We start from the raw sequence: 115,343 nt of genomic DNA on the forward strand, positions 1-115,343 counted from the left end.
TCAGAACTGGGGACAAATGCTGTTGCAGCTGTCGGTCTTTTTTCCTGATCGGGTCGGTCAACATTTACGGTAGACAGGCCAACTCCCCCTCCCCGGGGGAGTTCCCTATAAATGAGCTTACACAAAATTCTTGACAGACCCGTGGCCCCATTTCGAACATGCTTGGAATTTGGGTAATTGTTGGACTACCCTTTGGGTTTGTACGTATGCGTAGTATTATTTATTTGAAGAACGGAGATCTTGGGACAACTTCAGCTGTATTTTTGTTGAATTTTATTATAGCCGGGATTATAGGAGGCTTCATAGCAAGCTATAAGCTGGTTATTGCAATATATCATATTTTAAAAGGTATTATAAACGGAGTAGTTACACTTTCGGGTAAAGCAGTGGTTAGGGAATCTTGAAATTAGTTATAAGGATTGATAGAAGATTCACTTTAAATACAGCTTGTATTACACCTAGTCCTCCATACAAATCATGCTCCATAATATAGGTACGATAAATATAAAGGATAAATCGCCACCCTCTGTAAAAATGAGGGTGGCGATTTCTTATGAAGCAATGGTTTTTCCTTGCACTGAACGGTTGCTTTGATTATTTCTTTTTGCAAGATCCATAAATGGCTTTTCGATTGAATAATATGTAATTGTTGCGATTATTACCGTGGATACGATTATCATAATAGCTTGCACTAGATATCCAAAAGTATCTGGAATAAGAACGATGGGGATATCCTGCATGATATAAAGTGAGAAACTGATACGTCCAAGATACAACATAAAGTTGGGCATTCGTTTATTGCTTAACAACATAACCGTTAGAAACAAGGCGTAAGCTAGAAGATAAGCTGCTGTTTCTGAGAAGAAATGACCATGGTCTCCTTTAATGTAAAATCCATTGTACATCACAATTATTACACTCAACATGGATAAGATAAGCGTCCCAAATGCCGTTGAAAACTTGATACTTTTGCTAAAGTATCGAAATAGAACCGTTCCAGTGAACATGCACATGAAATTCAAGAATGTTCCGTATGCTATGTTTACAGTGAAGCTATTAAGGATGGACACGGCTATTATACATGCTACAAAGAATGTTGATAATTTATTTACTTTAAGAATAAATAAGATGGAAACACCAATGTAGAATACCATTTCAAAGTTTAATGTCCAGTGAAGATGGAGTATCAGTTCCTGACCTAAAAACTTGGGTAACATGGTTAAATTCACCAAAATATTTTGCCACGATGGCATTGATTCGCCCGCATAATGATGATTGACAGAGATAAGTAGAAGTGTTGAAATAATGCTGAAGATATAAAGTGGGTAAAGACGGAATATTCGACCTTTCCAGAAACGTTTTAGAGATCCGTGCTTTTCAAGGGAAGTTGGTATGATAAAGCCACTACAAAGGAAAAACAGGGAAACTCCAAAAACTCCAAACTTAAAGTAACTTCGTCCAATAATATTGAACCATTCAAAGTGCTTCTCAAATGAATGTTGAATTAAAACAGCAATTGCTGCTACGGCACGTAACACATCAAGAAAATCGTATCTTTCTTTGTTCAAGATATTCGATCTCTCCTTTATTTTCTAATGAAAAAAATTATCAATTTACTAACTATGATACATAATGTATCATTATCTGAAGCATACTGTAAATATGTATTTGAGGGCATTGAATAGCTGCGGCCAGATTACTAATAAATAACGTGGCCTTCATTGATGATTCTTTCTTCTTATGTAACGAGATCCTTTAACAGACGTTTCGCTATTCTCTTAGTCGTTGGGCTCAGAAAATGCAGAATGTTCATATATCTTTGGGTATCGTTATTCCGGTTAATCAAATGAGAAAAAGGAGGATGTTTAAATGGTAACCAATCTTATACAAATAGCTATTTTTATGATCCCAGCATTTTCATCAATTACGTTGTTTTTTTTGGTTCTTTTTTCCTTCACTGTAATTCAAATCTTTCGGCATTATAAACTGACCTATAAACCTTTCGCAGTATCCTATCCTTTTGTTCTTCTTGTCTTTATCGGAATTACATCTACATTATTGACCCAATACGAAAAGATGGACATTGTAAAAGACATCGTTTATTACACAACTCCTATCTTAATAATTATAGTCGGCCATATATTTGTGCAAATGACTAACTTTAACCGAGTGCTAAATTCAATTGTTATCGCCGGAATTGCAACATCATCATGGCATTTATTTAAGTTTGCTCTTAAGCCTTCCGTTTTGTCTGAAAGCTTGGCGAGTATTCGTAATTATGCAGGGCTGGGCAGTAGCTTAACAGTTGTTTCGTTATGCTTACTCCTCTTTCGTAAGAAATACAATCTTGAATTCCTTCAAGGTAATAGACTATGGAGTACAATGGGTATTTTTTTGTGCCTTATATCATTAGCTACTTCGCTTTCCCGTACATTAATTATCATCACTGTCCTTATGCTTGGTATTATGACAATCATACCCATGAAACAAAAAATCATTACTACTAAGACTAAGAGCTTAAAAATACCTCTAACCATGTTCTTTTTGTGCTTTGCGGTCCTCACATTTTCTCAAGTTGATTTCACCAATAACGAATTGGTAAAGCAACTTGCTGAAAAAATGAGCCGTTCATTGCAAGAGATTGGTGGTAGCGATAATGATTACGGCAACATCAGCGACATAAATATGGATTGGCGTGGCTATGAGGCGTATCGTGCCATGATAATGTTCGATGCATCTTCAAACATTCGCAAACTTTTTGGGAACGGATTTGGTGCTCAAGTTGATTTAGGACTTTACATGTCCCTAAATGGGGAACTGTTTAATAGAGTTCCGATTCTTCATAATGGTTATATGTATTTACTTGTTAAGGTGGGGTTGGTAGGAATTCTCATACACGTTCTATTTATGTCGACGCTAATCATTTCAGGTATTAAAGCTATACGGCTTAATAATCAATTAAGAGGAGCCATACTGATCACAGTTGGTTTGTCAACAGTGTTTACAACTCTAGTTGTTAACGGAGTGTTTAACCCAGAATACTCCATATGGATGTTCCTAACGGGTGTATGTTCAACCAGCGGCTCCTATTCAGGAGCCGTTTTTCATTTTATTGATTTCAGAACTCTTCGACAAAACAGGTGCTGAACATTGGGCGAGCATAGGAAAATAAAAGGCCCTCTATTTTGAGGGCCATTGTTTATGCTTGAGTAGTATTAGCCAATGCCTTCCTCTTGAATGTAGCCCAATTGATCTTACCTTTAAGTGCAATGGCCCTTTTCTCGATAAAATGCCAAGATAAAATTGCGAGAATCAATGTTGGTATAAAAGAGAAAAGGAATAGGGTATACGGATTGATGTTTGGAAACATTACGTTGCTTATAATTTGCTGTAAGGGAAAGGCATAAATGTAGAGACCATAAGAATAATCCCCAAACTTTTTGGTAACGTTCGGCATTTTTATCTGTGGAGAAAGAGAAAAATAAAAAACAAGATAGCTGCCGAATGGAATAAGCGCTTCTTTCAATACTCCATATACGGAAGCAAATATCAATGCTGTGACTGAGGTGATCGCCAGGTAAAAGGTTAACGGCACTTTATTGCGGAATAAATAAATGATCATTCCTGCTGCAAAATAATTAGTAAAGTACACGGCATTGGATATGGTGTAATTTGATATATTCAAGTGCGAAATCACAATGCTTGAAAGCAGTAATATGACAACGAGATCTTTTCTTAGCATTCTCATTGCGCCCATTACACCTACGATAATGTAGCAAATGAATTCAAATTGTAACGTCCAAAGTGAGCCATTGACGGCACTTTTTAGCACGTTATCAGAAAACACATGAGGTAATTGCCCGTTATTGCCTATTGGATGCAGTAGTATGGTGGTCAAGTAAGTGTAAGTTTGCTTGTTTGTTAAATAATCAAGAATGGAGCTGGTGCTTACTGCAGGACCTAATATGAAGGTGGTTAGTAAAACAACGACAACGAGAGCAGGGAATATTCTTAGTACTCTGGCAATGAAAAACTCCCCAACATTTTTTGTCCTATCAAAACTCTTCGTGATGAGAAAACCGCTTATTACGAAAAAAACAATGACTGAAAGTTCTCCAGCGGTGAACTGCCCATTTGTTAACTTATATATGGGTTCAGATTTGTTTCCACCGAGTGAAATCGGGAACGAGTGGGAAAAAATTACCAATACAGCCGCGATGAGACGCAAGAAATCAAAATTATTTCTCCTTGTGTTCATTGCAGATTCTATAGACACTAGTCTCACTTTTCACACGCTCCTATAATTAGTATTTTATTATTGATACAAATTGTAACATCAAACATCATTTGAAGTAAGAGCTTATTTTGCTGTATGTTCGAGTGATGAAATGATATGGATCCTAATTGGGTTTGTGAGTTGGTTCAAGCAGCTCGATGTGATGTTAGGGAACTACGTTCATAAAAGAGGCCCAATCGGCTATTTTTCAGCCAGTTGGGCCTCAGTTCATGTTTATTTTTGTGATTCAGGTGGCGGATTACCGGAATCAGGTGCCGGATTACTTGAACTAGGTGTCGGAGTGCTGATATCAGGTGCTGGAGTACTAGAACCAGGTGCCGAAATTTTGGAGCCAGTTGCCGGTGGGGCGGTGACGAGTGTAGTGGTTCCGGTACTTGGCACTGGTGTCGTATTGCCTGATACCGTAAAGGCTGCAGCCATCACTTCCATGGGGTTGGAAACGCCTGTAAGAATCCCTTGTTCGTCATAGGCACGGATGATGTAACGATACAGCATGCCGCCCACAACGTTTTGATCCATATAAGTGCTTTGAGTGACGGTGATCTTTATCGGTGAACTACCGCCATAGACGCTGCTTGTTACCGTCTCCCTTTCGATGACGTAGTGAGATGCTCCGGATACCTCAGTCCAGGTTAGTCCAATACCATTTTGTTCTACATAGGCGGTTCCTTCGATGGTTTGAGGTATCGACTTATGAAGAGGGAGAGAGACATTACCCACTGCGAAGAAATCAAAGTTGATTTTGGTTTCTAGGGCGTTTGCATTTTTCATCCCTGTTCGCAAGAAGGATATGCTGTGATTGCCCGCGGATAAATCATTTTTTTCGAACAAGAGAGACTTCGGAAGGCGTTCCGAACTATACAAATCAATGTTCCCCATACTAACTCCGTCCACTTTTATTTCTCCGATACCATTGTTCGGCGATTTCAAGCCGTAAAGCTTGATTGAGGACCCGGTGAAATATAAGGTTACCGATCCATCGGGAAGATCAACACTTCGGATTGTGGTTCCGGAATATGAAGAATCCGAGTGGGCCCTCCAGGATTGATTGAAGGTAAAGACATTGGCGGAATCTTCATAGATGCCGGAGCCGTTATAGTTCGTGCTCGACGGGACTGCAAACGTTTCGTTCGACGGTGCCGATTCGACTCCACTCTTGTTAATGGCTTTTACGATGTAGTAGTAGGTCTTTTCATTGATGACATTCTTATCTTCAAAGCCAGTATTGCCGGTTACGGTACCAATTCGTTCGTACCCGGTTCCGCTGTTCATACTGCGGTAAATCGTGTAGCCTACGGCTTGGTCAGAGCCGCTCCAGGTTAATTTCACCCATCCGTTGCCCGAAGCAGGGGTTAAGACGGTGGGGGGTTGCAGGGGAGCCGGACCTGTTACAAGAATGTAATCCACATTGATCTTGGATTCCAGAGCTTTGGGATTCCGAGTACCGGTATTGACGAGCTTGATCGTATGGTTGGCGTCCGTCAAGCCAGTTGCTTCGAAGATCAGCTGCTGAAATTGGGCGTTGCTGCTGTAGTAATCTACGGTACCACGGCTGACGCCGTCCAGGAACACCTCGGCGATGCCGTTGGACGGAGACTTCAGACCGTAAACCTGAACGGAACCGCCTTTGAAGTTCAACGTGACGGAGGCGCCGGTACCGGTGAAGCCTTTTATGGTGCCGCCGGAAAACGACGTATGGCCGTAGACGATCCAACTGGGTTGATAGAGCAGGGCAGCATCGGAGTCCTCGTACTGTCCCGGACCATAATAGATCAGGGAGAGAGGCTTCGCCGACACTTCCGCGGAAGGAAGGGACTCCAGACCGGATGCTCCGACGGTTTTCACCACGTAGTAGTACATGGTGTTCTCCGTTACGGCGGAATCGATGAACGAGGCTGCCGTAAGAGGGGGGCTATTGAGCTTGACATAACCGGATCCTGACTTCGTGCTCCGGTACACGTTATATCCCGTGGATCCGGAGACAGCATCCCAAATCAGATTGATCTTGGAAAGCTGAGCTGTAACCTTCAGTCCGGCAGGAGCAGCCGGGAGGGCTTCGCCGACTTTCATGTAATCCACATTGATCTTGGATTCCAGCGCTTTGGGATTCCGGGTACCGGTATTGACGAGCTTGATCGTATGGTTGGCGTCCGACAAGCCGGTAGCTTCGAAGATCAGCTGCTGAAATTGAGCGTCGCTGCTGTAGTAATCTATGGTACCTCGGCTGACGCCGTCCAGGAACACTTCGGCGATGCCGTTGTACGGTGACTTCAGACCGTAGACCTGAACGGACCCGCCTTTGAAATTCAACGTGACGGAAGCAGCGGTACCGGTGAAGCCTTTTATGGTGCCGCCGGAAAACGCCGTATGGCCATAGACGATCCAACTGGGTTGGTAGAGCAGGGAGGCATCGGAGTCCTCGTACTGTCCCGGACCGTAATAGATCAGGGAGAGAGGCTTCGCCGACACTTCCGCGGAAGGAAGGGACTCCAGACCGGATGCTCCGACGGTTTTCACCACGTAGTAGTACATGGTGTTCTCAGCTATGGCAGTGTCGGTGTAGGTGGCGGTGGTCACCGAAGCTCCGTTCAGCTTCACATACCCGGAACCGGCTTGCGTGCTACGGTATATGTTATAGCCGACGGCGCCGTTCACCGCATCCCAAGTAAGGCTGATCTTGGAAAGCTGCGGAGTGGCCTTCAGACCAAGCGGCGCCTGGGGAAGAGTCTCCTTTACTTTGATGTAGTCCACATTGATCTTGGATTCTAGTGCTTTAGGATTCTTATTACCGGTGTTGACCAATTTGATCGTATGGTTGACGCCGGATAGACCGTTGGCTTCGAAGATAAGCTGCTGAAATTGTGCCGTGTTGCTGTAGTAATCTACGGTACCTTTGCTGACACCATCCAGGAATACCTCTGCGATGCCGTTGTACGGAGACTTTAGACCGTAGATCTGAATGGACTCTCCTTTAAAGTTCAATGTGAAGGAAGAACCAGCTTCGCTGAAACCCTTGATGGAACCGCCGGAGTATTCCGCACTACCGTAGGTGATCCAGACCGGTTGATACTGCAGAGCGGCATTCGTATCCTCATACTGCCCCGGTCCGTAGTAGGCCGTCAATTGCTTCACCGTCAACGTGAAGCTCTTCGTCGCGGTTTCCGTGCCCTTCTTGAGAGTAGCCGTCAGCGTGACGGATTTGTCGCCGGTTCCTGCCGCCGGGCGGGTGACTTTGCCGTCTGGGGCGATGATCGTCGGTGCGCTGCTGGCCCAAGTGATGGCGGAGCCTTTGGCGCCCGTGACCGGCAGGGTTACGTTGGAGGTGACGGAGCTGATGCTGTCTCCACTGGCGAAACCGATCTGCAGGGCGTCGCGGTCCGCAGTCACATCCTCCAGATCCATGGACAGCAGCTCGAACAGGGTAATGTTAGTCATACCGGGCTGCTGCAGGTAAGCCTGCAGATCGCCCTTGATCCGCAGCTTCTTCCCGTCGTTCAGCGGGTTATCCATCAGATTCAGCGCGGCTCTTGCCACACCGGAGGAGAGATGGACGACCAGGATTTTGCCAGCGGCTGTTTCCCCGGGCTGATCCGCCAAAAGGAGAGTGGTGGCCGTCGGGAAGGGAGCGGCGAAGTCAAAGGGCAGGGCCGCCGTTCCGCTGGCGGTGGTGCCGACGATATACCCGGCTACGGTTTGCTTCAAGCCGGTATTGCTGCTGATGGCCTGTGCGACGGTCTTGACCTGCTGCACCGCCGGAGTAACGGGGACGGATTGGGATTTCTCGGACTCGATTCCCGCTTGGTTCACGGCGGTGACCGCCAGAACGTATTCCGTGCCGTTGGTTAAGCCCTTCAGCAGATACGAGGTGCCGGTAACGGAAGTCGTGGTATACCGGCTCCAAGCCCCATTCACCAGCCCATAGACATGATAGCCGGTGACGTTGGTTTCAGGATTGGCGCTCCAGGTGAGATACGCTTGCTGATCTCCGGGCTCTGCGGACAATCCGGTCGGTTTGACCGGCTGATCGACGACAACGATACGGACGGTCGCCGTGTTGGAATTGCCCTTCGGGTCATAGACCTTCAAGGTGACGTTGAAGGTTCCCTCCGTCATGTAGGAGTGAGTCGGTTCCCCGATGATGCTGGTGCCGTTATCGCCGAAGTTCCATTCGTACCGGTCAATGCGTACGTTGTCCGTCGATTTCAGGCCATTGAACTGAATGGTGTCTCCCAGATAGGTGCTGCCGGTGTATTCGATCCTGGCGACAGGAAGAATGGCGTCTTCATTGGTGGGCACCAGACTGATGACGTTGCTCCGGGAGGTGTTGCCGTAAGTGTCCGCGGCTTCCACCAGATAGTAGTAGCGGACGCCGGGATTCACCGACTTGTCGGTATAAGCGAGAGCGGTGGTAGTATGAATCTTCTCGAAGGAGCCATCCACCACCAGGCTGCGGTAAATGCGGTATTCCTTGAAGTCCGATTCCGTATTGCCGGTCCAGGTTAAGGAAGCGGTCCAGCCTCCGGGAGTGCCCGACAAGACCGGTGCCTTCGGGGCGTACATATTCAAGGTATAGGTGAACGTCATCCAGCTGCTGGTCAGGCCGCTTGCGTCCTTAGCTTGAACCCGAACCTCATAGGGGACTTCCTCCAGCTGGGACGTGTTCCAGGTATAATCCACATCGGCGGTTCTGCCCGTGACTGGTGCAGCGTACAGCGGAGTCCACGCGGATGCTCCCTTCTTGCGGTACTCCAGAGTCACTTGGGCAAGCCGGTAATTGTCGCTGGCCTTGACCTTGATGACCGGGTTGGAGCCCAGCATGGAACCGTCCGCCGGTGTGAGAGACGTAATCGCCGGTGCAGCCGTATCGGCAGGCAGCTGTGCAGAGACGGCGGCGGTTTGCCCGCCCTCCAGACCGGCACGGTCCACCGAGCTGATCTTATAATAATAGATCTTGCCGGTTGTGACGGCTTCGTCCGTATAGGTGGTGCCAGCTTGCTTGCCCTTCAGCAGGGTATAAGGTCCGGCAAGCGCTTCGGCTTTGTAAATATTCATGCCGGCATGATCGGCTTCCGCCGGTGCCGTCCAAGTGAGAACGATGCTGTAGGCATTGGCAGCCGCCTTGAAGCCGGTCGGAATGGCCGGAGGGGTATGATCGATGGCAAACTGGACGAACTTGGCTGTTCCGGTCTGGTCGCTGATATTGCCCGCTCCATCCCAGGCTACGGCGCGCACATAGTAGGTTCCCTCGGCCAGAGCGGAGGTGTTCCACGGATAGGAAGCGGTGCCGCTGCCTTCTTCCAAGGTGACGATGTCGGTCCAGGCTTGGCGGTCCAGGGAGTATTGGAGCTTGAGTCCTACGGTACCGATATTGTCTGTGGCCTTGACGGTGAGCGGTACGGATTGGTCATAGCTGCCGCCGTTGGGGCCTAGCTCGCTGATGACCGGCGGCTGTCCGTCCGATACGGTCGTGACCGTGACGGGGTCCGAAGGGGTTCCCCGGTTCCCGCGGGTATCGTAGCCCACGACGCGGAATTGGTAGGTCTTGAGCCGTTCGAGACCGGTGATGGTTCTGGCGATCGTTCCGTCAGAAGTGCCGACAGCGACGAAATCCGGATCGGTGGGGCCTTTTTTCTCCACGGTGTAGTAGTCGATGTCCGCGTCCGTAACGGCGTTCCACTTCAGGTACACCGTAGTCTCGCCGGGAACGGTGCGCAGCCCGGTTACTTTCCCAGGTCCTTGACCATCCAGCGTGTAGCTGCGGACCGGTCCGCCGGTGCTGGCATTCCCGAAGGAGTCGTAAGCGACGGCGCGAATCTGAATGGGACCGTTGAAGGTGACGGTCGCCAGGTCGAAGGTGGCGCTGTTGCCGCTGGCGGCCTTCGTCCCGACCTCCGTCCAGGTGGCTCCGCCGTCCGTTGAGATCTGCAGCAGGATGCTGGACACGGACAGGTTATCGGTTCCGGTGACGGTTATGGAGGTCGTCGGGGACAGAACGGTTCCGCTGGCAGGTGTAATGTTCTGGACCGACGGCGGGATGGAATCCTGCAGGGCGTATGCGGCGGCTACATTGGATACGGCGCCCTCCTGGTCGAATTGATCCACGGCTGTCAGCTTGTAGTAATAGGTCAAGCCGTATTGAATGGTGGAATCGGTATAGCTGACGGCGGTTTTGGCCACATCGTCCTTGATGACGGTGAAGGGGCCTTGCTCGCTGGTGGCGCGGTACAGCTTATACTTCTTGAGATCCACATCCGCCGGCTTCTCCCAGGTCAGGTTCACGATGCCGGAGCCGTAGCGTCCGATCAGATTCTTCGGCGCGGCGGGAGGCGTGTGGTCCATCTCGTAGACGGCCGTGGCGGAAGCGGTATTGCCGGAGGCGTCCTTCACGGTCAGCCGGACGGAATAGGTGCCCGAAGGCAAGTCCTTGATTTTCCAGTACTGGGCAAAATAGAACAGCGTCCCGTTAGCGTTGGGCCCGCCGACAGTGCCCTGCAGCGGCGTCCATATTGTGCCGTCAGTGGTGTATTCGAAGACGGCGCTGGTTCCCACATAGCCGGCATTCTCACGGAATTCCAGCTTCACGTACGGCTCTCCGGTTCCGCCGATGGTCGAGCCCGTAGCCGGTGTAATGCTGACCACGACAGGCGGGGTGGTATCCGCCAGATAGGAAGCGGACTTCTCCTGGCTGTAGGCCACGTTGCCGTATTTGTCTACGGTCTTGATGACGAAGTAGTAGGTCGTCTTCGGGTTCAGATCGGTGATGCGGTATTGGGTTTCTGTCTTGCCCAGGGAGATCTCTGAGCCGTAAGGGCCGCCCGGTGTCGTACTGCGCAGAATTCGGTACGGATGATAGTCCGGAAGATCCGGATCCGTGATGGGAGTCCACTTCAAGAGAATGGAGTTCTCTTCCGGAATCACTTGATAGCTGGTTACGGGACTGACCGTTTTGTCGAGTGTGTAGGTGACGTCGGCGGTGGCGATGTTGTTCGCCGCATCCCAGGCGGAGATGCGCACGATATAGGTCCCTTCAGGCAGTCCCTTCAGGTTCCAGCCGTAATAGTAGGTACCTGATTGGGAGAAGCCGTCTGCTGCGAGCGTCCAGGTCTTGCCTCCGTCGCGGGAATATTCGGCCTTCGTACCCGTCACGGATCGGTTATCCGACAGCTTCGTGCTGATGGTGAGGGAATCTCCGCCTATGGTGGCTCCCGTTGCCGGAGCAATGAAGTGGATGACCGGCTTCTGGGCGTCATCCACGACCTGTATCGGGAAGATGGCCGTCTCGCCCTGGTTTCCGGTCTTGTCTTGGAAGACCAGCTTGTAATAATACACGCTGCCGGGAGTGACGGAATTGTCGGTGTACGAGGTGACGGCGGCGTTCGTTTCGGTCTTGTAGTTGTAATAGATGCCGTCTCTCTTGTCGGCTCGATAAATGAAGATCCGGTCATAATCCTCGGCTGTAATGGGATTCCACTGCATAAGGACCATCCCGTCCACGGACGTCATGGAGCTGAGAACCGGGACCTCCGCCGTCAGATCCACCGTGAGCGTCAGCGTCTTGACCGTTACGTTGCCGTCCGCATCGGTAATGGTGATCTTGAAGAGCAGGCTGCCTTCGGGAACAAGAGCGGAATCCAGATAGAGCCTGTAATAATCATAGCTCCATCCGCTGTGCGGCCCGGTTTTGTAGGACAAGGCGTTGCTCCAGGTTTGACCGGCGTTCCTGGAATATTGAAGCTGAATGGATGCGATGGGCTTCCGGGAGTTTTCGTTGAAGTACACATCCATATACGGCGCGGCTCCGCCGATCCGGGCTCCTTCCGCAGGTGTGGTGGAGTTGATGGGCGATGCGATGGTATCGATCAGGGCTTCTGCCTCCAAGGGAGCGGAGAGCGGGCTTTCGACCCCCTCGTTAGTCAGCGCTTGGATCTTGTAATAATACTTGGTTCCGTTAAAAACGGTCTTATCCGAATAATAATCGTACGTGGTCGTGGTCAGTTCGGTGAAGGCGCCCGTGGGGCTGGTGGAGCGGAGAATGCGGTATTTCTTGGTGTAGGTGTCTACGTTCTTGATCCAGGTGAGCTTGATCTCCTCGATCTTGTTCTCCGCCTTGAAGCCGGAGGGCACCCCGATGTTAGCCCGGTATGAGGTGTTGTCGACCAGCCATATCCGGACCGGAATCCCGTCCGATACGTTGCCCGCGCGGTCGTACACCAAGACGCGGAACTTGTATGGACCGTCGGTCAGCTCGCCCACGCCATCGATGGGAGTGAAGGTGTTCCAATAGAGATGGACATTGCCGTTGGAATAGGTCGTGTAATTGCTTTCGCTAAGCTCGGCTTTGGTCTTCACGCCGAAGGTTTTCCAGGACAGTCCGTCGGTCAGTGATACCTGGAATTCGATCTTGTCAAAGCCGGAGGCTCCGGGGTCCGTAGCCGTGACATACAGGTCCTTGTTGTATCCGTTGACCACGGAATCGTCAGCCGGAGTTAAGCCGGTAACGGAGGGTTTATCCTGATCCAAGACGACCTTCTGTTTGAGCGTTGTCGTCCCGGACGTTTGGGTTGCGTTGACCGTCAGGGTCTGGACACCGGGCTGGAGTGTAATGGAGGCGCTGAAGGCTCCGTTCGAGCCGACGGCAGCAGCCACACCATTGACGGTTACCGTCGCTCCCGGCGTAGTGGTGCCCCGCACGGTATAGGCCGGCTGATTGGTATATACTTCATTGCCGGCGGTTAAGGTCAGGCTGGGACCGTTGGTGCGCAGCGTGGTCACCTTCGATTCCGGTCCGATGTTACCGGCTGCATCCTTGGCGGACACGGTATAAGTGGCCGGCTTGCCGAGCACACCTCCGTCCACGTAGCTGACGCCTGGCGCATTGATGGTCCAGATGGCGGCGCCGATGCCGTTCACGTCATCCGCCAGACGGGTCATCGTATAGGATTTGGCGCCCGGAACGGGACTCCAGCTGATCAGAGAGCCGTTGGATTGGGTGGTGGCGGTCAGGTTGGCGGGTGCGGCCGGAGCGACGCGGTCCACGGTAAAGGTTCGATCCGCAGTAACCGTCCGGTTTAACGTATCCTTGGCCGTGGCTCGGAGAACCAGGGTGGCTTCGCCGTAGCTCTCCAGGTTGTAGGTTCCGCTTACGGAATAGTAGTTGTTCTTGGCTGTGGGAGCTTGGGTCGAGGCGTTGACAGGCTGCCAAGGTCCTCCGTTGGCGGAAGCCTCCACCAGGATGGAGGTGACAGGGACATTGTCCCGGATCTTCACACTGTAAGAGACGTTCTTCTCGTTGGTGATCGAGTTGGCGTCGGGCTTCATCTCATCCACCACCGGAGCGGTCATGGGAGACTGGACGGTCAGCGGAACCGTTTGGACGGATTTGTTCCCAACAGCATCGTAGGTGGAGATGGCATATTCGTAAGTCAATCCGGATATGGCGGACACGCTGTATTCATTTCCTTGGTGCGTCGCGGTCACGTCGCTCCAGGAGTTGTTCACATCCGGAATGCGGCGTTGGATGACCACATGGTGGAAATCAGAGGAGGGATTCACCCAAGCGAGCTTATGGGTATCGGGGGTGCTGACGTCCGCCGAGGCATTCGTGACTCCGTTGGGCCGGGTGGCGTCCTTCAGGAAGGTCCGTTCCTCGGTCAGGATATCTCCGCTCACATCCTTGGCGGTGGCGCGGATCTTGTGGGTACCATCCGGAAGGTTGTAGAGGTCGGTCTTGACGGCTCTGTACCACTCGCCCGTCGGCTTCTTGGTTACGGCGGCTGATGCCAGCTCCACGAAGGGCAGCCAGGTCGTGCCGTTCAGCGAATACTCGTATGCGATGGACGAGATATTTTCCTCCGCGAGGAACTCGGCCCGTAGCTCGTAGTAGGTGTGGTTGGCAAAAGTAGCCGTGCCGCTGTTCTCCAGCGCCCACGAGGAGAAGGTGATGGGGCCGGCGCGCAGCCGGGCGGATGCGTAGAGGGGCTCGCCCATCAGCTGATTCGATTTGTTATAGGCCTCCAGCTTGTAATAATACGTGGTGTACAGCTTGATGCCGGAGATCACGTCGGTATAGGAGGAGAGGCTTCCTTCCTTAATAAAGGACCAGCTTCCCGTATCCGTACCGGTCTGCCTGTAAATCTTGATCTTGGAGAAGCTGGTATCGTCGGGGTTGACCCAAGATAGCTCCATGGCGTTGTTGGCGGTGTTCGGGCCAGCCGTAAATTGGCTCAGGGACAAGGCCTGTGCCCGGGCGGTCAGCACGAACGAAAAAAGCCCTCCAACCAGCAAGGCTGCGAGGAAGAGAGGGATCAAACGGTACAGCCGCCTGCCCTCCAGAGAATGAACCATTGCGGGACTCCACCTTTCATCATCTATTTCGTTAGATACGAAATGTATCATATAGCATTTTTGTCGCTCCTGTCTGTATTGTAGATTACAAAATAAAAGGATCCAGATAGGAATCGTTGTTGAACAGCAGACGGAGAAAAAGCCGGTCCCCGCAAGGGAGAGACTTGGTTATCTTAGAGAGGGGATGTAAGCGGCTTTAATTATGACAGTTTCAGAACAATCGTGCCTCGCAGGAGCGATTTCTCTTCAAGTAAGGTAAGATGGAGGAGTAACAGATCCATACCTTATGAAGGAGGCGCATCCGGATGAAGAGCCATAATTGCTGCGGGGACAAGGAAGCCTGCGACATTCCTGTTGAGCTGCCGGAGGATTACATGGACACCTTGTATGGCATCTATGTCAAGGAATGCAAGGAACAGGGCAAGGAGCCGCTGACGAAGAACGAGTGGATTGCGACCATTACGGGCTGAAGCCTGCGGGCTTCGGCCCGTTCCTATTATTTACCGCTGACGAGGGATGCGGTGCCTGCTAGAATAGAAGAACCGACAGCGGATATATACATCGAGCGGGCGGTCAAACGGTAAGGGAGCGGGAAGAATGGTTGTCGATCAGAGTCAGATGGCTGTAGGAACGGCGTGGATCACGCCGGACGGGATCTTGTTTCAGGGCAGGTACTACTCCTGCAGAAGGGCCCTTCGGGAAGGGTGGTTCAGCCGCGCTGCCGACGCGGAGGCGGAAGCGGTCGAGGTTTTGTATGATGAGGCGGCAGGCTTCATAGAGGCCATCTACATAGATTCGGAGGAATTCCAACAGGACGGGCTGTGCCATCTGCTGCCGGGCAAGGTTCTGAGCGGGCAGACGGCGGCTTACCAAGAGCGGATCCGCAAGCTTCAGGAGGAGCGCAAGCTCTTGTTGGGCGGCGGCCAATAGGATGTGCCTCACCGGGTGCCAGCGGGCAGCCTTACGGAAAGGTTTTTTCATTAAATGGCCGGCGGAAGCCGCCTCCTCGGGGAGGCGGTTTTTTTGCATGGGAAGGGGTTTAGAGGCGGAATTGGCAGGGAATAGTGAAGGGTGGGGATTCTTAGCCTGTAAGAAAGAAGGAGCTGCGGATGAAAACATTGGCCATTATACCGGCTTATAATGAAGCGGAGAGCATTGCCCAGGTCCTCTTCTCCATCAAGCGGCATCAGCCGGAGATGGATATCGTCGTGGTGAACGACGGATCGTCGGACGCCACCGGGGCGGTGGCCCGTCGGACCGGCCAGGCCCGGGTCATCGATCTACCCGTCAATCTGGGCATCGGGGGAGCCGTGCAGACCGGTTACCTCTACGCGGAGCGGCACGGATACGATATCGCCGTCCAGATTGACGGCGACGGACAGCACGATCCAGCAGAGCTGTACCGGATTCTGGATCCCGTCCGGGAGGGCCGGACCGAGTGCTGCATCGGTTCGCGGTTCATGGAATACCAAGGATATCGGTCCACCGCAGCCCGAAGAGCGGGCATCCACTTCTTCACGTGGATGATCCGGCTTATGGCCGGACGCCGGCTGTCCGACCCCACCTCCGGCTTCCGTGCCGTCGGGCGCAGCGGCATCCGCCTCTTCGCTGGCTACTATCCGGACGATTATCCGGAAGTGGAGGCCATCGTTCTCCTGCTTCGCAAGGGTTATCGAGTGGAGGAGACTCCCGTGCGGATGCGGCAGCGGGAGGCGGGGCATTCCTCAATCACGCCGCTGAAGTCCATGTATTATATGATCAAGGTATCGCTGGCCGTGGTGATGACCCGGCTGCGGGAAGGAGGCAAGGCCCGGTCATGAACGTATACGAAGCCGCCGCCGTCTTCTGCCTGTCCTTCTTGATCGCTACCGTAGAGCTGATCCGGCGGAGGAAGATCGAGGAGCGTTACGCCCTTCTATGGCTGGTGCTCGGTCTGTCCATGACCGTCTTCTGCTTTTTCCCCGGGTTGCTGGAGCGGTTATCCCGGATCATGCACGTCCATTACGCGCCGTCGCTTCTGTTCCTGATCGGCCTCCTGTTCTCCCTGGCCTTCACCCTGCATCTGACTATGGTGATCTCCAAGCTGCACCGCCGAACCACCCGGCTGGCCCAAGAGCTGGCCATTCTGAAGGCCGAAACGCCGCAGGCAGCTGCACGCAGGGAGGGAGCCTAGAGCATGACGACACATGACCGCCGCTATACCTACGCCATGCTGGGCGTGCTGGGCCTGGCGCTGTTCCTCCGGCTTCATTACCTGTGGTACGGCCGGATCGATCCGCTGGAGTGGGACCAGCTGAACTATACCAAGCTGGCTCTGCAGCTGCTGGATAAAGGGATCTATGCCTACCGGGACACGATGCCCAACACGCTGGTCACGCCGGGGCTGCCCATGTTCCTGACCTTCATGTTCGGCGTCTTCGGGCATGACCCATTGGAGCCGACCTTGATGCTGATCCGCTACGTGCAGTGCTTCATCGGATTAGGGGCTGTCTGGTTCATCTACCTGATCGGCCGAAGGCTGTTTCATCCGGCCGCGGGGCTAATCGCTGCCCTAATGGCCGCCGTGTATCCGTCCTATGTCTGGTCGGCGTCGCTGATTCTGACCGAGGTGCTGTTCCTGACGTGCTTCACGGCGCTTCTGTACGTACAGGTCCGGATTATCCAGGAGAACCGGAGCCGGGACCATCTATGGGCCGGTTTCTTGCTCGGCATGACGGTGCTGATCCGTCCCAACGTTCTGCCCTTGGCCGCCGTTCCGTACCTGTTCCTGTGGGTTCGCCACAGGAGGCTGTTCGTGCCGCTGATCCTGCGGGGAGTTGGCGCGTTCGCTCTTGTCATGCTCCCTTGGTGGATCCGTAATGCCGTTACGTTCCACGCTTTCATACCGGTAGCGAGGGGAGAGGCAGGGAACCCGTTCCTGGGGGGGACGGATCCTTACTTCATGGGAACCATCGATTGGTCCCGGGTGCCCGAGGAAGGACAGTTCGCTCTGGGACTGGAGCGGGTCCGGGCCGGCTTGAGGGAGGATCCCTGGCTATGGATCCGGTGGTTCACCGTTGGGAAATTCAAGGTCTTCTTCCGCACCCTATGGGTCGGCATGTACCCGCCGTCGGTGTACGCGTGGTATTACGCCTTTCTGAACAAGCTTCACTTCGTGATTGTCTACGCGGGTCTGGCCGTTCTCCCTATGATGACGCTCCGCGGAAGCCGGCCTTACGCATACCTGACGGTATGCCTGACTCTATTCTGGGGGATCCATCAGATCTTCATTCCGGTGGACCGTTATCTGTACGGCATGCTCCCTTTTCTGATGCTGGGGGTGTCAGGGGCCTTGGTCGGTGTGGTCCGTTTCGTCTCGGTGAAGAGCCAGCTGGCTCTGCAGCGCAACCGCGGGTTCGGGTGACCGGCGAAGCGCTCTATAGGATGCATAAGACCCGGTGCCAAGCTCTTAGAGCCGGCAGCCGGGTCTTTTCATGGACGAAGCATAGAGATAATTGCGGATCAACGGTCGCTGGCGGCTCTGTCCAGCATATGGCGGGCCGTGTACTCAATAATGTCGCTGCGGCGTACGATGCCGATGAACTTGTCGCTGTCATCCACCACGGGAACGAAGTTCTGGACCTTGGCCAGCCGGATCAGATCCTCCATGTTGGAGTCGATGCGGACCGTGGCATTCTGCATTCTCAGAGGAATCTCGTCGAGACGGTGCAAGTGAGCGGTTTCAAAGGTTAAGTCCGTCTGATTCTTGAAGAACCACAGCAGATCTCCTTCCGTGACGGTTCCGGCATACGTTCCGTCATCCCGGAGAATCGGCACGGCCGTGTACCGGTGATATTCCATCCGCTCCAGTGTCTGGCGCAGGGTGGCATGAATGGACAGACAGACCACTTCCTGCTTGGGCAATAGAAAAAAGGCGATATTCATCGTCTTGAATCTCCTTCATCCGTTCTTATACCCATCCTATTGTACCAGAAGTTGCGGCGTGACGGTACTTGATGAAGTTCCCTCCCCGGAGCAGGCATAGAAAAAAGAGTTCCTTTCCATTCTATAGCGTAAGGGGTGAGAATATGAACAGAGCTTTGACGACTGCGCTGGCCGGCGTTGCCGCAGGCCAGCTTCTGAAGGTGCCGGTTCATTATTGGAAGACCCGCACATGGGAGTGGTCCATGGCGGTGGAGCCTGGGGGCATGCCCAGCTCCCACTCGGCGGGTGTCTCTTCTCTGGCGACCTATACAGCGATGAAAAAAGGCTTCGGCTCCATCGAATTCGCCATCAGCGCCTTGTACGGCCTTGTCGTGATGTATGATGCCATGGGAATCCGCCGTCGGGCGGGAGAAATCGCCATGGAGGTCAATGAGCTGGACCAGCGGGTGGAAGAGCTGGAGCAGGACCGCCCTGGACCTTATCATGAGAAGCAGCAGGCGCTCCTGGAGGAGAAGCTGGGACATATGCCCATGGAGGTTCTAGGAGGTATGCTGCTGGGAGCCGCCATCGGAGCTGCCAGCTTCTTTTCGGAGCTGACAACAGGAGTTCGAAAGGAACGGTTTTCGTTCCGCCGGTAAGGAGGAGTCGTTGACGGATGGGGGCAGACGGGGCTATCATGGAACAAGCAGGTTGTAACCATGATAGGAGAGAAGCCAGTGAACACCATCCGAGTGACCACCCAAGAGGAGCTGGAAGCCTGTTTCGGCATCCGGATCAAGGTATTCGTCGAAGAGCAGCAGGTGCCAGAGGATTTGGAGATGGACGAATATGACGTGTCTCCCGAAGCCTGTCACCATATTCTGCTGCTGGACGGCGACAAGCCGGCGGCGACGGGCCGCTGGAAGGAGTATCGCCCCGGTGTGGCCAAGCTGCAGCGGATCGCGGTGCTGAAGGAGTACCGGAGCAAGGGCATCGGCCGCATCCTGGTCCAAGCGCTGGAGGACGACGCCCGTGCATGCGGAATGGCCTCCACCCTGCTGGACGGGCAGTGCACCGCAGAGGGCTTCTACCATCGCCTGGGATACCGGACGGAGCCGGGAGAGCCTTTCCAGGATGCAGGGATTCTGCATGTCCGGATGACCAAAGAGCTGTAAGAGAAAACAAGAACCCCCCGGAATCCGCTGACGGACCGGGGGGTTCTTGCGCCTTCAGAAGAGTGGCAGATTATCCAGATTGTTGGTCGGATCTCCGTCGGCATTGGAACGTAGATGCTCGTCCCCGTCCCGGCCGCGGAACACATTGACATTCAGGATCTGGCCGTTCTTGGCCATCTGCTGGGCCTGCTTGTAATCCACCACTTGGCCGGAGGTGAGCTTCAGTTCCACGATGTCTCCGTCGCCGTTTTTGCGTACGGCCACCACTTGCTCCTGCTGGTTCTGTTGGTTCATATTCGATGGCATATCAATCGCCTCCCGGGGTTTAGCATGCTCCGGAAGGATGGGAATTATGCAGAGGCCCCGGGAATAGCTCACACCGTGAACGTATACGGAACCCTCTGCTCTATGAAGGTCATCCGTCCGGTTTTCCCCTCGAACTGTTCCTTGGCATCCCCGTAATGCATGAGCCGGGTGATGGCCTGCAGCTCGTCCGGCAGGGTCAGCAGCTCGTCCAGCGTCGCGTGGATATAACCCTTGCCCTGCAGCTGGCAATCGTGCAGTACATGCTTCAAGCCGCGTTCCCGTCTTAAGGCCGTAAGACGCTCCGCATCGAACATGGAGTCGCAGGAGAAATAGAGGGCATCGTTCATATAAATCCCGAAGCTGGGCTTGCCGGGAATATGCAGCGTCGGCATAATCTCGAGTGTAAGACCGGGATGGATCTCCTGGGGAATGCCGGCTTCAAGCTCCTTCACTTCAAAATAATGCTCCAGCGTATCGATGCACTCCGCCGGATTCTCCATGCCGCCTCTCAAGGTGTGCTCCCAGATGGGAGTGCGGAGGACGGAGGGAACCCACAGGACGGGGCGTTTCTTATAGACATAATACATTTGGAAGGCATATTCCTCCAGCCCCCCTACGTGATCGGCGTGCAAATGGCTGATGAAAATGCCGTTTATTTCGTCGAACGGAATGCCCATCTGATGCAGTGCCCGCGGAGCCGTTACGCCGCAATCCACAAGCAAGCGGTATCCGTTGCATGTAAAAAGCGCGTTGTTATTGTCATATTGGGTCGCGAAGGCGCTACCGGTGCCCAGCATCTGGATCTGGATGTCCATCTAGCTCTCCCCCTCTTTATACTAATGTTAATTTATCATCACTAGGACCAAAACAAAAGGTACTTTTTACTAATTATTAATAAAATTTGACGAAAATCATCGTAAATTGCCGTCGATAAATTTTGGATTGTATTTTTTGGTGCGCTGTTTTATAATACTTCTTGCCGTTATTTTACACGCCGAGTTAGTTAAATGGTATAACAGTGCACTCGTAATGCACAATTAGCAGTTCGATTCTGCTACTCGGCATGCGTACCGAACCTTGAACCTTCAGCCCTTGCGGCCGAAGGTTTTTTTGCATTTTGCCCGCCCGGACCGGGACATCATGGACGTCTGCCGCATATTCTGTGGTACGCGCTGCTCGCGAAAACCGGAAGAAGGGTTCGTGTTACACATGGCCAAAGGGAACGCCAAAAAGAAAAACGATCCACCCTCGGGGCTGGACCGGAATCGCTTCAACATGAAGGTCGTCACCTCCGACGTGTGCCAGGCCTGCAAGACGAAATGCCAGCGGGGGATCCGGTACATGGAGAAAATGTCGGAGCCTGGAGCGCTCGGCAAAGGGGTCCCCTGCGTACTGACCCGGGGGAGAGGCTACAAATAAGAGAAAGGCACGGCCGTCAGGGGCCGTGCCTTTTTGCTGCGGTCATCACCGGGCAAGGATCTCCTGATCGGTGCTGTGTCCGTCGGGATATACGGTGTACAGCCGAACCTTGTGAAGACCTGCTGCTGCGGTGTCGTCCACATAGTATAGCTCACTGTAGCCGGATACCTGCTTGTCCGATTCCCACCCAATAAAGAGCTGCATGTGGACCATACCCTTCCGCAGTCCGTCGATGTCCGCTTGGGCGACATTAGTCCCGACGGTTGCGCCGGTGGCTTGGAATTGATAGCCGGTATCGGCGAAGTCGTATCTCCACATGGCGGTGCCGCCCTCGGGATGGACGACGATCTTGTAGCCGGTTCCGAAGGTGTCCACCGCCTGGGCCTGAGACAGGCCGGGCTTCAGATGATGCTTCAAGTAATGGATATCCAATTTGCCGTTGGTCCGGGGACCGTCCTCGAGTGCGCTGCTCTCCGGGCTCTGGGCTTCGGATGCGGATTGTCCTGGAGAAGGTCGAAGCCCTTCGCCGTGACGGTCGGGATCCCGGATATCCCTTGTGCAGCCTGAGAAGAGAAGTGTCAGCGCCAATAAGCAGGCTAGCCGGAGCAATATGGACATGGTACGCCCTCCTGATTCTTACTTGTCCCGGATAGGATTTCCTGACCGGAACCGGATCATACGCCAGGGGCGAGCCGAATGAAGCGGATTCCGGCCGCTCTGATGTGGATGGCTTGATTCGTTGTCAAACGGCGTGTCTCCCGAATACAATATCGTGAGGAGCGGAATCTCTCCGAGCGACAGGAAAGGAGGTGCGTCCGAATGGAGATACAATGGAAGGGCAACGCCAACACGAATTCCAGCAGCAGGGACGGCCATATTCCATTCGTCATCGTCGAGCACGTTTCGGTCGGAACACTCAGCAGCATGGACAACTGGTTCACGGATCCGAACAATGACGTGTCCTCCGCACACTTCGGCGTAGGGAAGGACGGAAGCATCCACCAATACGTGTCCATCGACCGGATGGCCTGGGCCAACGGCATTCCGGCGGAGCAGTTCAGCCTGGCGACGGCACCCGTCGTCAAGGCGATGAACGTGAATCCGAACCTGTACACCGTCTCCATCGAGCATGAAGGCTACGACGGGGAACTGACGGAGGCTCAATTCGCCTCCACCGTGTGGCTGCACCGCTACATCAGACAGTACATTAGAGATAAATGGGGAAAAGACTTCCCGTTCGACCCTTATCATGTGATCGGGCACTATCAAATCAATCCGGTGAATAAGCCGAACTGTCCGGGACCCCGTTATCCGTGGGAACGGTTGTACGCGGCGTTGGCGGAGCCGGAGATGGGAGATGAGGAAATGGAAGAGCTGCTGAAACGGTTAAGCGCATTGGAGGAACAGAATAAGCAGCTGGCCGCGCGGGTGGCGCAGCTGGAGGGGCTGGAGGTTCAAGCAGCGGTGCCCGATTGGGCCCGTGAGGCCGTGAACAAGGCTGTTGCCCAAGGGCTGGTCGATACCCCGGAGGGCGGCTCCTTTGATTTCTACCGGTTCGTCACCATTCTGAACCGTAAGGGATTGTTGGGCTGACGGTCGGCGACAGCCGTATGGAGGGAGATCCGCCCGCCGCTGCCGGAAGGCGGCGGGGCGGATTTTTTCGTTGTCATTTATTTTTTCGTTTACAACCGGCGCAACTCTTTCCACCCCCCGGAGTATAACCTTATACAACACTATCATACTGGCAATGGGGGTACATAAGGGATGAACATCAAGCGATGGGGCGTCCTGACGCTTGTTCTATGCTTGGTTGCCGGGGGAGCGGCGGTGGCTGATTCCCGTTGGGGCAATTTTGAAGGCTATTCCAAGGTTCGGGTGAATGTGAACGGCAGCACGATGTCTACGGACGGGGTACCGGCTTTTATGGTGAAGGGCAGCACCGTTCTGCCGCTCAGACAGGTTGCGGATGCCTTTCACGCGATCGTCAAGTGGGACGAGGGCAGCCAGACCGCCAATATCTTTAAGCCGAACGTGAATATGTTCGTGGCCCAGGAGGCTAGCTCTTCGAACATCAAGAAGCCCTTCGGCAAGGTGGACAAGGGCAGCTCGCGAAGCTTCGACGTATTCGTGCAGGTGGACAATCTGTTGACGGGGGCTTCCGGCTTCAAGCTCTCCGTGCTGGACCCGTACGGCAGCGAAGTGGCCAGCAGTGATAACACCATGGACGGTGCGCAGGACAACTTCTGGTTTATCGCTCCGTTTAAGGTGAAGTTCAGCGAAGGCGGCAACTACACCGTGCGGTTCGCCTTCGATGTGGACGGCAGCTACGTGACCGTTGCGGAGAAGCTGATTGTCTCCGAGTAAACTTTTAAAAAAATGAAGATTGTGTTACAGTGAAAGGAGCCACCCGGTTTAGCAGGGGGCTCTTTTCTTGTGAATCGGTTCTAATAATACATAGGAATAAGAAGGTGAAGATCAGGTGAATTCTAAGCATGAGTTAGTCGAACAGCTCGCCGCGGCGGAGCCGGGATCTTATGCGGCTCTCCGGGAGGAGTACAAGCAGGGCGGATATTCGATGTTCAACGAGCTTCTGGAGGGTCTGCGGGATGAACTGATGGCTGCCGATGAGAGCGGCATCGGGCGGGTGAAGGAGCTTGTCGGCAAAGGGCGAGAGATCGTTCCGGACCCCGGCGCTATAAGCCCCGCCTGGGAACGGGTGTGGGAGGATTACGACCGGTATATCTTCCACAAGTCCGAGGCCTTGACCGCCGTCACTCCGGAGAACCGGGACGGAGAATGGCAGATCGTGATGGACAACCCGTTCACGAATGAAGGGATTGCGTGTTACCCCGCTCTGTCCTTCGTGGAAGCGGCTTATTTGTTCGCCTATTTCCGGAAGGATCTGAAGAAGAACGAGTACATCCGCCTGCAGAAAATCGCCAATTTGTTGATGGTACAGGGGGACTGAACGGGTGTTCCCGTTCATTGACCTGCCGCAGCGAACATGATACGATACAGGGAGCAAGTACATCACATGAAATGAGGTTTCCACATGGCCGAGCATAACCACGAGTGCGGTTGCGGGCACGATCATGATCATGAACATGAAGAAGAAATCTTCATGATCGCAGACGAAGAAGGCGTAGAGCGCGAGATGGTCATGGTTTACTCCTTCGAGAGTGACGAGAAAGTCTACGCGGTTCTTCTGGATCGCAACAACCCGGAATCCGACGGCGTGATCTTCCGGATCGAGCAGGAAGGCGAAGATGCCTACCTGGTGAATATCGAGACCGACGAAGAATGGCAGAAAGTCGTTGCCGCCTACGAAGAGATCGTTCAGAACGAACAATAATAGCCGGATACGTAATAAACCCTTCGGGCAGCCGAAGGGTTTTTTGCATGGATCCGGGGCTTCTTATTTGCGCGGATTATAATACATAACCCGCTTGTTGAACAGGTGCAGCTCGGCCTTGAGCTGCTTGGCGAGGTGTTTGCAGAACTCGTTGGCCTTGGACTTGTCTCCGGAGGTGGCGCCGTCCGGCAGCGTGATCTGAACGAAAGACTGCTCGCCTGATTCGCCTGCGGATTCTGAGCCGACTCCTGCCAGAATATACTTGTAATACCCGTTGGTGGCCTTCAGCATAAACCATTTGCCTTCGCCCTCGGGTTTGATCTCGATGGTATAAGGGAAGCCCTTGTCGCCGTATTCCCAATCCAGCTGCTGACCCGTCAGGGTTAGCTGGTCCTTATATTTCAACAGCAGATCCTTCAATTCGTCCAAGGACAAAGACGAAACCGCGGAACCTTCCACGAATTTGATGTAAGCGCTTTGGCTCATGTGATCCTCCTGTTCCCGTCGTTGCGGTGTCATAAGTTCATTCCACATCATAGCATTTCAAACTCTTCATGACAATTCTTCTAAAATGATAAAAATAATTGATCGCGAAAAAATCGTTAAAAAGTGTGGTTTATTTAAAGTCCTTTTGATATAATAATAAATGCAATATTCAGAAAACTCATGGACAGGAGGTAGATCACATGTTTGATCGTTTGTACGACGTATCAGAGCGCTCCCAGGTCAACTTTATCGGTTACGTTTCGGAAACCGCCCGGTACGACTTCGCCATCGTGTATACCGACAGCTTCTTCGGCAAACCGTTGGTGATCTGCATGCAAACGGGCAAGTCGGCGCTTCTGTGCGAGCATGACTTGGAGAACAAGGAGTATCTCCAGCATGTGTTCAACATCTCCGGCCCGACAGAAACCGAAGAGCTGTCGTTATTCCTCCGACAGCGGCTACCGGCCGTAACCAGCCACGAGCAGTATTGACGCCCGCATCCTTGATGCACCACTCCATATATCCGGACTGCCGAAGGGGATTCCCGAAGGCAGCCTCCGGACCGGAAAAGAAAGGAACCGCTGCCTTCCGGCTGCGGTTCCTTTTTTGGGGTGAGTACATTCTTAGAATATCGCGTTGGTCTCGACGATCACCTTGACGAACTCGATGCTGCGGTCCTCGGGACCTTTCACCGGGAGACCGACTTCCACATGGTCGATGATATAGTCGATGTTCTCCTGGGAGATGACCTCGCCCGGCAGAAGAATCGGGATGCCCGGTGGATAGACGTAGATGAACTCGGCGATGATCCGGTCTGCGGACTCCCGGAACGGAATGATCTCCGTGTCGCCGTAGAAGGCGTCCCGCGGCGACAAGGTCAGTTGCGGAATCGGCGGCGTCTCCACGACGATGAGCTCCTTGGCCTCGCGGATATTATAGTTCTCGTCCGAAAGCTGCCGAAGCGCCGCCAGCAGGATGCCTACGGTCTCCTCCGTATCTCCGGGGGTGATGAAGCAGAGGATGTTGTACATATCCGAAAGCTCCACTTCCAGGTTGAACCGGTCGCGAAGCCAGTTCTCCGCGTCGTAGCCCGTAATGCCCAGCTCCCGTACGTGGATGCAGAGCTTCGTCGGATCCATGTCGAAGGTGGCCTCTTCTCCCAGAATTTCTCTGCCGTAGCAGGAGAGACCCGGAATCTCGTTGATAGTAGCCCGCGCTCTCTCACTGAGCCGGATGGCATGCTCTGCCAGCTCATGGCCATGAAGAGCCAGATTCCGGCGGGCCGTGTCCAAGGATGCCAGCAGGATGTAGGAGGTGGATGTGGTGGTCAGCATGCTGATGATGGTTTGGACCCGCCGCGGGTTTACCCGGTCGCCCTTGATGTTCAGCACGGAGCTCTGGGTCATGGAGCCGCCCAGCTTGTGGACGCTGGTGGCGGCCATGTCTGCGCCGGCCGCCATGGCGGACAGCGGAAGCTTCTCGTGGAAGTGAATCAAGGCACCATGAGCTTCGTCCACGAGCACGGGAATATTGTAGCCGTGGACGATGTCCACGATTTCCTTCAGGTTGGCGCATACGCCAAAGTAGGTCGGGTTGATGACGAGCACCGCCTTGGCGTCCGGATGCTTCTCCAGGGCGCGGCGGACGGAGCGGACGGTGATGCCGTGGTCGATGCCGTAATTCGGGTCGCGCACCGGCTTCAAGAAGATGGGCTTGGCGCCGGCGAAGATGATAGCCGACATGACCGACTTATGGATGTTCCGGGGAACGATTATTTTATCGCCTGCGCTGCAGACGGACATGATCATGGTCATGATGGCGTTGCTGGTCCCTTGGACGGAGAAGAAGGTGTAATCGGCGCCGAAGGCGTCGGCGGCCAGACGCTGGGCCTCCAGGATGACGCCGGTAGGCTGATGCAGATCGTCCAGGGGCGCAATGTTGATCAAATCGATGGACAGGGCGTTGTCTCCGATGAAGTTCCGGAATTCCGGGTCCATGCCTACCCCTTTCTTATGGCCGGGAATATGGAATTGGACGGGATTCCGCTCCGCATGCTTGGTAAGAGCGGAGAAGAGGGGGGCGCGTTGGTGATCCATCAGGACATCATTCCTTTCATCGAACGTTTCTATAAATAAAACAAACAAAATGAGTATATCAAAACGGACCTAGGATGCAAGAAGATTTTTCGTCAACGTTTTGTAAATCCCCATGAAATGGGCCATAATCGGGAAAATTTTGCTTCCAAGGCGAGTTATGGTACCATTCGGGGTAAAGAAGCCGGCTTGGCCGGCGATCTCAAATCTCAATCGGAACGGAGGTCCCATGAAAAACAAATTAAGCGTTATCGTACTCCTGCTGCTTACCGTATTCGTAGGCTTCGGGATCATCATTCCGGTGCTCCCCGTCATGGTGGAGCATACCGGCAGCGCCAATACCCACATGGGACTGCTGCTGACTCTATACTCCGCCGCCTCCTTTATCATGTCCCCCTTGTGGGGTTCCTGGTCGGACCGGATCGGCAGGCGTCCCGTCATTCTGATCGGACTGTCGGGCTTCGCCTTAAGCTTCTTCCTGTTCGGTCTGGCGGACGAGCGCCTATGGCTGATGTACGTGTCGAGATTCATCGGCGGCTTGTTCTCTGGTGCCGTTACTTCCTGCGCAGTCGCTTACGTAGCGGATATTACCACGGAAGAGAACCGGACGAAGGGGATGGGGATGGTCGGGATGGCCATCGGACTGGGCTTCGTCATCGGCCCCGGAGTGGGAGGCTTGCTCAGCATCTTCGGCAACAGCGTCCCCTTCTTCGCCTCGGCCGGCTTGTCTCTGCTGGCACTCTTGGTCGCCTACCGGGTGCTGGACGAGTCGTTGACGCCGGACAAGCGTGCCCTTCAGGCTGCCGGCAAGAAGCAGTCCAGGTGGACGGCCTTCTCAGGCGTATCCAAGTATCTGTACGTGCTGTCCTTCCTCGTTTCCTTCACCTTAGCGGGTCTGGAGACGGTCTTCCAGCTCTACGAGATGGAGCGGATGAACCTGTCGGTGCTGGGGGCGTCGGGTATGTTCTTTGCCAACGGCATCGTCGGTGCCGCCATACAAGGAGGCGTGGTCCGCAAGCGGATCAAGAAAGGCGGGGAGGGGAAGGCCATTCTTCTTGGGCTCCTGCTGTCGTCCGCAGGCTTCTTCCTCCTGCTGCTGCCGGGGAACTGGCTCATGACCACCTTGTATCTATGCGTGTTCGGCGCGGGCAACGCCCTGATCCGCCCCTGCGTCACCTCGCTCATCACCCAGAAGACGACGGTGTCCCAGGGGCTGGCGACAGGCCTCATGTCCTCCATGGACAGCCTGGGACGAATCCTGGGGCCTCTCCTGATGGGCAGCGTCCTGTACAGCTACAGCATCTTCGGCCCCTTCGCCTTCGGCGGTGCGGTCTGCCTGGCGGCCATCCTGCTGTTGGCCCGGTTCACCATCACCACCCGCACCAGCGAAAAAGCTGCAAACCTCGCATGAGGCTTGCAGCTTTTTTTGTGAAAGCAGGCTTCAAGGTCTAGGAGAGATCCCATACATGAGAAGGTCCACCAGATGGTTGATCTCCTCGTCATCGTCAACCGGATAGTCGGGCATGAGCATGACGTGGGTGATGGCGTACCCCAGAATCAGACTTACGGCCGTCCGGATGATCCGGAACGGTGGTGCCTCGATGACCTGCCCCTGCTCCTGGAAGTGACGGATCACCTTCTCCACACGGGTATACACGTGCTCGGTAAAGACCGTCTTCACCTGCCCCGAGAGCTCGGGCTGGAAGGGAACCTCGTGGATCAGGATCCGAAGCAGCTTGGCATTGCTCCGCGCGAACTGGATCCGGTTCTTGGCGACCGCCCGGTAGAAATCCTCCATCCGGCTGTAGGGCAGATCCAGCAGCTTGGCGAAGTCCCGGATGAAGAAGGGGGCGACCAGCTTGGTCAGAATCGGTCCGACGATGGATAAGAGGAGATCCTTCTTGGTCTTGTAGTGGCGGAAAATCGTACCCTCGGCCACGCCGGCCTTCTGGGCGATCTCGCTGGTGGAGGTAGCCGAGTAGCCTTTTTCGGCAAAGATCTCGATGGCCGCTTCCAATATTTTGGCCTGCTTGTCGGTCATCTTGGCGCTGTCGTCTTCATCGGTCAAGCGCACCAGATCCGACAGCCATTGTTCCATATCCTGCGGCATGGAGGTGTTCCTCCTTCTGCGTATCGTTCCCAGATAGAGTACTATATTTTGCGATGCTTGCGCAATGCCAGAACGTTGGCCCCCATGAAGAAGAGGGAGAGGCCGAGCAGTAGGTAGACGTCGATGGCGATGGAGCTCCAGCCCTCTCCGCGAATCATGACATTGCGGAGCGCGTCGGCTCCGTACTTCAGCGGCATAATGTTGGAGAGCCAGCGGAGCCAGGACGACATGCTGTCCAGATCGAACAGTCCGGAGAAGAACACCTGGGGCACGATGACCAGCGGAATGAACTGGATCATCTGGAACTCGGTGTTGGCGTAGGCCGACAGGAAGGTGCCGAAGGACAGGGCGGTCATGGACAATAAGAGCGTGATCAGGATGACATAGCCGAAGGAGCCCACCATCATCATGCCGAGCACCTCGATGGAGTACCATGCGATCAGGACGGCCTGCAGCATGGTGAAGATCCCGAAGCCGGCAATATAGCCGACCACGATCTCCCAGCGGCGGAGAGGAGTAGCCAGGAGTCGTTCCAGCGTGCCGCTGGTCCGCTCCTTCAGGAACGAGATGCCGGCGATCAGGAAGACGAAGAAGAAGGCAAAGACTCCGATCAGGACCGGGCCGAAGTTATCGAACGATGCCATGTCCGCCGAGCCGTGCAGGTATTCGAAGACGGGGGCGGGGAGCTTGGCGCCTTGGGCTTGCGCCGCGGCCTGAGCCTGTATCGACTGCTGGATCAGCATCATGACGGCGCGGTTCTTGGAGGGATCGCTGCCCTCCAGCTTGATGCGGGGCGTCCCCCCGTCCAGCCGGAAGACCGCGTCCACCGAACGGTCGGACAGCGCCTGCTCCGCCTGATCCGCCGTGGAGTATTCGGTCACGTCGGCATCAGCGGCCGTTAGGATGGCGGTGTAAGAGGCAGGCACCTGGAAGGTGCCGAGCTTCGGACGATACGTGTCGCCGTTGAAGATCAGGTACATCAGGGACAGGATCAGGATCGGCGCAGCGATCATAAGGGCCATGGTGCGTTTGTCGTGAATGAACTGGCGGAGAATTCGGATGATTAAGGCGCGGATTCTCATCAGCGTACACCTCCGTAGAAGAGGAAGGCTTCCTCAATATTGGCGCTGCCGGTTTCTTGCTTCAGAGCTTCGGGGGTGCCGACGGCGATGAGAGCCCCGTCGCGGACCATGCCCAGGCGGTGGCACTTGTCGGCCTCGTCCATGACGTGGGTCGTCACGAGGATGGTGACGCCCCGCTTGCTTAAGGTCTCCAGCTCGGTCCAGATCGACTTGCGGAGCACAGGGTCGATGCCGACGGTCGGTTCGTCCAGGATGAGCACCTCGGGCTCATGCATCAGCGCGATGGCCAACGACAGCCGCCGCTTCATTCCGCCCGAATAGGAGCCGACGGAGCGCTTCAGATGATCGGTCAGATTGACCAGCTCCATGACCTCCTGCATCCGCTGCTTCAGCTTGCCACCCTTCAATCCGAACAAGGAGCCGAAGAACTCCAGGTTCTCCTTGGCGCTGAGCTCCGTATAGAGAGCGTCGGATTGGGCCATATAGCCGATCCGGGACAGCATCGCCAGCTTGGGCATCGGCTGTCCGAGCACCTCGATGTGCCCGGAAGTGGCCTCGTCGATGCCGGCGATCATCTTCACCAGCGTGGTCTTGCCGGAGCCGGAAGGGCCTAACAGACCGAAGATTTCATTGCGCCGCACCTCCAGCGTAATGCCGTGCAGGACTTCCTTATCCCCGAACCGGCGGCTGACGTCATGCGTCAGAATACAAACAGGGGATTCCATGGACATGGCGGATTCTCCTTTGTTGTAGAGTGAGTAATCACTCATTTTTGAGATGAGTTCAGTATAACTCCGCGCATGAAGAATGTAAAGTGAGTAATCACTCATTTTTAGTGGTCGTTGGAATTTTTTATTTCTTGGGTCTTTCAAATGATGGCGCCCGAACAGCCTACCGGATCATCCCGATAGGCTGGATCGTATCACTTGCTTTTCTTTGTCTCCAGGAGCTCCGGCAGCGTGACCAGGTCATAGCCCTTGCTCCTCAGGCCCTCGATGATTCCGGGCAGGGCATCAACGGTGCCTTGAAGGCTGCCTCCCTTGCCGGTGGCGGAATGCATCAGGATGATGGCTCCGGGACCCGCTGTATCCAGAGTGCGCTTCAGCACCACATCCTTGGAATGTCCGCGCCAATCCTCCGGATCCACGTTCCAGTTGACGGTCAGATAGCCGTTCTCCTTCAGCCACGCCAGCTCCTCGTCAGAGACGGCCCCGTAGGGCGGCCGGATGAGACGCGGGGTGTATCCTGCCAGAGGGGAGAGGACCTGCTCGGACTTCTGGATTTCCTGAACGAACTTGGAGGAGGGCAGCTTCTTGAGCAAGGAGTGTCCGTAGGAATGGTTGCCGATCACGTGGCCTTCCCGGACAATCCGCCGGACCACCTCGGGATGCTCCACCGCACGGTAGCCCACCACGAAGAAGGTGGCTTTTACCTTATGCTGCTTCAGAATGTCCAGCACCTTCGGTGTAAATGTCACATCGGGGGCATCATCGAAGGTAAGCGCCACTTGCTTCCGGTCCGCCTTCCCTTGGAAAATAAAGCTGTCCCCGTACTTGCGCCGGAGCTCCGACAACGAGGAGGCGCTCCGGGCTTTAGAGGATGTACCGTTATTCTGCTCCGCGCTTTTACGCTGTCCTTGAATGGCGCTGGCCGCGTGGGGTTTGACGGTAGAGGCGCTCTTCGGAGCTTTGGCCGCCGGCGGTACCGAGGACGGTGCCGGAGTCGGCGGGGGAGAAGGGGAGGGAGTGACAGGATCCGGCACAGGTCCCGGTGTCACTGTCACTACCGGCCCCCAGGAAGTCGGGGAAGGGGACAGGAACAAGCTGCCGATTCCAGCGTCCTGATCCTGGTTGGAATCCGGAAGGGGAACGGCCGGGAAGTCCGCGCTGCTCCATCCGGAGGTACCCGCACCGGAAGCCGGGGGTGAAGAAGGCGCAGCATCGTTTCCCGAACGGCAGCCGCCCGCAAGCAACAAGAAGACCAGAACCCCAGTCCGCAACCATCTCTTCATCCCGCTCACCCTTTCCATCGCGATGCAATCACCGTCTATTGTAGCCCGAGGCTATCGGGACCATGCTGGGGAAGAGCAGCCTATTTCAGGGAATCGGCGGGAATGAGCTTCAGTCGGATTATAGGCAAAAAGGCTGGAAACCGTTTGCCCGGTTCCAGCCTTTTTATCGACCTCACTTATCCTTCTTCGGCTCGTGCTTACGTTCAACCGCCTTCTCCAAGACGGGAGTCAGCTCCTCCTTCAGCTTGGCGACCAGCTGGTCCTTGGACATCCCCTTGGACTGGGCGATATCCGCCAGCGATTTGCCGGCCTTCAGCTCCTTCACCAAGTCCTCCTTGCTCATGCCCAGGATGGAAGCCATCTTCTCCGGACCGACCTGGGAGAGGACGCCGGCAGGGTGCTTCTTGGGGTGGCCTGGGCCATGGAAGCCGGTTTCCGGGCTCCAGCCCTTCTGGTTCAGCTTGCTGCCGATATGCTCCTGCAGCCGGTTCTTGATGGTGTCGGCCCGCTCTCGGGTCAGCTTGCCGGCCTTGACGGCCTCCTCCAGCTTGGCGGAGCGCTCAGCCAGCAGCTTCTCCTTCAAGGTGGCTTCGCTCATACCCTTGGAGGCGGCGATCTCCACCAGGCTCTTGCCCTCGGTCAGCTGCTTCTTCACGAGCTCTTGGTCCATACCGAGGATGCCTGCAGCCTCTTCGACGAGAGCCGTGCCGCCCTTGTGATCCTCCGTTTGCTTCCGCCAACGGTTCTTCATGTCCTGAAGCTGGGCGAATTGCCCGACGGTCAGCCCTTGGCGGGAAAGCCCGGAGGAACCCGCCGCAGCCGCGCGGTCGTTCCCGATCAAGAGTCCTCCCGAGATTGCAAGCGACAGCACCATGGCTCCGGCCAGCATCTTTTTGGCTTGTAACGTGTTCACTTCCATCACCTTCCTTTTCGCATTCAGGCTATATCCTGTGTTGTTATCTTCCATTCTATCCGATGAACCTTAAAATTACTTTAAGCCCAGATGAAATTCATATTACATTTTTACGTAGATCCGGACGTTTATTGATTCTTAAGATAAAAGATGGCGATCTGGGTCCGGTCCCGCAGATTCAGCTTGCTCAGGATCTCGGTGATGTAATTTTTGACCGTTCCTTCGCTTAAGAAGAGCTCCTGGGCGATCTCCTTATTGGACATGCCCTCGGAGATCTTGAGCACCACCTGCTGCTCCGCCTGTGTCAAGCCGTAGGTGTCCAGGCTTTTGCCGCCTGACGGCTTGACGGCTGCAGGGGCCTCGGAATCCCGGTGGAGAAGGCCGGCCAGCTTCTTGGCGATATGGGGATGGATCAGCATATTCCCGCCATGGACCGTCTTGATGCCCTCGATGATTCGGTCCGGAGGGATATTCTTCAGCATATAGCCTCCTGCGCCGTTCTGCAGGGCTTCGATGATGTACTCATCATCGTCGAAGGTGGTCAGGATGAGAACGGACACTTGGGGGAATTCGCTCTTGATGCGGCGGGTGCCCTCGACGCCGTCGCATTCCGGCATCCGAATGTCCATCAGCACCAGATCCACCGGATGGCTGCGGACGAATTCCACCGCCTCCGCTCCGTTCTGGCAGGTCCCGGCAACCGTTATCCCCGGATCCAAGTCGAGGATCAGCTTCAGACTCTCCCGGATGAAGGGGTCGTCGTCTACAATGGCCAAACGTATCATCCTATGTCACTCCTTAGGTTCTTAAGTTCGGACCGTCGGAATGCGGGTCGTCACCGCAAACCTGCCGGTCATATCGAATGCCAGCTCTCCGCCGACCAGACGGGTCCGCTCCTCCATGCCGCTGACGCCAAGTCCCTTGCGCCCCATGTCCTTGGGGACCGTGCCGTTGTTGCTGACCGTAAGCTCCACGCTGCTGTCCCCATACCGGAGCTCGACTTCGATCTCGTCGGCGCCTCCGTGGCGGATGGCGTTGGTGATCGCTTCCTGTGTGTTGCGGTATAGCACGATCTCGCAGCTGGGGTACAAGGGAACCGGTGCGCCCCGGACCTGATATCGGATGCGGAAGCCGGGCTCGCGGGACAGCTCCTCGATGAGCTTCTCCAGCGACCAGCTGTGAACGTCCGCCTCTTCCGGCTTCAGCTTCCGGACCGTCTTGCGCATGGACTCCATGCTGTCGGTGAGCTGGTCCCGGACCTGTCGGATCATCTCCATCCCCTTGTCCGGATGCTCGGGCATGATATGCAGCACCGCTTCCAGCATCATCTTCAAGCGGATGAGCTTGTGCCCGAGATCGTCGTGGATCTCCCGGGCGATGCGGTTGCGCTCCTCCGCCTGGGCGCTGTCCTCCACGATGCGGGCATATTCCAGGATCCGCGCCCGGGCTTCCTCCAGCTCATAATGCTTCCGTCGGAGCTCGTCATACAGCTGCTGCAGCTCTTCGCGGCCCACCTCCGTCTTGACGGAGCGGAACAGCACGAGGGACAAGGCAAGGAAGCCGGAATTGGCCTCGAAGGGACGGGCATCCGGCGCTCCGGACAGGGACAGATTCATCAGGATCAGGAGTACGCCTGCCAGCTGGAAGCGCAGGGCTGGAGCATGGCGGTCGAAGAGGGATACGGCCAGGGACCAGAACAGGATGAAGAGCATGCTTCCGTATGTATGCACGAGCCAGGCCGTCCAGACAGCCTCCGCCGCGAAGAGCAGCGTCGCGTAAGGCGCGGTAAGCGGCCGCTCCCGGATGCGTACCAGACAGAGCAGGAGCAGGATCTGGGAGATATAGACCGGGAAGGAAGAGATCTCGGTATAGTAAGGCATGGCCACGGCGGCAGCCAGTAATAACAGATAACGGAGGATGGCCAAAGGCGGATTCACGGCGGTCCCCTTCCCATAAAAAGGATGCGGCTTGCTGTCGTCATTATAGCACAAGGAAACCGGGGATGACTTTAGTCATTTCGCAAAGATGACGTTTTCTACCTGCCAAGGGAGGGCAGGGGACGTTATAATACTAACATGCAGAAGAGACGGCAAAAGGGGGTTACGGCCCGTGAGCATGGTCGCCATTCGAAACGTAGTGAAACGGTACGGCGGTACCTTATCCGTCGATCACCTGAATTTGAATATCGAGCCGGGGGAAATCTTCGGCCTGCTGGGCCCTAATGGGGCGGGCAAAAGCACGACGATTAAGATGCTGAGCGGCTTGATTCCAGCGGACCAAGGGGAATTGCTGGTTGACGGCTATTCGGTCGGCCGGGATCCGATGGAGGTGAAGCGCCGCATCGGTCTGGTCCCGCAGGAGCTGGCCATCTTCGAGGATCTGAGCGCCCGGGACAATATTGTCTTCTTCGCGAGGCTTCAGGGTCTTTCCGGGAGGCTGCTGGCCGAACGGGTGGAGGAAGCCCTAGAATTTACGGGCTTGAAGGAGCGTCAGAAGGACAGGCCCTCCAGGTTCTCCGGCGGCATGAAGCGACGGCTGAACATAGCCTGTGCCATTACACACCGCCCCAAGCTGATCATCATGGATGAGCCTACGGTGGGCATCGATCCCCAGTCCCGGAAGCACATCCTGGATTCGGTGAAGGAGCTGAACCGGATGGGTTCCACCATCATTTACACCACGCATTACATGGAGGAAGTGGCGGCGATCGGGACCCGGATCGGCATCATGGACCAGGGGCGCCTGATCGCCTGCGGGACCGAGCCTGAGCTCCGGGCTCTTGAGGGCAGTGGCGAGAAGCTGGTGATCCGAACGTCGGAGGTGAAGGAGGCTGCTCTGGAAGAGCTTCGCCGCCATCCGCGGATCGATAAGGTCAAAGCGGTGGACGGAAGCATCGAGCTTGAGATGAAAGCCAGCCAGCCCTACCTCCAGGACATCCTGTTCATCCTCTCCAAGCATGAGATGGCCGTCCGTTCCCTGGACCGGGTCGAGGCTAATCTGGAGATGCTGTTCCTGTCGCTGACAGGCAGGAAGCTCCGGGATTAGAGAGGGGGAGGACCTTGAAGCAGATCGCAACGATCGCGTATTACGAGCTGGTGCGGCTTATCCGATACCGCTCCGTCATCGTCATGCTGTTCCTGATGCCGCTTCTGCTGATTCTGATCCTGGGCTCGGCTCTGTCCACTTTCTTCGTGAACAAGCCGATCCAGGCAGGAGAGCTTCGGCTGGCTGTTCTGATGGAGGATGACGGCTTCATCCGGGACTCTCTCACGAGGTTTATGTCCGGAGGAGGGATGGGGGATACCCGGACCCTGAAGGTGTCCTCAGCAGAAGAGCTTACGGAAAAGCTGGCGAACGATGCAGCGGACGTGGGGATTGCCGTCCCGGCAGGCTTCAGTGAAGGGCTGCGCAAGGGAGAGAAGCCGGAATGGCAGTTTTTCCAAGGGAGCAATATCGTCAAGACCGTTGCCGCCCTTCAGGATTTCCATATGTTCTTCGACGGCTGGAACCAGCGCTTTGCGGAAAGCGGCAGCTGGTCCAAGGGAGAGATCCCCTTGGACACACCGGTGCCGGGTGCCCGGGTCAAGGGAGAGCTGGCGCTGGTCCAGAGAACGGGATGGCTGGAATCGATGACGACCTATACAGCGGTTCAATATTACGCCGCTCACATGCTGGTCATGTTCATGCTGTACTTCGCCATGTCCGCCGCCATCAACTTGGTTGCCGCCAAAGAGACGCATACGTTGTCAAGGATGCTGTCCGCACCGGTGCCTCCTTGGCGCATTCTTACGGGCCTGTTAGCGGGGCAGAGCGGCGTATTGGCTCTTCAGGCAGGAATCATCATCGGAGGTACTGCCATCCTGTTCGGAGCGGATTGGGGGAGAGACCTTCTCCTGCTGCTGCTTACGATTGCGCTCTTCATGGTGTTCTGCATGTCGATCGCCGTGATTACGGCTCTCTTGGCGTCCCGAAAGCAGCAGGTCATCGGCATCTTCCAAACGTTCGTCATCATGACCACTTTCCTGTCCGGCGGCTTTACGCCGGCCATTGGAGAAGTATTGTCGAGAATCGGCTCCTATACGGTCAATTACCGGGCCGTACACAGTATTCTTCGCATCATGCTGCATGACGAAGTGTCCGCCGTCTGGGTAGATATTCGCGCCACCGCATGGTTTGCAGCTGCAGCGGCAGGCGCAGCCGTTCTGCTGTATAGGAAGGTGGGGTACCATGAATAGCTTGTATTTGGCCTTGATGCTCGTGAAGCGGATTCTGGGGAAGAAGAAGCACCTTGTATTCCTCGTGCTCGTGCCTGCAATGTCTGTTTCACTGCTGATGACCCTGCTGGGGGACACCGCCAGCGACAAGATTCTGCTGGAGACGGTCAACCTGGACCGCGGAGGACTGGGGAAACTCATGGTCTCGGAGTGGGAGGATCATACGGAATTCCGGATCCGGCAGGCCGAAAGCAGCGTTGAAGCCGAGGACCGCGTGATGAAGCAGAAGTCGGAGGCGGCGCTCATCATTCCGGAGGGCTTCACCGAGGAGCTTCTCGCCGGCCGACAGCCCGCCGTCGAACTCAAGGAATTCAACTTTACCGAGGCGGCCTATCTCGTCGGCAATACGGTTGAGGCGGAAGTCAGGCAGCTAATCGGAACGGCGGAGCGGGTGCAGGCGTCAGGAAACTTGACCCAAGGGGAGGCGGTTTCCGAGATCAAGCGGATCTACCAAGAGAAGCGGGACAAGGCGGCGGTTTACCGGATCGAGAAGCGGGATTACATGAAAGGGCAGCGGGTCACCAATTCTACGGGGCTATTACTGATCTTCATCATGGCCATGGCAGGAGGGGCGATGTCCAAGATCCTGGAAGACCGCCGGAGCATGACCTTCCAACGGCTCTACGCCTCTCCGCTGCGCCATTGGGAGCTGATGGGAGGACATTTTCTCGGCTGCATGCTGGTGGGAACGATTCAGATCGTCTTCGTGCTGACGGTTTCCCGTCTCCTGAGTCGAGGGGATTACGGCATCTCCTTCGGGGCTCAGCTGCTGGTATTGGAATGCTTCCTGCTCGCTTCACTGGGGATCTTCGCAGCCTTAGCCGTCTTCAACAAAGGGGCGGAGCAGAACAACATGCTGCATTCCCTCATCATGACCCCCACCTGCATGCTGGGAGGCTGCTTCTGGCCGGTGTCGGTTATGCCCGAGCCCATGCAGAAGCTGTCCAACTTCGTACCCCAAAAGTGGGTCGTCGAGGCCGTGGCCAAGCTGGCGAACGGCGCATCCCTTCGCGATATTCCGTATCACCTGGGAATTGTGGTTTTGTTCGGGGTCGTACTCCTAAGCTTCGGGACGGCCATCATGAATCCGGAGGAGAGCCCGCGGGTTTGACGGCTCTCCGCTCCTTGCGCTTCCTCCCTAGAAGGGGGGAGGCGTTCTTTTTGCAGGTCAAATTGAATACGCTTACAACATAGGCGGACGGCAAGAAAATAGTCAATAAACCAAGTTGCTAATTCATACATTTCATAATAAGATATAGAAAAGGGTGAATTGTCAGAACATTCAGTCATCATTTGACAATTCCCATGCCGGTCCCCCGGCGCGCGGAGAGATCCTGGCTGTTGGCTTACCTTTATCATACGGGAGGGGATTGCCGTGAATAAAAGTCATGAGGTGGAATACTGCAACCTGGAGCTAAGGTTTGATCGGCGGCAAATCCGTTATTTCATCAAGGCCCTGATACAGGAAGGCTTCTCTCTGTACTGGAACGAAAGCGACCAGCATTTCATCATCTCCATCCGTTCCGGACGGAAGCTTGTGAAGCTGAAGTTCCAGCGGATCGGAGAACGGTACAAAATTATCGGCAATTACTCCATCAAGGACGAGAAGCTGGCGGAGCTTATGGAGAAGATGATCGGGGACACTCGGGGACACGCGATAGTCAAGCGCTTCCGCGACAGACAGATTCTGATCGAGAATATTATGTTCGGCGAGATCATCCGGACGGTGGAGATATCGGGGGTGGAGCATAAGGTGTTATTCCAACGGGAACCAGTGATCACGACGGAGCACATCATGCAGGCCTTCAAGTCCAGCCGGATCGAAGAGCGGATTCCGGTGCTTAAGCTGGAGCTGAATTACGAGCTGGCCGTACTGCACGAAGCCCTCGCCGAGGACGACGCGGAGAAAGCGGACCATGCCCTGAAGCGTCTGGAGGAGCTGAGACAGGAGATGCTGATGCTGGAATGCTAAAGCGGCATATCAAACCCATCTTACATGCGAGGATCTGCGCACATCGATGCGCGGATCCTTTTTTATGGGCATAAGGAAGGCTAGGGGGCGGGAACAGGGCAGACTATGGTCGGATGAAGGGGAAGGCAGCGGGTAAAAGATTTGAATGGGCTTGCCAACCGATTCGAAATTTTTTATCATAAATGTGTCAAAAAGTTGAAATATTTTTTCTAATTTTGTGACGAGATTTTATGATCGTTCGTATTGTTAACGTGTGCAGAGTGTGTTATCATCATGTCAGAGGTGAAAGGCATGAGTGTCACGATCAAAGATATCGCCCGATTGGCGCAGGTATCTCACACGACGGTATCCCGCGCGTTGAATGACAGCCCGCTTATCAATTCGGAGACGAAAGAGAAAATCAAGCAAATCGCCGAGGAGATGGGGTATACCCCTAACTTCAGCGCCAAGAGCTTGGTTATGGACCGATCTTATAATATCGGGCTGTTTTTTTCAACGCTGGCCACCGGCACGTCGGCGGGGTTCTTTTATGAAACCGTCCGCGGCGTTAATAGCGTGATTAAAGAAGGCTACAATATGGTGGTCCGGGGAATCGACGACTATGAGCATTTCCGTTCGATTCACCGCAAGAGCTTCGACGGCGTCATCGTCATGAGCCAGAGCTCGAAGGACGACCCGTTTCTCCGCCACTTGGGCGAGGCCGGGATTCCGCATATTGTCCTGAACCGCAGGGTGGACGCGCCGAAGGGCATGAACATTCTGTCGGATGACTGCCAGGGAGCCTACAAGGCCGTGGAGCACCTGATCCGCCACGGGCACCGCCGGATCGCCATCATCGAAGGGAAGGAAGGCTTCCAGTCGACGGCCGAACGGAAGGAAGGCTACTTGAAGGCCATGACCGACCACGGCATTCCCTGTGAGCCCGAATACCAGGCGAAGGGCAACTATGATCTGAAGAGCGGCTATAACGCCATGCGCAAGCTGTTGAAGCTTGAGCCTCGTCCCACCGCCGTGTTCTGCCAGAACGACGACATGGCCGTCGGTGCTATGAAGGCCATTGCGGAGGAGCGTCTCGACGTTCCGGGCGACATCTCCGTCGTCGGCTTCGACGACAGCATGTTCTCGGCCTTCCTGTCTCCGGCGCTGACCACGGTCAAGCGGCCCATTGAGGAGATCAGCCGCCAGGGGGCGATGCTGCTGCTCGAATCCATCGAGAACAAGCAGCATACCGGGGATATCATCCATCTGAACACCGAGCTGGTGGTCCGGGAATCCGTCCGCAAGCCTCCGGCCCAGTAAGCAACGATTGCCTTAGCGAAAGTGTCCGTCCGGCGCCCGCGCCGGAGGCGCTTCCGCTTGAGACATATAGCACCACCACATTAAACCAAGGGAGGATTTCGTTCAAAATGGGTATTTTCGCAGAAGTGTTTCAAGCAATGAATCATGGGGAAGCAACAGCGGTTGAAGGCGTGAAGGTCTATCCCCGTTCTCTCGAAAAAGCAGAGGGCACCACTCTGCTGATGGCGAAGCACGGCTACGATAAAGTCCTGTTGGCGGTAGGCTCCGGCGCTTTGTACAGCGAGCTGCAGGGCGAAGAGCAGGACGGCGGCAAGGTATGCCCGCTCTCCCATGCGAACCGTCTTACGTTGAACAAATTCTTCGATTACACCGTGCCGCGCGCATTCGGCACCCAGATCGCCACCTTCGGCTTAGGCGACCGTCTTGGCCTGGCTTCGCCGGGTCACATCCAGACCATCCGCGGCCGCAACATTCGTCCGATTCTGGCCCAGCAGAGCATCCGTGAGCTGGCACTGACCGGACGCGATTATAAGCAGGTGGTGGACGCGGCCAGCTTCGCGGCTTTCCAGGAAGGCTACAAGGACGGCTTCGGCGCCGACGGCGATCACCTGAAGGTGGAAGCGGACATCAAGATGTCTCTGGACCTGGGCTTCACCATGCTGACGCTGGACTGCTCCGAGAAAATCGACAATAACGTGGAGGGAACCTCCGCCGAGTCCATCGAAGCGAAGTACAACGCCCTGCCTGCGGACGTCCGCGCCTCCTTCGAGAGCAAGTATCTGGGACAGACCTTCCAGGTGGGCAGCCATTCCATCTCCTTCGAGAAGACCCAGCTTCAGAAGTATGTTCTCATCTACGGGGAAGCCGTCAACTTTATGGAATACATCTACCGGACCTATATCGTGAATGCCGGCCGTGCCGTCGACTTCGAGATCTCCATTGACGAGACCGCCACTCCCACGGATCCCGCCGCTCACTTCCTGGTGGCCAAGGAGCTGTACGACAAGGACATCTCCATCTACAGCATGGCGCCCCGCTTCGTAGGCGAGTTCCAGAAGGGGATCGACTACATCGGCGACATCGCCCAGTTTGAGAAGGAGCTGGCCGTACATGCCGCCATCGCCGACCACTTCGGCTACAAGCTCAGCATCCACTCCGGAAGCGACAAGTTCAGCGTGTTCCCGCTGGTGGCCAAGTACACCTCCGGCCGCTTCCACGCCAAGACCGCCGGCACCAACTGGCTGGAGGCCGTCCGCACCGTCGCCAAGGTTAACCCGGGCCTGTACCGGAAGATGCATCAGTATGCGCTGGAGCACTTCGAAGAAGCCAAGGCGTACTATCATGTGACGACTGACGTATCGGCCATCAAGCCGCTGTCCGAGGTGTCGGACGCCGAGCTCCCCGAATATATGAACGACAACAACGCGCGCCAGCTGCTGCACATTACTTACGGTCTGCTTCTGCAAGCGAAGGATGCCGCCGGCCAGCCGCTCTTCAAGACCGAATTCTACCACACGCTGAGCGATCAGGAAGAGGCATACGACGCAGCGCTCGCCGCCCATATCGGCAAGCACCTGGACCTGCTCGGCAAGTAAGGGCCGTATTCGACAATCAGTCAGGAGGCTGACGACAGTGAGTATTCTTCGCAAGCTATTGGATGACATCCCGGTTCCCCAGGTGGTCCGAATCCGCCAGAAGTTCGACGCCACCAAGCTTGAGAATCCGGTGGAGACGCTCCAAGAGGAGTTGAAGAAGCCCGGCGGCATCGACCGCATCCAGCCGGGCCAGCAGGTAGCGGTTGCCGTAGGCAGCCGCGGCATCGCCAATATTGCGGCCTTCACCCGTGCGACCGTAGACGCCATCAAGGCGGCCGGAGCTCATCCGTATATCGTGCCCTGCATGGGCAGCCATGGCGGCGCGACGGATGCGGGTCAGAAGGAAGTGCTTCACCACCTGGGCATTGATGAGGAGACCATGGGGGTGCCGGTACGGTCCTCCATGGAGGTCGTCAAGCTGGGCGAACTGCCTAATGGCCTGCCGGTCTATGTGGACCAGATCGCCTCGACAGCAGATGCTATCGTGGTCATCAACCGGGTGAAGCCCCACACGGCCTTCCGGGGCCGGATCGAGAGCGGCATCATGAAGATGATCGCCATCGGCCTGGGCAAGCAGAAGGGCGCGGAGGCCTGCCACCAGATGGGCTTCAAATATATGGCGGAGAACGTGCCGGCCATGGCCAAGATCATGCTCGACAAGCTGCCGATCGTCTTCGGCGTGGCGCTGGTGGAGAATGCGTACGACCAGACCTGCCGCATCGAGGTGCTTCCGGCCGAAGAGATCGAAGCCCGCGAGCCCGCTCTGCTGGAGGAAGCCAAAGCCCGCCTGCCCAAAATCCTGTTCGATCAGATCGATGTGCTGGTCATTGACTATATCGGCAAGAACATCAGCGGCGACGGCATGGATCCGAACGTCACCGGACGTTATCCGACCGAATATGCCCATGGCGGTCCCGACGTTTCCAAGATGGTCGTCCTCGACCTGACTCCGGAAACCAAGGGCAACGCCAACGGCGTCGGGACGTCGGACTTCACGACCCAGCGTCTGGTGGATAAGATGGACCGCCCGGCGACTTACGCCAACGGCCTGACCTCCACCGTATGTGCGCCGACCAAGATCGCCACCACCCTGGAGAACCAGCTGTATACGATCAAGGCGGCGGTCAAGACCTGCAACATTCTGGATTACACCACCTGCAGACTGGTCCGGATCCGCAATACCCTGCATCTGGGGGAGATCGAGATTTCCGTCAATCTGCTGGAGGAAGCCAGGAAGCATCCGGATATCGAGATTCTGACGGAGCCGTACGACCTGCCGTTCAACGAAAAGGGTGATCTGTTCGAATGAGCCTTCTCGCCAAGAAGCCTTATATCGTCGCGGCGGACATCGGCACCACCAGCACGAAGACGCTGGTGATCCGGGCCGCCGACGGCACGGTTCTGGCATCCCACTCCATCGAATACCCGCTCTACACGCCTAAGGCGGATGTGGCGGAGCAGGACCCGGACGAGATCTACCGGGCTGTTGTCGACGGAGTAGGGGCCGTCATTCGTAAAGCGGGCGCTGCGCCGGAGGAGATTCTCTGCGTCTCCTTCAGCTCAGCCATGCACAGCCTGATTGCCGTCGATCGCGGCGGCAATCCGCTGACCCGCTGCATTACCTGGGCCGACAACCGCGCCGCGGCAGTGGCCGACCGGATCAAGAAGGAACACCAGGGCCTTGAGATCTACCGGCGCACTGGTACCCCAATCCATCCCATGTCACCCTTCGTCAAGCTGGTCTGGATGAAGGACGCCATGAAAGAGCTCCACGCCGCCGCCCATAAGTTCATCGGCATCAAGGAATACGTTCATTACAAGTGGTTCGGCGATTATTACATCGATTATTCCTGCGCTAGCGCCACCGGACTCTTCAATCTGAAGGCACTGGATTGGGATGAAGAAGCTTTGGCATTGGCCGGCATTACGGCAGACCGGCTGGCGAAGCCCGTCTCCACCACCCACATCCTGGAGGGAATCGAGCCCGGCGTGGCTTCGGCCATGGGCTTGCTGCCGAGCACGCCGGTTGTGGCGGGCGCTACGGATGGAGTGCTGGCCAACCTGGGCTCCGGCGCTTTCGAGCCCGGCATCTTCGCCGTCTCCATCGGTACGAGCGGCGCAGTCCGCTCCGTCGTCCGGGAGCCTGTTACGGATCCGGAAGGCCGGTTGTTCTGCTATGCCTTGAAGGAGGATTTCTGGGTCATCGGCGGTGCCATCAACAACGGCGGCATCATGTTCCGCTGGGTCCGCGATCACCTGGCCACGCTGGAAGCGGAGGAAGGGCGAAAGCTCGGGCTGGATCCGTACGACCATCTGACCCGCATCGCCGAAGGCGTGCCGGCAGGCTCGGAGGGCTTGATCTTCCTGCCGCTGTTAGCCGGTGAACGGGCGCCTTATTGGAACGCCAACGCTCGGGGTGTGTTCTTCGGCCTCTCTCTGGCCCATGAGAAGAAGCATATGATCCGCGCTGTCTTAGAAGGCGTCATCTACCGGATTCATTCCGTTGCGGAGGCGCTGGTGGAAACCGCAGGCAAGCCCAAGGAAATTCGGGCGTCGGGCGGGTTTGCACGGTCGCCGTTCTGGAGGCAGATCATGGCGGATGTGACCGGTACGCCGGTCGTCGTTCCGGATGCTATCGAGGCTTCCGGTCTGGGCGCCGCACAGCTTGGACTTCTGGCTCTGGGAGAAGTGAAGGATTTTAACGGGATCCATGCATGGGTTCGGACGGGCAACCGTCATGAAGCCGATGCGGCCCATCATGAAACTTACAAAGAATTGACAAGGATTTATATGGAAGTGTATCATCAATTGGGCTCCCAATTCGATGATATCGCAGCGTTCCAGAAGAAGTAACGCCATCATTCGATCAACTTGGGAGGGGTTCACATGAATCTGTTCGACTTATCCGGTAAAACAGCGATTATCATTGGCGGCAACAGCACCTTGGGCAGTTCCATGGCGGTGGCCCTCGGCGCATACGGCGCGGCTGTGGCGGTAGTAGGACGCAATCAGGAGAAGTCCCTGGAGGTCGTCAAGCGCATAGAGGAAGTGGGCGGCAAAGCCAAAAATTTCTATGCGGACGCCACCAGCGTGGAGGATCTGCGCCAGGTGCTGCAGGACGTAGTGGTTTGGACCGGCCGCGTGGATATCCTGATGAACTGTCCGGGCAAGAACAGCGCTACACCGTTCTTCGACATCACCATGGAGGAATGGGATTCCATCATGGACGCGAACCTGAAGAGCGTCGTATTAGCCTGCCAGGTTTTCGGCAAACATATGGTAGAGCAAGGCTTGGGCGGAAGCATCATCAACATTTCCTCCGTCTCCTCCAGCCAGCCGCTCTCCCGCGTCTTCACCTATTCCGCCTCCAAGTCGGCGGTCAACAGCGTGACCCAGTACCTGGCCAAGGAGTTCGCTCCGGCCAATATCCGCGTCAATGCCATCATCCCGGGCTTCTTCCCGGCCGAGCAGAACCGCAAGATCCTCTCTCCGGAGCGGATCGACAGCATCATGAAGCATACGCCGATGAACCGGTTCGGGGAACCCGACGAGCTTCAAGGAGCGGCCATCTTCTTGGCTTCCGACAAAGCATCCAGCTTCGTAACCGGATCGATGATCCGTGTCGACGGCGGCTTCGGCGCCATGACCATATAATCCGCGCACGTCAATTCAAGATAAGGGTGGGAATAAACCATGTCTAAGCAGCAAATCGGGGTCGTCGGTCTGGCCGTTATGGGCAAGAACCTGGCGCTCAACATCGAAAGCCGCGGCTTCTCCGTATCCGTGTACAACCGTTCTCCGGAGAAGACCAAGGAGATCCTGGAGGAAAATCCGGGGAAAAACCTGGTGGGCACTTATTCCGTGGAGGAGTTCGTTCAATCTCTTGAAACGCCGCGCCGGATCCTCATCATGGTCAAGGCGGGTAAGCCGACGGACGACACCATTAACCAGCTGATCCCGTACCTGGATCAAGGCGACATCCTGATCGACGGCGGCAACGCCTACTTCCCGGACACCCAGCGCCGCAACAAGGAGCTGGAGGCGAAGGGCTTCCGCTTCATCGGCACCGGCGTATCCGGCGGTGAAGAAGGCGCGCTGAAAGGCCCTTCCATCATGCCGGGCGGCCAGCGCAGCGCCTACGAGCTGGTGGAGCCGATTCTGACGGCCATCTCCGCCAAGGTAAAGGGCGATCCCTGCTGTACCTACATCGGTCCGGACGGAGCAGGCCATTATGTCAAGATGGTGCACAACGGCATCGAGTACGGTGACATGCAGCTGATCTGCGAAGCTTACCAATTGCTGAAGGAAGGTCTGGGCCTCTCGACCGAAGAGCTGCATGAAATCTTCGCCGAGTGGAACAAAGGGGAGCTCGACAGCTATCTGATCGAGATCACCGCCGATATCTTCACGAAGTACGATCCGGAGACCGGCAAGCCGATGGTGGACATCATCAAGGATACCGCCGGACAGAAGGGTACGGGAAAATGGACCAGCCAAAGCGCGCTGGACCTGGGCGTACACCTTTCCCTGATCACCGAATCCGTCTTCGCCCGCTTCATCTCCGCGATGAAGGATGAGCGCGTTGCGGCCAGCAAGGTGCTGACCGGTCCGGCTGCCACACCGCTGTCCATGGACCGCGGCGAGTTCATCGAAGCTGTGCGCCAAGCCCTCTATGCAAGCAAGATCTGCTCGTACGCCCAAGGCTTCGCTCAGATGAGAGCGGCCTCTGAAGAGTACGGCTGGAATCTGGACTACGGCAGCATCGCCATGATCTTCCGCGGTGGTTGCATCATCCGTGCCGCTTTCCTGCAGAACATCAAGGACGCGTACGACCGCAATCCGGAGCTGAAGAACCTGCTCCTCGACGAGTATTTCAAGGGTGTCATCGACAAGTACCAGGCTTCCTGGCGCAAGGTCATTGCCGCTGCCATTACGCAGGGCATTCCGGTGCCGGCGTTCTCCTCGGCCTTGTCCTACTATGACAGCTACCGCACCGAGCGTCTGCCGGCGAACCTGCTGCAGGCGCAGCGCGACTACTTCGGCGCCCATACCTTCGAGCGTACGGACAAAGAGGGCTTCTTCCACTTCCAATGGATGAAGTAAGCTCCGGCTATTTCTTCCCGTGCAGACCATAGACGGCTTCGGCCATCCACTGGCGGAGCCTGTCGGCGTCCTGGTCATAGAAGGGCCGGCGGTGAAGCATCAGCATGGAGATCTCCGCGAAGTACCGGAAGTTCTTCAATAAGCGTGGCTGGGAAAGATCCAGAAGGTCGGGGTCTTCCTCGGCCACCTTTTTTTTGATATAGTCGAGGAGCCAAATCACATCGTCCTTACATAACGGATGCTGCGGGTCCAGCAGCTGCTCCAGCGTGCGGCCCGAGGGTTGGGGCAGGGGGGCGGGATGCAATCGGGATCCACTCCTTTTCCACATAAATAGGGGTACTACCATCCTTACTGAAAAAAAACCGTTTTATTCATGCTATTTTGTAAAATTTAGGATATGGGGGAGGTTGTACGATGTACCGGAATGTGATCCTGGTCGGATTCATGGGCACGGGCAAAACCACGGTCGGCCGCTTGCTGGCCGATGAGCTGGGATGGACGTTCAAGGACTCGGACGCGGAGGTGGAGGAGAGGGCCGGCATGGCCATTCGGGAGATCTTCGCGGAACAAGGGGAAGAGAGGTTCAGGGAGCTGGAAACGGAAGCGCTTCGGATCCTTCTCGCAGGGGAGAAGCGGGTCGTGTCCACAGGAGGAGGGGCCGTACTTCGGGAGGAAAACCGGAGGCTGATGGCCGAAGGGGGCCTGGTCGTGGCCTTGAATGCAGGGGAAGCGGCCATCATTGCCCGCGTTAGCGGGGATCCCAACCGTCCGCTCCTGCAAGGAGATGTGGAGCAGCGGGTCCGCACCCTGATGGAGGCAAGGCGGGAAGCGTACCGCTTCGCCCCGCTTCAGATCGATACGGAACCGCTGACCGCCGAGCAAGTGGCTGCGATCATCAGGGAGGAGCTTCCCGTCTAAAGCTGCCCCCGCACTTCAAGGCTGTCCGTAGGCAAGCATGCCGCCGGTCATATTTTTCAGCCCGGTGTAGCCGTGCTGCTGCAGATAATCGTAGGCCCGGCTGCTGCGGCCGCCGCTTCTGCATACGAGAATGACCTCGTCATCCCTGGAGAGTTCGGCCAGGCGTTCCGGCAGCTCTCCAAGGGGAATGTGCTTGGCGCCGGGTATCATTCCTTGCGCGACTTCATCATACTCCCGCACGTCCACAACATTTAACGCTTCACCGCGTTCCAGCCGTTCCCGGACCTGCTCCGGCGTAATGGCTTCCATCTCCGGCATCATCGGCACACTCCTTCGTTATGATCTGATTGTTCCATCGGATCCCGGCCGCTTCGCAAGCGGGGCGGGACCCTCTTCTTAGCCTAGCGGATAGGCCATGGACGAGTCAAATGAACCGCGATTCAGGCCCGCTCGGGTTCCCAAGCCCTGCCGCGTATGGTAAACTGTCTGTAATCATTTCGACCATTATGCTTACAAACCGGCTGCTGCCAGCCGTTAATTAGGAGGCGTCCACGAACATGAAGGGCTTCAATGCGATCGTCAAACCCACTCCGGTCCTGCGGGGGGAAATCCAGGCCTTATCTTCCAAGAATTATACGACCCGCTATCTTCTGATCGGCGCCTTGGCGGACGGGACAAGCACCGTCTATTATCCGGCCCACAGTGAGGACAGCGACGCCATGAGACGCTGCATCCGCGATCTGGGAGCCGTCGTGGAGGAAGACGACACCAAGATGACCATTACCGGCTTCGGACGCCATCCGCTGCCGGTGAAGGAGCTTAACGTCGGCAATGCGGGAGCCGTGCTCCGTTTCCTGATGTCCGTAGCGGCCTTCTGTCCCGAGGTGACCTTCGTCAATATGTACCCGGATTCATTGGGTAAGCGTCCTCATCACGATCTCATCGATTCGTTGGAGCAGATGGGGATCGGTGTGGAGCATCGGGAAGGCAAGCTGCCCATCACGATCCGGGGCGGACAGCCCCGAGGAGGGAAGATCACCGTATCGGGTAACGTCAGCTCCCAATTCTTAAGCTCGCTGCTCTTCATGACTCCGCTTCTTGATGAGGACAGCGAGATCGAGGTGCTGCATGATCTGAAGTCCAAGGTAATTGTTGGACAGACGCTCGAAGTGATGGAGCAGGCAGGAATTCGGGTGGAAGCCAGCGAAGATCTAATGCATTACAAGATTCCGGGCAAGCAGCGCTACGAAGCCAAGGAATATGTGATTCAGGGCGATTATCCGGGCTCAGCGGCGATTCTGGCTGCCGCGGCGGTTACACAATCGGATGTGCGGGTTCACCGTCTTGCGGAGAACAGCAAGCAGGGCGAACGGGCCGTCGTGGATGTGCTCCAGGCGATGGGGGTGTCCCTGACCCATGAGAACGGCACCGTGCACGTCACCGGCAGCGGCAAGCTGAAGGGCGGCGAATTCGACGGGGATCACTTCACCGACGGCGTTCTGGCCATGGTGGCTGCCGCCGTATTCGCCGAAGGCACCACGCGCTTCTATAATGTGGAGAACCTCCGGTACAAGGAATGCGACCGCATCAGCGACTTCGCAGCGGAGCTGAACAAGGCGGGAGCCCACGTAGAGGAGCGTCAGAGCGAGATTATCGTTCACGGCAAGCCTGAGGGCGTCAAGGGCGGCGTGGAGATCAACGCCCATTACGACCACCGTGTCATCATGGCCTTGACCATCGTGGGTCTCCGTTCCGAGCAGGGGCTCGTGATCAAGGATGCCCATCACGTGGCCAAGTCCTATCCGCAGTACTTCCAGCACCTGCTGGCGCTGGGAGCCGATATCGAACTCGTCGCTCAAGACTGACACGACAAAATTCACCGCGAAGAGTGATCGAAGATGAAAGTGCTATGGAAGCTCCTGAAATACACAGCCAGCTTCTTCATGCTGGTGGGGCTTGTCTTTGCCAGCGGAGTATTCAGTGTGCTCCTCTATGGCAAAATAACGGGGAAGGAATGGGCGATCACCTACCGGGTGGCGGATGCCGCCCCGTTGACGTCCGCCCCTTCGGCCCAACCGGTGCCGGAGCCTACTCCCGCTCCCAAGGCCCCTGAGCGCAAAAGCTCGGTTATGCTGGATGCTCCGGTGTTCCGGCAGCATCCCGAGCTTCCCTCGGGCTGTGAGATTACCAGCTTGTCCATGCTCCTTCATTATGCTGGAGTGGCGAAGACCAAGATGGACCTCCTGCCCGATATGAAGCGGGACACGACGCCTATCCAGCGTGCGGGGGACGGGACCATCCTGTTCTGGGGCAATCCGAACCGGGGGTTCGTCGGGGACATTACGGGGAAGAGTAAGGGCTTCGGCATCTACCATGCGGCCCTCTTGGACTTGCTGAAGAAATATGTGCCGAGCGGACTGGATCTGACCCGGAGCTCCTACGAACGGCTGGAGGAGCAGCTCTCCGCTGGGGTTCCTGTACTGGTCTGGACCACCATCGACTACCGGGTTCCCTCCAGCTGGACGGTGTGGGACACTCCGGACGGTCCCATTCAGACCACCTTCATGGAGCATGCGGTTCTGCTCGTCGGTTATGATGAGGAGAGCGTGTATGTCAACGATCCTTGGACGGGCAAGGCCAAGTACAAGGTGAACAAAGCCCAGTTCGTCGAAACCTGGGAAGCCATGGGGCGTCAGGCCATTACCTACAAGAGCCAGAACGGCTGACAGCTGTAGGGTGAAGAGGCCGGTCCCGTATGAGGAGGAACTTGATATGGCATTCGAAAACCCGAGCCGGGATGAGATCAAGAGCATCCTGGAGAATACGAAGAATATTGCCGTCGTCGGCCTGTCGGACAGCCCGGACCGGACGTCCCATATGGTAGCGGCCGCCATGCAGGACCGGGGCTACCGGATCATCCCGGTTAATCCGAAGGGCGCCGACACCATATTAGGCGAGAAGCGGTACGACACCTTGTCCGATGTGCCGGAGCCCATCGACATCGTGAACGTCTTCCGCCGCAGCGAGCATTGCCTGCCGGTGGCAGAAGAGGCGGTGAAGGTCGGAGCCAAGGTGCTCTGGCTGCAGCAGGGCATCATCAATGAAGAGGCAGGTCAAGTGGCGGCCGATGCCGGCCTTGTGGTCATCATGGACCGCTGCATTAAGGTGGAGGACGCCATCACCCGTCCGGCACGCTGATCCAGCATTCAGGCAGGAAGCTCCGGAAGGGGCTTTTTTGCTGTTAACCAATTGTTGCACAGGGGAGAAGACGCTATGAAGATGAACGTAAGCAAGCCCGATTCCGCGGCAATTCGAAGCCTGCTCCGGCTGTACCTGGTCATGAGCCTGGACGGATACGCGGGACGAACCGCCTATGAGATCGCCGAGGAAGCCGTTGGCGGAGGCGTTACCGTGATCCAGCTCCGGGAGAAGGATCGGCCCTGGAGGGATGCGCTGCCAGAGGCGCGAAGGATCCGGGAGCTGTGCCGGCTCAAGGGGATCCCCTTTATCGTGAACGACCGGGTGGACGTAGCGCTGGTTCTGGACGCAGACGGCGTCCATGTAGGTCAGGATGATCTTCCTGGTAAAGAAGCGAGGGCATTGATCGGTCCGGACCGAATCCTCGGCATATCGGCCGGTACCCTGGAGGAAGCCCGTTGGGCCGTGGAGCAGGGGGCCGATTATCTGGGTGTGGGGGCCATCTATAACACTGCCACCAAGGCGGATGCAGGTCCCGGCATCGGAGCGGGGCTGCTGACGGAGCTGAAGGAAGCCTACGGGCTGCCAATGGTCGGCATCGGAGGCATCGGACCGTCGAATGCCGCGGAGGTCCTCCGGGCAGGCGCGGACGGCGTAGCAGTGGTGTCGGCCATCACCCGCCAGCCGAATCCGAGGGAGGCGGCCGAAGCGCTGCGGGCCGTCGTGGACAGAGTGAGCCAAGGAACACGATAGTTGATTTCTGAATATAACCTAACCGGGGCCGGGAGGCTTAGGGTTAGGTTTTTTTTCCAATCATAAATTATTCGGCCCTGTGGACACTAAGAAAGGCTTCCGAAGGGAAGAGGTTTGGCGGACCACTTCCGCCGGCTCCCGGCGAAGACTATATGTTCAGCCCATCTAAAGGAGGATTTCCCAGTGTATCAGTCCCAACAGTTCCACACATCCAACTACCGCGGGAACCAACAAGGCCACGACAGCTACCTGAGAGCCGATTCTCAATCTCCCTCCAACTTTGGCACTCAAAACGTTACCTCCCAATACCGCGGGATTCAAAAAACGTTCCAGCCGACCGGCATGGTGAACTCCGTATACGGCCAATCCGGATTCAACCAGCAGCCGACCAGCTCTTTTGGCGGCAGCTACAGCACCTCTACCGGGACCCAAAACTACCATACCGCCAACTACCGTGGCGATCAGCAGGGCCATGACAGCTATCTGCGCGGCGACTCCCGCCAGCCGTCCCAAAGCCAATACAGCGGCGCATCCAACCTGGGCACGACGGGCTTCAGCACATCCGCTTACAATCCTTCCAATACTTACAACACCGGCAGCTTCGGCAATGCGGGTGTTTCGACCTATAACCAGAACCAATTCGTATCTCCGGAGTCGTACCATACCTCCAACTACCGCGGCGACCAGCAGGGTCATGACAGCTACCTGCGCGGCGATTCCCGGCAGCCGGCCCAGAGCCAATTCGGCATCGGCTCAAGCGGTACGACCTTCGGCAATGTAGCCACCTCCAGCTACAATAACGTAAATGCCAACATCGGAACCTCCACCTTCGGCGGTGCCGGCTTCGGAACCTCCAACCTGGGCGTATCCAGCTTCGGCACCTCCAACTATAACAACAGCTCGTTTGCTCCCAGCAATATCGGCACCTCTTCGTTCGGAGGAGGCAGCACCAGCTTCGGTCAAAACCAGAATCAATTCGTCTCTCCGGAGTCGTACCACACCTCCAGCTACCGCGGGGACCAGCAGGGCCATGACAGCTACCTGCGCGGCGATTCCCGCCAGCCGGCCCAAAGCCAATTCGGCGCAGGCATGACCAGCGGCAGCTTCGGCTCCTTCGGCGGCAACCGTTTCTAAAATATTCGACGCGCAAGCACACTCATGAGCGGGCCGCAAGGCTCGCTATTCTCTTTGGGAAGGGGATGAGAACATGACCGAAACCACCCAAGACCGCAGCCTGATTGCGGACAAGGAGCTTCACTACCTGAAGGACTACCTGTCCTGGGAGCTGCTTGCCATGAAGAAATGTGCGGATACAGCCAATCAAGTCCAGGACCAGGAGATGGCGAATCTGGTTCGCCAGGTCGGCAAGAAACACCAGGAGCACTACAACACGATCTTGAACCAGCTCAAATCCTGAATTTAACCGAGAGGAGGGTCATCCATGACCGTAGAAATCGCCATGCCCAAGCCGTCCACCGAGCCGGTGGTCAAGGGGCCGGAGTTCAATGACCGGGACCGGATCAACGACATCCTGGCAATGGAGAAATATTTGACCGCTGCCTACAACACCGGCCTGAACGAGATGCAGAATCCGAAGCTGCATGAAACCGTGCAAGGCATTCTGAGCGATACCCATAATACGCAATTCCAGGTGTTCGACCAGATGTGGAAGAAGGGCTGGTACAAGATCGAAGCGGCGGACAAGCCGAAGATCAGCCAAACCTACGAGCAGTTCAACAACTACAAGACCCAGTTCCCGTTCCAATAAGGAACGGCCGGGCGCTTCCCTTGCGGAAGCGCCTTTTTTGACGGAACCTGCTGCAAAAGAATCGGTTACAACCTTTGACAAACCGGGGGGGCAAGCTATACCATTCAATATAGAATCTTCGAAGGGAGAGCCCCTGTATGAATTGGATGGGCTATTTACAGCAGCTGGGCCGTTCTTTGATGCTGCCCACCATGGCGCTGCCCGTCGCGGCAGTCCTGCTCTGGCTGGGGGTGATGCCCTGGCATGCCCTGCATATGGATCAGGTCGGCGACCTGCTGCAGTATTCGGGCAAGCTGATTATCTTGTATTTGCCTTACCTGTTTGCGGTGGGCGTGGCCATGGGCCTGACGGACAACGGCGGAACGGCCGGCATGTCCGCTCTGCTGTCTTATTTCCTGTTTACCCAGATATCGGCCCGATTCGCCGGAACGGAGATGCAGTTCGGCGTGTTCGGAGGTATTTTGATCGGCATTCTGGCAGCGTTCTCTTACCGCCGGTTCCGGTTTATCCAGCTTCCGGAGTATATCCAGTTTTTCGGCGGACCCCGGTTTGTGCCCTTATTCATGAGCTTCGTCACCATCTTCTTCTCCGGACTCATGGTTTATATCGGACCCTGGCTTCAGACGGCCTTCGGCGCCATCGCCACCTTCCTGTTATCCCTGGACGGCTTCGGAGCCTTCGTCTACGGCGTCGGCTACCGGCTGTTGGTCCCCTCCGGGCTGCACCATATTCTGAACAACGTCTATTGGTTCCAGCTGGGGGCTTACCAGACGGCGGACGGCACCATGGTCTACGGAGACATCCCCCGGTTCTTCTCGGGTGATCCGACGGCGGGCACCTATATGGCGGGCTTGTACCCCATTATGATGTTCGCTCTGCCGGCCGTGGCCTTCGCCATCATCCAGGAGGCCCGGGAGGACCTGAAGCCGAAGATCCGTGCCACTTTCCTTACGGCGGCGCTGGCCTCCTTCCTGACGGGCGTGACGGAGCCCATCGAGTTCGCCTTCCTGTTCGTGGCGCCGTTCCTCTTCGTCATCCATGCGGTCCTCTCCGGGGCCGCTATGTGGATCGCCTATGCACTGGATATTCATCACGGTTTCTCCTACTCGGCGGGAGCCATCGATTTCGTTATTAATCTGCACTTGTCGAAGCATGCATGGATGATCTTCCCCATCGGGATCGTGTACGCTGGGATCTATTACTTCCTGTTCCGGTACGCCATCGTGAAGTTCCAGCTGCCGACGCCCGGACGGGAGGAGGGCTCCACCATCGATGAGCATGCGGGGGATATCCCGTACCGCTCGCCGCTCATCCTTCAAGCCTTGGGCGGCAAGAACAACATCAAGACCATCGAGGCCTGCATCACCCGCCTCCGTCTGACGCTGTCCAACGACAAGCTGATGGATATCAACGCCCTGAAGCATCTCGGTGCCGCCGGGGTCATCCGGCTGGGGGCCGGCAATGTCCAGGTCGTCTTCGGCACCTTCTCGGAGCTGATCCGGGAAGAGATCGTCCGCATTACCAAGAAGGATCTCCACCAGGTGCTGTTCAACTCGCCCATGCAGGGCCGGATGATTCCCATCGAGGATGTGCCGGACCAGATCTTCTCCAAGAAGATCGTCGGCAACGGGGTCGCGTTCATTCCGGAACGGGGCGAGCTGGTTTCTCCGGTGAAGGGTACGGTCACGCTGCTCTATCCTTCGCTGCACGCACTGGGCATTACGACCGCGGACGGGCTGGAGGTGCTCCTGCACGTCGGCATCGATACCTCCCAGCTGAACGGCAAATACTTCACGGCGTACGTGAAGCAAGGGGACCCGGTGGAGCCCGGGCAGCTGCTCTTGAAGTTCAACCTGAACAAGGTTAAGGCCAACGCCAAGTCCTTGGCCACTCCCATGCTGATCACCAATTCGGATCGGGTCAAATCCTGGAGCTTCGCACCGTTCAAGTCCGTGAAGCAAGGGCAGGCCTCCGTGATGTCCGTCATCTTGAAGGAAGAACTACTTGCGGTGGGAGGTCAAGCCAATGGTTAAAGGATTCGGCGGGTCGTCGGGAATCGCCATCGGGAAGGCCTTCGTCATGCCTTCTTGGGAGTGGGAGCTGACGGACAAGATGGTGGACGTGGCGGATCTGGCCATCGAGTTCGAGAAGCTCTACGAGGGCATCCGCAGCTCCAAGAGCGAGATTGAAGGCATCAAGCAGGACATCTCCGATCTGATCGGAGAAGAGGAATCCAACATCTTCAACGCGCATCTGGCCATTCTGGAGGATCCGATCTTCATGAATGAGATACAAGGTCTGATGCAGCGCCAATTCAAGGCCGCCGAGGTGGCCGTGAAGGAAACCATCGACAAGTTCGTCAACATGTTCGATCTCTTGGACGACGATTACATGAAGGAGCGTGCAGCCGACATCAAGGATGTGGGCAACCGGCTTCTGAAGCATCTGCTCGGAGAATGGCAGGGGACCGTCACGCCGACGGATAATCCCTACATTCTGGTGGTGAAGGAGCTCTCCCCCTCCCAGCTGGCCAATCTGGATGCCGGACAAGTGCTCGGCGTCATCAGCATGCTGGGCGGTCCCACCTCCCATGCCGCCATTATGCTCCGGGCCATGGGCATTCCCTTCGCCATGGGCATGGAGGGTAAGCTGCCCCACGCCATCCAGACGGGGGATACGGTTATCATCGACGGAGACGAGAGCGTGGTCATCATCGATCCGGAGCCGGAGCTGGTAGCCGCCTACACGGTCCGCAGAGACCGGGCGGCAGCCCATCGGGAGCGGCTCAAGGAGATCGCCCATGTGCCTTCGGTGACCCTGGACGGCAAGAGGGTCGAGCTCCGGGCCAACATCAGCTCCGCCAAGGAGCTGGAGCTGGCCATCGCCAACGGAGCCGCGGGAGTCGGGCTGTTCCGCACCGAATTCCTCTACATGGACCGGACCACGCTGCCGAAGGAAGAGGAGCAGTTCGAGGTCTACCGGGAGGCGGCCGTGAAATTGGGCAAGAAGCCCATCGTGTTCCGGACGTTGGATATCGGCGGGGATAAGCCCGTCGGCTTCCTGTCATTCCCGCAGGAGGACAATCCGGCGCTGGGCTACCGGGGAATCCGGATCTCCCTGGACCGCCGGGATCTGTTCAAGACCCAGCTGAAGGCTCTGCTCCGGGCGGCTGTGTACGGGGATGTACGGATCTTGTATCCTATGATCTCCTCGATCGGAGAGCTGCGGAGAGCCAATGAGATTCTGGAGCTGGCGAAGAAGGAGCTGCAGAAGGAGGGTCACCCCTTCAAGGCGGACGTGCCGGTTGGCATCATGATCGAGGTGCCTGCTGCGGTGGTCATTGCGGATCTGCTGGCGGAGGAGGTGCAGTTCTTCAGCATCGGAACCAACGACCTGATCCAATACGTGCTGGCGGTGGACCGGATGAACGAGACGGTATCGGCGCTGTATGATCCGTATCATCCGGCCATCCTCCGCTTGCTCAAGCAAGCGGCGGACGCCGCTCACCGCAAGGGAATTCCGGTCAGTGTCTGCGGGGAGATGGCGGGAGATCCCGACGCCATGCCGCTGTGGCTCGGGCTGGACATCCGGGAGCTGAGCATGTCGGTCCAATCACTGCTCTCGGTGAAGGAGAAGGTGCTGAAGAGCGATACGGCGCACGGCGCCGAATTCATCCGCGAGGCGCTAAAGTGCGTGACCTCGGAAGAGATCCGCCAGGCCCTAACTGCCGCACCTGTTGAGAAAAGCTGTATCCATCACAAGGAGGGGTAACGATGGAATTGTCCGGCAAGAAGATATTGGCGATTGTGGATGAAGAATTCGAAGATCTGGAGATGTGGTACCCCATCCTGAGGCTTCGGGAATCGGGAGCCCAGGTGGATATCGCGGGGCCGAAGGCGAAGACGGTATACCACGGCAAATACGGCGTGCCGATCACCACGGACTACGCCTTCGGAGACGTATCTTCCTCCGATTATGCGGGTTATTACGTCCCGGGGGGCTGGGCCCCGGATAAGCTCCGCCGCTATGCGGACGTGCTGCGTCTCACCCGCGAATTCCACGAGGCCGCCAAACCTATCGCTCAGATCTGCCATGCAGGCTGGGTTCTGATCTCCGCCAAGATCGTGCGCGGCTACACCATGACCTCCACTCCAGGCATCCGGGACGACCTGGAGAACGCGGGCGCCGTATGGGTGGATGAAGAGGTGGTGGTGGACCGGAACATCGTATCGGGACGCCGTCCTCCGGATCTGCCGGCCTTCACCAAGGCGTTCGTCGAGGTGCTGGCGGGGACGTACGGCCGATGAGAGCGTTGTGGAGAGGGGGGCCGCCGGTTGCGGTGATGGCGGCCATCTTCTTTTTCAGCTCCAGGACGGGGGATGACTTGAATACGCTCCTGCCCTTCTTTCAGAAGTGGTTCCCCTCCATGGCAGGTTTCGACTGGGGACACTTCGTCGCTTACTTCATCCTGGGATTGACGTTCGCCTGGATGCTGTCCGACGGTCCGCCGGGCTGGCAGGCTATGGTCTCCGCCGTTCTGCTCTCCGTGCTGTACGGGCTGACGGACGAATACCACCAGCGGTTCGTTGCGGGCAGAATGTCCGACTTGAAGGACCTGCGCAATGACGGGATCGGAGCGTCAATCGCCATGCTGCTTCTGTGCATCCCTGCGATCCGGCGGCTCTACGTCAGGCTCCCCCACAAGCTTAAGACAGGCGGCCAATAACAGTGTGGTGCCAATAAATACTAGCCCTTCACCGGAAGGAAAACGGTTCGCCGGGTCGAATTATTGGGAGGTGAAAGCCTCTCGGTTCCGGCTTTCCTTTTTTGGACGAAGGAGTTGGTTTTGTTGCTCAAGCAGTGCAAATGCGGCCGTGATATGGGCGTCCGGCTGCGTACCGTCATCTACCAGAACAAAGTGGAAATCGATCACGTTCCGGTATTCACCTGTGACTTCTGCAACCGCAGCGAGGTTCTCCCAGGAGTCAAGCCGGAGCTGACCAAGCTGATCGGGGAGTTGGGCGCCAAGCCCGAGAAGATGCGTCTTCGCTTCGACGAGCAAAGTGAGCTGGCCCGTCTCATGCAGATGGTGACGGACAAGGAGCGCCGTCATGAGCCGGTCGGGCATATCCTGGAGGAACGGATCAACGAGCTTCTGGACATGCTGCTGTTGGCTCGGTCTCTGGGCGATGAGCCTTGGGCGGAGGATGTGATGGCCCGCCTCTCCCAAATTTCGACCCATGCTGTACATGCATACGAACTTAAATCCTAAGGCTTCCGCCGATTCAACCAACCGCATAGGCAGCACCGAAGAGCCAACAGTGCGCTGTTGGCTTTTTTGTCGATCTTTTGCTAGTATAGAAGGGATGAAAAGGAAATCATTTGCAGGGAGGTTGCCCCATGGCACAGGTCCGGGAGCTCAAAGACGTGAAGGATTGGAAGATGATGCTGGAGTGCTCCTCCGGCAAGCCGGTCATGCTCCTGAAGCACAGCACACGCTGTCCGGTCAGCGCGGAGGCTTACGACCAGTTCATGAAGCATGCGGGGAAAGAAGCCGAGACCGACGTGGAATACGCGCTGGTGCTGGTGGTGGAGCACCGTCCGGTGTCCAACTCCATCGCGGAGGATCTGGGCGTCCGGCATGAGTCGCCCCAGGCCATCTTGATCCGCGACGGCCAGGCCGTGTGGAATGATTCCCACTGGAGAATAACGGCGGAGATGCTGAAGGAACGCATCGGCGCTCTATCATGACCGGTTATGAAAAAGGTGCGGCGGATTTTCATATTACCGTTGCACCATGATCTTATTTATCGTATCATAGCGTTATCATACGGGAACGAAAAACTATTTATAAATGGAGAGAGCGAATGTGACGGTAACGATCTATGATGTTGCACGAGAAGCCGGAGTATCCATGGCCACCGTTTCCCGGGTAGTGAACAACAACCCGAACGTGAAGCCCCAAACGAGGAAGAAAGTGTTCGAGGCGATCGAGCGGCTGGGGTACCGCCCGAATGCGGTTGCCCGCGGACTCGCCAGCAAGAAGACCACGACGGTCGGCGTCGTCATTCCCGATATATCCAACGCCATCTTCGCCGAGGTTGCCCGTGGTATCGAGGACATCGCCAACATGTATCATTACAATATCATTCTCTGTAATGCGGACAAGCGCAAGGAGAAGGAAATCCGGGTCATCAACACCCTCTTGGAGAAGCAGGTGGACGGACTGCTCTTCATGGGCGGCAACGTGACCGAAGAGCATATGCAAGCGTTCCAGACTGCTTCGGTGCCGATCGTCTTGTGCGGAACCACGGTGGAAGGGGATTCGATGCCCGCGGTAGATATCGACCACGAGAAGGCGGCTTATGATGCAGTGAAGCTCCTGATCTCCAAGGGTCACAAGCGGATCGGCATGGTCAGCGGAACGCTCCAGGATCCGAATAACGGCTTCTCCCGGTATAACGGCTACAAGCGCGCCTTGGAGGAGTCCGGCCTTCCGTTCTCGGAGGAGCTGGTTCGGGTCGGCAACTACAAGTACGAATCGGGTATCGACGCCATGAAGTATTTCCTGGAGCTGGCCGACCGTCCGACCGCAATCTTCGCTGCAACGGACGAGATGGCCATCGGCGCCATTCATGCAGCCCAGGACGCCGGATTGAACGTGCCCGAGCAGATCTCGGTCATCAGTGTGGACAACAGCCGGATGGCGTCCATGGTACGGCCTCTGCTGTCTACCGTGGCCCAGCCCATGTATGACATCGGAGCAGTATCCATGCGTCTGTTGACGAAGCTGATGAATAAGGAAAACGTGGACAAGGGCAAGATTACCCTGATGCACGAGGTTATCCAGCGCCAATCCGTAGCGGAATTGGCCTGATCCTATCGGATGGACAAGCTCCCGCAGCGGAGCTTGTCTTTTTTTAGGGAGAGGGGGAATTGAGGATGAGCTACCGGACGGTCGGAATCATCGGAGCGATGAAGGAAGAGATTGATCTGCTGGAGCGGCAGATGGAAGTAGCGGAGGTCTGCACGAGGGCGGGAATCGTGTTCATCCGCGGGCGCTTCCAAGGCAAGGATGCGGTGGTGTGCAAGTCCGGCGTGGGGAAGGTGAACGCGGCGGTCACGACCCAGCTCTTGATCGATGCCTTCGGCGCCGAGGCGGTGATCTTCACGGGCGTGGCCGGAGCCTTGGATCCGGAGCTGGAGGTGGGGGATATCGTCGTATCTGTGGACTGCGTGCAGCATGATGTAGACGTCACCGCACTCGGCTTCCCGAGAGGCACGATTCCATTCCAGGAGACCTCCGTTTTCACCGCGGATCCGGATCTTGTCCGTCTTGCGGAGGAGGCCGGACGGAAGCTGTTCCAAGGGCGCGCCAAGGCGGGAAGAGTGCTCTCGGGAGACCAATTCATCGCGGATAAGGCGGCGGTGGCGGGGCTGCGGGAGAGTCTGCAGGGCGCCTGCACGGAGATGGAGGGTGCTGCAGTAGCCCAGGTCTGCCACATGAACGGGATCCCGTTCGTGGTGATCCGCTCCATGTCGGATAAGGCGGATGGCTCGGCGCATGTAAGCTTCGCGGAATTTACGGTACTGGCCGCCAACAACTCCTATCGCATCGTGGAAGAGATGATGAAGGGACTCTAGAGCTCCGGAGCCGGAGGTGCTGCCGGACACAGCCAAGACCCGTTCTCCTGTGGGGAACGGGTCTTGGCTGTGTCCGGGTTACGGCGCGGGAGGAAGATATTGCAGCGCCAGCTCCAGGGAACGCCGGTTTTTCTCCGTGATCTCCGTACGCCGGGGCATCGGCTCCCAGCTGCCGGCCGGGTCCAGCCAAGTGGGGGGCAAGGGCTCCCGGCTATGAGGCTGCCAGCGGCGAAGCCACTCCTCGGGCAGCCGGAATCCCGGATCCTGCCGGAGGAGATCGGGCAAGGGATGACCGATCATCTCGAGCCACAGCAGGCTCCAGGCGCGGGGGACGACCCGCCAGATGTCGTAGCCGCCGCCGCCCAGAGCCACCCAACGTCCGCCGCAGTAGCGGTGGGCCAGACGGTGGATCAGTCGGGGCATGGCCAGATAAATATCCATGCTGCAGTGGATGTGCGATAGAGGGTCATAGGCATGGGCGTCACAGCCGTGCTGGGAGAGGATCAGATCGGGCCGGAAGGCGGCGGCTGTCCGCTCCAAGGCTTCGCCGAAGCACTCCAGCCAGGAGGCGTCCTCCGTATAAGGCTCTACCGGCACGTTGATGCTGAAGCCGAAGCCCTGTCCGTCGCCTCTCTCGTGCACGAAGCCTGTTCCGGGGAACAAGTATTTGCCGGTCTCGTGGATGGACAAGGTGCAGACGTCGGGATCCGAATAGAAGGACCATTGGACGCCGTCCCCGTGATGCACGTCCGTATCGATGTAGAGCACTCGCGCTCCTGTGGCGGCCCGGACGGCGGCGATGGCGACGGAAGCGTCGTTGTATACGCAGAAGCCGGCCGCTTGGCCCGCTAGGGCATGATGCAGTCCGCCGCCCAGATGCAGGGCATGGAGACATTCGCCGTTCATGACGGCCAGCGCCGCCTGTACCGTGCCGCCGGCAATCCGGGCCGACGCCTCGTGGATTCCGGGGAAGAAGGGGGTGTCCTCGGTAGTCAGCCCATACTTCTCGGCATCCTTCAGAGCGCCTTCATCAGGACTGTCCCCGCTCAGGGCTTCGACGCAGCGGACATAACCCTCCTGGTGGACCCGAAGCAGGTCTGACGGTGTGGCTACCCTGGGAAGTCGAACCGCTTCAATAGGCAGGGCGCCCAAGGAGCGGAGCAGGTCCGAAGTGATCTCCAGGCGGTGCTGGTTGAACGGGTGGTGCTCGTGAAACCGGTATTTCAGCTCCTCGGAGCCATAAATGTATAAGGAAGCATGCTCCATCGCTAACGTATCACCCCCGCCTTCAGTACATAAACCGCTGTCTGAACCGGACCCGGTCGAACTGCTCCACGGATGACAGCGGCACGCGCTTGCCGATGCGGACCATGAGGCAGTTGGCCGGATGGGAGCAGATCTCCGGATCGTCCGTGGCAAACCAGACCATGTCGACGCTCTTCATGAGCCGCTCCATCATGCCCCGGTATTCAAAGACGTTCAGGCCGCTGCCCTTCAGATCCCAGTGCCAATAATATTCCGTCGTGAACACGATCAGGTTCTCCATCTGTCCGCCGGCGAAGGCCGTCCGGATCATGCGCTTGCCGAGGGAGAGTCCGCGGTAGGCATCTGCCACCTCGATGGCGCCCAGCTCCACCAGATCCTCCATACCGCCTTCGGACCAGCGTTCCAGCTCATCGGGGTAATGGAACGTGACGTAGCCGATGACCCGGTCATGGTCCCGGGCCACGATGATCCGGCCCTCCGGAAGTCCGGCGATCTCCACCAGTGCCTCCATCTGCTCCGCAGGGGGGCGGAACGCATCCAGATCCGGATGCAGAGTCCAGCCGGCCAACGTTTCGGAGGGCACGGGGCCTTCTATGTGAATGGTGCGTCCTTGTGCTTCGATCGTTTCGGAATGAAACCGCTTGATATGCTCCATAGGGCAGCTCCTTTTAGAAACCGGATGCGTGATCCATGCTACCATCATAAACAGGTGCGGCTCCGAATAAAAGGAATAGGCGAAAGAATTTTCCTGTGCTATAATAGGTTTCGGTCACAAAATGTTCATATTGCTATCATAGAAGGTTCTTGACATTTCTTCAATGAAAATCTTAAAAGCGTTTACATTCCACTCATTCATAAGAGGCGCAGGGAGGGAGATTCAGGTGATTCAATCCAACGAAGACATCGTCAAACCGGTAGCGACCGATAGCCGCCTGGGGGATTATGATTCGGCTCGGGCGGCCTTCGATTGGCAGGAGGTGGAGAAGGGCTTCACCTGGTTCGAAACCGGTAAAGTGAACATGGCCTATGAAGCGATTGACCGTCATGCGGAATCCGGCCGAAGGGATAAGACCGCGCTGATCTACAGCGATCCGTCCCGGGAGGAGACCTACACCTTCTCGGATCTCAAGAAGCTGACGAACCGTTTCGGCAATGTCCTGAAGGGTCTCGGTATCGGCAGGGGGGAGCGGGTCTTCATCTTCATGCCCCGAACCCCGGAGCTGTACGTCGCCCTGCTGGGCTCTATCAAGGCGGGAGCCGTCGTCGGTCCCTTGTTCGAGGCCTTCATGGAGACGGCAGTCCGGGACCGCCTGGGCGACAGCGAAGCAGTGGCCATCGTGACGACCCCGGCCCTGCTGTCCCGGATTCCCGTCAAGGAGCTGCCTCATCTCCAGCACGTGATTCTGGTCGGCAAGGAGCTGACGCTGGCCGAAGGGCAGACGGATTATTACGCCGCCATGGAAGCAGCCTCCGAGGAGCTGGAGCCGGAATGGCTGAGCCGGGAGGACGGACTCATCCTGCACTACACCTCCGGCTCCACCGGCAAGCCGAAGGGCGTCTTCCACGTGCAAAACGCCATGATCCAGCATGCTTATACCGGGCGTGTGGTCCTGGACCTTCGCGACGATGACGTCTATTGGTGCACCGCCGATCCGGGATGGGTGACGGGGACCTCCTACGGCATCTTCGCGCCATGGCTGAACGGCGCCACCAACGTGGTACGGGGCGGCCGGTTCAGTCCCCAGGACTGGTACAGCACCATCGCCAAGTACAAGGTGACGGTCTGGTACAGCGCACCGACCGCCTTCCGGATGCTGATGGGAGCCGGCGACGAAGCGGTCAAGGCGGCCGACCTGTCGTCGCTCCGCCATGTCTTGAGCGTAGGGGAGCCGCTTAATCCGGAGGTCATCCGCTGGGGCTTGAAGGTATACGGCCAGCGGATCCACGACACCTGGTGGATGACGGAGACCGGCGGCCAGCTGATCTGCAACTATCCGTCCATGGACATTCGGCCCGGTTCCATGGGCAAGCCGCTGCCGGGCATTACGGCAGCCATCATCGACGATCAGGGACGGGAGCTGCCGCCGTACCGGATGGGCAATCTGGCCATTAAGACCTCCTGGCCCTCCATGATGCGCAAGATCTGGAACAATCCGGCCAAGTACGACGAATACTTCCGGATCCCCGGCTGGTATGTGTCGGGGGATTCTGCCTACATGGATGAAGACGGCTATTTCTGGTTCCAAGGCCGGATCGACGACGTCATCAACACCTCCGGTGAACGGGTGGGCCCCTTCGAGGTCGAGAGCAAGCTGGTGGAGCATCCGGCTGTTGCGGAAGCAGGCGTCATCGGCAAGCCCGATCCGCTGCGGGGGGAGATCATCAAGGCGTTCATCTCCTTGCGTCAAGGCTATGAGCCCTCCGACGCCTTGAAGGAGGACATTGCCAAGTTCGTGAAGGTCGGTCTGTCGGCCCATGCGGCGCCGCGGGAGATCGAATTCAAGGATAAGCTGCCCAAAACCCGGAGCGGCAAGATCATGCGCCGTGTCTTGAAGGCCTGGGAGCTGAATCTGCCGACGGGGGATCTGTCCACGATTGAGGATTGACCGCATCGTGGGCCTTCTAGGAAGAACCGCACCGTGTTCCGGCTCATCAGCCGTCCGGTGCGGTTTTTGTCTTTTCTGCGCATGGAACGGACAATCCGGGCCAAAGTATAGGCATAGCGCCGATATCACGTATGAGGAAGGAATGACCATGGGAGAGAATCTGCTCTTGGAGCTGACGGATTTCGTCCGGGAATTGGAGTCCAAAGAAGCCTCCACCGTCTACACCGTGCCGCCAGAGGTCCTCCAAGCCGTCAAAAAAGCCAGATCACTGGAAAAGCTGCTGCATGAAATCTTCGTCCAAGCAAGCGGCAGCGGAGGGATCCATCTGCACTCCGTCCTCCGAAGAGAGTTCGGCATCCGATCGGAGCTGATGGACAAGTTCGGTCAATGGGTGCCCTTCAGCAAGGATCAATTCGAGGAGGAGCTGCATGATGCCATCGACCGGGCGGAGATCCGGGCGGGCAATCAGGGGGTGTTTTTCGCCGGAACCCCCGGCCGAGCGGAAGCGGCGGAGGCTCTGGAGCTGTTGAAAGGGATTGCCCATTCGGCGGTCACCGCCCAATTCCGGCGGAGAACGGGAGATGCCGCGCCTTATGTGGATATTCTGGAGCGGACGCTTCGGTTCTACGGCCTGCCGAACACTTATCCCGAGGGGAACGAGGCCCAATACCGGACCCTGATCTCGGAAGAGCGCCTCCGTGCCCTGGCAGGTGGGGAGGAGACCATCACCGAAGCTTTGAAGGAGACAGCCCGGGCTTGGTACCGGCAGTCCGGGTTCACGTTCCTGGAGACCCGGCAGGGAACCTTTTCCCACGAGGAGGTTCCTCACCTGCTCTACGCCTTGACCGCAGATGGGAGGCGGAAGCTGCAGCAGGATTATATCCGGCATATCGAGGAGGAATACCGCCAGGTTCGGCGGAAGCCGGACCTGCACCGGGCCCATCTGCTGCTGGAGATGCTGAAGGACGTGCTCCGCTGGCCGGTGACAGAGGACTAGCCTTGTTTTCCAGACAACATCCGTGCAGACCGAAAAAGGCTGAACCCAGAAGGGTCCAGCCTTTCTTTCGTCGCCTCGTCCGTCGAACCCGAATCAAGGCGTCTTCTTATAGTGCACCGTCTTCCCGGGAGGGGATTCGCCGGCGTCGTTCGCGGCGGTAATGCGGTAGTAGCCTTCATCGGAGGCGGCATAGTACATGAATTCGGTGCCGTTGGAGGTTCCCAGCTTCTTGTAGGTGCCGTTCTCCTTGTCGCTCGTATAGATGGTGTAGAGCTTCACCTTGTCCTCGGCGGGATTGGCGTTCCACGACAGCTGAATGGAGACGCCCTTCGTCGTAATCTTCAGACCGGCCGGAGCGGCAGGGACGGCCGTTGCGCCGCCGGAGGAACCGGGCTTGGAACTGGCGCCGCTTCCCGTACCGCCCGGGAGTCCTCCCGGCAGCAGGTCGGTGCCGGGAAGCCCTTGTTTGGCCGGATCATTCACGTCCCGGACCTGACCGTCGGCGGATGCGGATTTGCCGGGGACGCTCTCGCGGCCCGCCACATCCACGGCGGTGACGTAATAACTGTACCGGCCTCCGCCGGACGGCGCATCCTGGAACACCGGATCCTGACCGGTCAGCAGCACCTTGCCGCTTACCTTGGCGAACGGTCCTCCGTCCGCGGAGCGGTAGAGCCGGTAGCCGATTATGTCGGGTGCCGATACCGGCTGGAACGTAATCCGGTTCCCGTCACCGGAGCGGGCAACCAACAGATTCTCCGGTGTGGCCGGTTGGGTGCCGTCGTCCGTCCGGGGATCCGTCTCGGAGGGCGCATCCTCATCGGCATCCACCGGTACGAAGCGATCCAGGGGCTTCTTCTTGTCCTCTGGCAGCTTCTCGATGGCATCCTTCACCTCGTTCAAGATCTTGGCGATGGACTTCTCGCGCCGGATGACCGTCTTCTCTTCCAGGAAGTCGTCCGGGGTGCTCGGCTGGGGAATGTAGTTCACCCCGTTGTAGGCGATGGTCTTCGTCTTGACCATGACGTCGTCCTCTTGGGTCGGCACGAATTTCTTGTTGAACAGATCCGTCACGGTTCTGCCCGCCGCTGCCGTCAGCTCATTCGGCAGCTTGCCGGAGACGCCGGATACGGACATCTCAATGATGTCCTGCGGCTTCTCGAACTGCTTCGTCGGGAACAGCTCAGGCCGCTTCTCGTAGGCCTCGTTCATGATCAAGGCCCAGACGCTCTTGGCCCGGTAGGTGCCGCCCGTATTCTTGGACAGCTTGTTGACCGGCTGATCGTAGCCGGCCCACACGCCTACGGTGATGTCCGGCGTGTACCCCATGAACCACGCGTCCGCATCGTCCTGGGTGGAGCCAGTCTTGCCGGATACGGCCACTTTCTTGTAGTACTTGAACTTGGTCATCAGGTCGGTGGCCGTGCCGCTGGTGATGACCGTCCGAAGCATATCCGTCATGAGGTAGGCGGTCTGTTCCGAATAGATCCGGGCCGGCTTGGTCTCATGCTGGAAGACTACCTTGCCTTGGGAGTCCGTGATCTTCTCGATCATGTACGCGTCGTAGAATACGCCCTGGTTTGGGATGGTGGTGTAGGCGTTGGTCATCTCCTCCACGGAGACGCCCTTGCTCAATCCTCCGATAACCCCCGTCTGCGCATTCATGTCTTCCTTGGTGATGGTGGTGATCCCCATCCGGGCCGCGTAATCCCAAGCCTCCTTGATGCCGACCTGATAGAGGAACAGCTTGATGGCCGGGATGTTGTAGGACTGGTTGAGCGCTTGCCGGGCCGTGATGAGGCCGTGGAATTTATAGTCCCAGTTCTCCGGCAGATGGACGCCCTTCTGGCCGTCAGGCAGAACGATGGGGACATCGTCGATGACGGAGCCGGGCTGGATGGCCCCTTTCTCCATGGCCGGTATGTACGCCGCGATAGGCTTCATGGTGGAGCCGGGCTGACGGTAAGCCTGAGTGGCGTGGTTGAGCTGCTCCGTGTAAAAATCCCGGCCTTCCATCATGCCCAGGATGGCCCCCGTCTTGTTGTCGATCATGATGCCGCCGATCTGCTCCAAGCCGTCCTTGCCCTTGTTCGGGAGGTCGGGCGAGAAGTTCTTCGGGTTCTTGGCGATCTCCTGCATGGTGTCGTAGATCGTCTTGTCGATGGTGGTGTAGATGTGGTACCCGCCTCGCAGAAGCTGGTTCTGCGCATCCTTCAGCGCCTCGGTATAAGCATTCTTCTTGCTCTGCGTATCAAGCTTCAGATCGGGGTACTGCACCTTGACCATCGCCTCGGCGGCCTTGCGCTCCACTTCCATCATCAGGTATGGATAGGTGGTGTAGGCCTTCTGCGAGGATTTGGCCAGCGAGCTCTTCAGGTCGAAAGCAAGAGCTTCATCATATTCCTGCTGGGTGATCTTGCTCTCTTCGAGCATACGTTTTAGCACCAGCTGCTGCCGCTTGACCGCTCGCTTGAAGCCGTCCGAATCGAACTCGCCCTTGCCTGTGAAAGCCGAATAGCTGCTGGGCAGCTGGGGCAGGCCGGCCAGATAGGCGCTCTGGGCGATGTTCAGCCCGTTCAGGTCATCCTTGTCGAAGAGTCCCTTGGCGGCGGCTTTGATGCCGTAGACCGTGTAGCCGCTGGAGCCGCTGCCGTACGGGATCTTGTTCAAGTAAGCCAGGAGGATCTCGTCCTTGGACAGAATGCGCTCCAGCCGCACGGACAGGATGATCTCCTTGAACTTCCGGGTTATGTCCCGGTCCAAGGTCAGGAACACCCGGCGGGCTAACTGCTGGGTGATGGTGCTGCCGCCAGTCTGGACCTCCTCGTTCAGGACCTTCTGCTTGGCGGCCCGGAAGACGCCGTTGAAGTCGAAGCCGAAGTGCTTGTAGAAATCCTTGTCCTCGATGGCCAGCGTGGCATCCAGGAGCTTCTGGGGAATATCCTTCAGCTCGGCGAGCCGGCGGTCCTCCTCGGTGCGCAGCTGCCCCACGGGCGTAGCGTCGTTAAAATACACGAAGCCGGTCACGATATTCTCCCGGATCTGCTCCTGAATCTCCTGCCGGGAGCGGACGGGCTCGTCTTTCAAGACGGCGGCCAGGTAGCCGAAAGCGGCGCCGCCGGCCATGAAGCCGGATACGATAGCTCCGATGAGGAGCCATTTGACGGTGAAAAAGATGATTAGACCGGTTCTGCGGATGGCGGGCCTGCGGAAAAAAGCGGCGATCCGCCTCCAAATGGATGGGGTCATTCAAGCTCCTCCTGTACATGGTGGCCTGTAATCAGGCGTGGAAGGGTCCTTAGAGGACTGCTTTCATTATACCGAATCCGGTTTGACTTTTCCAAGCCGGGTATGATATAAAATAGATTAAATTGTCTAAACCCCATAGCAGCAAAGCGAAGATGGGCCGGTCCGCGAAGGACCGAGTAGGCGGTGCACATTGCTTTTCAGAGAGCCGGCGGTTGGTGGGAGCCGGTACATGTGCAGCAGGCTGAATTACGGTCCGGAGCAGGGGAAGGGAACGGCGCTTAAGAGCCCAGTAGCTTCCGCACGGGATATTCCCGTTATCCGACAAAGTGAAGACGTTCTTCGTTCCGGGAGCGGCGGGTCTCAGAGCTCGAGCCGGCTGTGATCGGGATCGGCGTCTTAATTAGGGTGGTACCGCGAGATAAGAGCCTCTCGTCCCTTTGTGGACAGGGCTCTTTTTTATTTTATTCGAGAGGGAGATGCGTTCGATGAACATCCTGCAGGATTTGGAATACAGAGGATTGGTCTACCAGACGACGAACCGGGAGGAGCTGGAGAAGAAGCTGGAGACGGAGGCCGTCACCCTGTATTGCGGCTTCGACCCGACGGCCGACAGTCTTCATATCGGAAGCTTGCTTCCGATTCTGACTCTTCGCCGCTTCCAATTGGCCGGGCATATTCCGCTGGCGCTTGTAGGCGGCGGTACCGGCATGATCGGCGATCCCAGCGGCCGCTCCACGGAGCGCTCGCTCAATACGTCGGACGTGGTGGATGAGTGGAGCCAGAGCATCAAGAACCAGCTGTCCCGTTTCCTGGACTTCTCCGAGAGCCGCGCCAACCCGGCTCAGCTCGTTAACAACTATGACTGGCTTGGGTCCCTGCAGGTCATCGATTTCCTGCGCGACATCGGCAAGAATTTCACGGTGAATTACATGTTGGCCAAGGATTCCGTGGATTCCCGGATCGAGAACGGAATCTCCTTCACCGAGTTCAGCTACATGATCCTGCAATCCTACGATTTCATGAAGCTGAACGAGACGAAGAACTGCTCGCTGCAGATCGGCGGAAGCGATCAATGGGGCAACATCACCGCAGGTCTTGACCTGATCGGACGGACCACCAAGAAGGTTGCCTTCGGCCTGACCATGCCGCTGATTACCAAGAGCGACGGCACCAAGTTCGGCAAGACCGCCGGAGGCGCCGTATGGCTGGATGCCTCCAAGACGTCCCCGTACCAGTTCTACCAGTTCTGGATCAATACGGATGACAACGATGTGGTGAAATTCCTGAAGTACTTCACCTTCCTGACTCCGGATGAGATCAGCCGGCTGGAGGAGGAAGTGCAGAAGCAGCCGGAGAAGCGGGAAGCGCAAAAGGTGCTTGCCGCCGAGGTGACGAAGCTGGTTCACGGCGAAGCAGCATTGGCGAGCGCCATTAACATCACCCAAGCCCTGTTCAGCGGCAACGTGCAGGAGCTCTCCCGCAAAGAGCTGGAAGAGGCGTTTAAGGATGTGCCCTCCACGACCGTGGAGGATGTGGAGATGGGCCTCGTGGACCTGCTGGTCGCCGCGAAGGCGGCTCCTTCCAAGCGTCAAGCCCGCCAGGACGTAGAGAGCGGCGCCGTTACCGTCAACGGCACCAAGGTTACCGACCTGGAAGCCAAGGTAAGCGGGCTGGGCCGCATCGGCGGTGCCCACCTGATCATCCGCCGCGGCAAGAAAAACTACTTCCTCGTCCGTCTGCCGGACTAAGAGGAGAGATGAACCCGCCGGAGCTTATCCGGCGGGTTTTTCCGTATAGAATCCCGGAAGGGGGGAGCGGGATGAACTATTTTGATACAATCCGGGAATCCATTGCCGTAATCGAGTCTCGGCTTCCAGAGGGGGTAGCCGTCGGTGAGCTGGCGGACCGGTGCCATATGTCCCGGTATTATTACCAGCGGATATTCAAGGCGCTTACGGGGTTGAACGTGAAGGAATACATCGATCAGCGGCGGATGGCGGAGGCGGCCAGGCTGATAAGGGAAACGGACCGTCGGATGCTGGACATCGCCTTGGATTGCGGGTATGGCTCCCATGAGGCGTTCACTCGCAAGTTCAAGACTTGCTACGGCATTACGCCGGAGGCCTGCCGGAGGGAATGCCCGGATCTTCCGATCCGGATGCCGCTCCAGGTGGTGGAGAGGGAGTTCGTGCACCATCATAAGGAATTGATGGTGCCCTTCCGCAGCGAGCGATTGACGTCCGTGCGGATTCTGCGAGGTCGAAGCCGCTCCTTCCACCCGGACCGGGAGGAGGAACAGGACCTGCTCACGGAGATGGTGACCGGACTGGCGATGGATTACGGGAGGAGACAGGAGATAACCGTTCTCTATAATGTGTCCTGCCCGGATCCGAATAATGGTTCGTGTGTACTTTACTATTCCGGATTCGAGCCGGCAGAGGACGGACTATTTGCGGAGCTGGAGAAGTTTGTCCTCCCTGCCGGTGACTATGCGGTCTTCCGGTACACCATGGACCTGAAGGGCAAGCACCGGACCGTGATCCGGGATATGTTCCGGTCCGTCCTGCTCGCCGGCATCCGCTTGCGGGACGGGGACGGGATCCATTTCTTCGAGCGATACGGGTCGGAGTACAAGCATGACCGCACCTTCGAGATGTGGCTTCCGGTGCAGTCTTAGTACTGCGTGGAGTGGTGCCAAGTCCGCACAAAAGGTCAAACGGGCCGCCTGCTGAACCTGCTAAGATGGAGCCATCCGCAGGGGAAGAGGAGGTCCGGTAGGGATGACAAACAGAGGATTGCCGAACGGCCATGTGCCGGCGGGGGGACAGGATTGGGCGAATTATATGGGCAGAGCGCATACCACAGATGCGCTGCTCCAGGGCGTGGTTCAACTGGAGGGCCGGTTGGATCCTGATGTGGCAGACCGGGCGGTGCGGTTGACGATGGAAGCGGAGCCGATTCTGGGCTGCCGCTTCGTGGAGCACCCGGCTGAGCCGTACTGGGAGCCGGATCTGGAACGGCAGGGCTGGTTGCGGATCGAGGCGGGGGGCAATAACGCGGCGGAGCAGTTGGAGTCCGTCTTCACCCGCAGGCTGGAGGAGGGCCGTATGTTGGAAGTGACACTGGTTCAGGCATCGGATGGAGACGCTCTGGTGATCAAGCTGGATCATGCCTGCTGTGACGGCCGGGGAGCAGGCGATTATTTGCGCCTCCTCCACCGCATGTACAATCGGGTATTGGAAGAACCGGGGTACCAGCCTGGCGTCGGCCGCATCGACCGGGGCGATCCCACGGCTGTGTTCCGGACCTGGGGGATCGGGGATCTGAGGGCTGCCTTCCATGCTCACGGGATGCAACCGCCCACCATGGCCTTTCCCTACCGCAAAGCCGGCTCGGACGGTGCCGTGCCACGGAACGCCCGGAGAACGGTGAAGCTGAGCGGTCTGGAACAGCTACGGGAATCTCTGCCGGGCAGACCGACGATGAATGATCTTCTGCTCTCCATTCTGTTTACGGCATTCTACCGGCATGGGCTCCGGACGGACGAGGCTGAGCCGGCCGAGATCCTGAGCACGGTAGATCTCCGACGCTGGGCTCCGGACGGTTGGGCGGGAACCCTATGCAATCTGTCAAGCTATATCCCGGTGCGTATCCCTAAGGGCCTATGGGGGTGCTTCCCGGAGCTTGTGTCCGCCGTCAGCCGGATCATGGCAGCCGAAAAAGCATGCCGTCCCGGCCTTCAAGGGGCCTTGTCCATGGAGATGATGCACCGGGGGATGACGTACGCTTCAGCCAAGGAGGCTCTGGCTAAGCTTCGGGGGCGGACGGAGCAGCAGGGACGGGCGTCCCCGATGTGGTCCAATCTCGGGATTCTGTCCCGTACGCCTTGGCGGTTCGGCCAGACGGCGGTTTCCGCCGCTTATTTATTGACCCCGGCCATGAGGGGGCCGTCTTTTATGGCGGGAGCAAGCTCCTATGAGGATTCACTAACCTGGTGCGTCAGCTATTACGAGCCCGAACGGTCATCGGAGGAGATCGAGCGGTTCATGGATCTTCTGGAGGTGGCAGGCTTAGGAGAATAGCACAAAAAAACCTTGGATCGAAAGATCCAAGGTTTTTTGTTCAATCGGGCTAAGGATTAACGGCTGTAGAACTCGACGATTTGCTTCTCGTCGATTTCTTGGCTCAGCTCGGAACGCTCCGGGTAACGGACGAAACGGCCTTCCATAGCAGCGTCGTTAAATTCCAGGTAGTTCGGCAGGAAGTTGCGGTTAGCCAAGGCTTCCTTCACGACGGACAGGCTGCGGCTTCTCTCGCGCAGGCTTACCACGTCGCCGGTTTGGCAGAGGTACGAAGGGATGTCTACTTTCTTGCCGTTTACGAGCACGTGGCCGTGAGCGACCAGCTGACGTGCGCCTGCACGGGAGTTGGACAGGCCCAGACGGTAAACCAGGTTGTCCAGACGGCTCTCCAGCAGGAACATGAAGTTCTCGCCGTGGATACCTTTCAGCTTAGCGGATTTATCGAACAGGTTGCGGAACTGCTTCTCGTTCAAGCCGTACATCAAGCGAAGCTTTTGCTTCTCTTGCAGCTGAATGCCGTAGCCGCTCATCTTCTTCTTCTGGCCGGGGCCATGCTGACCCGGAGGGAACGGACGCTTGCTCAATTCTTTGCCTGTACCGCTCAGGGAAATGCCCAGACGGCGGCTCAATTTAAATTTAGGACCTGTGTAACGTGCCATGTATCAACATACTCCTTTGGTTGTTGGTTTAGTTGACGTGATCCATGGTGAAATCGAAGTGCCCGACTTTGTTCAAGAAGTCCTGTTGAAGAGGGCTCCGCCTGACAGAAAAGTTCAGCCGCTGTTCCGTCAGCAACAAAATCAGTGAGGGTGACACTTTGTATTCGAACCATGCGGAAGTCATCCGCGTGTACTCAACAAAATATATTATAAGAAACCTCTGACAAAAGTCAAGATCTGCAGCTCTTAATTTTCGTGAAAACATAGATGCAACTTGTGCGGAAAAATAGTATCATATGACTATAAGAAGGATTTCGGGCGACATTTTTTCAAATCGAGTGGAAAATGAGGGAGTCGGAATATGGAAAGTCACCGCTATGGCCTGCAGGGACCGGATACGGACCGAAGCATGGGTCTGCCGGCTGCGGACAGCCGGTTGTTCGGACCCCGTTTTATCCCTTTAACATGCAATTGTACTGCGGAACGGTTCAGCAGCGACCGGGAGTGGATCAAGCTGGCATGCGATGCTTTCCAGGAGTGGTCCGCCCACATGGAAGCGGTCACGGCTCTGGGCCAAGCGGTCTGGTTCGTATCGGACGCCGCAGGCAGCTGGATTCATGCCCGGTCCCCGGTCCGAACGGTGCCGGGAAGCATGAAGGAGGAGCTGTCGGGCCATGTCCGCCGCTTCACGTCGGGAGGAGCCGTGTTCGATGACGAGCTCCTGCCCGCCGGCGGACGGCTGGCGATGGCCGCGCTGCGCACGGGCGATTCGGAGACAGCCCTGGTGCTGGGCTGGTACTGGGGCGGCGAGCCGACCGCCGTGGATGGGCAGGGGCTGTTCCATCTGGCCGCCGGCTACCCCGCCTATCTGAATTACCTGGCGGAGCGGGAGGCCGGCGTCCGATTAACCCAGGAGCGGCAAAGCAAGGAGCGGGAAGCCAGCAAGAAGGAGCTCCTCTTCCAGATGGCCAATGAGCTCTACTCCAAGATCGATACGGATGAGATTTTGTCGGAGATCGTAAAACGCATCCGTTATATTTATCCCGATTGCAAGATCGACCTGCTTATGACCCAGGACCAGCACAGCACCAATCTGGAGGTGAAGCCCCTCCGGTTCGTCAAGCAGGAGGAGGATCTGTGCACCAAGGCCTTCATGGAAGGCCGGATCGTAACGGGCCGCGGACCCTTCCCGGGAAAGTACGAGATGGCCGTACCCATCAGCGGCAAGCAGGGGATCTACGGCGTTCTCCACATTCATTCTCACGAAGGCTCCTTCGACAGCTTCGATGCTCAGCTCTTGAAGGTTCTGTCCGTTGCGGCGGGCTCCGCCTTCGAGAACGCCAAGCTCTACGAGCAGTCCAACGTGCTGGTCAGTGAGCTCCGGCTCATCAATGAGCTGACGAAGAGGCTGAACCAGAGCCTGAAGCTGAACGAGATTTTCAATTTCGCGTCGGCGGAATTGACCAAAATATTCCACGCCGACTTCTGCTGCATCCTTCAATTGGATAAAGAGAGGCATGAATTCGTCGTCCAATCTACCAATGTAGCAGCGATGCTCTTCGAGACCTTCGAAGAGAACTACGGCTATGCCGGTGTCGTCTTCGCTTCCAAGGAGCCGGTCATCGTATCGGATTACGGCCAACATCCTTCAGCCCAATCAAAGCTGATGCAGGTTACCGGTTCGAGATCCTTGATCGCCGCCCCGCTGCTGGTCCACGATGAGGTTCAAGGTGTCATCCTCGTCTCCCACCGGGTCCCCGGCTATTTTACGTACGATAATTACAAGCTGCTTCAAGTGCTGGCCGGCCACATCGGCTTGGCTCTGGCTAATGCCTCCCTACATGCGGAGGTGCGGCGCATGGTCATTACGGACACCCTGACCGGCTTGTACGCCCGGCACTATCTGGACGAGCAGGTGGGGCTGAACCAGAAGAAGGATTTCTGCGGCTCCCTGATCGTGGTGGACATTGACCACTTCAAGTCCGTGAACGACACGTACGGCCACCAGGTGGGCGACACCATTCTGGTTCAGGTGAGCCGGATCATCCGGACCAGCATCCGCGATTCGGACATTGCCGCTCGTTGGGGCGGAGAAGAGCTGGCCGTCTACCTGCCGCAGGTGACGACCGAGCAGGCTCTGCGCATCGCGGAGCGGATCCGCAGCAGGGTGGAGGAAGAGACGAACCCCTGCGTAACGGTGTCCTGCGGCGTCTCCGAATGGAACTGGGAGGATGACAAGATCAGTGTGGAGAATCTCTTCTATCGTTCCGATATGGCCTTATACAAGGCGAAGCACGAAGGGCGCAACCGGGTGATGGTGGGTTGAGAAGAGTAGAGGAGAATTCAGTGTTAACGGCCGCTCCGGGAGGAGCGGCTTTTTGGCATTTAGAAGAACGGTCCGTATAGGCCGGCCCCTGTTTCGTAAACCCTAAGGGAAACGAGGTACACGGAGGAAACCCTATGCGCAATATATTCTGCAAGCAAGCAGTCGCGGCAGCGGCTCTATCGGCAGCAGTATTCCTGGCCGGGTGCACCGGCTACGGGGCGTCCCCTGAAGCGGCAGGGGACCGTGCCGGGCGGCTGATGGAGCGAACCATGTCTCTTCTTGAAAAAGAAAAGCCCGCCTACCGGACCGAGACGGAGGTGCTGGCGGACGGCGTAGCGGTCCCCCGGCTGAAGGCCGAGGCGGCCGGGACTTCCGGTTCCGGACCAGACACTGCTCCGGCGCCTGGGGACATCGTCAAGCTCTTGAGAGAGGGCGGCTACACCGTGAAGCTGACGGAGGAACAAGGGGCCGCTGGAGTGACGGTGCTCACCGCAGAAGGGCAGCCGGAGGCTTGGACCGCCTGGAACAAGCGGGAGTGGAAGAGCCGTATCTCCGCCATGGAGGCGGGGGCGGCCGGGATTATCGAGCAGCGGACGGCGCGCTTGTCCGGCACGGAGGCGGTTCGGCTGAGATCGGAGCTGACCGACAGCTTGAATCTGGCGCGCAGCAAGATGGAGGGAATACTAGGGACCCTCCAGGCAGGGGGGACCGTCACGGTCCGCTTGAAGGGTGGGGCCGTCCGTCCGGATACGGTGACGGTGGAGAACAAGCTTCAGTATACGGCGGATGGCCGCGAGAGAAGCGAAACCATCCGGACCGTTTATCAATTTGGCCAAGCTGCGTCCGGCTCGCCCTAAAAAGGATTGTCGTCTCTTTGAACTTTGGAGGGAGACATTTACATCGAATTTAAACATGATACAATAGGGGAGGGTTATATCAAAGGGGGATCATAGTTTTGAATAGAAGCTTCGCTCGGAATGGGATCCGCTTCATTCTTCCCGCAGCCGTCATCATCGTATTGGTCATCTTCCTCTTGAATTCGCGCGCCGGTCATAGGCTCTCCCTATTGAATGTTGAAGAGCTCTCCGACTACCTCCGGTCCTTCGGGGTCTTTTCCGTTTTCTTAGGCGCGGCGATCGTATTCATTCAAGTGATCGTGCCCTTTGTTCCGTTCGTTCTGGTTGCCGGAGCCAACATCTTGGTGTTCGGTCTGTATTGGGGCTTCTTGCTCAACTACAGCATGGCGGTTCTCGGAGCTATCGCCGCATTTATGTTTGCCCGCTATTTCGGTCACTCCAGGGTGGAGCGGTTTCTGACCCGCTATCCCGCTGTGACGGGCTTTAACAAGAAGATGGAGAAGCACGGGTTCTTCTATGTGCTGATGGGCAGGCTGATCCCAGTCATTCCCTCCACGGCCATAAGCTTCGGAGCTGGCGTTACGCGGGTGAGGATGCGGGATTACGTGATCGGGACCATTGTAGGCAAGCTTCCGATCGTGCTTCTGGAATCGTTAATCGGACACGATCTGATCCACTATAACCAATACAAGGGACGGCTGTTCGTCCTATGCGTGATCTTTATCTTGCTTTTGCTGGTCGGCAGCTTCTTCAAGAACAAGCTGTCCGGCAAGCCGGCGGAATAAGGCCGCATGCCTAAGGAGGAGAAGGTTTCTTGAGAGATCCCAGATTGCAGATTCTGGCACGGAATCTGGTGCAATATTCCATGGATGTCCAGGCAGGGGAGAAGGTTCTGATCGACATGGTCGGACAGGAGCGCGAACTGGTCCGCTGCTTGGTTGAGGAAGTGTATAAGCGGGGCGGACAGCCCTTTGTGGAGCTGCGGGATCCCGCAGTGGAAGCATCGGTCCTGAAGGGCCTGACGGAGGAGCATGTCCGCGCTTGGGCTGAGATGGATCTGATCCGCATGAAGGAGATGCAATGCTACGTCGCCATTCGGTCGGGCGAGAATGTCAATGAGAAATCGGACGTGCCCGATGATCGGACGCGGTTGTACAGCCGGTATTACAGCAAGCCCGTCCATTCGGACCAGCGTGTCGAGAACACCCGTTGGGTGGTGCTGCGTTATCCCACTCCGTCCATGGCCCAGCTGGCAGGCACCAGCACCGAGGCCTTCGAGGACTTCTACTTCAACGTATGCAACCTGGACTATTCCAAAATGGCGGCCGCCATGGACCCGCTGAAGGCGCTGATGGAGAGAACGGACCGTGTCCGGATTACCGGTCCCGGTACGGACCTCCGCTTCTCGATCAAGCAGATCGGGGCCGTGAAGTGCTGCGGAAGGCGCAATATCCCGGACGGAGAGCTGTATACCGCGCCGGTAAAGCGGTCCGTTAACGGGACCATCTGCTATAACACTCCTTCGGTGTACAACGGCATTACCTTTGAGAACATCCGCTTTGTCTTCCAGGACGGCAAGATCGTGGAAGCCACGGCCAACGACACACAGAGGCTGAACGAGATTCTGGACAGCGATGAGGGTGCCCGTTATATCGGTGAATTCAGCCTAGGCTTCAATCCCTACATCAAACACCCGATGAAGGACACCCTGTTCGATGAGAAAATCGACGGCAGCCTGCATTTCACGCCGGGGCAAGCCTACAAGCTGGCCGACAACGGCAACCAATCCAGCGTTCACTGGGACCTGGTCTTGATCCAGCGGCCCGACTATGGCGGCGGGGAGGTCTGGTTCGACGATGTGCTGATCCGCAAGGACGGCCGATTCGTGATTCCGGAGCTGCAAAGGCTGAACCCCGAGAACCTGATCTGATCGATTCCAACCGTTGCCGGCAATGGAAAAGTTCATCTTGCTTGAAACCCTTTTCACATGTATGATAGAGGTAAGTTTTGGTTGTAAATAGATTACATAACGGAGGGATTCCCCATGCCTAACGCGAATAATGCCGCTATTGTTGAAATTTCCCAAACCGCTAACAAATTCCGTTCTTCCATCGTACTCCAGTTCGAGAACAAGTACATCGATGTGAAGAGCATCCTGGGTCTGTTCACCACCCTGTTGACCACGGGTACCTATAATCTGCACGTACACGGCCCGGATGCCGAAGACGCGAAGAAGGCCATGACGGATGTGTTTGCGAAGCACAACATGTCCGTTACTGTCGTCAACGACTAATTCACGGCATACGAACAAGGTGTTCCCCAATCGGGAGCACCTTCTTTTTTGTTGCGGGGCATTGACTTGTTTATTCTTTCAATATCGAATAATATAGAACATAAGAGAGGTTTGCCTTTGCGGTGCAAAGGTTCGATTTCCGGTAAAGCGTGTTCGGCGGATGAGCCGTTATGCTTTTATTTCGGGTAGGGGGAGTTCTAGAATGCAAGCGGCGGATATAATGCGGGACCTACAGATGAAGTCTCTCGGTCTTCTTCAGGAAGATGCGGATAAAATCGAGAAGCTGATTGAAATACAAATGGAGAATCTGACGACCCGGAAATGCCCCTTGTATGAAGAGGTATTGGACACCCAAATGTACGGTCTCTCCCGGGAAATTGACTTTGCCATACGTGCGGGGTTGGTGCACGAGGAAGACGGCAAGGCCATCATCAGCAAGCTGGAGCGGAATTTGGCGGAATTATACGACGCATTAAGTCCGAAAGAGTAACCCTGCGGTTACTCCTTCGGACTTTTTTTGTCCCTGATCTGTTAAATGAGGTAGAACGCGAAGCCCAGGATGATGTACACGGAGAGAAGAAGAACGCCTTCGTACCACTCGGTCTGCCCGTCGCTGGTAATGGACTTGGCGATGAAGACAGCGACACCGATGGCAGCCAGCTCATACACCGTAAATACGATATCCATCGTATTGCCCATCAGCGCGCTGATGATGACGAGGACCGGGGCCACGAACAAGGCGATCTGCAGGCTGCTTCCCACTGCAATCTCGACGGCGGCGCCGATCTTATTCTTCATGGCCAGCATGATGGCGGCAGAATGCTCGGCGGCGTTGCCGACAATGGCGATGACGAAGGTACCGAGGAACAGCTCGGTGAGCCCATACTCGTGGGCGAATTCTTCCAGTGTACCGACCATCCATTCGCTGACCAAGGCCACCATGGCGGTAGCCAGTACCAGGAAGGCGATGGACATTCCCTTGGACCATGGAGCTTCGCCGTGCTCGACCGCTTCATCGGCCAGCTCGTTCTTGTGGGTGACCATGGAGAAGAGGAGCCACAGGAAATAGGCGATGATCAGGATAACCGACACACTCAGGCTCAGCGTGTCCATATGCTCTTTGTTCATCTTCGGAGCGAACATGGCCGGAATGAACAGCGCCACAACGGCGAGTATCATGAGCGACGCACTGTGAGTGGCCATGCGCACGTTGTACACCTGGGTTTTGAACTTGAGTCCGCCCAGGAGAATGCTAAGCCCCAGAACCAGAAGGAGATTCCCGATGATGGAGCCGGTAATGCTGGCCTTGACCATCTCGAACAGCGCCGGATTACCATTCACGGCTTCCTTGATCAGGATGATGGCGATGATAAGTTCTGCTGCGTTGCCGAAGGTTGCGTTCAGAAAACCGCCTAACCGGTCACCCGCGTAGTGGGCGACGCTTTCAGTCGCCTTGCCGAGGAATCCGGCTACGAATACGATGGCGAGCCCCGCCAGGATGAACTGAACCGTCGCATTCAGATGGGCGTAGTGGGCGGCCCCGCTGGCCAGGAAGGATAAGGCCAACGCGATGTAAAACCAATTTTTCTTCAAAATCTGTCACCCCGCTATGTAAAATATGGCCAATACAACCAAAACCTATTCTAATATACCGGGTGGAGCGGAACTAGGCAACCGTTATTTGTGCCTGAAGTGGATCCGGTGCCGTTCCCCCATCTCGTTGACTGGGGGTTCCCGCCATCATTATAATAGAGAAGAGATCGATTATGGCCGGAGGTTTCCGGCAAAGGAGCGGAGAATCATGTCCGATACGAACGATACGGGGCTGATCCGCATTTCCGACGATGTCGTGGCGACCATTGCCGGCCTCGCGGCAATGGAGACCCCCGGAATTACGGGTATGTCCGGCGGCATTTCGGAAGGATTGGCCAAACGATTGAGCGGCAAGAACGTACAGAAGGGCATTACGGTAGAGGTCGGGCAGGTGGAAGCCATCGTAAACCTCCGCGTCATTACCCAATATGGCTCGAAGATTCACGAGGTATGCCGGGAGCTCCAATTCAACGTCAAGGAAGCCATCGAGAACATGACCGGATTGCAAGTCGTGGAGGTCAACGTCAAGGTCGAGGGCGTATCCTTCCGCGAAGAAGAAGCCGAAGAGCTTGCAAAGCTGAAGTAAGGCGGCAAACAAAAAGGGTGAAGGCCTGGGCCTTCACCCTTTTTACTTGCTCACGTTATGACTCAGCCGGTTACAGTTCGTCCGGACTTGGCTCCCGAACGTCGCGGCTTGTCCGGCGCCTCTGCATCGGCTGCGCGGTTGTAATCCCGGGAGATGCCGAGAATGATGCCCATGCTGCTCAAGGTGACCAGCATGGAAGAGCCTCCATAGCTGATCAAGGGAAGCGTAACGCCGGTCAGCGGGATGCTGTTGGTGACGCCACCCAGGTTGATCAGGGCTTGGATGCCGATGGTGCCGATAATCCCGATCCCGACCAGGCTTGCGTATGTATCCGAGCACCGTAAGGATACGATGATGCCGCGCCAGATAAAGAGCAGGTAGGCCAGAAGAAACAGCGACCCTCCGATGAATCCCAGCTCTTCTCCTATAATGGCGAAGATGAAGTCGTTATGGGGAGCCGGCAGGAAGTGCAGCTTCTGGATGCTTTGGCCGAAGCCTGCTCCGGTGAAGCCTCCATGACCGAAGGCGTAGAGCGACTGTACGATGTGATAGCCCGCATTGCGCTCGTCGGACCACGGATCCAGGTAGGTGGTGATCCGGGCCAGCCTGTAGCTGCCGTCCAGCAAGGACGGGTTAGCCAGAAGCATGATGCCTCCTACTATGGCGAAGAGAGCGGTTCCGCCCGCTGCCAACAGAAACAGATGCTTAAGATTGGCTCCTCCGACGATCATCACCAGCAGCGCTCCGAGACACAAGACGATGGTCGATCCAAGGTCCGGCTGCAGCAGTATCAATCCGGATACCAGTCCGACCATAACAAGAGCAGGCAGCAATCCCCCGCGGAAGCTTCGGAACTTGTCCTGCTTCTTGGAGATGATGGCCGCGAGGTACATGACGATGGCCACTTTGGCGAATTCGGCAGGCTGCAGTTGAAGGGGGCCGATCTTAAACCAGCTTCGTGCACCATTCACGTTCACGCCTATGATCGGGACGAGGATGAGCAGGAACAGCACGAACAGGCCGAAGGGCAAGGTCATCTTGCGCAGCTTCGTATAATGGATATTCATGGTCACGACCATGCCGATGATCCCCAGGACGATACCCAATACCTGTTTCTGTGTGTAGAACAGGGCGTTGCCGTCACGGTGGTAGATGGCGGACATGGAGCTGGCGCTGAACACCATCAGGACTCCGAAGGCGGACAAGGCCAGCGTAAGAAAGAGCAGCAGGTAATCCGGCGTTCCTCTGCGCGAGGGATTCATAGGAGGCCCGCTTAGTCGGTCAGGGCTTGCTGTAACTCGGCAAGCTTGCTCTTAGCGCCTTGAAGGACGTCGGCGGGAACGGCCGCTTCATAATCCAATCCATGAGGGAAGGAGGTCTTGCCGATATACACATCGTCCAGCACCAGGACGGCATAGGCGCTTTCAAGCTTGCCGGATTCCACGCGGGCATTGACGCGGAGGAAATATTCCTCGGAGCCGCTTTGGAGCTTATAATCATAGGTGGCGCGGTAATATTCCCACTGCCAACGTACGAATCCCAAGCCTTCTGCGACTTCATCCAAGTGCGCCAGGTCGCTTTTCAAGCCCTTGACGCCGGAGTTTTCAATAATCACGGGTAACGCCTCCTAGGGTGGTTGCTTTTTCATGTTATTGCTATCTGAGTATCATTCTCATGATAGTATGTTTCCCCAAGTTCTGCAAGACGTCCATGGAAGCGTATTTTGCTGCAAATGTGTCAGAATTGTGACAAACATTGAAGGGGAGAATGAGGTCCTTTTCCCATTCAGGGTGAAAGAGCCATCTTCATTTGTTACAATGAACGGTAAGGATAAAATATATGATGGAACGAATAGGAAACGGAGGGTACCGATGAAGGGCGGAATCGAGAAGCTTAAGGCGCTGCACCCCGAAATGGTGCAATGGCGCCGGTATTTGCACCGCCATCCGGAGCTTTCCTACCAAGAGCAGCGGACGGCGGCTTGGGTGGCGGACAAGCTGGAGGAATTCGGCATCCGGGTGAGGCGCAACGCCGGAGGGCACGGCGTGATCGGTGATCTGGATAGCGGGAGCCCGGGTCCCCGCGTCGCGCTTCGCGCCGACATGGATGCGCTGCCGATTCAGGATGAGAAGGGCTGCGAGTACTCGTCCTCCATTCCCGGTGTCATGCATGCTTGCGGGCATGACGGCCATATGGCCGCCCTGCTGGGGGCGGCGAAGTGGCTGTCTGCGAATCGCGAAGTCCTGAAGGGCAGCGTCCGGTTCATCTTCCAGCCAGCGGAAGAAATCAGTCCGGGCGGGGCGTTGCCGATGATCGAGGCCGGAGCACTTGAAGGTGTGGACACCATCTACGGTGTGCACCTGTGGACGCCGTTTCCGGCAGGTACGGTCTATACGAGGGGCGGGGCGCTCATGGCCGCGGCGGACGAATTTGTGCTGGAGATCATCGGCAAGGGCGGTCACGGAGGGCTTCCCCATGAGACCGTTGACAGCATCATGGTCGGCTCACACCTGGTGGTCAATCTGCAATCCATCGTGAGCCGCAACGTGAACCCTGTGGAACCGGGGGTTATCTCCGTCGGAATGTTCCACGCGGGTACCGGCTTTAATGTCATTGCAGACCGGACCAGCATCAGCGGGACCGTCCGGACCTTCGATCCCGAGCTCCGAATCCAGCTTCAGGATCGGATAGGGAAAGTGCTGGCGGATACCTGCTCCATGTTTGGAGCGGAATACGATCTGGATTACAAGCTAGGCTATCCGCCGGTCCGGAATCATGACGGAGAAGCGGACCGTGTCCTGCGCGTCGGACGGGAGCTGTTCGGAGCGGACCGGGTGGCGGAATCGCCCCTGATTATGGCGGGGGAGGATTTTGCCTATTATCTGGAGAAGGTGTCCGGGGCGTTCATCTTCGTGGGAGCAGGGAACCCGGATCAAGGCATTACCGCTCCACACCATCACCCGAAGTTCGATCTGGACGAATCGGCCCTCCTCACATCGGCTCAGCTGCTGGCTTCCCTGGCCGTCGACCGGCTGAATGGCAGCAATTAAACAGCATGGGTTCTCCTCCTCCGGGAATTCTAATGGGGCAATTGATATCACTTCTGGAGGAGGAAGATACGGATGCAGAAGAAAACCGTCAAGGACATTATGACAACGGATATCGCAACGGTGACTCTGAAGGATAACGTCTACGAGATCGCTGTTCTGATGGCGAAGAATGATATCGGCTTCGTGCCGGTGGTGGACGGCAAGAAGCTCCTCGGTGTTGTGACCGACCGTGACTTGGTTGTCCGCGGCTATGCGGAGAAAAATGAGGGCTCCGCCAAGGTGGAGAAGGTGATGAGCAATGACGTGACGACCATCACTTCGGACACCACCATCGACGAAGCCGCGAAGCTGATGGCGAAAAACCAGATCCGACGTCTGCCCGTCGTCGACAACGGCAACCTGGTCGGTGTTGTGGCCATCGGGGACTTGGCAGTCCGCGACAAGTTCGAGGACGAAGCCGGGGATGCTCTGAGCAAGATCTCCGAGAAGGATCTGACTACTGCCGGTAAATAATCAATATCGAAACCTCCTGCCCTTACGATGGGCATGGAGGTTTTTATTTTGTGGCTTGCTGGGCAGCCCATAGCCCTTTCTTGCCGCTGCGCGCTTCTCTCTCGAGCTTTTGAAATTGCTTCGAATACATCACGTTGGGCGGAACCGTCATCAAGTTGGCGTAGCCTTCGGCGATCAGCTCCTCATTGAACATCCGGGTCTCGCCCTGAATGAAGATATACCTCAGCAGCCGACCATACTTGTCCTTGTCTTCGGCATCGGCGTAAGCAAGGATGGTTTTGCCCGTCAGTCTAGATTTGGCGTAATCGCTGGCCTCCTTGCCGTAAGCTTCGACCGGAGAACCGGGTTTGACCGTCTCTGGGGTATCCACCCCGATGAGCCGGATTCTCTCCTTAGTGGCGGTCTCCAGTGTATCCCCATCCACCACCCGTTTGACGACATAGGTTTCCGGCGTATGGCCGTTAAGATCCGGATAAGCTTCTAGGATGGCAGAAGCATAAGCCGGTTTCCTTCCGGAGGAAGGCGGAGAGACGGAGGTTGTGCAAGCCGTGGCAGTCATCGCCAGGGCGATCAGCAGGGCCAGTCCTGCTTTCTTGAATATCATGTCGAACCCCCCCGGATGTAAGCTGCACTCTTATTTTAGCGTATGGGAAAGTTAAAGGATACGGGACCCTTGGGCATACTAGAAAGAATACCAATATTCTATTACTCCGAAGGAAGGGATACGATGAAATGGCTGACCGAGGAGCCTCCGCTTCTGATCCAGAAGGATCTGACGGTATGGCTGGCCGCCGACCACCCGGAAGCGCCGCAGGTCCGGGATACCTTGTCCCTGTTCGCGGAGCTGGCGAAAAGCCCGGGCCATCTTCACCTGTACCGCATCAGTCCGCTGTCGCTCTGGAACGCTGCCGCATCCGGTTTGGATCCGGAGAGCATCTGCCGGTTTCTGCACGCCAACAGCAAGCTGGGACTGCCGCAGACGATTCGCATGCACATCCGGCAGACCATGGAACGGTACGGCATGTTCCGCTTAACCAGCGATGAGTCCGGGGCGCTATTGCTGCATTCCTCAGACGAAGAAGCCTTGCAGACACTCCGATCCTTGCCCTCCGTCGTCCGCTTGCTGAACGGCAACAGGGAGCCGCTCGCAGTGGAGGTCAAGCCGGGCGAAAGAGGGCGGATCAAGCAGGAGTTGATCCGGCAGGGCTACCCTGTGGAGGACGCAGCCGGCTTCGTTCACGGGGAGCCGCTGCCGTTCCGCATCCGAGAAACACTGCCCAACGGGGCACGCTTCCGGCTCCGGGACTATCAGGAGCAGGCGGTGGAGGCGTTCCGTCGGGGCGGCTTCACGGGCGGCAGCGGGGTGCTGGTGCTTCCCTGCGGGGCCGGTAAGACGGTGGTGGGCTTGGCTGCCATGGAGCAGTACCGGGAGGAGACCTTGATCCTCGCTCCCAATGTGACGTCGGTCCGCCAATGGAAGCGGGAGCTGCTGGAGAAGACGGATCTGGACCCGTCCATGGTCGGCGAGTACAGCGGGGAACGCAAGGAGGTCCGGCCGGTTACGATCGCGACCTATCAAATTCTCACCCACCGGGGCCAGAAAGACGGAGCCTTCGAGCATATGGAGCTGTTCATCAAGCGGAATTGGGGACTTATCATCTACGACGAGGTCCATCTCCTTCCGGCACCGGTGTTTCGGGTTACGGCGGAGCTGCAGGCCAAGAGGCGTCTGGGCCTGACGGCTACTCTGATCCGGGAGGACGGCTGCGAGGCGGATGTATTCTCGCTGGTCGGGCCGAAACGTTTCGAAGCCCCATGGAAAAGGCTGGAGTCCGAAGGGTGGCTGGCGAAAGTCCAATGTAGGGAAGTCCGGGTGCCGTTCGAGGAGGAGGACGGGATGAGGTACGCCTTCTCGGGAGCGAGGGATAAGATACGGATTGCCGGGGAGAACCCGCTTAAGCTAAGCTGGATCGACCGGATTCTGCGGTTTCACTCCGCGAGCCAGGACCGGATCCTGATCATCGGCCAATACCTGGACCAGCTGCGGGCCGTCTCGGAGCGGACGGGAGCGCCCATGATATCCGGCGAGATGAAGCAGGACGAGAGGGAGAGGATGTTTCAAGCGTTCCGGGAAGGCAGTCTGAAGTGCCTGGTGGTCTCCAAGGTCGCAAATTTTGCCGTGGATCTTCCGGATGCTTCCGTGGCGGTTCAAATCTCCGGCAGCTTCGGCTCCCGGCAGGAGGAGGCCCAACGGCTGGGACGAATCTTGCGGCCCAAAAAAGGCGGCAACGAAGCCTTCTTCTATACCTTGGTGACGAAGGACTCCAAGGAACAGGATTTTGCCGGCAACCGGCAGCTGTTCCTGTTGGAGCAGGGCTACCAGTACGAGATTCTGGAGTCGGATTCTCTTCCTGCCGATGATGCGCTGTTTATCCGACGCGGCAGCGAGGAGTCTGTGGAGGTGGAGACATGAAGCTCCGTACTTGGCTGGAGAGATTGTCGGTATCCCGTCTTGAGCACTACCGGAGGGTGCTGGACCTCCAGGGCGAACCCGGGGATCCGGATTTTATGGAGGCGGCGGCTAGGCGCCTATCCTCGCAAGAGCTGCTGGAGGCTGGCCTCTCCCGCCAGCGGCCGTGGGTGAAAGCGGTCCTGCGGTGCGCCGTCGTGCGCTTTGCCTCCCATCCCTTCTCCATGGAGGAGCTGGAACGGGAGGCACTGTCCTTCGGCATCAGCGGAGCCCATGTCAAGGCGGCTCTGGGAGTCCTGAGACATTACGGCTGGATCCTGGCCTTGCGCAAATCCTGGGGTGACGAGGTCTTCCTGCTTCCGGAGGATACATGGAAAGCCTGGCAGCGGCTGCTGGTGCCCGGTAATCTCTCCGAGGCACCGGCTTCCGTGGAGGTGGACAGCTTCCCTGTAGGGAACCCGGGATGCGCCGCATACGATGTTCTCACCCTGCTAGGGATGCTCAAAGATGACGGGGTGCTTCTGACTAAGACGGGCTTCTGGCCCAAGCCGGCGCTGAAAAAGCTGGAAAGCCTGCTGATCGTCGAGGATGACGATCTGCAAGCGGCAGGCTTGGCTATCCGCCCGCAGACGCCCTGCGGTCCGGCGGCGGCCGCTGTTATGGACCTGGCTCTGCGTTCCGGCCTGATCGCGGTTCGGGACGGCAGATGGAGACTCCGGGAGAGGGCCGTTGATCTATGGACAGCCCGTCCGGTTTCAGATGTCCAGCGGGAGCTGTACGGGTATTGGCTTGACGCCCAGATCTCCATGGAGGCTTGGGAGCTTCATGCTTTCGCCAAGCTGGAGGAGACGGAATCTGGCAAGTGGTATTATCTGGATGGACTATTTGAATGGCTTCGGGACTGTGGTATGATAAAAAGAATAGCCGACGGCTTGTTGTCGGAATATGTCCGGACCCGGCTTCTTCCTTTGCAGGCCATGGGCTGGATCCGACTGTGCGAGACGCCATCCGGAGGCTATGCGTTTCAATTGCCGTTTGCTTTGTCGAACCCTGCCCAACCTGAAGGGGAAACCTATCAGGGCCTGATTCTTCAACCCGATCTGGAGATGATCCTGACGCCTTATCCGCCGCTCGAGCTATTATGGAAGGCGACGGATTGGTCCGATACGATATCCCGCGGAGACCTGTTCGTCCTCCGGTTAACCCGGGACAGCATCTGCCGGGGGATTGCACGAGGATGGGATGCCGAAGAGATCTTGAAGATTCTGACGGCGCACAGCTCTTATCCGATCGATGCCCGTGTATCGGCTATGATCCGGGATTGGGCCGGTGCGGAGCGTGCGGTCATCCGGACGGGACTGGCTCTCTTGGAGCTTCAGGACCCTCTGTGCCGCGATATTCTGGACGGGGACCCGGAGGCGAGGGAGCTGCTGTCCGAATGCTTGGGAGAGGGCCGGTATGCCGTTCCGTTGTCCGATCTTCCCAAGCTGGAGCGTCATCTGGAGAGGCTGGGGATATTGGCTTTGCGGCGAGGGGCTGCGGTACCGGACCCGGGCCAGGAAGAGCTCGATGAGGCGGAGACGGAACTTCCGGCGGCGATCCTCCTGCCTGGCAGGATCGAACCCGTCTGCACGCCGTCTCCCGAAGGCGGGCAGGATCCGTTCCAGGGCGAATGGAGCCAGGTGCCCGCAGCTTGGCTGGAGCGGCTGGCGGCCTATCACCCCTCCACCCGGAAGGATATGATCAAGAAGGCTATCGAGTGGAAGGCTCCGGTCCGCATCGCCGGCAAAGGCGTGCAGGATTGGGAGATCATTCCCCTCTCGATCCGGGAGAACGGGCAGGGCTGGGCGGTGGAAGGACTGCGGGAGCAGACCAGGATTACGGTTCCGGCGGACCAGTGGGACCAGATCAGAATTATATTGCCGGGTGTCAGCGATTAGTCGAAGCCCGCGTTATAGGAGAGAGGAGAGTGCGGCGATGAGTGTCATGGAAAGAACTGCGTTGGACATGTCCGCGCTGCTGCTCGGCGCATACGAGCTGGGAGATATGATCCTGGCATCGGGGGAAGCCGCGGACTATCTCCAATGGAAGAAGGCGATGGCGGAGGATCCGGCGGCTCAAGAGCTGATCCGCAAGCTGCAGAAGCAGAAGGATCTGTTCGAGGAGTGTCAGCGCTTCGGTCATTTCCATCCGGAATACCACAAGGCTATGGATGCAGTCCGAGCCGTTCAGGAGGAATTGGACGGAGTGGAGAGCGTCAGACGATTCAAGGAAGCGGAGGAACGCCTGGACGATCTCTTGTACGAGGTATCCGAGACGATCGCCCGTTCCGTATCGGACAGCATCAAGGTTCCTACGAACAAGCTGCTGCCGGAAAGCGGAGGCTGCAGCTCCGGTGGGAGCTGCAGCGGGAAGTGCGGGTAACGCATCCGTGGATCAAATCTGGGGAGGCTCTTGCTTCTTCAGCATAAATACCGGAAGTATCTCCCCGACGGGAGTCCCCTTCCAGTTATGGAGCACAGGCTTATGGAAGCCGGCGAGGGCTTCGGCTTCGCCGGCTTCCAACCAGCCAAGCTGGACCAAGGCTTCGGTAACAGCCGGATAGATGGCTCGCTGGGTGCCGTCCTCGATCTTCAAGGCCAACCCGAGTTCACGTTCCGGATAGGTGACGGTGAAGACGCCTTCGGCTCCCATCTTGCCGACGAGGCGTCCGGACGTGACCTCGATGAGCCGCGTATCATAGCGGCCGGATCCGGCGATCTGGAACGGATGGGCTCGAAGCGCATCCAGAATCCGTCCCGCCGCTTGGCCTTGGGCACCGGTACGGTCCATACTCCGTGCACCCAGATCTGCATAAGCCGCTGCGAGGCGGTGCAGCGGGAGCCCGAACACGGGGACACCGCAGCCGTCGGTGCCGAGCACCAGTTGTGATACAGGGACGCCGGACATCTCGCTGACCTTGCGGATCATAAGCTGCTGGACCGGGTGCCCGGGTTCCATATAGTGGTCGGTCGGCGCACCCAGCCGGAGAGATAGGGCGAGCATGCCCGCATGCTTGCCGGAACAATTGTTATGGAGCTCCGTAGGAGCGGTGCCCGCTGCTGCCAGCTTGTCGGCGGCAGCCGCATCGAACGGGGCGTGGGGCCCGCACTGGAGACAGCTGCAGGGTAGTCCAAGCTTATGGAGCATGGAAGCCGCCGCATCCGTGTGCGGCTCCTCTCCGTTGTGGGAGGCGCACAGCAAGGCGATCTCCTCCGGCGTGAAGCCGTATACATCGGCCGCACCCGATTCGATGATAGGCAGAGCCTGGATCGGCTTCATGGAGGACCGGGCATAGATGACCTTGCGGGGATCCCCCGCCGAATAAAAAATGCGGCCCGTCCGGTCGGATACCGCAATGTGGCCCCTGTGGGCGCTTTCGATTAGGGTTCCTCTGGTGACATGAAGCAGAATTTCCGAATCCGACATGATTGAACATCTCCACATTACTCATTTTTGTATAAGAACCGTCTATGAAAGAGAGGGAAATCATATGATTACAGAAAGAACCGGTCTGATCGTCTGGCTGAACGACGTCAAACCCGCCAAGAACCTGGAACGCTTCGGAAGCATCCATTATATCTCGAAGAAGATGCAGTATGTGGTGCTGTATACGTTCACCGAGAAGCTGGAGGAGACGCTCAAGGGACTGCAGCGGCTGCCCTATGTCAAGAAGGTGGAGCAATCCTTCCGTAATGAAATCAAGACGGAATATAACAGTAATATACCAGATCGGACTCGATTCTACACGTCCTAACGTCAAAATGCGACTAGATTATCAAAAAAAACTTCGTACTTTAAAAGAAATTTTATAAAACCTGGTAAAAATATCAATTGGAAAATAAGTTCCAATAGGGTATTATATATTCATATAGAGTAAAGTACATAGGCCTACGGTCCTGGTTATGGCCGGAGAGGAGTGGGGAGAATGAGAGACAAACAAATGGATCGATGGAGTACCTATGAGCCTTTTTACGTCGTCCTTGGAGATAAGAAAGTTGCGGATATCGTCATCACAAACCACGCCAGATCCAGATGGATGGACCGGGTGGAAAACGAGAGAACGGGGTTCGAGGACATCTGCTCCTTCCTGTGGTCCAAGCTGAAGGATGGCCGGATCGAGCCGTATTACCGCAATGAGCAGGACGTCTATCTGATTGACGACGATCTGGTTATGGTCGCCGAATTCGCCCCCTTGGAGCACGAAACGGACTTGACGGGCGGGATGATTCACAAGATGATCGTGGTGACCTTCCTGGGCCGCATGTCCGAAACGATCGAGCTGCGGGATCTGAAATCCTACTATTCCTGGCTGCGGCATTCCAGAAGAATGACCCTGATCAAGAATAGCCGGAAGCGGAAATAAGACCGTGCTTCATTCTATGACGAACGGCAAGCATACGTGAACGGAGCGTCAGCGTCCGGGGAGCGGAATGCTTTTTTTGTTGTTTTGTTATAGAATGGAAGGGAAAGGATGGTGAACGGTGCATGGCGCTTAATTTCCATCAGCTGCACATTTTCTTTACCGTCGCGGAAAAGGGGAGCTTCTCCGGGGCCGCACAGGCACTGCACATGACTCAGCCTGCCGTTACGATGCAGGTCCAATCCTTGGAAGAATATTTCGGAACGAAGCTGTTCTCGCGAACCACCAAGAAGATCGAGCTGACGGAAGCCGGTCGGGCGCTTCTGCCCTTTGCCAAACGGAGCATTGAGCTGATGCGCGAAACCGAAACCGGCATGTCCCGTTTCACTCATATGCTGGAAGGCCGGCTTCAGCTGGGAGCCAGCCTGACAATCGGAGAATACATCCTGCCAAGAATCCTCGGACCCTTCGGCAAGGAATTCCCCCACATCTCGGTGAGCATGAAGGTGATGAATACGACCCAGATCCTGGACGAAATCCTGCAGCATCAGCTGACCTTCGGTCTGGTGGAGGCACCAATCGACCATTCGGATGTCCAGATGGAGCCGGTGCTGTCCGATGAGCTGAAGCTGATCGTTCCGGCGGGGCACGAGCTGGCGAATCGGGAGCGGATTACGCTGGAGGATGCCCTGCAGTATCCGTTCGTTCTCCGGGAGCAGGGCTCCGGAACCCGCCGGGTGATGGAGGAGGAGCTGCTCAGGAGAGGCAAGGATCCCTCTGTGATGAAGATCCTGATGGAGCTGGGAAGCACAGGAGCGGTCAAATCTGCCGTGGAAGCCAACCTGGGGCTGTCCATCCTGTCCCAGTCGTCCGTCAAGCACGAGCTGGCGCTGGGGATACTGCAGGCGAAGAGCATCGAAGGCATCCGCTTCATGCGCAACTTCTACTCGATTCATCTGAAGTCCACGCTGCTGCCCATCTCTGCGGTGACCTTCCTGACCTTTATGCGGGAGCGGGATTTGAGCCAATGGCTCTGAATCGTCCGCCCACCGGTATCAGATCGGCCTGCAAGTTGCATGCTATGAAGGGCGAAATTGCCGCAGGAGGAACCATAACCCTATGAATATGTTGAGGGAAGCGGATCTGCATACCCATACCATTGCCTCGGACGGGACGGAGACGCCTGCGGATAATGTCCGCACGGCTCTGGCGGCCGGGCTTTTTGCCGTGGCCATCACCGACCATGATACCGTCTCGGGCATCGGAGAGGCGTTGGAAGAGGGGAAGCGTGTAGGAATTACCGTGGTGCCGGGGGTAGAGATCAGCACGGTGGCTGCCGGGCGTGACATTCACGTTCTGGGATATTATCTACGGTGGGAGGATCCCCTTCTCCTGGAGCGTCTGGCGGAGCTTCGGGCCGTCCGCGACCGGCGGAACGATCTCATGCTGGAGAAGCTGCGGGAACTGGGGATTGCCATTACCATGGATGAGGTGCTGGCGCTCCGCAACAGCCGAGGCAAGCCTGATGAAACCGTAGGCAGGCCCCATATCGCAGAGGTGCTGATGCACAAGGGCGTTGTCCGTTCCCTGCGGGAGGCATTCGACCGATACCTGGGATCCGGCGGGGCCGCTTATGTGAATCCTCCGAGAATCCGTCCGGAAACGGCCATCACCTGGATCCATGAAGCAGGAGGTGCCGCCGTTCTGGCCCATCCCGGGATTTATGGCGATGATGCGCTGGTGGATGAACTGCTGGATGGCGCCGGATGGGACGGAGTGGAAGCTTATCATTCCGATCATACGCCGGAGCAGTGTGAGCGGTACCGGTCCATGGCGGAGTCGAGAGGACTTATCGTTACGGCAGGGTCTGACTACCACGGACAGCGAGGAGGCGTGGTGTTCCACGCCCCTCTCGGCTCGCAGCGTGCGCCCGCCGAAGTGCTGAAGCAGCTGGAGCATGCTGCGGAGCGGTATCAGAATATGGAACAGATAGAGGAGTAGAGGACATGCGGATTAAGAAGGCCATCATTCCCGCTGCGGGATTGGGTACGCGCTTCCTGCCAGCTACGAAGGCGCAGCCGAAGGAAATGCTGCCGATCGTCGATAAGCCGGCGATCCAATATATTGTGGAGGAAGCTATCGAATCCGGCATCGAGGATATTATGATTGTAACGGGCCGCAATAAACGGGCGATTGAGGATCATTTTGACAAGTCGCTGGAGCTGGAGATGATGCTGGAGGAGAACGGGAAGCACGAGCTGCTCCGGATCGTTCAGAACGTCTCCAATCTGATGGACGTTCACTACATTCGCCAGAAGGAGCCCCTCGGCCTTGGACATGCCGTGCTCTGCGCCCGTAAGTTCATCGGCAACGAGCCGTTTGCTCTGCTGCTGGGGGATGACATCATCGCTTCGGAGCCTCCGTGTCTCAGGCAGATGATGGAGCTCTATGAAGAGGCGGAAACCTCGGTGATTGCGGTGCAGGAGGTGGAGTGGGAGGATGTGAACAAGTACGGGATCATCTCTCCAGCCGGACAGGACGGCAAGATCCAGTACATCGAGGATCTGATCGAGAAGCCGGATCGGGATCAGGCGCCTTCCAACATGGCCGTGATCGGCCGCTATGTGATCGAGCCGGAAATCTTCGAGATTCTGGAGAAGCAGCCACCAGGACGGGGCGGAGAAATTCAGCTGACCGACGCGCTGCGGGTGATGAATGCCAGCAAGCGGATGGCGGCATTCCGCCAATGCGGCCAGCGGTACGATACCGGCGACAAGCTGGGGTACATAGAAGCGACCATCGAATTTGCATTGAAGCGTCCGGAGCTGGCGCCGCATCTGAGAGCGTATTTGACCGATCTGGTCAAAGAGTGGCAGTAAAGAGACAGGGATAGCAGAAACCAGGCATCATGGGGGTCCAAACTACGTTTTGGGGGAAATCGGAATGGTTGTCGAGAACATCGCGGTAATCGGTACGGGGTATGTAGGATTGGTATCGGGGACATGCTTCTCCGAGATCGGGCATCAGGTGGTATGCGTGGACCGGGACGAAGGCAAGATCGAGCGGCTGAGACGGTCGGTGATGCCGATCTACGAGCCGGGGCTCGAAGAGATGGTGACGCGCAACATGGAGGCCGGACGGCTCAGCTTCACGACCAGTACCGAGGAAGCGGTTCGGAAATCGGATCTCATCTACGTGGCGGTCGGAACGCCGCCGATGGAGGATGGGGATGTGGACCGTTCGCAGGTGGAAGCGGCTCTGAAGGAGATTGCCGCCGCTATGAACGGATACAAGATCATTGTGATGAAGAGCACGGTGCCCGTAGGCACCGGACGCTGGGCGGAGGAACTCATCCGCAAGCACCAGCCGCAGCCGGTGGAGTTCGATGTGGTCTCGAACCCGGAGTTTCTGCGGGAAGGGACGGCGATCTATGATACGTTCCACATGGACCGGATCGTCATCGGCGCTGAGCGGGAGGAGGCGGCCCAGCGGATCGCCAAGCAGCAGGAGGCGTTCCAAGCGCCTGTCCTGATCACGTCGAGGGAAACCTCGGAGCTGATCAAATACGCAGCCAATGCTTTCCTCGCCACCAAGATCTCCTTCATCAACGAGATGGCCAACATCTGCGAGAAGGTGGGCGCCGACGTGGTGGACGTGGCCAAGGGCATCGGCATGGATAAGCGGATCGGCGGACATTTCCTGCAGGCTGGCATCGGCTACGGCGGCTCCTGCTTCCCGAAGGATACGAGGGCGCAGCTGAAGATCGCGGAGAATGTGCAGTATGACTTCAAGATTCTGCGATCCGTCATCGAGGTCAACCAGCTGCAGCGCTCGCGGTTCACGGACAAGATCCGGGCGGCCTTGGGCGGGAATCCCGCCGGCAAGACGGTGGCGGTGCTCGGGCTGGCGTTCAAGCCCAACACGGACGACCTCCGCGATGCACCGGCGCTGGACATCATCCGCTCGCTGATCGGCCATGGAGTCACGGTTCACGGGTATGACCCCATCGCCACGGAGGCGGCCTCCCGGCAGCTGCCGGCGGTGAAGATGTTCACCGATCCGTACGAGGCACTGGCGGGAGCGGACGCATTGGTCATCACCACCGAGTGGGACACGGTGAAGCAGCTGGATCTGCAGCAGGTCAAGCGGCTGATGCACCAGCCCGTCATCGTGGACGGACGCAATGTTTATGCGGAAGCGGTCATGCGAGAAGCCGGCTTCCGGTATTATTGCGTCGGGCGCAAGGGCGTGCTGTAAGGTTGGCCGTAGGAATAAACCCCGCAGGGATGCGGGGTTTTTTGGTTTTTTGGAGGAAGCGCCGGAGGAGGCGGAACAGCGGCCGATGCGGAGGTTACTCTATGAATAGCGCCCAAAGGAGCTATTTCGTTGAGCAGCAGCAAGCCCGCCACGGATCCCGCCCCAAATAGCGCCCAAAGGAGCTATTTTTGGGGTGAAGGAGGGCGTGGAACTGAAAATAGCGCCCATAGGAGCTATTTCGTTGAGCAGCAGCAGGCCCGCCGCGGATCCCGCCCCCAATTAGTGCCCCAAGGAGCTATTTTTGGGGTGAAGGAGGGCTTGGAACTGAAAATAGCACCCAAAGGAGCTATTTCGCATCACGGCGCTGAGACTAGAGGTCGGCGAATCTCTTTTTCCACATAGGGTGAAGCCGGTACCGGTGAATGCGGGAGCCTACCGTGTACGGCTCGAAGATGCCTCGCTCCGTCAAGACTCGAAGCAAGGCCGCGGACTGTCTCTTGCCGACGCCCAGCATACGTTTGATCTCGGAGGGGCGCACCACACCGTCCGACAGAAGTGCGGTTCTGACGATCTCCCGCTCAACAAGTGATAGCTCGTACTGCATGGTATTGCCATAGTATCGGCCCAACAGCTGCTGCAGGAGCTGCTGGCATCGGCGGGGATGTTCCCGAATCTCGTCATACGAGAAACGGAAGACCTTCCAGCCGTCCATAACCAGATGGTTCTGACGGTTCAAATGATCCGTAAATTGCCATCGGTTGACGTCCCGCTGGTGGGAGCCGAATCCGTCGATCTCGAAGCAGATCCGATAGGGCGCCCGTATGTAGGCGAAATCCAGGAAACGGGTCCCGTCCCTGAAGTCCTCTACCTCGTATTCTGCATGCAGCCCGTCCCATCGCCCTACTGCCGGCCACCATACCTGCTCCAAGAACAACCGTTCCGCATGCCCGTGCCCCCTCTGCAAACGCTCCAGACCCGCGGCCGATCTGCCCGCCTCTTGCTCCATAAGAAACGTACGATAAGCTGTCTCAAATATTTCCACCCTCTTCACGCTCCCCGTCAAAAAAATAACGCCGCATTAACTCCACGAAGGAGCTAAAGCGGCGTGTGCTTCACGACAAACCAATATCCGGTACCTCTCTATCCTACGATTCCCGGGACAAAAGGGCAAGTCCTAGGGAGATCTCCTTCACACGATGAACGGCAGCGCGAACAGCGTGGCCAGCAGCAGGAGCGGGATGAAGAAGCCCAATCCTGCGCCCGGATAGCCGATGCCCGGATAGCCGATGCCCGGGTAACCGAAACCGGGCAAGCCGAAGGCTTGGGTCCGAACCGGCTTCGTTGGTTTGGCGCCGGCCTTCTTGGACTTAGGGGCAAGCTTGCGCGCAAGAACCTCCGCCTGCTCACTTGTGTATAGCGACTTGAAATACACGTTGCCATCCCGTACGCCGTCCAAAATCCCGATGATGGTGTCGCCGTCATGGGTGACGGCCATCACCGCCTTGCCGCAGTGGGGCAGGCAGGCTTCGGCCTGGATCGGATAGGAAGCGATCATCTGCATGTGTCTCACACTCCATGTTCATTGATGAAATCCGTTGCCCTATCAGCATACGCAGTGGCCGGGCATACGGATATGAGGCAAATGCTCCGATTCAGGAGGAGGGGGCACCCAACTTTTTACCCATGGCTTCAGGGGATGCCGCCGATGCGACTCACCGCCGCTAACCGCCGCTCACCACGCTTTACACGTCAAAAAAGCCGCCCAAGAGCATCCCAGCTCTGTGAGCAGCCTTCTTTACACGTCCCTCAGGTACCCTTTGCAGGCCTAAGCGATTTCACCAGCTGCTCATCCGGGGTGATGAACAGCGTCTTCTGATGATCGTAGATGACGAATCCGGGCTTGGCGCCGCTGGGCTTGCGGACATGGCGGATCAGCGTGTAGTCCACCGGCACCTGGCTGGACGACTTCGCCTGGCTGTAGTAGGCCGCCAACTGGGACGCCTCGTTCAGAGTCGCATCCCCATAGGTGGCGCTTCGGATCACCACGTGGGAGCCGGGGATGTCCTTGGTATGCAGCCACGTATCCGACGCTTGGGCCAGCCGGTTGGTCAGATATTCGTTCTGCGTATTGTTCTTGCCGACGTAGATGGGAATGCCCTCGCTCGAGGTAAAGCAGGCCACTACCGGCTTATCGTTCTTCTTCTTGCGCCGGGCCTTCTTGTTCCGGTCCCGAAGGTAGCCCTGGTCCACCAGCTCGTCGCGAATCTCCTCGATATCCTGCATGGCCGCATTGTCCAGCTGCTGGAGGAGGGACTCCAGGTATGCGATCTCGCTGTTGGTCGATACGATCTGCTCCTGGACCGCGATGAGGCTGTTCTTCATCTTCGTATATTTCTTATAGTAGCGCTGGGCGTTCTCCGACGGGTTGAGCAGGGGATCGAGAGCAATTTTGACGGTGGCCTGATCTTCGTCGTAATAATTGACGGCCTCCACTTCCTTGTCGCCCCGTTTGATGACGTGCAGGTGGCCCGTGACCAGCTCGCCCAGGATGCGGAACCGGTCCGCATTTCTTGCTTCCTCCATAGTGTCGGCCAGCTTTTCCAGCTTCTTCACGTTCTTGTTGCGCTCGTTCTGAAGGAAACGCAGCAGATCCTGGGTCCGCTGCTTCACCGTATCCCGCTCCGCCTTGTCCCCGTAATACAGCTCCAGGACGCCGCTCACCGTCTCCGTGCGCCGGCGTTCCCCCTCCACATGCGTCAGCTCAATCACCGAAAAGAAGGCTTTGCCTTTGGTATCCGTCACCATATTCGGAATGAATCGGTCCTGCCGGATATCCGACATGACCGACTCGAAGGCCGGCCATAGATGCTCCGGCTGAACCGCCAGCCCTGTAGTTTCGAAGCTGCGGTGCACGATCTCCTTCGCCACCAAGGGCGAAAGTCCGCTGAAGCGGTCCACCAGACGCTGCTCCGGCGAGAGCCGACCCTCCGCATCCTCCATCGCATGCAGGAACCCGTCGAAGTCCGTTTCCAGTGGATTGGCTTTGCCCTGGTCCGGCGGCGACACATAGGCGGAGCCGGGTAGGACGATCCGATGGCTGCTGATGGCCGGGGTTACGTGGTGGATGCCGTCCTGGATGATGCCCGTGTCGGGATCCATCAGGATTAGGTTGCTGTGGCGCCCCATCAGCTCCATCACAATATGCTTCACGCTGACGTCCCCCAGCTCATCCAGCTGGCGGGTGCGGAAGCGGATCATCCGCTCCATGCCCACCTGTTCCACCGCTTCGATCACGGCGCTTTCGCAATGCTTGCGGAGCAGCATGCAGAACATGGGAGCCTCGAAGGGATTCATGAACGTCTGCTCGGTAAAATGGGCCCGCGGATACGTCGGATTCGCGGACAGCAGCAGCTTCCGGTTGGCCCCCTGGGCCCGAAGCTGGATGACAATATCATGGTCGGAGGGCTGATGGATTTTGTTGATCCGGCCTCCCACACAAGCTTGAAGCTCGCGAACGAGCGCATGTACGACTAATCCGTCCAAAGCCATGGTTACACTCCCGTTTCTCTTCTCCTGCTGATGAGCGCCGCGGAGGCAATCGTGAGCCTCGCTTCGGCCGCTTCTTTACTATATTGCCATAATCCGCCGGAAAACTTAAGCGGAAATGTCGGTTCCACCCGTTTTTTCCGGAGGCGGCTGGACGAAGAAGCCGTTCGGCGTGAAGGGGAGACGACCCGAATGCAGAAGGGGGACGAGACTTTTTCGGTGCTAAGTTGACGCTTGTCTGAATACATTGAACCTAGGACGGGACAAACGGGGCCATGTCCATGGCGTGCGGACCGACGTGCGGCCGGAGATCTGGATCGGTTGTCAGAAGGGGACCATGGGTCAAAGGAGGAAGCGCAAAGCATGAGTGAGAAAAACTGGTATCAGATGTCGGCGAACGAGACGCTGCAAACGCTGAATACCCATCCGGCCAAGGGCCTGACCTCCAAGGAGGCGGATGCCAGGCTGGAGGCCTACGGCTGGAATGAGCTGTCCGAGGGCAAGGCGGTTTCGCCGGTGACGCTGTTCTTGAACCAGTTCAAGGACTTTATGGTTCTGGTGCTGATGGGGGCAACCATGATTTCGGGCCTGCTCGGCGAATACCTGGATGCCATCACCATCGTAGCCATCATCGTCATGAACGGCATTCTGGGCTTCATTCAGGAATTCCGGGCAGAGCGGTCACTTCGTGCGCTGAAGGAGCTGTCGGCTCCCCATGCGAAGGTGCTGCGGGACGGCGAGCTGGTGATGCTGCCGGCGAAGGAGCTGGTGCCGGGAGACATCGTGGTGCTGGAGAGCGGAGACCGGGTGCCGGCGGATATCCGATGGCTGGAGACGAACAGCGTTTATGCGGAGGAATCGGCGCTGACCGGGGAATCGGTCCCGGTAGGCAAGCATACCGATCCGCTGGAAGGTCCCGGAGTGCCTGTAGGGGACCAGCGGAATCTGGGGTTCATGGGAACGCTCCTAACTGCAGGTACGGCCAAATCGGTGGTCGTCCGCACCGGCATGGAGACCGAGATGGGCAAGATCGCGGGGCTCATTCAGAGCACGGAGGAAATGGAGACGCCGCTGCAACACCGGCTGGAGCAGCTGGGCAAGATTCTGATCGCCGTGGCGCTGGGGCTGACCGTCGTAGTCGTAGTGGCGGGGATCATGCACGGCCAGCCGGCCTACGCCATGTTCCTGGCGGGTGTCAGCCTGGCGGTAGCCGCCATTCCGGAGGGGCTTCCGGCCATCGTGACCATCGCGCTGGCGCTGGGCGTCCAGAGGATGATCAAGCGCAAGGCCATCGTGAGGAAGCTGCCCTCCGTCGAAACGTTGGGCTGCGCCTCCGTCATCTGCTCCGACAAGACGGGGACGCTGACCCAGAACAAAATGACCGTCACCCACCTGTGGAGCGGCGGCCAGCTGCTGGAGGTGACGGGGGACGGCTACAGCCCCCATGGAGAGATCAAACAGGCCGGCCGCACCGCCGATATCCGCCGGGACCAGACTCTGCGCAGGCTCCTGCAGGTGGCGGCGCTGTGCAACAACGCTACGCTTCACCAGGAGGAGCCGGAGGGGAAAGGCAAGAAGGGGAAGGACGTACAGCCGTCCGACCGGGTCTGGAGCATCAAGGGAGATCCTACCGAGGGCGCGCTGGTAGTGTTGGCCGCCAAAGCAGGGCTGACGGCGGGGGCTCTCGATGGGCTGTACCGGCGTGTAGCAGAGTTTCCCTTCGATTCCGACCGGAAGATGATGTCGGTGCTCCTGGAGCATCAAGGCGGCAGGCTGGTCATGGCCAAGGGGGCGCCGGACGTGCTGCTGGAGCGCTGCAGCTACATCCTCTGGGAGGATAAGGTGATTCCGTTCACCGGCACTCTCCGGCAGAAGGTGATGGCCGCCAACGAAGGGATGGCCAAATCGGCCTTGCGCGTGCTGGGTCTGGCCTACCGGGAGGTCAAGCCGGCGGAGCGCTGCGAATCCGGCGAGCATGCGGAGAATCATCTGGTCTTCGTGGGTCTGACGGGCATGATCGACCCGCCTCGCAAGGAGGTCCGCGAAGCCATCGTCAAGTGCAAGAAGGCGGGCATCAAGACGGTCATGATTACCGGCGACCATCAGACCACGGCAGAGGCCATCGCCAAGCAGTTGGGCATGCTGCCCCAGGGCGGACTGGTCCTGAACGGCACCCAGCTGGCCGCCATGTCGGAGGAGCAGCTGGAGGACAAGGTGGAGGACATCTACGTGTATGCCCGCGTCTCCCCGGAGCATAAGCTCCGCATCGTTAAGGCGCTTCAGAAAAAAGGCCACGTGGTGGCCATGACCGGCGACGGCGTCAATGACGCCCCGGCGATCAAGGCTGCGGACATCGGCATCTCCATGGGCATCAACGGCACGGATGTATCGAAGGAGGCGTCCGCGCTGATTCTTAGCGACGACAACTTCGCCACCATCGTCGCCGCCATCGAGGAAGGTCGGGGCATCTACGAGAACATCCGGAAGTTCATCCGCTATTTGCTGGCTTCGAACGTCGGGGAGATCATGACCATGTTCCTGGCCATGATGATGGGCATGCCGCTGCCGTTGATCCCCATCCAGATCCTGTGGGTCAACCTGGTGACCGATGGCCTTCCGGCCATGGCTCTGGGCGTGGACCAGGCGGAGAAGGATCTGATGCAGCACAAGCCGCGCAAGGCCAAGGAGAACATCTTCGCCCGCCGTCTCGGCTGGAAGATCATCAGCAGGGGCATCACCATCGGCGTCTGTACGCTGGCGGCCTTCTGGATCACTCTGCAGCAGGGGCCGGACGGCGACGCCGGCACGCTGGTAAGAGCCCAGACCGTAGCGTTCGCCACGCTGGTGCTGGCCCAGCTGATCCACGTGTTCGACTGCCGCAGCTCCCGGTCCATCTTCCATCGGAACCCGCTGCAGAACAAGTATCTGGTCCTGGCTGTCGTATCCTCGCTGGTCTTGATGCTGGCGGTTATGTACATCGATCCGCTGCAGGTCATCTTCAAGACCGTGGATCTGGGTGTGCAGGACTGGATCTTGTCCCTGATCGCAGCCGGCATCCCGACCTTCCTGTTCGGGATCGGCAGCGTCATGAGCAAGCCAAAGAAGCAGCGCGCCGTCATCGCCCCGGGACGTACGGGAGCCGGCAAGAAAGCAGCTTAAGCGGTCATTCTGGAATTTTATCATGCCACATGGAACGTCACCCTTCGGGTGGCGTTTTTTTTCTGACCGAGAGCCGGATGATCCGTCCATTCACGCCTTTACCCTATGCATTTGCTTGGATTTACGCTATTATAGTTGAAAATGAATTTCACACCGGCCGCCGGCCGCGGAATCAGTGAATCAAAACATACGAATGGTGCATGGCGAAGGCTCTCTGCCCGACGTATGCTTACCAATATCAGCACTGGGCCAGGCGGCCCGGCAGCTCTACGCACAGGGGGAAGCGAAGATGGAATTTACGAAGATGCATGGCTTGGGCAATGACTTTATCATCGTGGCAGGAGAACCGAAGCTGCCGGAGAATGCGGCGGAGCTGGCCATCCGGCTGTGCAACCGGTACACGGGCATCGGCGCCGACGGTCTGGTCTACATTCTTCCGTCGTCCAAGGGCGACTATATGATGCGGATCATCAACTCCGACGGCTCCGAGGCGGAGCAGTGCGGCAACGCCATCCGCTGTGTGGCCAAGTACGTCTATGACCACGGCATGGTGTCGAAGGACGAGGTGGTCATTGAGACGATCGGCGCAGGCGCCCAGAAGGTGCAGCTGACCGTGGAGGGCGGCAAGGTATCCAAGGTCCGCGTGGATATGGGCGAGCCGATCCTGAATGGCCTCCAGGTGCCGACGACGGTGGACGCCGATCCGGTAGTGAACCATCCCATTGAGGTGGACGGCCGCGAGTTCCGCTTCACCGCTGTTTCCATGGGCAATCCCCACTGCGTCATCTATGTGGACGACGCGGTGAACTTCGATCTCCATACGTGGGGGCCGAAGCTGGAGACGCATCCCATGTTCCCGAAGAAGATAAATGTGGAATTCACCACCGTCAAAACCCGCGACTTCGCGGACATGCGCGTATGGGAGCGGGGCGCTGGCCCGACGCTGGCCTGCGGAACAGGCGCATGTGCCACGCTGGTATCCTCGGTGCTGAACGGTCTGACCGACCGTACGGCCACCATCTCCTTGAAGGGCGGAGACTTGTTCATCGAGTGGAACGAGGCGGACAACCATGTATATATGACAGGGCCGGCTGAAGTCGTCTTCAAAGGCACGCTCTAATCAAGCAAGAGAGAATGGGTGGGAGAACGGATGGGAGTTAGAGAGGCGAAGCCCGGACTGCGTGAAGCCTTGGCAGAGCGGGTGCTGACAGGCGACGGGGCCATGGGCACGTATTTGTACCAGCTGGGCTTTCCCGTCGGAGTTTCCTATGAAGAGTTCAACTTAGACCGGCCGGATGTCATCATGGACGTCCACCGCCGATATTACGAGGCAGGGGCTCGCGTCATCGAGACGAACACGTACTCCGCCAGCCGGGACAAGCTGGCGAAGTTCGGCCTGGAGCAAGAAGTGGCGGCCATCAACCGGGCGGGCGTGGAGCTGGCCCGCAAGGCGTCTGGCGCCGATGCATATGTGCTGGGCTCCATCGGCTCCTTGTCGGCAGGCCGCAAGCGTCCCGCCGGCCGGGAACGGGTGCTCGACAACGTCAGGGAGCAGGCGGATGCCCTGCTCGGAGCGGGTGCGGATGGCATCATCCTAGAGACGTTCTACGTCTGGGAGGAGCTGGACGCGGCCCTTCAGGCCGTGCGTCAGGTCAGTGCGGACGTGCCGGTCATCTGCCAGTTCGCGACGGACGGCAGCGGGTTGACCCTGGACGGCGTCGGCTATACCGATGCCTTCACCCGGCTGAAGGATGCAGGGGCCGACGCGGTGGGCTTCAACTGCCACAGCGGACCCAACGGCATCCTCCGGGCCATGGAGAGGCTGGCCGGCGTCCAGCCGACGGCAGGTCTGCCGCTGTCGATATTCCCGAACGCGGGCCTGCCGGGACTGGTGGATGGCCGCTTCACGTACCTGGCTACGCCGGAATACTTCGCGGAGACCGCCCTCCGGTTCGCCCGTGCCGGAGCGCGGCTCGTCGGCGGCTGCTGCGGCACGACGCCGGAGCATGTGGCGGCCATCGCCCAGGCATTGGCCGGCTTCGTACCGGAGGCTCCGGCTGCTGGAGCAGCCGTGGTGGAGCGGGTGATCGTAAGCGATGCGGCACCTGCAGAAGCGCTCAAGAGCTTGACGCCTGAGGGGGCCGAACCTCCGGCACCTCCCGAGCCTACGATCCTCGATATGGTGCGCCGCCGGCATACCGTCATCGTGGAGCTGGACTCGCCGCGGGATCTGGCCATCGAGAAGTTCATGAAGGGAGCCGCCGCCTTGAAGGAGGCGGGCGCCGATGCCATCACCATGGCGGACAATTCCCTGGCTCAGACGAGAATGAGCAATCTGTCCATGGGCTATCTGGTCAAGGACCGTCTGGACATTCGGCCCCTCCTGCACATTGCTTGCCGGGACCGGAACCTGATCGGCACCCAGAGCCATCTGATGGGGCTGCATGCCCTGGGCATCAACCATGTGCTGGCCATTACCGGGGATCCCGCCCGGGTCGGGGACCTGCCGGGCTCCAGCTCCGTATATGATTTGACTTCCTTCGATCTGATCCGGATGACCAAGCAGCTGAACGAAGGGATCGCCTTCTCCGGCAAGCCTCTCAAGCAGAAGGCGAACTTCGTGGTCGGCGCGGCGTTCGATCCCAACGTGAAGTACCTGGATAAGGCCGTTCAGCGGATGGAGAAGAAGATCGAGGCCGGAGCGGATTACTTCATGACCCAGCCGGTATACGACACGGCTATGGTGGAGCGGCTGTACGAGGCGACCAAGCATATCACCGTTCCGATCTTCGTGGGCATCATGCCGCTCATCACGGGACGGAACGCCGAATTCCTTCACAACGAGGTGCCGGGCATCCGGATTCCGGACGCCGTGCGTGCCCGCATGGCGGGATTGGAGGGGGCCGAAGGCCGCCGCACGGGTGTGGAGATCGCCAAGGAGCTGGCGGACGCCGTGCTCAAGCGGTTCAAGGGCGTCTATCTGATGACGCCGATGCTGTTCTACGAGATGACGGCGGAGCTGACCCGGTATATCAAGATGAGGGCCGGCGACAACGCTTAGGTCAGGGGGCTTACTCGCAACGGTGAAGGAATCCCAGCCGGTGCGGGTAAGCTTTGCCTTTTTTCCCCTTGTACCGCTGCGAGAAATGAATTAGAATAGGGTATTGGATGTGATGACCCATGATACGCAGCATGACCGGCTTCGGCCAGTCCGGCCGCACGGCGGCGGGCTTCCGGATGCAAGTCGATGTGAAATCGGTCAACCACAGGTATTCCGAAATTATGGTGCGGATGCCGAGAGAGTGGTTGTTCCTGGAAGAATCCGTGAAGAAGCGGATCCAGAAGGAAGTCAAGCGGGGACGGGTCGACGTCTTCATTACCATGGAGCGCGAAGGGGAATCCGGCAAGACCGTGGAGCTGGACGGGGATCTGGCACGCGGCTATCTGGAGGCCGCCGCCCGGTTGAAGCAGGAATTCGGCTTTCAGGAAGAGCTGACTCTGCAGAATCTGCTGCAGATTCCGGATGTGGTCCGGTTCCGGGAGAACCGGGTACCCGACAAGGAGTTAGTCGAGGAGGCGCTTCTCTCCTGCACGGATGAAGCGGTATCCCACCTGGCTGCCATGCGGGGGGCGGAAGGGGAGCATCTGCGCAGCGATCTCGCCACGCGGCTGGAGCTTCTGCGGGAAGCCCGCAGGCAGCTGATGCGGCTGGCGCCCGGAGTGGCCGCAGAATATTTGGCCAAGCTGAGGGCCCGGATCCAGGAGCTTCTGGAGCAGATCCCGGTGGATGAGAACCGGCTGGCCATGGAAGCGGCTGTGTTCGCCGACCGCAGCAATATCGACGAGGAGCTGACGCGGCTGGAGAGCCATTACGCCCAGTTCGACGGATTGCTCCGTTCGGCTGAGCCTTCAGGACGGAAGCTGGACTTTCTGATTCAGGAGATGAACCGGGAGGTCAACACCATTGGCTCCAAGGCGAATTCGGCGGAATTGACGTCCATCGTCGTAGAAATGAAAGCCGAGCTTGAAAAAATCCGTGAACAAGTGCAAAATATCGAATAACCGGGAATGAAACGGTGCATACTATTGGAATGCCTGAATCTTCCTTTCTTTTCCATATTACAGCCGACTGCCGGTGTTCTGCGGTGCTCCCGCGGGAAACGGTAAGGGCGAGGAGGACCAAGATGGCCATCAAACTTATCAATATCGGATTCGGGAACATCGTATCCGCCAACCGCATCATCTCTATTGTCAGCCCCGAATCGGCTCCCATCAAGCGTATCATCCAAGAAGCGCGGGACCGCCACATGCTGATCGATGCGACTTACGGAAGAAGAACCAGAGCGGTGATCATCACCGACAGCGACCACGTGATCCTGTCCGCCGTTCAACCCGAAACTGTAGCCCATCGGCTCTCCAACAAGGACGATGACAATGACGAATAAGGATAGAGGCATTCTGATGGTGTTGTCCGGTCCCTCCGGCGTCGGCAAAGGCACGGTTTGCGCTGCGCTTCGGCAGATGGACACGGATCTGGTGTATTCGGTTTCCGCTACGACCCGTTCGCCCCGTGCAGGGGAAGTGGACGGCGTCAATTATTTCTTCAAGACCCGCGACCAATTCAAGCAGATGATCGCCCAGGACGAGCTGCTCGAGTACGCTGAGTACTGCGACAACTTCTACGGGACCCCCCGCGAATTCGTGGAGAGGACGCTGGATTCGGGACGTGACATCATTCTCGAGATCGAAGTGCAGGGTGCGTTGAAGGTGAAGGAGAAGTTCCCCGAAGGGGTGTTCATCTTCCTTCTGCCCCCATCCCTTGACGAGTTGCAAAGCCGGATCGTCACCCGGGGCACTGAGACGGAGGATGTAATCCGCAGCCGGATGCGCATCGCCCGCGACGAACTGGCGCTCATGGAGCATTACGACTACGCCATCGTGAACGACCAGGTTGAAGCCGCCTGCCGGCGAATTCAAGCGATCCTGACCGCAGAGCACTGTGTCAAGGACCGGATGGTTCCTACTATAAAACAATGGATTGAAGAGGTGCATTGATATGCTATATCCTTCCATCGATAAGCTGCTGGAGAAGGTAGACAGCAAGTATTCGCTCGTGGTGGCCGCTTCCAAGAGGGCCCGCATGCTTAAGGACAACGCCCGCACGGATCTGAAATCGCCCAAGGCCCACAAGCATGTCGGCGTGGCTCTGGAGGAGCTCCACGGGGAGTACATCCAATTCGAAAAATCGCCGAACCGTGAAGGCGGCATAAAGTAAACCATCCGATAACAACCCTTGGCGGTTGTTATTTTTTTAGAGACGGGGATTGGTGAGATGGGGAGGAACCATTCGATGTTGAAGGGGAAAACCGTAATATTGGGCGTCTGCGGCGGAATTGCCGCATACAAGGCCGCAGCACTGTGCAGCAAGCTGACCCAGGCGGGGGCTCAGGTACACGTCATCATGACGGCGTCGGCCGCCAAGCTGGTCCAGCCGCTGACCTTCCAGGCTTTATCCAAGAACCATGTGGTCGTGGATACGTTCGATGAGCATGATCCGGCGGTCATCACCCATGTGGATATGGCGGACAGCGCGGACCTGGTCATCATCGCACCGGCCACGGCCAACATGCTGGCCAAGCTGGCTTACGGCCTGGCGGACGACATGCTGAGCACCACCATGCTCGTAACCCGCGCGCCGATCCTGGTGGCCCCGGCGATGAACGTCCACATGTATGACCACCCGACCGTCCAGACTAATATGGCGACTCTGGTGTCCCGCGGCGTTTACTTCATCGATGCGGCCGTGGGGCAGCTGGCCTGCGGTTATGTGGGCAAGGGCCGGATGGCGGAGCCGGAGCAGATTGTGGACGTAGCGTCCCGTCTGCTGGAGCAGCTGCAGGACCGGCCCCTTGCCGGCAAACGGGTACTGGTGACGGCCGGCGGCACGGTGGAGCGGATCGACCCGGTACGCTACCTGACCAACGATTCCTCCGGCAAAATGGGCTTTGCGGTGGCGGAGGCGGCACGGGATCTGGGGGCGGAGGTCACGCTGGTGGCCGGACGCACGACAGGTTCCGTACCGGCAGGCGTGGAGCTGATCCCGGTCCAATCGGCGCAGGATATGCTCGAAGCGGTGCTGGAGCGGCTGGACGGGACGGATATCGTCGTGAAGGCGGCTGCAGTGGCCGACTACCGTCCGGAGGTGCAGGCGGACCGGAAGATCAAGAAGACGGAAGAGGCCTTGACCCTCCGGCTGGTGAAGAACCCTGACATCCTGATGGAGGTCGGCAAGCGCAAGAAGGGCCAGTTCGTCGTCGGCTTCGCCGCCGAGACGGACCATCTGGAGGAGAATGCCATCGGAAAGCTGGAACGAAAGAACTGCGATCTTCTGGTGGCGAATGATGTGACCGCGGAAGGAGCAGGCTTCGGCACGGATACCAATATCATCACCATCTACGGCCCGGACGGCTTCAAGATGCCTCTGCCCCTGTGCACGAAGCGGGAGGCGGCGGACCGTCTGTTGCGGCTGATCGCGGACCGACTGGATGGAGCCGGCATCGGACAAGCGCAGGGAGTTCCCGGCGGCGAATCCGGAGGGGGCCGGATGCCATGATCGCCAAGGTCATTGTGGATGTGCCGGTCAAGGGGACCAACCGTCCCTTCGATTACCGCGTTCCCGAGCGCTTCTCCTCTTGGATCGCCATAGGCAGCCGGGTGGGAGTGCCGTTCGGTCCGCGGACCGTCCAAGGCTTCGTCGTCGGTCTGGAAAAGCCTGCCGAAAAGTTGGAGCTCGGCTCCTGGGAAGAACTGCTTGTACCGGCTGCGGCCGCCGTCGCGCCTGTCAAGCTGAAGGATATCGCGACAGTGCTTGATGTGGAGCCGCCCCTGACGGAGGAGCTGGTCAGTCTGGCCCGCTGGATGGGCGAGACTTATCTCTGCCACGAGATTACGGCGCTGCAGGCCATGATCCCCGGGGCCCTTAAGGCGAAGGCCGAGCGGATGATTGCGCTGGGACCGCATGCGCCCGGACTGGACGGCGCCGAATCGCCTGCCGGAGCTTCTCCGGCAGGCAGCGCAGTCCCTCGTTTGAACCTGCTGACCGCAGAGGAGGAGGCGGTGCTCCGGTATGTAGGTGCGAAGGGCAGCGTGTCTGCCGATGCGCTGCTGGACAAGTTTCCTTATTCGGGGCAGCTCTTGAAGAGCTGGATCCAGGCCGGGGTGCTGGCGGAGGACCAGGTTATGAAGGACCGGATCGCCGTGAAGACGGCGCTGACGGTCTTCCCGGTCCTGTCCCCGGAGAGCTGCCAGGAGGAGGCGGAGGCGCTGCCGAAGAGCGCCAAGCGGCAGAAGGACGTGCTCCTCTATCTGGCGGAGCACCCAGAGCCCGTTAGGCTGGCGGAGCTGACGCTGGCCCTGGAGGTGGGAGCCGGCACGGTGAAGAGCTTGGCCGACAAGGGGCTGCTCCGTCTGGAGGACGTGGAGGTGCAGCGGGATCCTTACGCCAAGCGCGGCTTCGCCCGGACGCTGCCGCTGCCGCTGACGGAGGAGCAGACGAAGGTGTTCGAGCCCGTCAAGGAAGCGGTGAAGGCGGGACGGCACGAGATGTTCCTGCTCCACGGGGTGACGGGCAGCGGCAAGACCGAGGTGTATCTCCAGTCGATCCAGGTCTGTCTGGATCAAGGCAAGGAAGCCATCGTGCTGGTACCCGAGATCTCGCTGACGCCCCAGATGGTGGAGCGGTTCAAGGGCCGCTTCGGCGATGACGTGGCTGTCCTGCACAGCCGGTTGTCCAACGGGGAGCGCTATGACGAATGGCGCAAGATCGCAAGCGGTCAGGTCCGGGTGGTTATCGGCGCCCGCTCGGCCATCTTCGCTCCCTTCACCAAGCTGGGACTCGTCATCATCGACGAAGAGCACGAATCCTCCTACAAGCAGGAGGAAAGCCCCAAGTACCACGCCCGCGAAGTGGCGGCGGCACGGGCCCGCAGCTTCGGGGCGTCCGTGGTGCTGGGCTCGGCCACGCCTTCTCTCGAGAGCTGGCATGAGGCGGAGAGAGGCGTCTACAAGCTGCTCACCATGAAGGAGCGGGTGGAGGGTCGTCCCATGCCGCCGGTGCGCATCGTGGATATGCGGGACGAGCTGCAGGGGGGCAACCGCTCCATGTTCAGCCGCCCGCTGCACCAGGCGCTGCAGGAGCGGCTCGAGCGGGGGGAGCAGTCGGTGCTGCTCCTGAACCGCAGGGGCTACTCAACCTTCGTCATGTGCCGTTCCTGCGGCTATACGGTCATCTGCCCCCACTGCGACATCTCCTTGACCTATCACCAGACCTCGGGTATGCTGAGGTGCCACTACTGCGGCTATGCGGAGCGGCAGCCGGCGGTCTGCCCGGACTGCCAGAGCGAGCACATCCGCTACTTCGGCACGGGCACCCAGCGGGTGGAGGAGGAGCTGGCCAAGCAGTTTCCGGGCATCCGGGTCATCCGGATGGACGTGGACACCACGTCGGAGAAGGGAGCCCATGAGCGGCTTCTCACGGATTTCCGCCAGAAGAAGGCAGACGTGCTGCTGGGCACCCAGATGGTGGCCAAGGGCCTCGACTTTCCGGACGTGACCCTGGTGGGGGTCATCACGGCGGACACCATGCTGAACCTGCCGGACTTCCGGTCGGCGGAGCGGACGTTCCAGCTGCTGACCCAGGTGGCGGGCCGGGCGGGGCGCCATCAGAAGCCGGGCGAGGTGTTCGTGCAGACGTACACGCCCGAGCATTACAGCGTGGTCACGGCGGGCGGCCATGACTTCCATGCCTTCGTGGAACACGAGCTGAACCACCGACGAATGGGCGGATATCCGCCGTACTGCCGGTTGATTCTGATCACCTTGTCCCATGAGCAGCTGCCTTTTCTTATCAAGACGTCGGAGAATCTGGTGAAACGGCTGAAGGAGCTGGCCCAAGAGGCCGGCCTGTCCGGCTTCCACCCGGGAACGTCGTCCGGACCCCGGTCGGCGCTGGAGGTGCTGGGACCCGTCGCGTCCCCCATTCCCCGAATCAAAGATAGATATCGGTTCCAATGCATGGTAAAATATCGGGGAGATACCCGGGTATCCTCCATCGTCGGCAGGGCGGTGGAAGCTTTTGACGATCTGTGCCGCCAGGAAAAGCTCCTAATCGGCGTGGACGTGGACCCTCAGGTACTCATGTAAGCGGAATCGACCCATCCCAACACTAAGGAAGGTGCCGTCATGGCCATACGTTTCATCGTCAAAGACCCGGACCCGGTGCTTCGCGAGCATGCGAAGCCGGTCCCGAAGATCACTCCCAACATTCATAAGCTGCTGGACGACATGGCCGACACCATGTACGAGGCCCAAGGCGTCGGCTTGGCCGCTCCCCAGATTGGCATCCTGAAGCGGGTTATCGTCATGGACTGCGGCGAGGAGCACGGCGGGCTGATCGAGCTGATCAACCCGGAGATCATCGCCAAGGAGGGCGAGCAGCTCGGACCGGAGGGCTGCCTCTCCATTCCCGGCCTTCAAGGAGACGTTCGCCGCGCCGCCAAGTGCACGGTCAAAGGCTGGAACCGCAACGGCGACGAGATCACCGTGGAAGGAACGGAGCTCCTGGCTCGCTGCATCCAGCATGAGGTGGACCACCTGAACGGGGTCCTGTTCACCGACGTGGCCGAGTCCGTCTACCGTCCGGAGCCGGAGGAGCAGGAACAGTGAAGGACCAAGTGAGAATCGTATTCATGGGTACGCCGGATTTTGCCGTTCCCTCCTTGCGGGTGCTGCTGGAGGAAGGCTACCAGGTGGTGGCCGTCGTCACCCAGCCCGACCGCCCTAAGGGCCGCAAGCGCGTGCTGACGCCGACTCCCGTGAAGGAGGAGGCGCTGAAGCACGGCATTCCCGTATTCCAGCCGGAGCGGATGCGCCGGGAGGAGGCGATCCGCCAGGTAGCCGAGTACCAGCCCGATCTGATCGTGACCGCCGCCTTCGGGCAGTTTCTGCCCAAAGCCGTGCTGGACCTGCCGCGGTTCGGCTGCATCAACGTGCATGCTTCCTTGCTGCCCAAGTACCGCGGTGGTGCTCCGATCCATCATGCCATCATGGCCGGGGAAGAGAAGACCGGCGTCACCATTCAGTATATGGCGGAAGGAATGGACACCGGGGACATGATCTCCAAGGTGGAGGTGCCGATCCGTGATGAGGATAACACCGGCACGCTGTTCGAAGCGCTCTCTGCCGAAGGGGCGGAGCTTCTGCGCCGGACGCTGCCCGATCTGCTGGCGGGCCGCACCCAAGCCGTTCCGCAGAACCATGCGGAGGCGGTATTGTCACCCAACATCAAGCGCGAGGATGAGCTCATCGACTGGAGCCGCAGCGCCCGAGACATCTTCAACCATATCCGGGGATTAAGTCCTTGGCCGGTGGCTTATACCACCTGGAACGGGGAAAACTTCAAAGTATGGGCCGCCCTGCCCCCCGGCACGGAGTCCGCTCCGGCCGGAAAGGAGCCCGGAACGGTGCTGTCCCTGACGGACGGCGGGCTGGAGATCGCCTGCGGAGCGGGCCGCCTTCTCTTGACGGAGGTCCAGCCGGCCGGCAAGAAGGCCATGCCCGTTTCCGAGTTCCGCAAGGGAACCGCCATGGTTCCCGGCACGGTGCTCGGCCGATAAAATCGCACATTCCCGGCCTCGCAGCCGGGAACCCCGGGAGGAACTGAACTTGAATAGAGGAACGCCCCCCGCCGCCGGCCGCAAGCCCGGCGCGCGGGAAGCCGCCCTGGACGTGCTGACCCGTGTGGACACGGACCAAGCCTACAGCAATCTGCTGCTGAACCAGGCCCTGACCAAGCTCAAGCTGGAGCGCCAAGAGGCTGCTCTGGCTACGGAGCTGGTATACGGCACGATCCAGAGGCTCAATACCATCGATTATTTCCTCGGCCGGTTTGCGTCGAAGGGATTGGAGAGGCTCCAACCGTGGGTTCGGAGCCTTCTTCGCTTAAGCTTCTACCAGATCCGCTACCTGGACCGGATCCCGCCTCACGCCGCCGTCAATGAAGCCGTGAACCTGGCCAAGAAGCGGGGCCATCAAGGCATCGCCGGCCTGGTTAACGGGATCCTGCGCAGTGTCTTGAGGGAGAAGGACCGGCTTACGCTGCCGGAGAAACTTCCTGCGGCGGAGCGCCTGGCTCTGGAGGAGTCTCACCCGCAATGGCTGGTGGAGCGCTGGATCCGCCGCTACGGGGAGGACACTGCAGCCGCCATGTGCCGTGCCAACAACCGGCATCCCAAGGCCAGCATCCGGGTCAACCTCTTGAGGGGGACCCGGGAGGAGCTGGCCCGCAGTCTGGCGGAGGAAGGGATCGAGACCCGGCCCTCGGAGCTGTCCCCCCAGGGCCTGATCCTGGAGTCCGGCGG

107 protein-coding genes, 1 tRNA gene and 1 other annotated feature (1 of these 109 running past the window's edge) are annotated in these 115,343 nt (G+C 57.7%); of the genes, 78 read left to right on the forward strand and 30 right to left on the reverse strand.

Annotated features, from left to right (window positions below):
* The first annotated feature begins 158 nt into the window (after positions 1-158).
* Complete coding sequence (locus ACSEXW_RS13330; RefSeq protein ID WP_438446655.1) at positions 159-404, forward strand: DUF6050 family protein; 246 nt, start codon at positions 159-161, stop codon at positions 402-404.
* Positions 405-551: 147 nt separating this feature from the next.
* On the opposite strand, the gene ACSEXW_RS13335 is transcribed toward ACSEXW_RS13330, so the two are convergent.
* Positions 552-1,568: an acyltransferase family protein gene (locus ACSEXW_RS13335; RefSeq protein WP_438446656.1), complete on the reverse strand. Its 1,017-nt coding sequence runs from the start codon at positions 1,566-1,568 to the stop codon at positions 552-554.
* A gap of 301 nt (positions 1,569-1,869) precedes the next feature.
* Between ACSEXW_RS13335 and ACSEXW_RS13340 the strand changes: the two genes are divergently transcribed.
* On the forward strand, positions 1,870-3,147 hold the full coding sequence (locus tag ACSEXW_RS13340) for an O-antigen ligase family protein (RefSeq protein ID WP_438446657.1): 1,278 nt from the start codon (positions 1,870-1,872) through the stop codon (positions 3,145-3,147).
* A gap of 52 nt (positions 3,148-3,199) precedes the next feature.
* Here ACSEXW_RS13340 and ACSEXW_RS13345 read toward each other — a convergent pair whose 3' ends face one another.
* Together ACSEXW_RS13345 and ACSEXW_RS13350 are read right to left on the reverse strand one after the other, a co-directional pair.
* Positions 3,200-4,285: an acyltransferase family protein gene (locus ACSEXW_RS13345; RefSeq protein ID WP_438446658.1), complete on the reverse strand. Its 1,086-nt coding sequence runs from the start codon at positions 4,283-4,285 to the stop codon at positions 3,200-3,202.
* A 225-nt stretch (positions 4,286-4,510) separates the two neighbouring features.
* Positions 4,511-14,641, reverse strand: a complete 10,131-nt coding sequence (locus ACSEXW_RS13350) for an immunoglobulin-like domain-containing protein (RefSeq protein WP_438446659.1) — start codon at positions 14,639-14,641, stop codon at positions 4,511-4,513.
* 305 nt (positions 14,642-14,946) lie between these two features.
* Between ACSEXW_RS13350 and ACSEXW_RS13355 the strand changes: the two genes are divergently transcribed.
* The 5 genes from ACSEXW_RS13355 (at position 14,947) to ACSEXW_RS13375 (ending at position 18,044) form a co-directional block, all read left to right on the forward strand.
* Positions 14,947-15,111: a hypothetical protein gene (locus ACSEXW_RS13355; protein WP_438446660.1), complete on the forward strand. Its 165-nt coding sequence runs from the start codon at positions 14,947-14,949 to the stop codon at positions 15,109-15,111.
* A gap of 127 nt (positions 15,112-15,238) precedes the next feature.
* Positions 15,239-15,571, forward strand: coding sequence for a hypothetical protein (locus ACSEXW_RS13360; protein ID WP_438446661.1), 333 nt, complete (start codon positions 15,239-15,241; stop codon positions 15,569-15,571).
* Between the two features lie 179 nt (positions 15,572-15,750).
* Entirely contained in the window at positions 15,751-16,461 is a 711-nt protein-coding gene (locus ACSEXW_RS13365; protein WP_438446662.1) for a glycosyltransferase family 2 protein, read from the forward strand.
* On the forward strand, positions 16,458-16,814 hold the full coding sequence (locus ACSEXW_RS13370) for a DUF2304 domain-containing protein (RefSeq protein ID WP_438446663.1): 357 nt from the start codon (positions 16,458-16,460) through the stop codon (positions 16,812-16,814). Before ACSEXW_RS13365 ends, ACSEXW_RS13370 begins: the two co-directional genes overlap by 4 nt.
* 3 nt (positions 16,815-16,817) lie before the next feature.
* A complete protein-coding gene (locus tag ACSEXW_RS13375; RefSeq protein WP_438446664.1) occupies positions 16,818-18,044 on the forward strand; it encodes an ArnT family glycosyltransferase in 1,227 nt (408 codons plus the stop codon).
* Between the two features lie 98 nt (positions 18,045-18,142).
* Here ACSEXW_RS13375 and ACSEXW_RS13380 read toward each other — a convergent pair whose 3' ends face one another.
* Positions 18,143-18,565: a CBS domain-containing protein gene (locus tag ACSEXW_RS13380; protein ID WP_438446665.1), complete on the reverse strand. Its 423-nt coding sequence runs from the start codon at positions 18,563-18,565 to the stop codon at positions 18,143-18,145.
* A gap of 143 nt (positions 18,566-18,708) precedes the next feature.
* Between ACSEXW_RS13380 and ACSEXW_RS13385 the strand changes: the two genes are divergently transcribed.
* Complete coding sequence (locus ACSEXW_RS13385; protein ID WP_438446666.1) at positions 18,709-19,203, forward strand: divergent PAP2 family protein; 495 nt, start codon at positions 18,709-18,711, stop codon at positions 19,201-19,203.
* Between the two features lie 60 nt (positions 19,204-19,263).
* On the forward strand, positions 19,264-19,719 hold the full coding sequence (locus tag ACSEXW_RS13390; protein ID WP_438446667.1) for a GNAT family N-acetyltransferase: 456 nt from the start codon (positions 19,264-19,266) through the stop codon (positions 19,717-19,719).
* 54 nt (positions 19,720-19,773) lie between these two features.
* On the opposite strand, the gene ACSEXW_RS13395 is transcribed toward ACSEXW_RS13390, so the two are convergent.
* Positions 19,774-20,025: a DUF3892 domain-containing protein gene (locus ACSEXW_RS13395; RefSeq protein ID WP_438446668.1), complete on the reverse strand. Its 252-nt coding sequence runs from the start codon at positions 20,023-20,025 to the stop codon at positions 19,774-19,776.
* A gap of 68 nt (positions 20,026-20,093) precedes the next feature.
* Complete coding sequence (locus ACSEXW_RS13400) at positions 20,094-20,840, reverse strand: MBL fold metallo-hydrolase (protein ID WP_438446669.1); 747 nt, start codon at positions 20,838-20,840, stop codon at positions 20,094-20,096.
* 178 nt (positions 20,841-21,018) lie between these two features.
* Here ACSEXW_RS13400 and ACSEXW_RS13405 point away from each other — a divergent pair.
* Together ACSEXW_RS13405 and ACSEXW_RS13410 are read left to right on the forward strand one after the other, a co-directional pair.
* Positions 21,019-21,089, forward strand: a tRNA-Thr gene (locus tag ACSEXW_RS13405).
* A gap of 145 nt (positions 21,090-21,234) precedes the next feature.
* Complete coding sequence (locus tag ACSEXW_RS13410) at positions 21,235-21,444, forward strand: hypothetical protein (protein WP_438446670.1); 210 nt, start codon at positions 21,235-21,237, stop codon at positions 21,442-21,444.
* 45 nt (positions 21,445-21,489) lie between these two features.
* Here ACSEXW_RS13410 and ACSEXW_RS13415 read toward each other — a convergent pair whose 3' ends face one another.
* A complete protein-coding gene (locus ACSEXW_RS13415; RefSeq protein WP_438446671.1) occupies positions 21,490-22,062 on the reverse strand; it encodes a hypothetical protein in 573 nt (190 codons plus the stop codon).
* Positions 22,063-22,263: 201 nt separating this feature from the next.
* Between ACSEXW_RS13415 and ACSEXW_RS13420 the strand changes: the two genes are divergently transcribed.
* The 4 genes from ACSEXW_RS13420 to ACSEXW_RS13435 all read left to right on the forward strand — a co-directional run bounded on the left by ACSEXW_RS13420 (position 22,264) and on the right by ACSEXW_RS13435 (position 24,796).
* Complete coding sequence (locus tag ACSEXW_RS13420; RefSeq protein WP_438446672.1) at positions 22,264-23,037, forward strand: N-acetylmuramoyl-L-alanine amidase; 774 nt, start codon at positions 22,264-22,266, stop codon at positions 23,035-23,037.
* A 171-nt stretch (positions 23,038-23,208) separates the two neighbouring features.
* Positions 23,209-23,808, forward strand: coding sequence for a stalk domain-containing protein (locus tag ACSEXW_RS13425; protein ID WP_438446673.1), 600 nt, complete (start codon positions 23,209-23,211; stop codon positions 23,806-23,808).
* A gap of 115 nt (positions 23,809-23,923) precedes the next feature.
* Complete coding sequence (locus ACSEXW_RS13430) at positions 23,924-24,412, forward strand: hypothetical protein (protein ID WP_438446674.1); 489 nt, start codon at positions 23,924-23,926, stop codon at positions 24,410-24,412.
* An 84-nt stretch (positions 24,413-24,496) separates the two neighbouring features.
* Positions 24,497-24,796 carry a DUF1292 domain-containing protein gene (locus ACSEXW_RS13435; protein WP_438446675.1) on the forward strand — a complete coding sequence of 100 codons (300 nt, stop codon included), beginning with the start codon at positions 24,497-24,499 and terminating at the stop codon, positions 24,794-24,796.
* A gap of 63 nt (positions 24,797-24,859) precedes the next feature.
* On the opposite strand, the gene ACSEXW_RS13440 is transcribed toward ACSEXW_RS13435, so the two are convergent.
* Positions 24,860-25,282, reverse strand: a complete 423-nt coding sequence (locus ACSEXW_RS13440) for a DUF1885 family protein (RefSeq protein WP_438446676.1) — start codon at positions 25,280-25,282, stop codon at positions 24,860-24,862.
* A 200-nt stretch (positions 25,283-25,482) separates the two neighbouring features.
* On the opposite strand from ACSEXW_RS13440, the gene ACSEXW_RS13445 reads away from it, so the two are divergent.
* Positions 25,483-25,773 (forward strand): DUF3055 domain-containing protein, encoded by a 291-nt coding sequence (locus ACSEXW_RS13445; RefSeq protein WP_438446677.1) that lies wholly within the window; start codon positions 25,483-25,485, stop codon positions 25,771-25,773.
* Positions 25,774-25,905: 132 nt separating this feature from the next.
* Here ACSEXW_RS13445 and ACSEXW_RS13450 read toward each other — a convergent pair whose 3' ends face one another.
* The gene (locus tag ACSEXW_RS13450; RefSeq protein ID WP_438446678.1) at positions 25,906-27,378 is read right to left on the reverse strand and encodes an aminotransferase class I/II-fold pyridoxal phosphate-dependent enzyme; all 1,473 of its coding nucleotides are present in this window, start codon (positions 27,376-27,378) and stop codon (positions 25,906-25,908) included.
* 226 nt (positions 27,379-27,604) lie between these two features.
* Here ACSEXW_RS13450 and ACSEXW_RS13455 point away from each other — a divergent pair, with 226 nt between their 5' ends.
* Positions 27,605-28,786 carry an MFS transporter gene (locus ACSEXW_RS13455; protein ID WP_438446679.1) on the forward strand — a complete coding sequence of 394 codons (1,182 nt, stop codon included), beginning with the start codon at positions 27,605-27,607 and terminating at the stop codon, positions 28,784-28,786.
* 30 nt (positions 28,787-28,816) lie between these two features.
* Here ACSEXW_RS13455 and ACSEXW_RS13460 read toward each other — a convergent pair whose 3' ends face one another.
* The 7 genes from ACSEXW_RS13460 to ACSEXW_RS13490 all read right to left on the reverse strand — a co-directional run bounded on the left by ACSEXW_RS13460 (position 28,817) and on the right by ACSEXW_RS13490 (position 35,428).
* A complete protein-coding gene (locus tag ACSEXW_RS13460) occupies positions 28,817-29,485 on the reverse strand; it encodes a TetR/AcrR family transcriptional regulator (RefSeq protein WP_438446680.1) in 669 nt (222 codons plus the stop codon).
* A gap of 41 nt (positions 29,486-29,526) precedes the next feature.
* Entirely contained in the window at positions 29,527-30,567 is a 1,041-nt protein-coding gene (locus ACSEXW_RS13465) for an ABC transporter permease (protein WP_438446681.1), read from the reverse strand.
* Positions 30,567-31,292 carry an ABC transporter ATP-binding protein gene (locus ACSEXW_RS13470; RefSeq protein WP_438446933.1) on the reverse strand — a complete coding sequence of 242 codons (726 nt, stop codon included), beginning with the start codon at positions 31,290-31,292 and terminating at the stop codon, positions 30,567-30,569. Before ACSEXW_RS13470 ends, ACSEXW_RS13465 begins: the two co-directional genes overlap by 1 nt.
* 197 nt (positions 31,293-31,489) lie before the next feature.
* Positions 31,490-32,578 carry a polysaccharide deacetylase family protein gene (locus tag ACSEXW_RS13475; protein WP_438446682.1) on the reverse strand — a complete coding sequence of 363 codons (1,089 nt, stop codon included), beginning with the start codon at positions 32,576-32,578 and terminating at the stop codon, positions 31,490-31,492.
* 172 nt (positions 32,579-32,750) lie between these two features.
* A complete protein-coding gene (locus ACSEXW_RS13480) occupies positions 32,751-33,491 on the reverse strand; it encodes a hypothetical protein (protein WP_438446683.1) in 741 nt (246 codons plus the stop codon).
* A gap of 128 nt (positions 33,492-33,619) precedes the next feature.
* Positions 33,620-34,276 (reverse strand): response regulator transcription factor, encoded by a 657-nt coding sequence (locus ACSEXW_RS13485; protein ID WP_438446684.1) that lies wholly within the window; start codon positions 34,274-34,276, stop codon positions 33,620-33,622.
* Positions 34,277-34,297: 21 nt separating this feature from the next.
* Positions 34,298-35,428, reverse strand: a complete 1,131-nt coding sequence (locus tag ACSEXW_RS13490) for a sensor histidine kinase (protein WP_438446685.1) — start codon at positions 35,426-35,428, stop codon at positions 34,298-34,300.
* A 172-nt stretch (positions 35,429-35,600) separates the two neighbouring features.
* Between ACSEXW_RS13490 and ACSEXW_RS13495 the strand changes: the two genes are divergently transcribed.
* The 10 genes from ACSEXW_RS13495 to gnd all read left to right on the forward strand — a co-directional run bounded on the left by ACSEXW_RS13495 (position 35,601) and on the right by gnd (position 47,734).
* The gene (locus ACSEXW_RS13495; RefSeq protein ID WP_438446686.1) at positions 35,601-36,536 is read left to right on the forward strand and encodes an ABC transporter ATP-binding protein; all 936 of its coding nucleotides are present in this window, start codon (positions 35,601-35,603) and stop codon (positions 36,534-36,536) included.
* A gap of 14 nt (positions 36,537-36,550) precedes the next feature.
* A complete protein-coding gene (locus ACSEXW_RS13500; RefSeq protein WP_438446687.1) occupies positions 36,551-37,726 on the forward strand; it encodes an ABC transporter permease in 1,176 nt (391 codons plus the stop codon).
* The gene (locus tag ACSEXW_RS13505; RefSeq protein WP_438446688.1) at positions 37,719-38,876 is read left to right on the forward strand and encodes an ABC transporter permease; all 1,158 of its coding nucleotides are present in this window, start codon (positions 37,719-37,721) and stop codon (positions 38,874-38,876) included. Before ACSEXW_RS13500 ends, ACSEXW_RS13505 begins: the two co-directional genes overlap by 8 nt.
* Positions 38,877-39,140: 264 nt before the next feature.
* Positions 39,141-39,737, forward strand: coding sequence for a YkzI domain-containing protein (locus ACSEXW_RS13510; RefSeq protein ID WP_438446689.1), 597 nt, complete (start codon positions 39,141-39,143; stop codon positions 39,735-39,737).
* A 291-nt stretch (positions 39,738-40,028) separates the two neighbouring features.
* The gene (locus ACSEXW_RS13515) at positions 40,029-41,036 is read left to right on the forward strand and encodes a LacI family DNA-binding transcriptional regulator (RefSeq protein WP_438446690.1); all 1,008 of its coding nucleotides are present in this window, start codon (positions 40,029-40,031) and stop codon (positions 41,034-41,036) included.
* 107 nt (positions 41,037-41,143) lie between these two features.
* Complete coding sequence (locus ACSEXW_RS13520) at positions 41,144-42,631, forward strand: tagaturonate epimerase family protein (RefSeq protein ID WP_438446691.1); 1,488 nt, start codon at positions 41,144-41,146, stop codon at positions 42,629-42,631.
* A gap of 37 nt (positions 42,632-42,668) precedes the next feature.
* Positions 42,669-43,940 carry a nickel pincer cofactor-dependent isomerase, group 22 gene (locus ACSEXW_RS13525; protein WP_438446692.1) on the forward strand — a complete coding sequence of 424 codons (1,272 nt, stop codon included), beginning with the start codon at positions 42,669-42,671 and terminating at the stop codon, positions 43,938-43,940.
* Complete coding sequence (locus ACSEXW_RS13530) at positions 43,937-45,484, forward strand: gluconokinase (RefSeq protein ID WP_438446693.1); 1,548 nt, start codon at positions 43,937-43,939, stop codon at positions 45,482-45,484. The genes ACSEXW_RS13525 and ACSEXW_RS13530 overlap by 4 nt, the downstream gene beginning before the upstream one ends.
* A gap of 33 nt (positions 45,485-45,517) precedes the next feature.
* Complete coding sequence (locus tag ACSEXW_RS13535) at positions 45,518-46,285, forward strand: SDR family oxidoreductase (protein WP_438446694.1); 768 nt, start codon at positions 45,518-45,520, stop codon at positions 46,283-46,285.
* Between the two features lie 39 nt (positions 46,286-46,324).
* Positions 46,325-47,734: an NADP-dependent phosphogluconate dehydrogenase gene (gene gnd, locus ACSEXW_RS13540; protein ID WP_438446695.1), complete on the forward strand. Its 1,410-nt coding sequence runs from the start codon at positions 46,325-46,327 to the stop codon at positions 47,732-47,734.
* Between the two features lie 7 nt (positions 47,735-47,741).
* On the opposite strand, the gene ACSEXW_RS13545 is transcribed toward gnd, so the two are convergent.
* The gene (locus ACSEXW_RS13545) at positions 47,742-48,038 is read right to left on the reverse strand and encodes a hypothetical protein (RefSeq protein ID WP_438446696.1); all 297 of its coding nucleotides are present in this window, start codon (positions 48,036-48,038) and stop codon (positions 47,742-47,744) included.
* Between the two features lie 110 nt (positions 48,039-48,148).
* On the opposite strand from ACSEXW_RS13545, the gene ACSEXW_RS13550 reads away from it, so the two are divergent.
* Entirely contained in the window at positions 48,149-48,652 is a 504-nt protein-coding gene (locus ACSEXW_RS13550; RefSeq protein WP_438446697.1) for a shikimate kinase, read from the forward strand.
* Positions 48,653-48,667: 15 nt separating this feature from the next.
* Here ACSEXW_RS13550 and ACSEXW_RS13555 read toward each other — a convergent pair whose 3' ends face one another.
* The gene (locus tag ACSEXW_RS13555) at positions 48,668-48,970 is read right to left on the reverse strand and encodes a rhodanese-like domain-containing protein (RefSeq protein ID WP_438446934.1); all 303 of its coding nucleotides are present in this window, start codon (positions 48,968-48,970) and stop codon (positions 48,668-48,670) included.
* A 239-nt stretch (positions 48,971-49,209) separates the two neighbouring features.
* On the opposite strand from ACSEXW_RS13555, the gene aroA reads away from it, so the two are divergent.
* From aroA to ACSEXW_RS13630, 15 genes are all read left to right on the forward strand, one after another.
* On the forward strand, positions 49,210-50,517 hold the full coding sequence (gene aroA, locus ACSEXW_RS13560) for a 3-phosphoshikimate 1-carboxyvinyltransferase (RefSeq protein ID WP_438446698.1): 1,308 nt from the start codon (positions 49,210-49,212) through the stop codon (positions 50,515-50,517).
* 33 nt (positions 50,518-50,550) lie between these two features.
* Positions 50,551-51,378 carry a C39 family peptidase gene (locus ACSEXW_RS13565; RefSeq protein ID WP_438446699.1) on the forward strand — a complete coding sequence of 276 codons (828 nt, stop codon included), beginning with the start codon at positions 50,551-50,553 and terminating at the stop codon, positions 51,376-51,378.
* A gap of 46 nt (positions 51,379-51,424) precedes the next feature.
* Positions 51,425-51,850, forward strand: a complete 426-nt coding sequence (locus tag ACSEXW_RS13570) for a CoA-binding protein (RefSeq protein WP_438446700.1) — start codon at positions 51,425-51,427, stop codon at positions 51,848-51,850.
* A gap of 75 nt (positions 51,851-51,925) precedes the next feature.
* On the forward strand, positions 51,926-52,603 hold the full coding sequence (gene thiE / locus ACSEXW_RS13575) for a thiamine phosphate synthase (protein ID WP_438446701.1): 678 nt from the start codon (positions 51,926-51,928) through the stop codon (positions 52,601-52,603).
* Between the two features lie 183 nt (positions 52,604-52,786).
* Positions 52,787-53,737 carry a hypothetical protein gene (locus ACSEXW_RS13580; protein WP_438446702.1) on the forward strand — a complete coding sequence of 317 codons (951 nt, stop codon included), beginning with the start codon at positions 52,787-52,789 and terminating at the stop codon, positions 53,735-53,737.
* A 73-nt stretch (positions 53,738-53,810) separates the two neighbouring features.
* A complete protein-coding gene (locus ACSEXW_RS13585; protein WP_438446703.1) occupies positions 53,811-54,020 on the forward strand; it encodes a hypothetical protein in 210 nt (69 codons plus the stop codon).
* A gap of 24 nt (positions 54,021-54,044) precedes the next feature.
* Positions 54,045-54,371: a spore coat protein gene (locus ACSEXW_RS13590; RefSeq protein ID WP_438446704.1), complete on the forward strand. Its 327-nt coding sequence runs from the start codon at positions 54,045-54,047 to the stop codon at positions 54,369-54,371.
* A gap of 137 nt (positions 54,372-54,508) precedes the next feature.
* Positions 54,509-56,404, forward strand: coding sequence for a glucose PTS transporter subunit IIA (locus ACSEXW_RS13595; protein WP_438446705.1), 1,896 nt, complete (start codon positions 54,509-54,511; stop codon positions 56,402-56,404).
* Complete coding sequence (gene ptsP / locus ACSEXW_RS13600; protein WP_438446706.1) at positions 56,397-58,142, forward strand: phosphoenolpyruvate--protein phosphotransferase; 1,746 nt, start codon at positions 56,397-56,399, stop codon at positions 58,140-58,142. Before ACSEXW_RS13595 ends, ptsP begins: the two co-directional genes overlap by 8 nt.
* A 2-nt stretch (positions 58,143-58,144) precedes the next feature.
* Positions 58,145-58,678, forward strand: coding sequence for a type 1 glutamine amidotransferase domain-containing protein (locus ACSEXW_RS13605; RefSeq protein ID WP_438446707.1), 534 nt, complete (start codon positions 58,145-58,147; stop codon positions 58,676-58,678).
* Positions 58,675-59,097, forward strand: a complete 423-nt coding sequence (locus tag ACSEXW_RS13610) for a VanZ family protein (protein ID WP_438446708.1) — start codon at positions 58,675-58,677, stop codon at positions 59,095-59,097. The genes ACSEXW_RS13605 and ACSEXW_RS13610 overlap by 4 nt, the downstream gene beginning before the upstream one ends.
* A gap of 120 nt (positions 59,098-59,217) precedes the next feature.
* On the forward strand, positions 59,218-59,643 hold the full coding sequence (locus ACSEXW_RS13615) for a hypothetical protein (RefSeq protein WP_438446709.1): 426 nt from the start codon (positions 59,218-59,220) through the stop codon (positions 59,641-59,643).
* Positions 59,644-59,771: 128 nt separating this feature from the next.
* Entirely contained in the window at positions 59,772-60,122 is a 351-nt protein-coding gene (ytxJ, locus tag ACSEXW_RS13620) for a bacillithiol system redox-active protein YtxJ (RefSeq protein WP_438446710.1), read from the forward strand.
* 118 nt (positions 60,123-60,240) lie between these two features.
* Complete coding sequence (gene ccpA / locus ACSEXW_RS13625; RefSeq protein ID WP_438446711.1) at positions 60,241-61,248, forward strand: catabolite control protein A; 1,008 nt, start codon at positions 60,241-60,243, stop codon at positions 61,246-61,248.
* Positions 61,249-61,313: 65 nt separating this feature from the next.
* On the forward strand, positions 61,314-62,015 hold the full coding sequence (locus ACSEXW_RS13630) for a 5'-methylthioadenosine/adenosylhomocysteine nucleosidase (protein WP_438446712.1): 702 nt from the start codon (positions 61,314-61,316) through the stop codon (positions 62,013-62,015).
* Positions 62,016-62,093: 78 nt separating this feature from the next.
* On the opposite strand, the gene ACSEXW_RS13635 is transcribed toward ACSEXW_RS13630, so the two are convergent.
* Positions 62,094-63,281: an acetoin utilization protein AcuC gene (locus tag ACSEXW_RS13635; protein WP_438446713.1), complete on the reverse strand. Its 1,188-nt coding sequence runs from the start codon at positions 63,279-63,281 to the stop codon at positions 62,094-62,096.
* A gap of 22 nt (positions 63,282-63,303) precedes the next feature.
* Complete coding sequence (locus ACSEXW_RS13640) at positions 63,304-63,936, reverse strand: GNAT family N-acetyltransferase (RefSeq protein WP_438446714.1); 633 nt, start codon at positions 63,934-63,936, stop codon at positions 63,304-63,306.
* 247 nt (positions 63,937-64,183) lie between these two features.
* Here ACSEXW_RS13640 and acsA point away from each other — a divergent pair, with 247 nt between their 5' ends.
* Entirely contained in the window at positions 64,184-65,887 is a 1,704-nt protein-coding gene (gene acsA / locus ACSEXW_RS13645) for an acetate--CoA ligase (protein ID WP_438446935.1), read from the forward strand.
* Between the two features lie 148 nt (positions 65,888-66,035).
* Positions 66,036-66,884 (forward strand): hypothetical protein, encoded by an 849-nt coding sequence (locus tag ACSEXW_RS13650; RefSeq protein ID WP_438446715.1) that lies wholly within the window; start codon positions 66,036-66,038, stop codon positions 66,882-66,884.
* Positions 66,885-66,977: 93 nt separating this feature from the next.
* Here the strand turns inward: ACSEXW_RS13650 and ACSEXW_RS13655 are convergent, their stop codons facing one another.
* On the reverse strand, positions 66,978-70,133 hold the full coding sequence (locus tag ACSEXW_RS13655; RefSeq protein ID WP_438446716.1) for a transglycosylase domain-containing protein: 3,156 nt from the start codon (positions 70,131-70,133) through the stop codon (positions 66,978-66,980).
* Between the two features lie 158 nt (positions 70,134-70,291).
* Positions 70,292-70,573: a binding site (T-box leader), on the forward strand.
* 45 nt (positions 70,574-70,618) lie between these two features.
* Between ACSEXW_RS13655 and tyrS the strand changes: the two genes are divergently transcribed.
* From tyrS to ACSEXW_RS13670, 3 genes are all read left to right on the forward strand, one after another.
* Positions 70,619-71,881 carry a tyrosine--tRNA ligase gene (tyrS, locus tag ACSEXW_RS13660; protein WP_438446717.1) on the forward strand — a complete coding sequence of 421 codons (1,263 nt, stop codon included), beginning with the start codon at positions 70,619-70,621 and terminating at the stop codon, positions 71,879-71,881.
* Positions 71,882-71,952: 71 nt separating this feature from the next.
* A complete protein-coding gene (locus ACSEXW_RS13665) occupies positions 71,953-72,810 on the forward strand; it encodes a helix-turn-helix domain-containing protein (protein ID WP_438446718.1) in 858 nt (285 codons plus the stop codon).
* Between the two features lie 103 nt (positions 72,811-72,913).
* Entirely contained in the window at positions 72,914-74,215 is a 1,302-nt protein-coding gene (locus ACSEXW_RS13670) for a hypothetical protein (protein WP_438446719.1), read from the forward strand.
* Positions 74,216-74,271: 56 nt separating this feature from the next.
* On the opposite strand, the gene rpsD is transcribed toward ACSEXW_RS13670, so the two are convergent.
* Complete coding sequence (gene rpsD, locus ACSEXW_RS13675; RefSeq protein WP_438446720.1) at positions 74,272-74,874, reverse strand: 30S ribosomal protein S4; 603 nt, start codon at positions 74,872-74,874, stop codon at positions 74,272-74,274.
* Between the two features lie 361 nt (positions 74,875-75,235).
* Between rpsD and ACSEXW_RS13680 the strand changes: the two genes are divergently transcribed.
* From ACSEXW_RS13680 to ACSEXW_RS13705, 6 genes are all read left to right on the forward strand, one after another.
* Complete coding sequence (locus ACSEXW_RS13680; protein WP_438446721.1) at positions 75,236-77,200, forward strand: diguanylate cyclase; 1,965 nt, start codon at positions 75,236-75,238, stop codon at positions 77,198-77,200.
* A 134-nt stretch (positions 77,201-77,334) separates the two neighbouring features.
* Positions 77,335-78,057, forward strand: a complete 723-nt coding sequence (locus tag ACSEXW_RS13685; protein WP_438446722.1) for a hypothetical protein — start codon at positions 77,335-77,337, stop codon at positions 78,055-78,057.
* Positions 78,058-78,155: 98 nt separating this feature from the next.
* Complete coding sequence (locus ACSEXW_RS13690; protein WP_438446723.1) at positions 78,156-78,842, forward strand: TVP38/TMEM64 family protein; 687 nt, start codon at positions 78,156-78,158, stop codon at positions 78,840-78,842.
* A gap of 29 nt (positions 78,843-78,871) precedes the next feature.
* Entirely contained in the window at positions 78,872-79,987 is a 1,116-nt protein-coding gene (locus ACSEXW_RS13695) for an aminopeptidase (protein ID WP_438446724.1), read from the forward strand.
* A 114-nt stretch (positions 79,988-80,101) separates the two neighbouring features.
* Entirely contained in the window at positions 80,102-80,350 is a 249-nt protein-coding gene (locus ACSEXW_RS13700; RefSeq protein ID WP_438446725.1) for an HPr family phosphocarrier protein, read from the forward strand.
* Positions 80,351-80,552: 202 nt separating this feature from the next.
* Positions 80,553-80,840 (forward strand): Fpa/YlaN family protein, encoded by a 288-nt coding sequence (locus tag ACSEXW_RS13705; protein ID WP_438446726.1) that lies wholly within the window; start codon positions 80,553-80,555, stop codon positions 80,838-80,840.
* A gap of 41 nt (positions 80,841-80,881) precedes the next feature.
* On the opposite strand, the gene cax is transcribed toward ACSEXW_RS13705, so the two are convergent.
* The gene (cax, locus tag ACSEXW_RS13710) at positions 80,882-81,943 is read right to left on the reverse strand and encodes a calcium/proton exchanger (RefSeq protein ID WP_438446727.1); all 1,062 of its coding nucleotides are present in this window, start codon (positions 81,941-81,943) and stop codon (positions 80,882-80,884) included.
* Positions 81,944-82,151: 208 nt separating this feature from the next.
* Here cax and ACSEXW_RS13715 point away from each other — a divergent pair, with 208 nt between their 5' ends.
* Positions 82,152-82,529: an Asp23/Gls24 family envelope stress response protein gene (locus ACSEXW_RS13715; RefSeq protein WP_438446728.1), complete on the forward strand. Its 378-nt coding sequence runs from the start codon at positions 82,152-82,154 to the stop codon at positions 82,527-82,529.
* A 62-nt stretch (positions 82,530-82,591) separates the two neighbouring features.
* Here ACSEXW_RS13715 and ftsW read toward each other — a convergent pair whose 3' ends face one another.
* Together ftsW and ACSEXW_RS13725 are read right to left on the reverse strand one after the other, a co-directional pair.
* Positions 82,592-83,791 (reverse strand): putative lipid II flippase FtsW, encoded by a 1,200-nt coding sequence (gene ftsW / locus ACSEXW_RS13720; RefSeq protein WP_438446729.1) that lies wholly within the window; start codon positions 83,789-83,791, stop codon positions 82,592-82,594.
* 11 nt (positions 83,792-83,802) lie between these two features.
* Positions 83,803-84,144, reverse strand: a complete 342-nt coding sequence (locus ACSEXW_RS13725; RefSeq protein WP_438446730.1) for a YugN family protein — start codon at positions 84,142-84,144, stop codon at positions 83,803-83,805.
* Between the two features lie 256 nt (positions 84,145-84,400).
* Here ACSEXW_RS13725 and ACSEXW_RS13730 point away from each other — a divergent pair, with 256 nt between their 5' ends.
* Both ACSEXW_RS13730 and ACSEXW_RS13735 read left to right on the forward strand, forming a co-directional pair.
* Positions 84,401-85,579, forward strand: coding sequence for a M20 metallopeptidase family protein (locus ACSEXW_RS13730; RefSeq protein ID WP_438446731.1), 1,179 nt, complete (start codon positions 84,401-84,403; stop codon positions 85,577-85,579).
* Positions 85,580-85,651: 72 nt separating this feature from the next.
* Positions 85,652-86,092: a CBS domain-containing protein gene (locus ACSEXW_RS13735; protein WP_438446732.1), complete on the forward strand. Its 441-nt coding sequence runs from the start codon at positions 85,652-85,654 to the stop codon at positions 86,090-86,092.
* A 43-nt stretch (positions 86,093-86,135) separates the two neighbouring features.
* On the opposite strand, the gene ACSEXW_RS13740 is transcribed toward ACSEXW_RS13735, so the two are convergent.
* Positions 86,136-86,696: a thermonuclease family protein gene (locus tag ACSEXW_RS13740; protein WP_438446733.1), complete on the reverse strand. Its 561-nt coding sequence runs from the start codon at positions 86,694-86,696 to the stop codon at positions 86,136-86,138.
* Between the two features lie 123 nt (positions 86,697-86,819).
* Between ACSEXW_RS13740 and ACSEXW_RS13745 the strand changes: the two genes are divergently transcribed.
* The 3 genes from ACSEXW_RS13745 to ACSEXW_RS13755 are packed head-to-tail and all read left to right on the forward strand — an operon-like array spanning position 86,820 to position 90,986.
* Positions 86,820-88,565 carry a DNA repair helicase XPB gene (locus ACSEXW_RS13745; protein ID WP_438446734.1) on the forward strand — a complete coding sequence of 582 codons (1,746 nt, stop codon included), beginning with the start codon at positions 86,820-86,822 and terminating at the stop codon, positions 88,563-88,565.
* A complete protein-coding gene (locus ACSEXW_RS13750) occupies positions 88,562-90,502 on the forward strand; it encodes a helicase-associated domain-containing protein (RefSeq protein ID WP_438446735.1) in 1,941 nt (646 codons plus the stop codon). The genes ACSEXW_RS13745 and ACSEXW_RS13750 overlap by 4 nt, the downstream gene beginning before the upstream one ends.
* A gap of 37 nt (positions 90,503-90,539) precedes the next feature.
* Positions 90,540-90,986: a YlbF/YmcA family competence regulator gene (locus ACSEXW_RS13755; protein WP_438446736.1), complete on the forward strand. Its 447-nt coding sequence runs from the start codon at positions 90,540-90,542 to the stop codon at positions 90,984-90,986.
* Between the two features lie 12 nt (positions 90,987-90,998).
* Here the strand turns inward: ACSEXW_RS13755 and ACSEXW_RS13760 are convergent, their stop codons facing one another.
* Positions 90,999-92,030 (reverse strand): asparaginase, encoded by a 1,032-nt coding sequence (locus ACSEXW_RS13760; RefSeq protein ID WP_438446737.1) that lies wholly within the window; start codon positions 92,028-92,030, stop codon positions 90,999-91,001.
* A 64-nt stretch (positions 92,031-92,094) separates the two neighbouring features.
* Between ACSEXW_RS13760 and ACSEXW_RS13765 the strand changes: the two genes are divergently transcribed.
* From ACSEXW_RS13765 to ACSEXW_RS13790, 6 genes are all read left to right on the forward strand, one after another.
* Positions 92,095-92,358: a YlbG family protein gene (locus ACSEXW_RS13765; protein ID WP_438446738.1), complete on the forward strand. Its 264-nt coding sequence runs from the start codon at positions 92,095-92,097 to the stop codon at positions 92,356-92,358.
* 171 nt (positions 92,359-92,529) lie between these two features.
* Complete coding sequence (locus ACSEXW_RS13770; protein WP_438446739.1) at positions 92,530-92,967, forward strand: hypothetical protein; 438 nt, start codon at positions 92,530-92,532, stop codon at positions 92,965-92,967.
* A gap of 122 nt (positions 92,968-93,089) precedes the next feature.
* The gene (locus ACSEXW_RS13775) at positions 93,090-94,001 is read left to right on the forward strand and encodes a selenium metabolism-associated LysR family transcriptional regulator (protein WP_438446740.1); all 912 of its coding nucleotides are present in this window, start codon (positions 93,090-93,092) and stop codon (positions 93,999-94,001) included.
* An 88-nt stretch (positions 94,002-94,089) separates the two neighbouring features.
* Positions 94,090-94,965, forward strand: a complete 876-nt coding sequence (locus ACSEXW_RS13780) for a PHP domain-containing protein (RefSeq protein WP_438446936.1) — start codon at positions 94,090-94,092, stop codon at positions 94,963-94,965.
* A 5-nt stretch (positions 94,966-94,970) separates the two neighbouring features.
* Positions 94,971-95,843: a UTP--glucose-1-phosphate uridylyltransferase GalU gene (gene galU / locus ACSEXW_RS13785; RefSeq protein WP_438446741.1), complete on the forward strand. Its 873-nt coding sequence runs from the start codon at positions 94,971-94,973 to the stop codon at positions 95,841-95,843.
* Between the two features lie 64 nt (positions 95,844-95,907).
* The gene (locus ACSEXW_RS13790) at positions 95,908-97,221 is read left to right on the forward strand and encodes a UDP-glucose dehydrogenase family protein (protein WP_438446742.1); all 1,314 of its coding nucleotides are present in this window, start codon (positions 95,908-95,910) and stop codon (positions 97,219-97,221) included.
* A gap of 370 nt (positions 97,222-97,591) precedes the next feature.
* Here the strand turns inward: ACSEXW_RS13790 and ACSEXW_RS13795 are convergent, their stop codons facing one another.
* The 3 genes from ACSEXW_RS13795 to ACSEXW_RS13805 all read right to left on the reverse strand — a co-directional run bounded on the left by ACSEXW_RS13795 (position 97,592) and on the right by ACSEXW_RS13805 (position 100,770).
* Positions 97,592-98,263, reverse strand: a complete 672-nt coding sequence (locus ACSEXW_RS13795; protein WP_438446743.1) for a putative endonuclease domain-containing protein — start codon at positions 98,261-98,263, stop codon at positions 97,592-97,594.
* Between the two features lie 147 nt (positions 98,264-98,410).
* Positions 98,411-98,782: a hypothetical protein gene (locus ACSEXW_RS13800; protein WP_438446744.1), complete on the reverse strand. Its 372-nt coding sequence runs from the start codon at positions 98,780-98,782 to the stop codon at positions 98,411-98,413.
* A 245-nt stretch (positions 98,783-99,027) separates the two neighbouring features.
* Complete coding sequence (locus tag ACSEXW_RS13805; RefSeq protein ID WP_438446745.1) at positions 99,028-100,770, reverse strand: Rqc2 family fibronectin-binding protein; 1,743 nt, start codon at positions 100,768-100,770, stop codon at positions 99,028-99,030.
* A gap of 360 nt (positions 100,771-101,130) precedes the next feature.
* Between ACSEXW_RS13805 and ACSEXW_RS13810 the strand changes: the two genes are divergently transcribed.
* From ACSEXW_RS13810 to rsmB, 12 genes are all read left to right on the forward strand, one after another.
* Positions 101,131-103,926 carry a calcium-translocating P-type ATPase, SERCA-type gene (locus ACSEXW_RS13810; protein WP_438446746.1) on the forward strand — a complete coding sequence of 932 codons (2,796 nt, stop codon included), beginning with the start codon at positions 101,131-101,133 and terminating at the stop codon, positions 103,924-103,926.
* A 289-nt stretch (positions 103,927-104,215) separates the two neighbouring features.
* A complete protein-coding gene (dapF, locus tag ACSEXW_RS13815) occupies positions 104,216-105,046 on the forward strand; it encodes a diaminopimelate epimerase (protein WP_438446747.1) in 831 nt (276 codons plus the stop codon).
* A 30-nt stretch (positions 105,047-105,076) separates the two neighbouring features.
* Positions 105,077-106,987 carry a bifunctional homocysteine S-methyltransferase/methylenetetrahydrofolate reductase gene (locus ACSEXW_RS13820; RefSeq protein WP_438446748.1) on the forward strand — a complete coding sequence of 637 codons (1,911 nt, stop codon included), beginning with the start codon at positions 105,077-105,079 and terminating at the stop codon, positions 106,985-106,987.
* A 119-nt stretch (positions 106,988-107,106) separates the two neighbouring features.
* The gene (locus ACSEXW_RS13825; protein WP_438446749.1) at positions 107,107-107,988 is read left to right on the forward strand and encodes a YicC/YloC family endoribonuclease; all 882 of its coding nucleotides are present in this window, start codon (positions 107,107-107,109) and stop codon (positions 107,986-107,988) included.
* Between the two features lie 122 nt (positions 107,989-108,110).
* On the forward strand, positions 108,111-108,371 hold the full coding sequence (gene remA, locus ACSEXW_RS13830; RefSeq protein ID WP_040948586.1) for an extracellular matrix/biofilm regulator RemA: 261 nt from the start codon (positions 108,111-108,113) through the stop codon (positions 108,369-108,371).
* Positions 108,361-108,981: a guanylate kinase gene (gene gmk / locus ACSEXW_RS13835; protein WP_438446750.1), complete on the forward strand. Its 621-nt coding sequence runs from the start codon at positions 108,361-108,363 to the stop codon at positions 108,979-108,981. Before remA ends, gmk begins: the two co-directional genes overlap by 11 nt.
* A 1-nt stretch (position 108,982) precedes the next feature.
* The gene (gene rpoZ, locus ACSEXW_RS13840) at positions 108,983-109,201 is read left to right on the forward strand and encodes a DNA-directed RNA polymerase subunit omega (protein ID WP_438446751.1); all 219 of its coding nucleotides are present in this window, start codon (positions 108,983-108,985) and stop codon (positions 109,199-109,201) included.
* A 75-nt stretch (positions 109,202-109,276) separates the two neighbouring features.
* Positions 109,277-110,539 (forward strand): bifunctional phosphopantothenoylcysteine decarboxylase/phosphopantothenate--cysteine ligase CoaBC, encoded by a 1,263-nt coding sequence (coaBC, locus tag ACSEXW_RS13845; protein WP_438446752.1) that lies wholly within the window; start codon positions 109,277-109,279, stop codon positions 110,537-110,539.
* Positions 110,536-113,127: a primosomal protein N' gene (priA, locus tag ACSEXW_RS13850; protein WP_438446753.1), complete on the forward strand. Its 2,592-nt coding sequence runs from the start codon at positions 110,536-110,538 to the stop codon at positions 113,125-113,127. Before coaBC ends, priA begins: the two co-directional genes overlap by 4 nt.
* Before the next feature lie 39 nt (positions 113,128-113,166).
* On the forward strand, positions 113,167-113,649 hold the full coding sequence (gene def / locus ACSEXW_RS13855) for a peptide deformylase (protein ID WP_438446754.1): 483 nt from the start codon (positions 113,167-113,169) through the stop codon (positions 113,647-113,649).
* A gap of 8 nt (positions 113,650-113,657) precedes the next feature.
* The gene (gene fmt, locus ACSEXW_RS13860; protein WP_438446937.1) at positions 113,658-114,599 is read left to right on the forward strand and encodes a methionyl-tRNA formyltransferase; all 942 of its coding nucleotides are present in this window, start codon (positions 113,658-113,660) and stop codon (positions 114,597-114,599) included.
* A 49-nt stretch (positions 114,600-114,648) separates the two neighbouring features.
* On the forward strand, positions 114,649-115,343 hold the 5' portion of the coding sequence (gene rsmB / locus ACSEXW_RS13865; protein WP_438446755.1) for a 16S rRNA (cytosine(967)-C(5))-methyltransferase RsmB. Its footprint extends 685 nt past the window's final position; the window shows 695 of its 1,380 coding nt (coding positions 1-695); it begins with the start codon at positions 114,649-114,651; its stop codon lies beyond the right edge, outside the window.

It is taken from the genome of Oryzibacillus soli, assembly GCF_051594765.1.
In the GTDB taxonomy this organism is placed as follows: domain Bacteria; phylum Bacillota; class Bacilli; order Paenibacillales; family NBRC-103111; genus Paenibacillus_AR.

Coding starts and splice junctions, on each gene's coding strand:
- ACSEXW_RS13330 (WP_438446655.1), top strand. CDS start 159: ATGCTTGGAATTTGGGTAATTGTTGGACTACCCTTTGGGTTTGTACGT.
- ACSEXW_RS13340 (WP_438446657.1), top strand. CDS start 1,870: ATGGTAACCAATCTTATACAAATAGCTATTTTTATGATCCCAGCATTT.
- ACSEXW_RS13350 (WP_438446659.1), bottom strand. CDS start 14,641: ATGGTTCATTCTCTGGAGGGCAGGCGGCTGTACCGTTTGATCCCTCTC.
- ACSEXW_RS13355 (WP_438446660.1), top strand. CDS start 14,947: ATGAAGAGCCATAATTGCTGCGGGGACAAGGAAGCCTGCGACATTCCT.
- ACSEXW_RS13360 (WP_438446661.1), top strand. CDS start 15,239: ATGGTTGTCGATCAGAGTCAGATGGCTGTAGGAACGGCGTGGATCACG.
- ACSEXW_RS13365 (WP_438446662.1), top strand. CDS start 15,751: ATGAAAACATTGGCCATTATACCGGCTTATAATGAAGCGGAGAGCATT.
- ACSEXW_RS13370 (WP_438446663.1), top strand. CDS start 16,458: ATGAACGTATACGAAGCCGCCGCCGTCTTCTGCCTGTCCTTCTTGATC.
- ACSEXW_RS13375 (WP_438446664.1), top strand. CDS start 16,818: ATGACGACACATGACCGCCGCTATACCTACGCCATGCTGGGCGTGCTG.
- ACSEXW_RS13380 (WP_438446665.1), bottom strand. CDS start 18,565: ATGAATATCGCCTTTTTTCTATTGCCCAAGCAGGAAGTGGTCTGTCTG.
- ACSEXW_RS13385 (WP_438446666.1), top strand. CDS start 18,709: ATGAACAGAGCTTTGACGACTGCGCTGGCCGGCGTTGCCGCAGGCCAG.
- ACSEXW_RS13390 (WP_438446667.1), top strand. CDS start 19,264: ATGATAGGAGAGAAGCCAGTGAACACCATCCGAGTGACCACCCAAGAG.
- ACSEXW_RS13395 (WP_438446668.1), bottom strand. CDS start 20,025: ATGCCATCGAATATGAACCAACAGAACCAGCAGGAGCAAGTGGTGGCC.
- ACSEXW_RS13400 (WP_438446669.1), bottom strand. CDS start 20,840: ATGGACATCCAGATCCAGATGCTGGGCACCGGTAGCGCCTTCGCGACC.
- ACSEXW_RS13410 (WP_438446670.1), top strand. CDS start 21,235: ATGGCCAAAGGGAACGCCAAAAAGAAAAACGATCCACCCTCGGGGCTG.
- ACSEXW_RS13415 (WP_438446671.1), bottom strand. CDS start 22,062: ATGTCCATATTGCTCCGGCTAGCCTGCTTATTGGCGCTGACACTTCTC.
- ACSEXW_RS13420 (WP_438446672.1), top strand. CDS start 22,264: ATGGAGATACAATGGAAGGGCAACGCCAACACGAATTCCAGCAGCAGG.
- ACSEXW_RS13425 (WP_438446673.1), top strand. CDS start 23,209: ATGAACATCAAGCGATGGGGCGTCCTGACGCTTGTTCTATGCTTGGTT.
- ACSEXW_RS13435 (WP_438446675.1), top strand. CDS start 24,497: ATGGCCGAGCATAACCACGAGTGCGGTTGCGGGCACGATCATGATCAT.
- ACSEXW_RS13440 (WP_438446676.1), bottom strand. CDS start 25,282: ATGAGCCAAAGCGCTTACATCAAATTCGTGGAAGGTTCCGCGGTTTCG.
- ACSEXW_RS13445 (WP_438446677.1), top strand. CDS start 25,483: ATGTTTGATCGTTTGTACGACGTATCAGAGCGCTCCCAGGTCAACTTT.
- ACSEXW_RS13450 (WP_438446678.1), bottom strand. CDS start 27,378: ATGGATCACCAACGCGCCCCCCTCTTCTCCGCTCTTACCAAGCATGCG.
- ACSEXW_RS13455 (WP_438446679.1), top strand. CDS start 27,605: ATGAAAAACAAATTAAGCGTTATCGTACTCCTGCTGCTTACCGTATTC.
- ACSEXW_RS13460 (WP_438446680.1), bottom strand. CDS start 29,485: ATGCCGCAGGATATGGAACAATGGCTGTCGGATCTGGTGCGCTTGACC.
- ACSEXW_RS13465 (WP_438446681.1), bottom strand. CDS start 30,567: ATGAGAATCCGCGCCTTAATCATCCGAATTCTCCGCCAGTTCATTCAC.
- ACSEXW_RS13470 (WP_438446933.1), bottom strand. CDS start 31,292: ATGGAATCCCCTGTTTGTATTCTGACGCATGACGTCAGCCGCCGGTTC.
- ACSEXW_RS13475 (WP_438446682.1), bottom strand. CDS start 32,578: ATGAAGAGATGGTTGCGGACTGGGGTTCTGGTCTTCTTGTTGCTTGCG.
- ACSEXW_RS13485 (WP_438446684.1), bottom strand. CDS start 34,276: ATGATACGTTTGGCCATTGTAGACGACGACCCCTTCATCCGGGAGAGT.
- ACSEXW_RS13505 (WP_438446688.1), top strand. CDS start 37,719: ATGAATAGCTTGTATTTGGCCTTGATGCTCGTGAAGCGGATTCTGGGG.
- ACSEXW_RS13515 (WP_438446690.1), top strand. CDS start 40,029: ATGAGTGTCACGATCAAAGATATCGCCCGATTGGCGCAGGTATCTCAC.
- ACSEXW_RS13520 (WP_438446691.1), top strand. CDS start 41,144: ATGGGTATTTTCGCAGAAGTGTTTCAAGCAATGAATCATGGGGAAGCA.
- ACSEXW_RS13530 (WP_438446693.1), top strand. CDS start 43,937: ATGAGCCTTCTCGCCAAGAAGCCTTATATCGTCGCGGCGGACATCGGC.
- ACSEXW_RS13535 (WP_438446694.1), top strand. CDS start 45,518: ATGAATCTGTTCGACTTATCCGGTAAAACAGCGATTATCATTGGCGGC.
- gnd (WP_438446695.1), top strand. CDS start 46,325: ATGTCTAAGCAGCAAATCGGGGTCGTCGGTCTGGCCGTTATGGGCAAG.
- ACSEXW_RS13550 (WP_438446697.1), top strand. CDS start 48,149: ATGTACCGGAATGTGATCCTGGTCGGATTCATGGGCACGGGCAAAACC.
- ACSEXW_RS13555 (WP_438446934.1), bottom strand. CDS start 48,970: ATGCCGGAGATGGAAGCCATTACGCCGGAGCAGGTCCGGGAACGGCTG.
- aroA (WP_438446698.1), top strand. CDS start 49,210: ATGAAGGGCTTCAATGCGATCGTCAAACCCACTCCGGTCCTGCGGGGG.
- ACSEXW_RS13565 (WP_438446699.1), top strand. CDS start 50,551: ATGAAAGTGCTATGGAAGCTCCTGAAATACACAGCCAGCTTCTTCATG.
- ACSEXW_RS13570 (WP_438446700.1), top strand. CDS start 51,425: ATGGCATTCGAAAACCCGAGCCGGGATGAGATCAAGAGCATCCTGGAG.
- thiE (WP_438446701.1), top strand. CDS start 51,926: ATGAAGATGAACGTAAGCAAGCCCGATTCCGCGGCAATTCGAAGCCTG.
- ACSEXW_RS13585 (WP_438446703.1), top strand. CDS start 53,811: ATGACCGAAACCACCCAAGACCGCAGCCTGATTGCGGACAAGGAGCTT.
- ACSEXW_RS13590 (WP_438446704.1), top strand. CDS start 54,045: ATGACCGTAGAAATCGCCATGCCCAAGCCGTCCACCGAGCCGGTGGTC.
- ACSEXW_RS13595 (WP_438446705.1), top strand. CDS start 54,509: ATGAATTGGATGGGCTATTTACAGCAGCTGGGCCGTTCTTTGATGCTG.
- ptsP (WP_438446706.1), top strand. CDS start 56,397: ATGGTTAAAGGATTCGGCGGGTCGTCGGGAATCGCCATCGGGAAGGCC.
- ACSEXW_RS13605 (WP_438446707.1), top strand. CDS start 58,145: ATGGAATTGTCCGGCAAGAAGATATTGGCGATTGTGGATGAAGAATTC.
- ACSEXW_RS13610 (WP_438446708.1), top strand. CDS start 58,675: ATGAGAGCGTTGTGGAGAGGGGGGCCGCCGGTTGCGGTGATGGCGGCC.
- ytxJ (WP_438446710.1), top strand. CDS start 59,772: ATGGCACAGGTCCGGGAGCTCAAAGACGTGAAGGATTGGAAGATGATG.
- ACSEXW_RS13630 (WP_438446712.1), top strand. CDS start 61,314: ATGAGCTACCGGACGGTCGGAATCATCGGAGCGATGAAGGAAGAGATT.
- ACSEXW_RS13635 (WP_438446713.1), bottom strand. CDS start 63,281: ATGGAGCATGCTTCCTTATACATTTATGGCTCCGAGGAGCTGAAATAC.
- ACSEXW_RS13640 (WP_438446714.1), bottom strand. CDS start 63,936: ATGGAGCATATCAAGCGGTTTCATTCCGAAACGATCGAAGCACAAGGA.
- ACSEXW_RS13650 (WP_438446715.1), top strand. CDS start 66,036: ATGGGAGAGAATCTGCTCTTGGAGCTGACGGATTTCGTCCGGGAATTG.
- ACSEXW_RS13655 (WP_438446716.1), bottom strand. CDS start 70,133: ATGACCCCATCCATTTGGAGGCGGATCGCCGCTTTTTTCCGCAGGCCC.
- tyrS (WP_438446717.1), top strand. CDS start 70,619: ATGAACATCCTGCAGGATTTGGAATACAGAGGATTGGTCTACCAGACG.
- ACSEXW_RS13665 (WP_438446718.1), top strand. CDS start 71,953: ATGAACTATTTTGATACAATCCGGGAATCCATTGCCGTAATCGAGTCT.
- ACSEXW_RS13670 (WP_438446719.1), top strand. CDS start 72,914: ATGACAAACAGAGGATTGCCGAACGGCCATGTGCCGGCGGGGGGACAG.
- rpsD (WP_438446720.1), bottom strand. CDS start 74,874: ATGGCACGTTACACAGGTCCTAAATTTAAATTGAGCCGCCGTCTGGGC.
- ACSEXW_RS13680 (WP_438446721.1), top strand. CDS start 75,236: ATGGAAAGTCACCGCTATGGCCTGCAGGGACCGGATACGGACCGAAGC.
- ACSEXW_RS13685 (WP_438446722.1), top strand. CDS start 77,335: ATGCGCAATATATTCTGCAAGCAAGCAGTCGCGGCAGCGGCTCTATCG.
- ACSEXW_RS13700 (WP_438446725.1), top strand. CDS start 80,102: ATGCCTAACGCGAATAATGCCGCTATTGTTGAAATTTCCCAAACCGCT.
- ACSEXW_RS13705 (WP_438446726.1), top strand. CDS start 80,553: ATGCAAGCGGCGGATATAATGCGGGACCTACAGATGAAGTCTCTCGGT.
- ACSEXW_RS13715 (WP_438446728.1), top strand. CDS start 82,152: ATGTCCGATACGAACGATACGGGGCTGATCCGCATTTCCGACGATGTC.
- ftsW (WP_438446729.1), bottom strand. CDS start 83,791: ATGAATCCCTCGCGCAGAGGAACGCCGGATTACCTGCTGCTCTTTCTT.
- ACSEXW_RS13730 (WP_438446731.1), top strand. CDS start 84,401: ATGAAGGGCGGAATCGAGAAGCTTAAGGCGCTGCACCCCGAAATGGTG.
- ACSEXW_RS13735 (WP_438446732.1), top strand. CDS start 85,652: ATGCAGAAGAAAACCGTCAAGGACATTATGACAACGGATATCGCAACG.
- ACSEXW_RS13740 (WP_438446733.1), bottom strand. CDS start 86,696: ATGATATTCAAGAAAGCAGGACTGGCCCTGCTGATCGCCCTGGCGATG.
- ACSEXW_RS13745 (WP_438446734.1), top strand. CDS start 86,820: ATGAAATGGCTGACCGAGGAGCCTCCGCTTCTGATCCAGAAGGATCTG.
- ACSEXW_RS13750 (WP_438446735.1), top strand. CDS start 88,562: ATGAAGCTCCGTACTTGGCTGGAGAGATTGTCGGTATCCCGTCTTGAG.
- ACSEXW_RS13755 (WP_438446736.1), top strand. CDS start 90,540: ATGAGTGTCATGGAAAGAACTGCGTTGGACATGTCCGCGCTGCTGCTC.
- ACSEXW_RS13760 (WP_438446737.1), bottom strand. CDS start 92,030: ATGTCGGATTCGGAAATTCTGCTTCATGTCACCAGAGGAACCCTAATC.
- ACSEXW_RS13765 (WP_438446738.1), top strand. CDS start 92,095: ATGATTACAGAAAGAACCGGTCTGATCGTCTGGCTGAACGACGTCAAA.
- ACSEXW_RS13770 (WP_438446739.1), top strand. CDS start 92,530: ATGAGAGACAAACAAATGGATCGATGGAGTACCTATGAGCCTTTTTAC.
- ACSEXW_RS13775 (WP_438446740.1), top strand. CDS start 93,090: ATGGCGCTTAATTTCCATCAGCTGCACATTTTCTTTACCGTCGCGGAA.
- ACSEXW_RS13780 (WP_438446936.1), top strand. CDS start 94,090: ATGTTGAGGGAAGCGGATCTGCATACCCATACCATTGCCTCGGACGGG.
- galU (WP_438446741.1), top strand. CDS start 94,971: ATGCGGATTAAGAAGGCCATCATTCCCGCTGCGGGATTGGGTACGCGC.
- ACSEXW_RS13790 (WP_438446742.1), top strand. CDS start 95,908: ATGGTTGTCGAGAACATCGCGGTAATCGGTACGGGGTATGTAGGATTG.
- ACSEXW_RS13800 (WP_438446744.1), bottom strand. CDS start 98,782: ATGCAGATGATCGCTTCCTATCCGATCCAGGCCGAAGCCTGCCTGCCC.
- ACSEXW_RS13805 (WP_438446745.1), bottom strand. CDS start 100,770: ATGGCTTTGGACGGATTAGTCGTACATGCGCTCGTTCGCGAGCTTCAA.
- ACSEXW_RS13810 (WP_438446746.1), top strand. CDS start 101,131: ATGAGTGAGAAAAACTGGTATCAGATGTCGGCGAACGAGACGCTGCAA.
- dapF (WP_438446747.1), top strand. CDS start 104,216: ATGGAATTTACGAAGATGCATGGCTTGGGCAATGACTTTATCATCGTG.
- ACSEXW_RS13820 (WP_438446748.1), top strand. CDS start 105,077: ATGGGAGTTAGAGAGGCGAAGCCCGGACTGCGTGAAGCCTTGGCAGAG.
- ACSEXW_RS13825 (WP_438446749.1), top strand. CDS start 107,107: ATGATACGCAGCATGACCGGCTTCGGCCAGTCCGGCCGCACGGCGGCG.
- remA (WP_040948586.1), top strand. CDS start 108,111: ATGGCCATCAAACTTATCAATATCGGATTCGGGAACATCGTATCCGCC.
- gmk (WP_438446750.1), top strand. CDS start 108,361: ATGACGAATAAGGATAGAGGCATTCTGATGGTGTTGTCCGGTCCCTCC.
- rpoZ (WP_438446751.1), top strand. CDS start 108,983: ATGCTATATCCTTCCATCGATAAGCTGCTGGAGAAGGTAGACAGCAAG.
- coaBC (WP_438446752.1), top strand. CDS start 109,277: ATGTTGAAGGGGAAAACCGTAATATTGGGCGTCTGCGGCGGAATTGCC.
- priA (WP_438446753.1), top strand. CDS start 110,536: ATGATCGCCAAGGTCATTGTGGATGTGCCGGTCAAGGGGACCAACCGT.
- def (WP_438446754.1), top strand. CDS start 113,167: ATGGCCATACGTTTCATCGTCAAAGACCCGGACCCGGTGCTTCGCGAG.